General features: G+C 39.9%; 89 protein-coding genes (2 of these 89 cut by a window edge). 48 read left to right on the forward strand and 41 right to left on the reverse strand.

Annotated features, from left to right (window positions below; all coding sequences use genetic code 11):
- From SYJ56_RS09020 to SYJ56_RS09075, 12 genes are all read right to left on the reverse strand, one after another.
- A protein-coding gene (locus tag SYJ56_RS09020) for a sialate O-acetylesterase (RefSeq protein ID WP_323833616.1) crosses the window boundary here: on the reverse strand, positions 1–1,814 show its 5' portion. The gene continues 88 nt to the left of window position 1, outside the view; 1,814 of the gene's 1,902 nt are visible here — the first part of the coding sequence; its start codon is at positions 1,812–1,814; the stop codon falls past the left edge of the window.
- A 96-nt stretch (positions 1,815–1,910) separates the two neighbouring features.
- On the reverse strand, positions 1,911–3,659 hold the full coding sequence (locus tag SYJ56_RS09025; RefSeq protein ID WP_323833617.1) for a glycoside hydrolase family 9 protein: 1,749 nt from the start codon (positions 3,657–3,659) through the stop codon (positions 1,911–1,913).
- A gap of 348 nt (positions 3,660–4,007) precedes the next feature.
- Positions 4,008–7,295, reverse strand: coding sequence for a VCBS repeat-containing protein (locus SYJ56_RS09030; RefSeq protein ID WP_323833619.1), 3,288 nt, complete (start codon positions 7,293–7,295; stop codon positions 4,008–4,010).
- Between the two features lie 91 nt (positions 7,296–7,386).
- Positions 7,387–8,652, reverse strand: a complete 1,266-nt coding sequence (locus SYJ56_RS09035) for a glycan-binding surface protein (RefSeq protein ID WP_323833622.1) — start codon at positions 8,650–8,652, stop codon at positions 7,387–7,389.
- A gap of 30 nt (positions 8,653–8,682) precedes the next feature.
- Positions 8,683–10,350, reverse strand: a complete 1,668-nt coding sequence (locus SYJ56_RS09040; protein WP_323833624.1) for a RagB/SusD family nutrient uptake outer membrane protein — start codon at positions 10,348–10,350, stop codon at positions 8,683–8,685.
- Between the two features lie 19 nt (positions 10,351–10,369).
- The gene (locus tag SYJ56_RS09045; protein WP_323833626.1) at positions 10,370–13,528 is read right to left on the reverse strand and encodes a SusC/RagA family TonB-linked outer membrane protein; all 3,159 of its coding nucleotides are present in this window, start codon (positions 13,526–13,528) and stop codon (positions 10,370–10,372) included.
- A gap of 434 nt (positions 13,529–13,962) precedes the next feature.
- Entirely contained in the window at positions 13,963–14,958 is a 996-nt protein-coding gene (locus SYJ56_RS09050) for a glycoside hydrolase family 5 protein (protein WP_323833628.1), read from the reverse strand.
- A 109-nt stretch (positions 14,959–15,067) separates the two neighbouring features.
- Positions 15,068–19,165: a hybrid sensor histidine kinase/response regulator transcription factor gene (locus SYJ56_RS09055; RefSeq protein WP_323833629.1), complete on the reverse strand. Its 4,098-nt coding sequence runs from the start codon at positions 19,163–19,165 to the stop codon at positions 15,068–15,070.
- Positions 19,166–19,316: 151 nt separating this feature from the next.
- Positions 19,317–20,630: a xylose isomerase gene (xylA, locus tag SYJ56_RS09060; protein WP_323833631.1), complete on the reverse strand. Its 1,314-nt coding sequence runs from the start codon at positions 20,628–20,630 to the stop codon at positions 19,317–19,319.
- 42 nt (positions 20,631–20,672) lie between these two features.
- Positions 20,673–22,175 carry a xylulokinase gene (locus tag SYJ56_RS09065; protein ID WP_323833633.1) on the reverse strand — a complete coding sequence of 501 codons (1,503 nt, stop codon included), beginning with the start codon at positions 22,173–22,175 and terminating at the stop codon, positions 20,673–20,675.
- 12 nt (positions 22,176–22,187) lie between these two features.
- Positions 22,188–23,831 (reverse strand): sodium/sugar symporter, encoded by a 1,644-nt coding sequence (locus SYJ56_RS09070; protein WP_323833635.1) that lies wholly within the window; start codon positions 23,829–23,831, stop codon positions 22,188–22,190.
- Between the two features lie 118 nt (positions 23,832–23,949).
- A complete protein-coding gene (locus SYJ56_RS09075; RefSeq protein ID WP_323833637.1) occupies positions 23,950–24,762 on the reverse strand; it encodes an aminotransferase class IV in 813 nt (270 codons plus the stop codon).
- A gap of 168 nt (positions 24,763–24,930) precedes the next feature.
- Between SYJ56_RS09075 and sdaAB the strand changes: the two genes are divergently transcribed.
- Genes sdaAB through SYJ56_RS09090 form a run of 3 tightly spaced genes read left to right on the forward strand, consistent with a single transcriptional unit; the run spans position 24,931 to position 28,282 of the window.
- Positions 24,931–25,608, forward strand: a complete 678-nt coding sequence (sdaAB, locus tag SYJ56_RS09080; protein WP_323833638.1) for an L-serine ammonia-lyase, iron-sulfur-dependent subunit beta — start codon at positions 24,931–24,933, stop codon at positions 25,606–25,608.
- 7 nt (positions 25,609–25,615) lie between these two features.
- A complete protein-coding gene (locus tag SYJ56_RS09085) occupies positions 25,616–26,965 on the forward strand; it encodes a TolC family protein (protein ID WP_323833639.1) in 1,350 nt (449 codons plus the stop codon).
- Between the two features lie 3 nt (positions 26,966–26,968).
- The gene (locus SYJ56_RS09090; protein WP_323833641.1) at positions 26,969–28,282 is read left to right on the forward strand and encodes an efflux RND transporter periplasmic adaptor subunit; all 1,314 of its coding nucleotides are present in this window, start codon (positions 26,969–26,971) and stop codon (positions 28,280–28,282) included.
- 113 nt (positions 28,283–28,395) lie between these two features.
- Here the strand turns inward: SYJ56_RS09090 and SYJ56_RS09095 are convergent, their stop codons facing one another.
- Genes SYJ56_RS09095 through SYJ56_RS09105 form a run of 3 tightly spaced genes read right to left on the reverse strand, consistent with a single transcriptional unit; the run spans position 28,396 to position 31,760 of the window.
- The gene (locus SYJ56_RS09095) at positions 28,396–29,001 is read right to left on the reverse strand and encodes a Maf family nucleotide pyrophosphatase (RefSeq protein WP_323833643.1); all 606 of its coding nucleotides are present in this window, start codon (positions 28,999–29,001) and stop codon (positions 28,396–28,398) included.
- Positions 28,964–30,262 (reverse strand): DUF1015 domain-containing protein, encoded by a 1,299-nt coding sequence (locus SYJ56_RS09100; RefSeq protein ID WP_323833645.1) that lies wholly within the window; start codon positions 30,260–30,262, stop codon positions 28,964–28,966. Before SYJ56_RS09100 ends, SYJ56_RS09095 begins: the two co-directional genes overlap by 38 nt.
- A 1-nt stretch (position 30,263) precedes the next feature.
- Positions 30,264–31,760 carry an acetyl-CoA carboxylase biotin carboxylase subunit gene (locus SYJ56_RS09105; protein ID WP_323833647.1) on the reverse strand — a complete coding sequence of 499 codons (1,497 nt, stop codon included), beginning with the start codon at positions 31,758–31,760 and terminating at the stop codon, positions 30,264–30,266.
- 179 nt (positions 31,761–31,939) lie between these two features.
- Between SYJ56_RS09105 and SYJ56_RS09110 the strand changes: the two genes are divergently transcribed.
- Positions 31,940–33,190 (forward strand): aminotransferase class I/II-fold pyridoxal phosphate-dependent enzyme, encoded by a 1,251-nt coding sequence (locus tag SYJ56_RS09110; protein WP_323833649.1) that lies wholly within the window; start codon positions 31,940–31,942, stop codon positions 33,188–33,190.
- Positions 33,191–33,291: 101 nt separating this feature from the next.
- Positions 33,292–33,468, forward strand: coding sequence for a histone H1 (locus tag SYJ56_RS09115; protein ID WP_323833651.1), 177 nt, complete (start codon positions 33,292–33,294; stop codon positions 33,466–33,468).
- A 69-nt stretch (positions 33,469–33,537) separates the two neighbouring features.
- Here the strand turns inward: SYJ56_RS09115 and SYJ56_RS09120 are convergent, their stop codons facing one another.
- From SYJ56_RS09120 to SYJ56_RS09145, 6 genes are all read right to left on the reverse strand, one after another.
- The gene (locus SYJ56_RS09120) at positions 33,538–35,379 is read right to left on the reverse strand and encodes a M1 family metallopeptidase (RefSeq protein ID WP_323833653.1); all 1,842 of its coding nucleotides are present in this window, start codon (positions 35,377–35,379) and stop codon (positions 33,538–33,540) included.
- 118 nt (positions 35,380–35,497) lie between these two features.
- Entirely contained in the window at positions 35,498–36,550 is a 1,053-nt protein-coding gene (gene rfbB / locus SYJ56_RS09125) for a dTDP-glucose 4,6-dehydratase (RefSeq protein WP_323833655.1), read from the reverse strand.
- A 1-nt stretch (position 36,551) separates the two neighbouring features.
- The gene (locus SYJ56_RS09130) at positions 36,552–37,604 is read right to left on the reverse strand and encodes an NAD-dependent epimerase (RefSeq protein WP_323833657.1); all 1,053 of its coding nucleotides are present in this window, start codon (positions 37,602–37,604) and stop codon (positions 36,552–36,554) included.
- Between the two features lie 38 nt (positions 37,605–37,642).
- On the reverse strand, positions 37,643–38,809 hold the full coding sequence (locus tag SYJ56_RS09135; RefSeq protein WP_323833659.1) for a glycosyltransferase family 4 protein: 1,167 nt from the start codon (positions 38,807–38,809) through the stop codon (positions 37,643–37,645).
- Positions 38,810–38,975: 166 nt separating this feature from the next.
- Positions 38,976–39,176 (reverse strand): helix-turn-helix transcriptional regulator, encoded by a 201-nt coding sequence (locus SYJ56_RS09140; RefSeq protein ID WP_323833661.1) that lies wholly within the window; start codon positions 39,174–39,176, stop codon positions 38,976–38,978.
- A 44-nt stretch (positions 39,177–39,220) separates the two neighbouring features.
- The gene (locus tag SYJ56_RS09145; protein WP_323833663.1) at positions 39,221–39,637 is read right to left on the reverse strand and encodes a hypothetical protein; all 417 of its coding nucleotides are present in this window, start codon (positions 39,635–39,637) and stop codon (positions 39,221–39,223) included.
- 390 nt (positions 39,638–40,027) lie between these two features.
- Between SYJ56_RS09145 and proC the strand changes: the two genes are divergently transcribed.
- Positions 40,028–40,828: a pyrroline-5-carboxylate reductase gene (gene proC, locus SYJ56_RS09150; RefSeq protein ID WP_323833665.1), complete on the forward strand. Its 801-nt coding sequence runs from the start codon at positions 40,028–40,030 to the stop codon at positions 40,826–40,828.
- Positions 40,829–41,114: 286 nt separating this feature from the next.
- Here proC and SYJ56_RS09155 read toward each other — a convergent pair whose 3' ends face one another.
- Genes SYJ56_RS09155 through alaS form a run of 3 tightly spaced genes read right to left on the reverse strand, consistent with a single transcriptional unit; the run spans position 41,115 to position 46,335 of the window.
- Positions 41,115–42,224 (reverse strand): TlpA disulfide reductase family protein, encoded by a 1,110-nt coding sequence (locus SYJ56_RS09155; protein ID WP_323833667.1) that lies wholly within the window; start codon positions 42,222–42,224, stop codon positions 41,115–41,117.
- 3 nt (positions 42,225–42,227) lie between these two features.
- Positions 42,228–43,688, reverse strand: coding sequence for an Asp-tRNA(Asn)/Glu-tRNA(Gln) amidotransferase subunit GatB (gene gatB, locus SYJ56_RS09160; protein WP_323833669.1), 1,461 nt, complete (start codon positions 43,686–43,688; stop codon positions 42,228–42,230).
- Between the two features lie 22 nt (positions 43,689–43,710).
- A complete protein-coding gene (alaS, locus tag SYJ56_RS09165; RefSeq protein ID WP_323833671.1) occupies positions 43,711–46,335 on the reverse strand; it encodes an alanine--tRNA ligase in 2,625 nt (874 codons plus the stop codon).
- A gap of 356 nt (positions 46,336–46,691) precedes the next feature.
- Here alaS and SYJ56_RS09170 point away from each other — a divergent pair, with 356 nt between their 5' ends.
- The 5 genes from SYJ56_RS09170 (at position 46,692) to SYJ56_RS09190 (ending at position 52,485) form a co-directional block, all read left to right on the forward strand.
- The gene (locus SYJ56_RS09170; RefSeq protein ID WP_323833672.1) at positions 46,692–47,798 is read left to right on the forward strand and encodes an alanine racemase; all 1,107 of its coding nucleotides are present in this window, start codon (positions 46,692–46,694) and stop codon (positions 47,796–47,798) included.
- 161 nt (positions 47,799–47,959) lie between these two features.
- Positions 47,960–50,098, forward strand: a complete 2,139-nt coding sequence (locus tag SYJ56_RS09175; RefSeq protein WP_323833673.1) for a polysaccharide lyase family 8 super-sandwich domain-containing protein — start codon at positions 47,960–47,962, stop codon at positions 50,096–50,098.
- 120 nt (positions 50,099–50,218) lie between these two features.
- Positions 50,219–50,797, forward strand: a complete 579-nt coding sequence (gene nudK, locus SYJ56_RS09180; RefSeq protein WP_323833674.1) for a GDP-mannose pyrophosphatase NudK — start codon at positions 50,219–50,221, stop codon at positions 50,795–50,797.
- A 34-nt stretch (positions 50,798–50,831) separates the two neighbouring features.
- Positions 50,832–51,470, forward strand: coding sequence for a DUF2306 domain-containing protein (locus tag SYJ56_RS09185; RefSeq protein ID WP_323833675.1), 639 nt, complete (start codon positions 50,832–50,834; stop codon positions 51,468–51,470).
- A gap of 61 nt (positions 51,471–51,531) precedes the next feature.
- Positions 51,532–52,485 carry a magnesium transporter CorA family protein gene (locus SYJ56_RS09190; protein ID WP_323833676.1) on the forward strand — a complete coding sequence of 318 codons (954 nt, stop codon included), beginning with the start codon at positions 51,532–51,534 and terminating at the stop codon, positions 52,483–52,485.
- Between the two features lie 161 nt (positions 52,486–52,646).
- Here the strand turns inward: SYJ56_RS09190 and SYJ56_RS09195 are convergent, their stop codons facing one another.
- Positions 52,647–53,234, reverse strand: a complete 588-nt coding sequence (locus SYJ56_RS09195; protein WP_323833677.1) for a T9SS type A sorting domain-containing protein — start codon at positions 53,232–53,234, stop codon at positions 52,647–52,649.
- Between the two features lie 604 nt (positions 53,235–53,838).
- On the opposite strand from SYJ56_RS09195, the gene SYJ56_RS09200 reads away from it, so the two are divergent.
- From SYJ56_RS09200 to SYJ56_RS09240, 9 genes are all read left to right on the forward strand, one after another.
- Positions 53,839–55,035: an alpha/beta hydrolase-fold protein gene (locus SYJ56_RS09200; protein WP_323833678.1), complete on the forward strand. Its 1,197-nt coding sequence runs from the start codon at positions 53,839–53,841 to the stop codon at positions 55,033–55,035.
- Positions 55,036–55,048: 13 nt separating this feature from the next.
- The gene (locus tag SYJ56_RS09205) at positions 55,049–56,209 is read left to right on the forward strand and encodes an esterase (RefSeq protein WP_323833679.1); all 1,161 of its coding nucleotides are present in this window, start codon (positions 55,049–55,051) and stop codon (positions 56,207–56,209) included.
- Positions 56,210–56,346: 137 nt separating this feature from the next.
- On the forward strand, positions 56,347–56,817 hold the full coding sequence (locus SYJ56_RS09210) for a DinB family protein (protein WP_323833680.1): 471 nt from the start codon (positions 56,347–56,349) through the stop codon (positions 56,815–56,817).
- Positions 56,818–56,949: 132 nt separating this feature from the next.
- Positions 56,950–58,056 (forward strand): hypothetical protein, encoded by a 1,107-nt coding sequence (locus SYJ56_RS09215; protein ID WP_323833681.1) that lies wholly within the window; start codon positions 56,950–56,952, stop codon positions 58,054–58,056.
- A gap of 429 nt (positions 58,057–58,485) precedes the next feature.
- Positions 58,486–59,346, forward strand: coding sequence for an ATP phosphoribosyltransferase (gene hisG / locus SYJ56_RS09220; RefSeq protein ID WP_323833683.1), 861 nt, complete (start codon positions 58,486–58,488; stop codon positions 59,344–59,346).
- A 155-nt stretch (positions 59,347–59,501) separates the two neighbouring features.
- Positions 59,502–60,797, forward strand: coding sequence for a histidinol dehydrogenase (gene hisD, locus SYJ56_RS09225; RefSeq protein WP_323833685.1), 1,296 nt, complete (start codon positions 59,502–59,504; stop codon positions 60,795–60,797).
- Positions 60,794–61,861, forward strand: coding sequence for a histidinol-phosphate transaminase (gene hisC, locus SYJ56_RS09230; protein WP_323833687.1), 1,068 nt, complete (start codon positions 60,794–60,796; stop codon positions 61,859–61,861). The genes hisD and hisC overlap by 4 nt, the downstream gene beginning before the upstream one ends.
- 3 nt (positions 61,862–61,864) lie before the next feature.
- The gene (hisB, locus tag SYJ56_RS09235) at positions 61,865–62,962 is read left to right on the forward strand and encodes a bifunctional histidinol-phosphatase/imidazoleglycerol-phosphate dehydratase HisB (protein WP_323833689.1); all 1,098 of its coding nucleotides are present in this window, start codon (positions 61,865–61,867) and stop codon (positions 62,960–62,962) included.
- Positions 62,963–63,082: 120 nt separating this feature from the next.
- Positions 63,083–63,883 carry a tetratricopeptide repeat protein gene (locus SYJ56_RS09240; RefSeq protein WP_323833691.1) on the forward strand — a complete coding sequence of 267 codons (801 nt, stop codon included), beginning with the start codon at positions 63,083–63,085 and terminating at the stop codon, positions 63,881–63,883.
- Here the strand turns inward: SYJ56_RS09240 and SYJ56_RS09245 are convergent.
- Positions 63,880–64,758 (reverse strand): ATP-grasp domain-containing protein, encoded by an 879-nt coding sequence (locus tag SYJ56_RS09245; protein WP_323833693.1) that lies wholly within the window; start codon positions 64,756–64,758, stop codon positions 63,880–63,882. The two genes, SYJ56_RS09240 and SYJ56_RS09245, sit on opposite strands and share 4 nt — an antisense overlap.
- A 98-nt stretch (positions 64,759–64,856) precedes the next feature.
- On the opposite strand from SYJ56_RS09245, the gene SYJ56_RS09250 reads away from it, so the two are divergent.
- Positions 64,857–65,612 carry a polyprenol monophosphomannose synthase gene (locus tag SYJ56_RS09250; protein ID WP_323833695.1) on the forward strand — a complete coding sequence of 252 codons (756 nt, stop codon included), beginning with the start codon at positions 64,857–64,859 and terminating at the stop codon, positions 65,610–65,612.
- On the opposite strand, the gene SYJ56_RS09255 is transcribed toward SYJ56_RS09250, so the two are convergent.
- Positions 65,587–66,804, reverse strand: coding sequence for an ABC transporter permease (locus SYJ56_RS09255; RefSeq protein WP_323833697.1), 1,218 nt, complete (start codon positions 66,802–66,804; stop codon positions 65,587–65,589). The genes SYJ56_RS09250 and SYJ56_RS09255 overlap by 26 nt on opposite strands.
- A gap of 111 nt (positions 66,805–66,915) precedes the next feature.
- On the opposite strand from SYJ56_RS09255, the gene SYJ56_RS09260 reads away from it, so the two are divergent.
- The 7 genes from SYJ56_RS09260 (at position 66,916) to SYJ56_RS09290 (ending at position 74,136) form a co-directional block, all read left to right on the forward strand.
- Entirely contained in the window at positions 66,916–68,031 is a 1,116-nt protein-coding gene (locus SYJ56_RS09260) for an exo-beta-N-acetylmuramidase NamZ family protein (protein WP_416377794.1), read from the forward strand.
- A 47-nt stretch (positions 68,032–68,078) separates the two neighbouring features.
- Complete coding sequence (fmt, locus tag SYJ56_RS09265; protein WP_323833701.1) at positions 68,079–69,005, forward strand: methionyl-tRNA formyltransferase; 927 nt, start codon at positions 68,079–68,081, stop codon at positions 69,003–69,005.
- 97 nt (positions 69,006–69,102) lie between these two features.
- Complete coding sequence (locus SYJ56_RS09270; protein WP_323833703.1) at positions 69,103–70,032, forward strand: DUF4412 domain-containing protein; 930 nt, start codon at positions 69,103–69,105, stop codon at positions 70,030–70,032.
- Positions 70,033–70,096: 64 nt separating this feature from the next.
- Complete coding sequence (locus SYJ56_RS09275) at positions 70,097–70,606, forward strand: dihydrofolate reductase (protein WP_323833705.1); 510 nt, start codon at positions 70,097–70,099, stop codon at positions 70,604–70,606.
- Positions 70,599–71,384: an SDR family oxidoreductase gene (locus tag SYJ56_RS09280; protein WP_323833707.1), complete on the forward strand. Its 786-nt coding sequence runs from the start codon at positions 70,599–70,601 to the stop codon at positions 71,382–71,384. The genes SYJ56_RS09275 and SYJ56_RS09280 overlap by 8 nt, the downstream gene beginning before the upstream one ends.
- A gap of 119 nt (positions 71,385–71,503) precedes the next feature.
- Positions 71,504–72,754, forward strand: coding sequence for a competence/damage-inducible protein A (locus SYJ56_RS09285; RefSeq protein WP_323833709.1), 1,251 nt, complete (start codon positions 71,504–71,506; stop codon positions 72,752–72,754).
- Between the two features lie 95 nt (positions 72,755–72,849).
- On the forward strand, positions 72,850–74,136 hold the full coding sequence (locus tag SYJ56_RS09290) for a dihydrolipoamide acetyltransferase family protein (protein WP_323833711.1): 1,287 nt from the start codon (positions 72,850–72,852) through the stop codon (positions 74,134–74,136).
- Between the two features lie 35 nt (positions 74,137–74,171).
- On the opposite strand, the gene SYJ56_RS09295 is transcribed toward SYJ56_RS09290, so the two are convergent.
- The 5 genes from SYJ56_RS09295 to SYJ56_RS09315 form a co-directional block, all read right to left on the reverse strand.
- The gene (locus tag SYJ56_RS09295) at positions 74,172–77,036 is read right to left on the reverse strand and encodes an ATP-binding protein (RefSeq protein WP_323833713.1); all 2,865 of its coding nucleotides are present in this window, start codon (positions 77,034–77,036) and stop codon (positions 74,172–74,174) included.
- Complete coding sequence (locus tag SYJ56_RS09300) at positions 77,036–78,043, reverse strand: hypothetical protein (RefSeq protein ID WP_323833715.1); 1,008 nt, start codon at positions 78,041–78,043, stop codon at positions 77,036–77,038. Before SYJ56_RS09300 ends, SYJ56_RS09295 begins: the two co-directional genes overlap by 1 nt.
- Before the next feature lie 22 nt (positions 78,044–78,065).
- Positions 78,066–78,305, reverse strand: coding sequence for a hypothetical protein (locus SYJ56_RS09305; protein ID WP_323833717.1), 240 nt, complete (start codon positions 78,303–78,305; stop codon positions 78,066–78,068).
- Complete coding sequence (locus tag SYJ56_RS09310; protein ID WP_323833718.1) at positions 78,306–78,719, reverse strand: OsmC family protein; 414 nt, start codon at positions 78,717–78,719, stop codon at positions 78,306–78,308.
- Positions 78,720–78,787: 68 nt separating this feature from the next.
- Positions 78,788–82,165: a methylmalonyl-CoA mutase family protein gene (locus tag SYJ56_RS09315; RefSeq protein WP_323833720.1), complete on the reverse strand. Its 3,378-nt coding sequence runs from the start codon at positions 82,163–82,165 to the stop codon at positions 78,788–78,790.
- 243 nt (positions 82,166–82,408) lie between these two features.
- On the opposite strand from SYJ56_RS09315, the gene SYJ56_RS09320 reads away from it, so the two are divergent.
- The 3 genes from SYJ56_RS09320 (at position 82,409) to SYJ56_RS09330 (ending at position 85,984) form a co-directional block, all read left to right on the forward strand.
- Positions 82,409–83,701, forward strand: coding sequence for an acetyl-CoA hydrolase/transferase family protein (locus SYJ56_RS09320; RefSeq protein ID WP_323833722.1), 1,293 nt, complete (start codon positions 82,409–82,411; stop codon positions 83,699–83,701).
- 83 nt (positions 83,702–83,784) lie between these two features.
- Entirely contained in the window at positions 83,785–85,131 is a 1,347-nt protein-coding gene (locus SYJ56_RS09325; RefSeq protein ID WP_323833724.1) for a sugar porter family MFS transporter, read from the forward strand.
- On the forward strand, positions 85,121–85,984 hold the full coding sequence (locus tag SYJ56_RS09330) for a PfkB family carbohydrate kinase (RefSeq protein ID WP_323833726.1): 864 nt from the start codon (positions 85,121–85,123) through the stop codon (positions 85,982–85,984). Before SYJ56_RS09325 ends, SYJ56_RS09330 begins: the two co-directional genes overlap by 11 nt.
- 92 nt (positions 85,985–86,076) lie before the next feature.
- On the opposite strand, the gene SYJ56_RS09335 is transcribed toward SYJ56_RS09330, so the two are convergent.
- From SYJ56_RS09335 to rsmA, 6 genes are all read right to left on the reverse strand, one after another.
- Complete coding sequence (locus tag SYJ56_RS09335; protein WP_323833727.1) at positions 86,077–86,469, reverse strand: HIT family protein; 393 nt, start codon at positions 86,467–86,469, stop codon at positions 86,077–86,079.
- A gap of 41 nt (positions 86,470–86,510) precedes the next feature.
- Positions 86,511–86,984, reverse strand: coding sequence for a transcription elongation factor GreA (greA, locus tag SYJ56_RS09340; RefSeq protein ID WP_323833729.1), 474 nt, complete (start codon positions 86,982–86,984; stop codon positions 86,511–86,513).
- A 612-nt stretch (positions 86,985–87,596) separates the two neighbouring features.
- Positions 87,597–87,980 (reverse strand): hypothetical protein, encoded by a 384-nt coding sequence (locus SYJ56_RS09345; protein ID WP_323833730.1) that lies wholly within the window; start codon positions 87,978–87,980, stop codon positions 87,597–87,599.
- Positions 87,981–88,468: 488 nt separating this feature from the next.
- A complete protein-coding gene (locus tag SYJ56_RS09350) occupies positions 88,469–89,404 on the reverse strand; it encodes a 2-hydroxyacid dehydrogenase (RefSeq protein WP_323833732.1) in 936 nt (311 codons plus the stop codon).
- Positions 89,405–89,415: 11 nt separating this feature from the next.
- Complete coding sequence (mgtE, locus tag SYJ56_RS09355; protein WP_323833734.1) at positions 89,416–90,783, reverse strand: magnesium transporter; 1,368 nt, start codon at positions 90,781–90,783, stop codon at positions 89,416–89,418.
- Complete coding sequence (rsmA, locus tag SYJ56_RS09360) at positions 90,770–91,555, reverse strand: 16S rRNA (adenine(1518)-N(6)/adenine(1519)-N(6))-dimethyltransferase RsmA (protein WP_323833735.1); 786 nt, start codon at positions 91,553–91,555, stop codon at positions 90,770–90,772. The genes mgtE and rsmA overlap by 14 nt, the downstream gene beginning before the upstream one ends.
- Positions 91,556–91,676: 121 nt before the next feature.
- Between rsmA and pdxA the strand changes: the two genes are divergently transcribed.
- From pdxA to accC, 7 genes are all read left to right on the forward strand, one after another.
- Positions 91,677–92,699, forward strand: a complete 1,023-nt coding sequence (gene pdxA / locus SYJ56_RS09365; protein WP_323833737.1) for a 4-hydroxythreonine-4-phosphate dehydrogenase PdxA — start codon at positions 91,677–91,679, stop codon at positions 92,697–92,699.
- Between the two features lie 108 nt (positions 92,700–92,807).
- The gene (locus SYJ56_RS09370; RefSeq protein WP_323833739.1) at positions 92,808–93,380 is read left to right on the forward strand and encodes a YceD family protein; all 573 of its coding nucleotides are present in this window, start codon (positions 92,808–92,810) and stop codon (positions 93,378–93,380) included.
- Between the two features lie 18 nt (positions 93,381–93,398).
- Positions 93,399–93,590, forward strand: coding sequence for a 50S ribosomal protein L32 (rpmF, locus tag SYJ56_RS09375; RefSeq protein WP_057938136.1), 192 nt, complete (start codon positions 93,399–93,401; stop codon positions 93,588–93,590).
- A 231-nt stretch (positions 93,591–93,821) separates the two neighbouring features.
- Positions 93,822–94,820 (forward strand): beta-ketoacyl-ACP synthase III, encoded by a 999-nt coding sequence (locus SYJ56_RS09380; RefSeq protein WP_323833740.1) that lies wholly within the window; start codon positions 93,822–93,824, stop codon positions 94,818–94,820.
- A 31-nt stretch (positions 94,821–94,851) separates the two neighbouring features.
- On the forward strand, positions 94,852–95,415 hold the full coding sequence (gene efp, locus SYJ56_RS09385) for an elongation factor P (protein WP_323833741.1): 564 nt from the start codon (positions 94,852–94,854) through the stop codon (positions 95,413–95,415).
- Positions 95,416–95,512: 97 nt separating this feature from the next.
- On the forward strand, positions 95,513–95,983 hold the full coding sequence (gene accB, locus SYJ56_RS09390; RefSeq protein WP_323833742.1) for an acetyl-CoA carboxylase biotin carboxyl carrier protein: 471 nt from the start codon (positions 95,513–95,515) through the stop codon (positions 95,981–95,983).
- Between the two features lie 25 nt (positions 95,984–96,008).
- Positions 96,009–97,358 carry an acetyl-CoA carboxylase biotin carboxylase subunit gene (accC, locus tag SYJ56_RS09395; protein ID WP_323833744.1) on the forward strand — a complete coding sequence of 450 codons (1,350 nt, stop codon included), beginning with the start codon at positions 96,009–96,011 and terminating at the stop codon, positions 97,356–97,358.
- A 91-nt stretch (positions 97,359–97,449) separates the two neighbouring features.
- Here the strand turns inward: accC and SYJ56_RS09400 are convergent, their stop codons facing one another.
- Entirely contained in the window at positions 97,450–98,550 is a 1,101-nt protein-coding gene (locus tag SYJ56_RS09400; RefSeq protein WP_323833746.1) for a 6-bladed beta-propeller, read from the reverse strand.
- A gap of 350 nt (positions 98,551–98,900) precedes the next feature.
- Here SYJ56_RS09400 and SYJ56_RS09405 point away from each other — a divergent pair, with 350 nt between their 5' ends.
- The 4 genes from SYJ56_RS09405 (at position 98,901) to SYJ56_RS09420 (ending at position 107,194) form a co-directional block, all read left to right on the forward strand.
- Positions 98,901–101,213, forward strand: a complete 2,313-nt coding sequence (locus SYJ56_RS09405; RefSeq protein ID WP_323833747.1) for a PSD1 and planctomycete cytochrome C domain-containing protein — start codon at positions 98,901–98,903, stop codon at positions 101,211–101,213.
- Position 101,214: 1 nt separating this feature from the next.
- Complete coding sequence (locus SYJ56_RS09410) at positions 101,215–102,669, forward strand: DUF1501 domain-containing protein (RefSeq protein WP_323833749.1); 1,455 nt, start codon at positions 101,215–101,217, stop codon at positions 102,667–102,669.
- A 7-nt stretch (positions 102,670–102,676) separates the two neighbouring features.
- Entirely contained in the window at positions 102,677–104,806 is a 2,130-nt protein-coding gene (locus SYJ56_RS09415; protein ID WP_323833750.1) for a c-type cytochrome domain-containing protein, read from the forward strand.
- 177 nt (positions 104,807–104,983) lie between these two features.
- Entirely contained in the window at positions 104,984–107,194 is a 2,211-nt protein-coding gene (locus SYJ56_RS09420) for an adenylate/guanylate cyclase domain-containing protein (protein WP_323833752.1), read from the forward strand.
- Between the two features lie 60 nt (positions 107,195–107,254).
- On the opposite strand, the gene SYJ56_RS09425 is transcribed toward SYJ56_RS09420, so the two are convergent.
- On the reverse strand, positions 107,255–108,634 hold the full coding sequence (locus tag SYJ56_RS09425) for a S8 family peptidase (protein ID WP_323833754.1): 1,380 nt from the start codon (positions 108,632–108,634) through the stop codon (positions 107,255–107,257).
- A gap of 129 nt (positions 108,635–108,763) precedes the next feature.
- Positions 108,764–109,648, reverse strand: coding sequence for a PPK2 family polyphosphate kinase (locus tag SYJ56_RS09430; protein ID WP_323833756.1), 885 nt, complete (start codon positions 109,646–109,648; stop codon positions 108,764–108,766).
- 116 nt (positions 109,649–109,764) lie between these two features.
- Between SYJ56_RS09430 and SYJ56_RS09435 the strand changes: the two genes are divergently transcribed.
- The 6 genes from SYJ56_RS09435 to SYJ56_RS25925 form a co-directional block, all read left to right on the forward strand.
- Positions 109,765–110,910 carry an acyltransferase family protein gene (locus SYJ56_RS09435; RefSeq protein ID WP_323833757.1) on the forward strand — a complete coding sequence of 382 codons (1,146 nt, stop codon included), beginning with the start codon at positions 109,765–109,767 and terminating at the stop codon, positions 110,908–110,910.
- Between the two features lie 77 nt (positions 110,911–110,987).
- Complete coding sequence (locus SYJ56_RS09440) at positions 110,988–111,989, forward strand: endonuclease/exonuclease/phosphatase family protein (RefSeq protein ID WP_323833758.1); 1,002 nt, start codon at positions 110,988–110,990, stop codon at positions 111,987–111,989.
- Positions 111,990–111,995: 6 nt separating this feature from the next.
- Positions 111,996–112,550, forward strand: a complete 555-nt coding sequence (locus SYJ56_RS09445) for a DUF4287 domain-containing protein (RefSeq protein WP_323833760.1) — start codon at positions 111,996–111,998, stop codon at positions 112,548–112,550.
- A 100-nt stretch (positions 112,551–112,650) separates the two neighbouring features.
- Positions 112,651–114,936 carry a S9 family peptidase gene (locus tag SYJ56_RS09450; RefSeq protein WP_323833762.1) on the forward strand — a complete coding sequence of 762 codons (2,286 nt, stop codon included), beginning with the start codon at positions 112,651–112,653 and terminating at the stop codon, positions 114,934–114,936.
- Positions 114,937–115,085: 149 nt separating this feature from the next.
- A complete protein-coding gene (locus SYJ56_RS09455) occupies positions 115,086–115,334 on the forward strand; it encodes a hypothetical protein (protein ID WP_323833763.1) in 249 nt (82 codons plus the stop codon).
- Positions 115,331–115,343 carry the 5' end (the start) of a type II toxin-antitoxin system RelE/ParE family toxin gene (locus SYJ56_RS25925; RefSeq protein WP_416377793.1) on the forward strand. Its footprint extends 275 nt past the window's final position, so the window shows 13 of its 288 coding nt (coding positions 1–13); the start codon lies at positions 115,331–115,333; its stop codon lies beyond the right edge, outside the window. The genes SYJ56_RS09455 and SYJ56_RS25925 overlap by 4 nt, the downstream gene beginning before the upstream one ends.

Genomic DNA, 115,343 nt, shown 5'->3' on the forward strand with positions numbered 1-115,343 from the left:
ATCTCACCTGTTTCAATCCCTGCCTCTAACACAATCTGCACCGTTTCCTTATCAACGATAGAAGCAATGACTTGATGAAAATCACCGTTCTCCTTTGCCGCTATAAATCCTTTCACAGCTTCACCTTCATTAAGTTTTATTCCCTCACCAACGGATTTAAACTTGATCATCAAGTCATTTCCCTGTCTATAAAGTGAATCAAACTGAGGCCCCGAAGCTAAATTCTTGTCTCCATAAGCCACTTTTTTAGCCTGTAGCCAAAGTCTTTCACCCACATCCTTTTTATTTCTGGGATGAATATCACTGGCTTCTCCTATGTCGATTATCGTTGCCATCCCAGTATGAGGGAGTTCCAATGTCTGGGCCTGCGCTTCTCTTAAAAATGCCCAATCACTATCTGGCTGAACTTCTTCTCGCTCCATGAAATTGGCCAATTGTACAAAAAGGAAAGGAAAATCACCTTGTCCCCATGCGTCTCTCCAGTTAGTAATCATAGTAGAGAAAAGTTCTTTATATTCCTCATGACGACCAGCATTGCTTTCGCCTTGATACCAAATCGCACCTCTGATGGTATATTTGGTAATCGGAGCAATCATTGCATTGTACATCATCCCCGGCATCCAATTATACCATTCTACTTTTGGAAGCATGGGCTCAACTGCCCTATTTGAGTAGCTCCAAGTCCCTTCCAGTGAGATTTTCTTATCCGCTTCTAGCAAATACATTTCGCCTTCCTGTCCAATTCTAGGCTGATTATTCCAAGAATTGATCGCACGAATCGAGAGTACATTGTTACCTTCTTGAAGCATATCTGCCGGGATTTCAATATCAGGCATCGTAGTTCCCCAGTCCTTGTGATGCAACAATTCCCCATTGAGATACACATAAGCCATTTGATCCAAAAAAGGCAAATGAAGCGTTACATTGTCCTTATTTGCAATAGTAAACTTCTTGCGAACCCAGGCAATATGTTGTAAAGGATTTGCCTGAGGAAGACTGATCTTGTTCCAGTTTGAATCATCAAAGCTGATTGAGGAGGCTTTAAGTGCTGCAAGAGAGTCTGGGTTACTAACCAAGGAATCTCGCATTTGACGATTCGACTCATTCTCTTTCAGCTTAGCATCCCAACTGGCATTGTTTTCTATCACATCTTTTGCTTGTTCTGTAAACGAACCTTCCATTTCGGCCAAAATCTCGACATCTGTCCAGCCTTCTACAGGTGTTCCACCCCAATTTGACTCTATGATTCCCACCGGAACCTTTTTTTCCTGATTATTTCGCTTCGCAAAAAACCACGCAACGGCTGAAAAATCTGGCATATTCAATGAATCAGCCACTTTCCATTCTCCTCCTACCACATCATCCAGCTTTACAGCACTATAAGAATTTGGAACTTTAAAAAACCTGATCTGGGGATTTCCACCTTCTGCAAATTCCTTTTCAGCCCCAATTACCTGAGATTTAAGTCTCCATTCCATATTTGACTGACCCCCTGCCACCCAAACATCACCAATATAGACATCATTGATTTTTTGTTGATTTACCTCCAGAATAAAAGGTCCTCCAGCTGACAATTTAGGCAATTGCAACATCCATGTACTATCTGCTTCCACTGTACTACTAGTGACTGCACCAGCCAAACTTACCCGTACATTCTTACCAGGAACACCTTTGCCCCAAACGGAAATAGATTCATCGCGTTGCACGACCATTCCATCACCAAACAGCTTAGGTAAGGTTACTTGTGAGTCAAATTTTGAGGATTCACATGAAAATAGGATAAGTAGGACAAATACATTCCAAGTATGCTTCATAGGGTTTGGTTAATTCTAATGGGAATTTGCCTAAAAATTCTGAAACATCTAAACTTAATTCAATGAATGGGCGTGCAACAATACTTCTATAGCCATTTATTGACTGATCGCCTCTAATGAATTAGACAAATAGGCAAAAGGTGCATTCCAATTAATGGCAATTTCATTGGATGCGTAGCTGCAACTCTCGTCCGTATAAGATTCATCGGCAAAGGAACTGATGTAGGTACATCCATCCTGCTGCCCTGGATTCGGCCCACCAACTATAAAACCAGGCAAAGGAGGCAAATCCGGTCTCGACTCAGCTAATCTATGATGTGGATGCATAGGAGTTTTGCTTCCAAAACCAGTAACGTAAGAATATCCTGTGGCATTTCTCCCTAAAATATAATCTAGATTGTTATAAGCTCCATCCAAGAATACATGCTCATTACTCTGCTTATAGGCATATAGTAAGAGTATTCCTTGATTTGCTGCTACTGCATTTGACCCCCATATAAAATTCCTGACATTCGTCTCCATAGGAGTGTGGAAAGCAGTTGCATCAGTGCCTTCAAGTTGAGCTCTAGCAGCGGAAAGTAAGTTTATCTTAAGCATAGCCATCCATTCTTGAGGCAATAAGGTGATGCTGTCTTGATGTCTCAACAAGGAATAGTATCCCAGCCAAGCTACTTGATTCCAAGAAGGTAGTTTGAAACTTTGATCCGCATTAGCCAGTTCTTCCCAGTAGCTCAAATTATGAGTAGTGATAAACAGCTCTGATGCAGCCCAAATCCGTTCATCGATAGGATTATTATCCCCATAAGTTCCAGTCACGACATCAGGATCATAAGTTTCATTCATTTCATTTTGCGTGTAAAGCACCTCAGGATTAGCTATTGTCCAATTCCAAGCCTTTTCAGCAGCTTTCAAATAAGTGACTGATTCTTCAGGGAAATAAGCTTTGTAAACCCGGGAAGCTTGCGCCATTACAGCTGCAAAGTCCAAAGTTGCAGTACTACTTTTAGCTACAAAATAACGCTGAGACACTGCTAAATGCGGTTCAACCATTCCTTCAAATTTGGCCGTAGTAAGTTTATGATATACCCCCCCATCTCCAGGATCCTGCATCGTGATCATCCAGTCCAAATTCCAACGAATTTCATCCAGCAAATCGGGAATTTGATCTCCTGATTCGGGTATATTCAATTCTAGTTTTTGAAAATAGCTTGGATAGTCTTCAAAAAGAGACAGTAGGGTCCCCATGGTTATACCTGAATTCACCACGTATTTATTGTAATCACCAGCATCATACCAGCCTTTCTCCGAAGAAAATAAGTCGCCAACCTTTCTAGAAGTTGAAACTGCCGAAGGGTGAATCATCACTTGATCGTCTGGATGTCCCTTAGATCTAGCCCAGACTCCAGCATGAGCATTGTCCAATTCCAAACTGGCCCGCTGATAATAGAAAGCTTTTATACTAGCTTTTCCAAGTTCTTTATTGATGTCTGTCTGGATCTCGAAAGGATAAGATTTGCTCACTCCAGATAGTACAAAAACATAATTTCCTACTTGATTAAACTGTGAGAAATCAGCGATCCTTGAGTTTTGTCCAGAAAAAGTTTTAACAATATCTTCAGATAGTTTCCCTTCGTAAACGATATCCTTTTTGTCTAAATCCCATATCACAAAATCCTCTGCTTCTTCATGGTTTAAGATCACAGCGATCTTTTGTTGATCAGGGTAAAAGCCGATCTGATTGAGACGGATTGATTCATCAACAGGTAGATTTTCATCTATCATTGGAGCCTTACAAGCCCATTGGATCAAAAGCAAACTTAGAATTAAAATATGCTTACTTTTCATGTGTTTATAATTGTTTTCTAATGGTCATTACCTGTCCCGAAAATCGGGATGGAATCTCGCTTGGAGGATAATCATCCCTCTGTGTGTCGCCTACGACATGCTCGATTTCATCTGTTTATAAGTTAAATTTTTTAGTTTTTTTTTGAGAAATAGTCGATTGAACATACAGGGATTATTAAATATCCTCCTGTGTGACACTTGAGTCAGGCTCGATTTCTTTGTCCTTTTGGCTTGGCCCAAAAGAACCCAGCCTACCGGACAGGTAGGCAAAAGGCCAAGACGCCAGCAATCTTCCGCCCACATGTTCTTAATAAGTTGATTCCCGATTTTTTTAATACTATAATTTAATCAATACCCGAATTTGTAAACACCAACGGAAGGAATACCGACCCAGAGTGTATTTCCAATATTTACAGCACTGCTCACATTGGATCTCAGCTGAAGTCCGGTTCTATTCGGCGTCACAACCCCCCATATTCCCTGATCATTTTTATGAAGTAGCCAGCCTGGATTTGCATCCATTTTACCAATTTTTAGGCGCGCATTTTCCTGATTTCCGAGAAGTAGCAAATCAAACCCTTTGGATGCGTTCAGAGCAGCAATCGCCTGAATCGGTGATGACTGAATAAGTATCGGTAAAATCACTTCTTCGAAAACGCCATTCTTCAGGGTGTACATTTTCGTTTCAAGAATTTGAGCTTCGATTACCTTTGCTTTCTCTAGTTCTTGGGGAGTTAGAATATCTTGAATTGTTGCTTTGGAAAAGGCTTCGTGAGTTGGAAAAAGCGCCTTCTTTTTATACATCTGAGCAGCAAGTTCATCTCTAGAGAAGAAAGGATATTCCTCGCCCATCACGGGAAAAGTCATTAGCGGATCGATAGATCCATTGCTGTCAAAGTCTTCAAAATAAACTCGAACGGGATTTACATCGTCAGTTTGTAATCTAGAATTCAATCCCCAATTACCAACCAGCAACTCAGGATTTCCATCTTCATCCAGATCCTTAATGAGAATTGATGACCAAAGTCCTGATTTTCCGCCAGGCAAGAACTCTTCTGAGCGATCAACTATCCTACCGTCTTTTAGATTTAGAATACGAATGCGGTCAAATTCAGAAGCAATAATCAGTTCGTCTAATCCATCCTGATCCAGATCATACGTTTGTGAGGCTTTGACTCTAGATATATTTTCTAGGGAAATAGAAGAAAAATTACCCTCTCCAGAATTCATCCAAATTTGGCTTGGCACAGATTCAGGCCATCTTCCAGGCACATAACCTGAACCGACAAATAGATCATTCTTTCCATCACCGTTGGCATCCCAAGTGATTACGTTTTCTGAAGGAAGCGACCCGAAATCCAGTTGCGATTTGGTAAAGTTACCCGTTCCATCATTGATCAAAAGTAGGTCCTGCTGTCTGGGATCACCTTCCTCCAAATCAAAATATCCGCCTTTTGCCACGTAAAGATCTAGGTCCGAGTCTCCATCTACATCCAAAGCTGCGATAGATGTGATCCCAGGAAACTCTGAACTGTATACTTGATAGGTATCCTCTCCCATTGCGATACCTTCCTTCGAAACAGAATAAACTCTTTTCCCATCTGAGATTATTACTTCAGTACTATCGTCACCAGTTAAGTCAGCCTTTATCATTGACACTTTTTCATGAGACAGGCTATAGAGCAACTGACTCTGTCTCTTAAAATCATTTGGAAGTTTAGCAGTGGAGTCGATAAGGTAATGACCTATTTGAGTGAAATCTGATAAAATCCAATTATCATATGATATTTCAAGCTCTGCCTCAGCTTCTTTTACCTCAATTAGTTGGTTGATTTCAGGGTTCTTTATCCGGCTGATTTTCCTGTTTTTCCAGCGTACTTCAATAGAATCTGCTTTTCCCTCCCCTAATCCAAAGTGGAGAACTGAACTGACATTGCCTTGGTATCCTTTGTAAATCTGCTGTTCCTGATAGTTGATTTGTCCATTTTGATAAACGCTGACTCTAGCTCCCACTCCGTCAGAATTTCCTTCTAGACCTTTCAATCGAATCTGAAGGTAATTTGACTTATCAGATTCTGAAGTGCGGTTTTTGAATATTTGAGCGGGTTCATTCAGGTTATTCAAAATTAAATCCAAATCCCCGTCATTATCTAAATCTGCATAAACTGCTCCATTGGAATTCCCAGGTGTATTCAACCCCCATCTTTCGGATTGATTTTCAAATTGAATTCCATTGACATTTTTGAAGCCATAATTACCTACTTTGGTAGCAGGCATTTTCTCGATCAATTCATTAATTCCTGAAGCTGAAACCTTGGAATTTTGCAGGTATTCATTTCTATAATTAATAAAATCAAGATTTGTAAAATCCTTCAGAAAACCATTACTGACAAAAAGATCTGTAAAGCCGTCGTTATCAAAATCAGCAAATAAAGGTGCCCAACTCCAATCTGTGGCACTTATTCCAGCCAGCTGACCAATTTCTGAAAAGGTTCCATCCCCATTATTCAACTGCAGCATATTGCGCATCAATTGATGATGAAGCCCTGCTTTAAGGAATAGATTATAATGCTCATAGTTCTCAGGGGTGAAAAGCAACTTTTGTCTGGTGTTATCTTCTGGCAGCATATCAAGACTGATCAAGTCAAGCTTGCCATCCCTATTGATATCGGCCGCATCCACACCCATGGTATAAAGACTCGTATGCCCGATTGCTCTGCTTATCTCATTGGAAAAAGTACCATCCCCTTGATTGATGTATAGATAATCTGGAGCCGAATAATCATTCCCCAAATAAATATCCGGAAAGCCATCTCCGTTAAAATCAGCGATCGATGCTCCCAAACCGTAGCTCAGACCTGTCTCGGTCAAACCAAATTCTTTGGTTGCATTCTTGAAAACGCCATTATCATTTCTATAAATCTTCGAGCTGCTCATCGAGTCAACTGAGCTAAGCATCGCTTCGAAAGCATTAATATTTAGATTACTAAAAAGCTTTGGATTGTGATTGAGCAATAGCATATCCAAATCCCCATCCAGATCTAGATCAGCAAAATATACTGATGTGCTATACCCCGGATCATCTAATCCGTATTCTGAGGCCATTTCTTTGAAAAATGGAATTCCGTCCTTGTCCAACCCCTGATTGACAAACAATTGATTTCTTCGTTGTTCATCTGGTAAATCCCCAGAATAGCAGACATAAATATCTTTAAGGCCATCTGCATTGATATCAACCATTGCTGAGCCAGTACTCCAAGAGTTATCTCTACCGCCTGTTGCAGTTGCCAAAGTGACATCTCTAAATTTCAGGTTTCCCTGATTCAAAAAAAGTTTGTTTTGGCCTTGATTTGCGGTAAAATAGAGATCTTCCAATCCGTCGTTATTCACATCACCAACAGCAACTCCACCACCATTATAGAAGTATTGGTAAGTTAGAATATTAGCTGCTTGAGTTTCCTTGATCTGATTGGTAAAAGAGAGTTTGGTAAAATCAGTACTTATCAGCTCAAAAAGTGTGGTTGTTTCTAATTCTTTTTTTTCCTGACATGCAATAAATAACAATATGACTCCTAGTAAAATCCTCTGGAGTAAATTGATAGTACTGGAATAAAATAAGGAGAATTGAGATTTCAAGCGCAGTGGTTGATTAGAATTTTAGAAAAAACTCCGAGACAGAACACTCTGCCCCGGAGATTGGATTAATAAACCTCTTATGCTATACTATTTAATTAACTGCTCTAATTACTCTGATATTATCAATACCTATTACTGCTTGAATATCATTTGATGTGGAATTCATTACAACTAGTCTCAGCTGCTTTGCAAAACCATCACCTTGAAGAAAATCTCCGTACGTATTTAGGCGAGTAGATCCATTGGTTAATCTGGTCATGTTAGTAGATAAGGTGTACCAACTTCCATCCGTCGTTTTAATGAAATCACTCATAGGGATGTTATAGCTTAATTCATTACCGTTGGCATCAGGATACCAGATTTGCATCAAAAGGCCTTCAATAGATACAGTAGAATTTATAGCTACTTCGAATCTGATATCAAAATTAGCCGCTGGCGCACTTGGCTCATAACCTTCTCCCTCCGGGAAAATCTGAACCCCATTCCAATTAGCCAAATTGACGAGTTTGTCATTGTTCCATCCATAATTTGCTGGGAAAGCTTGGTTCATTCCCCCGAAGCTACCATCGAGACTTGAGATGCCAGGCTGTGAAGGCTGGATCATATCACCCGATAGTCCCCATCCCCAGTTCCATGGCCATTCAAGTACTCCATTGGTATCAAAATCAGCTATCATACCTTTATCAGCATAGATCTGGGTATTTCTATTCGTAGCTGACCCACCGGATTTTGAAACAACTCTTATGGATTGACCTCCTGAAAAATCTAGGTTTTCAGGTACAGTTACTTTAAGCGAGGATCCCGCTGCATTAGTCTCAAAGCCAGACGTGACATACACATCTTCACCTGGAAAGTAAACTGTATCTATGAAATAGAAATATCTACCAAACAGTGTAAGCTCATCCCCGGATTTTACATATTGATTCTTCACTTGAGTTACCTGCGGAGCTGGTGGTAGTGTATTGAATTCTATAATTGCCTCACCTGCTTTGTTCACTAATCTCAAAGTATTAGGAACATTCGGATCTGTAGCAACAGTTGGAACTGAGTCTCCCACTGTTACGATCACAGAATTATTAGTCACATAGGCAGTATTTACTCCTAGTGGATAATCGTTTAGATAAACTTGCTGTGTACCCAATAGATTATTACCCAAGATTGCTAAAGTACTTCCTAATGTAGCAGAAGTAAATGCACTGTCTGCTGTAGAAGGATCAGTATTACGTACCCGCTCGATAGTCGGCGGGCCTACATTTATTTCATCTTCTTCCTTACATGCTCCTAATAAAATCACCATGAGTAGTGATGAAGCGACCAAGAGCGAATGTGAGGATCTTATATCTTTTATGATTTTCATATTTTTTATAGTTCAATAGAAGTCCACAAATTAATTTTCTGGTGCAGAGAAATCATACGGTACAGCTGGTTTCCTCAAGTTAGGAGCTCTCGACAATTCTGCAGAAGGTATAGGGATCAGGAAGTTTGATGAACTCACATCAAAATATCGTGGTGATGAATCATCGGCAGGGATCTCAATTTCCCACAAGGTAGGATTAGGGATCTGATCAGCATATATTCTGAAAGTACCTCGATCCTGATTAGATAGGATTTCATAGGCTTTAGCAGGATCATAGTAGTGCAGTTTGGTGAATTCATACCAAGCCTGACCTTCCATTGCAAATTCTTTGATCCGCTCTTCGAAGACGTCTTGCCAAGTGACAGAAGTTAGTGCGTTCACACCAGCTCTCTCTCTTACAAGGTTTACATATTTCAATGCTTCAGCAGGATTGCTTTCCAAAACTGCCTCTGCATAGGTCAAGTAAACGTCTGCCAATCTTAGTATATATGTATTGATCTCTGTGCCTTGCTGTACTACTTTTCCATCATTATCCTCAGGACGGCCTACTACATATTTCTTCACCCAAGCCCTAGTATTATACTCTCTGCTTCCGTCTATACTTCTCGCAGGAACTCTTAGCTCTTGTGAAGAACCACCTGGAGGTACTTGAGTGATGTAAGGATAATGATCACCTGGGAACATGAATGTGCCTTTTCTACGCTCATCAAATACTAGATCATCATACATATCCAGCATCCACTTGGAAGCTCCAATGTCTCCACCCCATCCGTCACCGAAACCAGTGATTTCAGAACCGAAAGCCAAGAAAGCTTGCACAGAATTTTGTGCTCCCCATGCACCTGCTTGTCCTGCATTATACACCCACTGTAGCGCAGCTAGTGTTTCAACATTATTATTATTCGCAGTTTTGAAAAGATCCTCATAGTTTGGCATCAAAGAAGCACCTGAGTTATCTATCACTCGCTTAGCATAGTATGCTGCAGAATCAAGATCAGATTGGTTTCTTGTTCCTCCAACACCTGCTTTTGTCAAGTACATTTTTGCAAGCATACCTTCAGCGCTCCATTTGGTCAACCTTCCATTAAGTACAGGACTTTCAGGAAGATTCTCAGTAGCAAATCTGAAGTCTTTGATGATGAATTGCCACACAGATTCTTCCGTGTTTCTCGCAATGGTAGTATCCTGAAGAAGTGCCGTGTTATTGGTAATAATCGGAACTGGACCCCAGTTCTGCACCAAGTAAGAATATGCCAAGCCTCTCATAAATCTACCTTCTGCAAGACCATGATTTTTGATTCGCTCTGTCACATCTTCACCTGCATAGGCATCGATATTGTTGATCAAGGAATTTGACTGAGCTACTACATTATAGAAAGCTCTCCATGAGCCTCCATTTTCAGCAGTTTCACCTGTTGTATTGAATCTTACGTTTTCTAGTTGATAAGACCCAGAAGTAAGTGTACCACCTCTGGCATCACCTATCCCATGACTTGCTTTATCATTGTAAGCAAACCATACTATGTTATAAAGTGGTGCAGATGCTGCCAAAATCTGATCATCGGATTTGTAAAAGTTTGCATCTACAATTGCGTCCAATGGGGGTCTATCCAAGAAATCTTCAGAACAGCCCACCATTCCTCCAAGTAGCAAAGTAGCTCCAAGGACTAATTTTTGGAATTTCGTGTTTGTTTTCATTTGTATATGATTTTTTGGATTAGAAGTCAACACCTAAGCTGAATGTATACATTCGGGTTTGAGGATATCTACCGTAGTCTACACCGATCAATTGGTTTCCAGCAGATACATTGTTCCCTATAGAAGCACCTACTTCAGGATCATATCCTTTATACTTGGTGAATGTGAATGCATTCTGAACACCGAAAGCTACTTTCAGTCCTCTTACTACATTTTGCTTACCAAGCAATTCATTAGGGACTACATAAGAAAGGTTGATGTTTTTAATCCTAACATAGGATCCGTCCTCTACATATTTATCAGAGATTCTGGTTCCGTTTCCGTTTAAGTCAGTCGCTGTAATTCTAGGAATTTCAGTTCCTGCGTTTGCTATGAAAGGATTGCCTGACTCATCCATTTCGATTCTGGCATAATCGTAGGTTTCAAGAAGCATGTTTCTACCCAAGTTCACATTGTTTGGGTTGATGTTTAGGAATCTGTTATAGTTGTAGATATCTACACCAAGAGCTCCTGTAAACAAGACATCAAGTGCAAAGCCTTTGTAAGAAAATTGCTGAGTCATGCCAAAAGTGAATTTTGGCCAAGGGTTTCCGATGAAAGTCTGATCACGCTCATCGATTACACCATCCTCATTCAGATCTTTGTATTTAATATCACCTACGTAGATGCCATTTTGTTGATCAACTTGAATTGGGTTTCCAGAGTTATCTACAGGTCTTGCACTTGTTTCCACATCCTCCAGAGATTGAAACAAGCCATCAGCCTGATAACCATAGAACAACCAAGGTGCATAACCAGGCTGAGCTCTCGCAGTGAAGTTATTCAACCACCATGCAGTACGGTCGATGAATGCAGTCTCTGAGAAGAATTTCGTCACTTCGGTTTGGAAGCCTGAGAAGTTGTAATTAGAGCTCCAAGAGAAACCGCTTGCTCTGTTATCAATGTTGATTGTATTGATTGTGATACCGTAACCTTTGTTTTCCAAAGCTCCGATGTTTACTGTAGGAGTGCCGATGCTTCCCTCAGCAGATGTACCCATGTACCAAGGTAGCGGGTTAGGCAAAAGTAGGTTATCAGTTTTCTTCAAGTAGAAATCACCTTCGATCTGAACTCTGTTATTGAACATGTTCAAGTTGAACCCAAGGTTAACAGTAGAAGTCTCTTCCCATTTCAAATTAGGGTTACCAAATCTAGATACTAGGAAGCCGCCACCCCAAGGAGTAGGAATACTTGGTGAACTTAATGGTGCAAATATTGCATTTGCATCACCTTGATTACCAGTAAGTCCTGTTTCGAATCGAATCTTGAATTCATCTAACCAAGTAGCATCTTGCAAGAAGCTTTCTTCAGATACTCTCCATGCTGCTGATACAGAAGGGAAATAACCCCATCTATTTTCAGGTCCGAAGTTGGCAGAACCATCCGCTCGGATTGCACCCAAAAGAATGTATTTCTCATTGAAGGTATAATTTGCTCTCGCAAAGAAAGATTCCATAGCCCACTGATTAGCTCCACCGCTATTGGTAGCGCCTTGAGCAGAGCCAAGACCTAATTCCTGAAGATCATTTGAAGGGAAATTCACTCTACCCGCGTTCACGAACTCATATTGAGATTCTTGTGCTTCGTGGCTGGCCATCACGTCCAATGCATGCTTGCCCCAAACGGCATTATAAGTAAACATTTGGTTCCAGTTCCAGTAGAAGCTGTTGCTCGACTCTTGACTCAATGTGTTCGTGTCATTGGTCACCACACCCAGAGTGTAGGTTGGAGTAAAGAAATGACCATTGTTATAGTTAATGTTTGTATTCACCATAGAGCGGAACTTCAAGCCTTTCACTATATCAATTTCTACATTGAATCCACCTTGCATACCTCTTCTTTTATAGCTTCTATCTAATAGGTTAGCCAAAGCAATCGGGTTAGCTGGAGTGAATTGTAAACTTGATCCATTCACAGGATCTGCACCACCCCAAGATCCATCAGGATTGGTAACCGGTACATTTGGTGCCATCTGAATAGCGTTGTTGATCACATCAGAGCTACCTGTAGCTAATTGCTCATCCGTATGGAAAAGCTGCAAGTTCAAGCCAAGCTTCAACCATTTTCTTGTTTGGTTGTCGATGTTTGTTCTTACTGAATAGCGATCAAATGAAGAACCTATGGCTACACCTTCCTGATTGAAATATTCACCGGAGATGTAAAACTTGGTTTTCTCATCACCGCCTGTAAGTGTGATATTATGTTTGTTCAAAGGAGCTGTTTTGAAAAGTGCATCTTGCCAATTGGTACCCTCACCCAAAAGTGATGGATCCAAGAATGCTGCCGGAGGATCTCCACCAGTAATTTCGCGGATGTCGTTAGTCATAGTTGCATACTGACTAAGTGACATTACGTCTAAATTTTCAGGCTTATCCTGAAGTGTGTACAGGTAGTTGTAAGTTATTTTAGTTTCACCAGCCTTACCGCGTTTGGTAGTAATCATGATTACACCATTGGTACCTCTTGATCCGTAAATAGCAGTGGCGGAAGGACCTTGCAATACTTCCATTGACTCGATATCACTTGGGTTAAGACCTGCCAATGGATTAGTCGAAGAAGTGTTACCATAAGACACAGCAGCTGGCTGCACCTGAACTCCATCAATTACATATAGCGGCTGGTTGGTGCCTCCGATTGAGTTGACACCACGGATATTTACCGAGATCCCTCCTCCTGGAGCACCTGTGTTTTGTGTCACATATACACCAGCAGCACGACCTTGCAGGGCTTGTTCAACTGTTGTATTGACTGTACGCTCTATGTCTTCAGAAGTCACAGATACCTGTGCACTGGACATATCACGTTTTTTCATAGTACCGTAACCTACCACCACTACTTCATCCAAAGAAGCCATATCTTCTTCCATGGTGATGTTAATTGTCGATTGGTTACCTACCAAGACTTCCTGAGACTTGTAGCCAATAAAGCTAAAAACCAGAATGGATTGTGAAGAAGGAGCAGTAATTGAATAGGTTCCATCAACTTCAGTTGCTACGCCAGTAGTGGTTCCTTTCACCAGCACTGTTACGCCAGGAAGAGAGAGTCCGTCAGCTTCAGAGTTTACGGTACCTTTGACCGTGACCTGAGCCTGAACTACACCTACCAAGAGCATGAGCCAAATCGGTAATAGTTTTTTCATCATGAGGGGTTTAATTGTAATAAATTGGTATATAGGTTTTGAGCAGGAAAAGGTTTTCCCGAGGTAAAATTTAATCCGGTTGATAGCTGGTAGTATTTCATTCAGTTTAGGTTTTGTTAAAAAATCAATACAACAAACACCAAAAAACTGAGTAGTATTCCTTTCACCGAACTTGCATATTCAGTGTTGCTTGAATTTTGTAAAATTCAATCCGAAAAGAATGGGATCAGGTTTTTGGGTTTATTGCTTTGATCCGAATAAATGTAGTTTTAGTAATCTCCGCAGAGGGTATTCAAATGTTTTTATTAGGGGTATCAAATGTTAACCCCTCCGAAATCGATTGAAAACGAGTGTTTTACCTGTCTTTACATCCTTATTTCGGGTACAAAAACCCGAATCAAAGACCAGAAATATTTAAAATATTATTCGCTGAGCTATTCCAGATTCTTTTCCAAAGCTTTTTTCACTACTTCACCCCAAGGCTTAACATGGGTATCTGTCCAGTTTCCTTCAGACGATGCTGTTGGCAATAGCATAGAGCAAGTCTCATCTTTGTCCGCAATAGACCAAGCTGCCCATGAGATTTTTCTGCTTTCCATCCAGCTAAGCCAAGCATTCCAAGAAGCAGTATCTATAGGTCCGTCTCCTGTCGCTTCCATCCCTGCACATTCTGTGACGAAAAGCGGTAAACCATCATTAAATGCTTTCTCTGCTCGTTCTCTCAAATAGTCCTTGTGAGTAGCCGCATAGAAATGCAGTACATACATAATATTCTCTTGATTTAGAATTGGGTTTTGAGCTACTATGTGAATATCCTGACTCCATGTAGGCGACCCCACGAGAATCAAATTATCAGGATCATATTTTCTGATTTCGGTGATGATTTCTTCACTGTATGCTTTTACTTCCTCCCAAGTTTCGTAATCTGGTTCGTTAAAAAGCTCATAAATCACGTTTGAATGATCACCATATGTTTTTGCCATTTCAATAAAAAAAGCCTTGGCTTGCTCCGGATAAAGTTCATGGCTATGCCAATCGATAATCACGTACATATCTTCAGCTATGGCAGCTTCCACCACAGCTTTGATTTTCTCTATGGCAAACTCAGGATTCTCTAAATAGGCACCTGCAGGGTCAATTCCCATAGCAGCACGCACCAAATTGGTATTCCAGTCACTTTTTAGCCACTTGACAGAGGAAGCATTGTAAAATCTAGGCCACCAGTTATGCCAGCCAAAGCTCACTCCACGAAGCATAACAGCAGCACCTCCATTATCAGTCAACTTGCCATCTGTTACTTTTAATTGCCCAAAATACTTTACTTCCCCGACTGGATCTAGGATGGTTGGTGGTATTGGAGTGGGTTCTGGAGCTGAAGCTTCCGAGCAGGATGACAAAATCAAGCATGCGATGATTAAAAGTTTTTTCATTAGTTGGGTTTGTTAATTGAATTATCAATTATACACCAACATGATTTCAAACTTGGGTATCAATTGTTTCCGATATGGGTGGGAATGGTTAAATATGGAGCCAAAAAGCCTATTCAGCAGAAATTTCTTGCTGTCTGGCAGCATACTCAGAAGGTAAGATAGAGAATTCTGCTTTGAAGTGCTTCGCAAAATACTTTGCATTATTATAGCCGACCATATATGCGATTTCTGAGATGTTGAGTTGGCTTTTAGCCAGCAGCTGAGAAGCTCGTTTCAATCTGATCAAACGGATAAACTCTATTGGACTTTTACCGGTAATTGACTGTAGCTTTTTATACAAATGGACCCTGCTCATCCCTAATTCCTTGCTTAGGAATTCAACGGAAAGCTGCGGATCTTCCATGTACTTTTCTACCAAAGCCACTGCTTTTTGGATCAATTGATCGTCTAGGGAAGTCACCACTACCTCAGAAGCATTGATTTGGATTTTCTTCCGGTTTTGCTCTTGGATCACATTTCGCTCACGCAAAAGATTCTTTATGCTAAGCTGCAAAATCTCTAAATTGAATGGCTTGGTGAGGTAAAGATTACAACCACTGTCCAAACCCTGAAGCATTGTCTCCTCAGATTTTTTGGCAGTAAGTAAAATGACTGGAATGTGTGAAGTCTTGATGTCAGTTTTTACTTTGTGGCAAAACTCTCTTCCATCCATCTGAGGCATCATGACATCCGATATTATCAAATCTGGAATATGCTGCTGGGCTAGATCCCATCCCTGCACCCCATTATTCGCAGTAATGACTTGATATATATCAGAAAGACAGTCTTTCAAATAATTTCTAAACTCAACATGGTCTTCCGCTATTAGAATCACTTCCTTAAGGTCATTTACCTCAAGCTTATGCTCTTCCTCTTCTTCCTCCCAATTTTCAGGTATAATTAAGACTAATGGAATGCTTAGTGTAAATACAGAACCCATTCCCGGCTCACTTTCCACCGAGATTTCTCCTTTCATTGTTTTAGCAAAGTCCTGTACTAATGACAATCCTATCCCACTTCCTTGATTCAGTTGATTCTTATGCCCTTCTGTGGTGTAAAATCTGTCAAAAATCTTCACCTGATCCTCAATGGATATTCCAACTCCTGTATCAGAAACAGACAAAATCAAATTTCCCATCTCCTCATTTTCTTGCTGCAGTTCCAGTGCGACTGTAATAACGCCATCTTCCTGAGTGAACTTAAATGCATTGGAAAGTAAATTGAAAATCACTTTCTCCAATTTGTCTGGATCAAAAATCGCCTGCTGAGCATGCGTATTCGTTTCAAAATTCAAATGAATGTGCTTATTCTCAGATAGTTCATGAAAATCTGCCACACAATCTTTTATAAACTGGACCACATCTCCCTCTGATGGATGGTAAACCAAGCCTCCATTTTCTACATTTTTTACATCCAAAAGCTGGTTGATCAACTTAAGTAAGCGTCTTGCATTTCGCTGGATAATCTTGTATTGACTTAGTAATCCCGAGTTTTCAGTCTCAGAAATTAAATGCTCCGTTGGAGTTAAAATCAACGAAAGTGGTGTTCTGAATTCATGGCTGAGATTAGTGAAAAATTTGGTCTTCAATCGATCCAAATCCTGTATACGCTTGGCTTCACGCATCGCTTGCTCACTGTCAAACTTCTCTCGTTGTCTGGTCAAAAGCTGATTTCTAAAATAAAATATGATGGCAAAAATCACCATTACATACAAGAAATAAGCAATTGGAGTCTTCCAGAAAGGCGCCAGGATTTTTATATCTAATTTGTATTCATAGAGACTCCAGCCATCTAAAACAGTTCCAGGCTGAACTACCAATGTATAATTACCGGGGTCAAGGTTAGTGAAAGTAACTTTGGCTAGGTCATCATTGAGGTATATCCAATCGTCATTGAAGCCTATCAGTTTGTACCGGTATTTGTTCTTTTCAGGATATAGGAAATTCAAAGCGCTGAATCCGATAGAAAAAATGTTCTCATCATGCTTTAATACAAGCTGATCCATTTTATCAAGAGAATTCGGTAGCAGCACTCGATTGCTTAGCTCCTCTCCTACTGTTACTTCTTCATTGAACAACTGAAAATCTGTAAATACTACTTTTGGGTTGTTTCTTTCAAAAGCAAAATTTTCAGATTTAAAAATATTGTAGCCATTCGGTCCTCCAAAAATAAATTCTCCATTACTAGTCTTTAATGCTGCATTTTTATTGAATAATGCTGCCTGAAGCCCATCCTTCTGATCGAAATTCTGAAAGGCAATCGTGAATGGTATCACATTTCTATTAATCTCAGCATAGGTTAAACCCATTTGAGAGCTGATCCATAAGTTCTTATTATCGTCTTCAATAAGATCAACTAAGTAGTCGGTTGGTAAACCGTCAGCTTTCCCATAGTGAACAAATGAGCTATCAGACTCATTTAAGTAATACAAACCACTTAAAGTTGTAATCCATAAAACCCCATCCGTATCTACAAACAAATCGCTGATGTTAGAATCTATCAAACCATTATCCTGTGCTTCTGAATAAAAAGCACTCTCCTTTCTTTCGTAATTCAGCATATTCAAACCACTCCCCCCCGACACCCATATATTCCCTTCCTTATCTTCAGCGAAGCCTGTGATATACTGGTTATTCGTAAAAAACGGAGGGCTTCCGGCTGGGTAATTCTGGAATTCCTTTCGATCCTTATCCAGAATGGATATCCCAGAGCGGAGAGTTCCGATCCAGATTTTCCCGGTACTATCCTCAAAAAGTTTCCAAATACTCGGTCCAGGGATACCCGATGAATCTTCAGGCAGGTATTGATAATTTTTAAATTGCTTGCCATCAAAACTGCCCAAACCATTTAAATAGGTACCGAGCCATAGAATCCCCTCATGATCAATCATCAAATCAACGATCACATCACCTGTAAGGCTGTTCTTATTATCGGGATTATGTTTGTATTGTTTATAGGTATTTGCTTTTCTATTATGGTAATAAAGCCCCCCGCCATTGGTACCAATATATAAGTTGCCCAAACTATCCTCTACAAAAGCATTCACATCATTGAATGGAAGTGAATTCTTGTCTGCAAAGTTTTTGCGTACATGAGAAAATCTCAACAGCCCCTGATGATAATAGGCTACACCTTTTTTGTGAGTGCCAACCCAAATAATATCCTCGTTGTCTTTATACAATGAATAAATCACGTTGTGAGGCATGGAATTATCGTGTGCATTTTCACCTGTCAGGTAACTGACAGTTTGGGTGGGTTCATCCAACACGTTTATTCCCCCATGATCAGTACCGAGCCATATTTGTCCCTTTTTTGCTTCCACTATGGCTTTCACCATATTGTTACTAAGCCGATATGTACCTTTATCTTCCTGATTGGCTTCTATTCTATGGCTAAAGCCATCCACTCTAAAAACGCCCAAATCTCGCTCAGGATCAAAGACCCAGGCGTCTCCATCTGAGTCAATCATTAGTTCATAGGAAGCTAAAGAAGGTATCTCTCCTTTTGGAAGTGTCAATGTTTTCGTAACGATAAGCCGATTTGGATCAAGTAAATCGATGACTCCAGAACTGTGAATCACCCAAATAATACCATCAGGTGCTTCGGCGATTGCGGCTATTTGATCCGAGAAAAGACTACCTTTTTCATTAGTCTTTTGCACATACCTTGTTTCCCCAGAGTCTACATCATAAACACTGATCCCCTTAGCTGGGTGTGTAAACCAAAATCTGTTTTGACGATCTTTCATCAGCATCCCTACCGAATCAGAAGCTAGATGATAAACTGAGGAAAAAACTTTAACGCCACGAGAAAACTGTTCATTCCTAGGATTGTAAATATCAAATATCCCATTCACATTTTTAACCCACAGCTTATCTTCTGGGCCTACGAAAATCTTGAGAATGTTATTATGAGATATGGAAGTGGAATCTTTGGTGTTTAAAAAAATCTTGGTTCGCGTGCCATCATATCGATACAATCCATAGGCAGTGCCATACCACATCATGCCATCTGCATCTCTGACCATACTCAGAATATTGGAATTGGATAAACCCAGACTTTCGTCAAGGTTGCGGAATACCAGCTTTTCTGATTCGCCTTGCCCAACTACTGAGCCTGCCCAAAGTATCATCAAACAAGCTATTCCTCTTACCACAAATCCTTTCATACAGCTGTAACTATGGATGTCATATTATGAGAACTGTAGGAAACATCTTATTTCCATCTCAATATTTTACAAATTGAGGGATTTTTTTTTACTAAAAAAGTCCGATCGAGGAATCTCAACCGGACTTTTCTACCTTTTTAATGAAAGATACTTAGATGAATCTGTTTAATAGATTTTCGAAGTATTCCTGCTTACCGCTTGTCTGTATAGGTTCTCCTACCTCAGCTGCATAGTTTCTTAAATCTTCAAGGGTTAGACTTCCCTCTTCGAAAGCCTTCCCTTTTCCAGAATCATAGCTCGCATAGCGATTCTTTCTTCTTTCTAAATAGTCAGATTTGTCCAAAATGTCCTGAGCGATCAGCATACCTCTCGCAAAAGCATCCATACTTCCAATATGTGCCAGGAATAGATCATCCATATCAGTTGAGTTTCTTCTGATTTTTGCATCAAAGTTCACTCCACCACCTTGAATACCCGCAGAAGTCAATAACACAAGCATTGCTTCTGTCATTTCCTGTAAGTTCATAGCAAATTGATCAGTATCCCAACCGTTTTGGTAGTCACCTCTGTTGGCATCGATGCTTCCAAGCATCCCTGCATCAGCACATACTTGTAGTTCATGCTGGAAAGTATGCCCCGCCAATGTAGCGTGGTTTACCTCGATATTCAATTTGAAATCTTTGTCAAGACCGTGCTGTCTCAAGAATCCAATTACAGTAGCAGCATCATAATCATACTGGTGTTTAGTTGGCTCCATAGGCTTAGGCTCGATGAAGAATGTTCCTTTGAAACCATTCTTTCTAGCATAGTCTCGTGCCAATGTTAGGAACTGAGCAAGGTGCTCAGTCTCACGCTTCATATCTGTGTTGAGCAAAGACATATAGCCTTCACGACCACCCCAGAACACGTAATTTTCACCATTTAGGGCAATCGTCGCATCTATTGCGTTTTTCACCTGAGTGCCTGCCCATGATACCACGTTGAAATCCGGATTGGTAGAAGCACCATTCATGTAGCGAGGATTGCTGAATACGTTTGCGGTTCCCCAAAGTAGTTTCACACCTGTGTCTGACTGCTTTTGCTTAGCATATTCAGTGATGATTTGCATTCTTTTTTCATACTCTCCCAAGCTTGATCCTTCATCGATCAAGTCAATATCATGGAAGCAATAGTAAGGCGCTCCGATTTTAGTGATGAATTCAAAGGCAGCATCCATTTTATCTTTGGCTCGCTGAATGGGGTCAGCAGAAGCATCCCAAGGATGAACGATGGTACCTGGACCGAATGGATCTCCACCGGTTCCGCAGAAGGAATGCCAATAGGCAATAGCAAATTTGAAGTGCTCCTTCATGGTTTTACCAGCGATTATACGATTTTCATCATAAAATCTAAAAGCTAGTGGATTATCACTTTCCTTTCCCTCGAAAGGGATTTTATCGATTGATGAGAAATAAGTTTTTGACATTTTTCTTGTGGTTTATTAGGTATTTATAGGTTTGAAATTCAATTATAAGGTTATTTTTTGGATTGCTTCCAAATGACTTTTCCATGTAGCATATACCTCTTCGTAGGGATCAAAGAAATGCTCATTCGGCTCTATTGTTTCCAGTAACTCCAATCCTGCAAAAGCTTCTGATTCGGTGGCAAATACACCAGCACCAATGCCCGCTCCTCGAGCCGCACCTTGGGCACCATCTGTATCATACAATTCCAGCACGACTTTATTCATATGAACAAAAGTCTTACGGAATACTGGACTAAGGAACATATTGGCTTTGCCAGCTTTTACAGTCTTAAGATCCAATCCCATTTCCTGCATAATTCGGAATCCAAAGGTAAGAGCCGAAACAATCCCCTCTTGAGCAGAACGAACCATATGTCGCTTGTCATGCTTAAGTAGATCCAAGCCTAACAAATGTGCTCCGACATACTTATTTTGCATGATACGCTCAGCTCCGTTTCCAAAAGGAATAAAAGTCAGACCTTCAGACCCAATAGGTGCAGAACTGCCCAGATTATTCATTTCATCGTACTCAATATGAGCAGCACCCATGACTTTTTTTAGCCAGCTGTTCAAAATACCAGTTCCATTCACACAAAGCAAAACACCATACGATGGTTTTTCTTCAGAGTGATTTACATGTACAAAAGTATTAACTCTTGACAAAGGATCATGAAGGGGTTTATCTGCAACCCCGTAAACTGTGCCCGAAGTGCCAGCTGTAGTCGCCAATTCCCCCGGCTTTAATACCTGAAGGGAAAAAGCATTATTTGGCTGATCACCTGCACGATAAGATATAGGAATACCTTCTTCTAATCCTGTAACTTCAGATGCCAAAGCTGAAACTCTTCCTTGAATAGAATAAGAAGGAACCACTTCAGGAATCCAAGATTTGGAAATCTGGTAGTTATCAAGAACCTTATCACTTAAGCCATTTTTCTGAAAATCCCAGAATATTCCTTCGGACAGACCTGTTTCGGAAGTGAAGATCTCTCCGCTCAATTTCATCGCAATGAAATCGCCAGGAAGCATCATTTTATGGATTTTATCGGCTAAAGCAGGTTCATTCTCTATCACCCAGCGAAGCTTGGATGCGGTGAAATTCCCGGGGGAATTCAGCAGGTTCTTTAAGCAATATTCCTCTCCAAGTTCTTTGAAAGCCTTTTCACCTATTCCTACAGCGCGGCTATCACACCATATAATGGATGGTCTGAGGACATTTTGATCCTTATCAACTAGTACCAGACCATGCATTTGATAGGCGATACCGATTCCTTTCAATTCGCCTTTTTTCACTGCAGTCTTATTAATAACATAGCGGATAGAATGCTGCACATACTTCCACCATGTCTCAGGATCCTGCTCTGCCCATCCTTTTTCAGGAGAATCTATGATCATTTCCTCCTCTGGAAACGCCTTGGAAAGTAGAGATTTCCCTGTGTCTGCATCTAATAATGAAGTTTTTACAGAGGAGCTCCCAATATCAATTCCTAATAATAATTTTCTCATTTAACCTATGTTTTACCAGAATACGATGTACAATGCTGCAGTAATGCCAGCAATCAGAACAGCACCTATTTTAAATGTAGCACTGGTGCTGAACAGTTCTTTATTTATCTCTATGCTGTTTGGATGATCTTTTCCTTTACCCTCTATCAGACTAATAATAATCATCAAAGCAGCAAGTACCAAGAAAACAATCCCCATCCTATCAATGAATGGTAAGTCTGGAAAAACGATCTTCAACACTACTGATAGCGGAATACTCATTGCAGCAGCAGTCAATGCAGCATTTGAAGTTGTTTTCTTCCAGAATACACCAAAGAAGAAAATAGCAAATACACCCGGACTAATGAACCCAGTATATTCCTGAATAAACTGGAATGCCTGATCCAATGCACCTAAAGCCGGAGCTACGATGGAAGCTACTCCAAAAGCAACTAGCGCAGTGATACGACCAACTTTTACCTGCTTAACCTCAGAAGCGTCTCTTTCAATGTACTTTTTGTAAATATCCATGGTGAAAATGGTAGAAGTACTATTTGCCATAGATGCCAAGGAAGATACAATAGCGGCAGTTAAAGCGGCAAAAGCGAGACCTTTCAAGCCAACCGGCAATAATTGAAGTAAGGTAGGATAAGCTCTATCAGATTTTATTAGACCAGTTACGGGATCTTTCATTGACTCGATAAAACCCACGTCTATTCCGTTTTCCACAATGACGAAAGCTGCTATACCTGGGATCACTACGATCAGAGGCATAAGCAATTTCAAGAAACCTGCGAAAATCATCCCTTTCTGTGCTTCATCCAGACTTTTCGCCGCCAGTGCTCTTTGTGTGATGTATTGGTTGAAACCCCAGTAGCTTAGATTGGTAATCCACATACCTCCGACTAAAACGGAGATTCCTGGAAGGTCAAGGTAGGCATCACGAGTCCCTCCAGCTCCATCAGGAATCATCATCTCGCCTTGTGATAAAATCATAGAGAATTTTTCAGGAACTTCCCTTCTCAACAATCCTAAGCCTTCCCATGCGTCACCTCCTCCTACCATTTGCAGCGCAATGTAGGTAGTAGCAAGTCCACCTGCTATTAGAAAGACTACTTGAATCACATCAGTCCAGGCAACAGCTTTCAGACCTCCATAGATTGAATAAATCATAGCAAAAAGTGCCAATCCAAAAATACCATAGCCCATCGGGACATTTAGAATGGTATTTAAGCTCAAGGCTCCCAGGTACAATACAGAGGTAAGATTGACAAAAACATAAAGTAATAGCCAGAAGATTGCCATAGTGGTTCTTACCCGTGTATCATATCGATCCAGTAAGAAACCCGGCATAGTGTAAATGCCTTTTTTGAAATAAACCGGTAAAAAGAATATCGCAACTACTAGTAACGTAACTGCAGCCATCCATTCGTAAGTAGAGATAGCTAATCCCAAGGCGAAACCTGACCCGGACATGCCTATGAATTGCTCGGCTGAAATATTTGAAGCAATTAATGAAGCTCCAACTGCCCACCAAGGCAATGCCTTGGAAGCAAGAAAATAATCGGAAGAATTTTTAACGTGCCCTTTCTTCTCACGAGACACAAAAAAACCCATCCCGATGATGAGTAAACAATAGCCTATAAAGACGACTAAATCTAAAGGTTCTAAGAGCATAAAATGTTAGGTTAGGTTTTGGGCAGTTAGTTTGGGTAAACGACTAATCTTTTTAGAATAGGACGTTAAAGATAATATTTTCAAGATAATGTCAGTAATAAATAGCGGACATTTAAAATTAATCGAATATTAGTTGTAAAAATTCTATAGAAACAGTGGAAAACTTCTTACCTCGAAAATATTCCAAATAACTGATACCGGTACAGTTACTTACAAAAACATGCGTTGCATCCTCTAATTCGATGAGTTCAAATTCTCCTTCGATATAAGGGATCGAATTTCGATCTAGCTGTTCCATGATAATTTGTCGGCTCACTCCATTGATACAGCTACAGCTTAAAGAGGGAGTGTAAACAATCCCATCTTTAAACCAAAAAATATTTGATGTGCCTGATTCTGAAACATATCCCCTGTAATCAAGCAAGATTATTTCATCTAATTCCCTTACTTTTCTCTCTTGATTTGCCAAAACATAAGGCAAACTATTAAGTGACTTGAAAGCAGACCAGACCGTAGGATATAACTGGATTTTCAAAGAAACATCAAATTCATGCTTGACTGCAGGAGCTGGCTTATACTCTGAAATTTGGAGCATTTGAAAAACTTCAGCTCCTTCCGGCGTATACTTACCCAATCCCGCCCTATAGACATTCCATCGAACTCGCTTTCTTTCAGAGGGATATTTAGCAGCTAAGAAATCTAGAAGCTGTGACGTGTCAATTGCTTCAGAATCCAAACCAAGTACTTGCATTCCTCCTACTAGCCGTTGTAAATGCTTAACGAAAAACCTAATTTCAGCTTTGTCCCACATCATAGTTTCAAACAAACCGTCTCCAAAGCTGACCGCCCTATTAGGAACTTTTATATTATCATTACAGATCCAAGATTCGCTTGAAGATGATTTTTGAAAGATTGTTTCGATTTCGATCATAAAACTGTTCATTATCGGTCAGACGATAGTTTTGTTTACTAAAGTAGATGTTAAACTATGTCAACTAGAGACCATTTAAATCGCATTCTATACAATAAACATGAATTTTTGCATGAAATAGTAGGAACGATTTTACCTTAGCATCAAAATTGGATTATTTAGAACCAGATGGCAAATAAAAGTAGCGTTTTTGATATGATCGGACCAATAATGATAGGGCCATCCTCTTCGCACACAGCTGGAGTAGTTAGAATCGCTAGAGCTGCTATCCGTGTTTTGGGAGGAGTTCCAGAAGATGCTTCCATTACGTTTTTTAATTCTTTTGCAAGAACTTACGAAGGACATGGAAGTGATCGTGCAATCATAGGCGGTTTGATGGACTTCAAAACTGACGATGCTAACATCAAAAATTCACTTGATCTAGCTAAAGAAATAGATTTCACTTTTCGATTTAAGTCAATTGGTAATTCATCCATCCACCATCCAAATACGATAAAACTTAACCTGAGAAAAGGTGAAAGATCGGTGGAAGTGGTAGGTGAGAGTCTAGGAGGTGGAGTGATCAACATCGCAGAAGTTGATGGATTTGTCGCAAATTTCTCAGCGGCTGATCATACGCTTATTATCAAGGCCGAAGATATTTCGGGAGCAGTGGCTTTCATCTCTGCTGTGATCGCACAAGAAAAAGCCAATATTGCAACCATGTCTGTCTCTAGAAAAGGTAAGCATGATCTCGCATGCCATGTGATAGAAATGGACTCTGGAATAAAAGAAATCACACTTAATTACCTCAAATCTTTACCCTGGATAACTGAACTAATTTATATACCTGACATTGACCTTTAACTACACTATGAAAAAATTCCTATTAGGCTTTGCTTTGGCGACTGGGATTGGTTTTTCAACTTTTGCACAAGAAACAGTTATCCCTACAGGGCCTATTGACTTAGAGACAGCTGTGTCAATTGCGTTGGAAAATAACCTGACGCTGAAAAGAAGCGAACTAAACCAAATTTCTAATGAAGCTACCCTACTTCAAAATCAAGGGCAGCGGTATCCAAACCTCACAACAGGCGCAAGCTCTGGATATAGATGGGGTCGTTCTATCAACCCTGTATCAAACTTATTTGAGACAGCTCGTATCGGAAACATCAATGTGTCTGCTTCATCAAACGTCACTCTTTTTGCGGGTAACCAAATCAATAATTCCATCAAACAATCCAAAGTAGATTTGGAAGCTGGGATGTATAATATTGAAGCGACAAGAAATGACATCACACTGAACATTATTAATTTGTTTATAAATGTGGTATTTAACCGTGAGCAAGTGAATGTTGCTGAAAATCAACTATCAACTACAAAAGATCAACTAAGTAGAACCACCAAATTGGTGGATGCAGGATCATTGCCTTTTTCTGATCAGTTGGATGTGCAGGCACAAAATGCTACTAATGAGGTTAATTTGATCAATGCTAAAAACAATTATAATATAGCTAAGCTGAATCTTGCCCAAGCATTGCAAATACCTTATACTCCAGACTTTTCGGTAATTGAGCCTGAATTCGAAATAAATGAATTATTGATGGCAACGGAAACACCAAAGGATATTTATGCGGCAGCATTAGAAACAATGCCCGAGATAAAAGCTGCTCAGGCAAACATTGAGAGTGCTGAGTATGGAGTGAAACTTGCTCAAGCGGGATACTACCCTACTCTGGGAGTTGGGGCCAATATTTTCTCAAACTATGTAGATCAGGCTTATGGAACAGAAAAACCAACCTTTGGTCAGCAAATAGAAAACAACCTTTCTGAATCTGTTAATCTTCAACTGAGTATTCCACTATTTTCCAGACTAAACAACAGGGCCAGTGTACAACGGGCTAGAGTTCAAAAGCAGATCAGCGAGGTAGCTGCACTCGAAGCTGAGAATCAATTAAGAAACGATATAGAAACTGCATATAATAGTGCTTTAGCCGCACAACTGACATACGAATCATCTCTGATTCAAGTAGAAAGTCTTCAAGAATCTTTCCGAATTTCCCAACAGCGATTTGATCTTGGAGCAATCAACTCAGTTGATTTTCAAGTTGCGCAAAACAACCTTTTCAATGCACAGGCAGATCTTCTAAATGCTAAATACACTTATATTTTCAGAGTAAAAGTTCTTGATTTTTACCTGGGTAATCCAATTAATCTTAATTAAACCATGGCCAATAAGAAATCAAATAAACTGTTATATTACCTTCTTGGAGGTATAGTAGTACTAGTTATTTTTGCTGTAATCGCCCGAAATGCCGGGTGGGTAGGTGGAGACAAGGAAACTCAGGTGGAAGTCACTGCCGTAAAAAGAGTTGCAATCATTGAAAAAGTAAGTGCATCGGGTGAGATTCAACCCGAAGTAGAAGTGAATCTAAGTCCTGATGTAGCAGGTGAGATTATTTCATTGAACGTTAAAGAAGGAGATTCTGTAGCCTCTGGAATGCTTTTGGTAAAAATCAGACCTGATAACTTTATATCAGCACTAGATAGAACCAGAGCCAACTTCAGTCAGCAGGAAGCTAATCTTTCCCAATCCCGTGCTGCATTGCAGAGATCCGAGGCGCAATACACTCAAGCAGAACAAAATTTTAACAGACAGAAAAGTCTTTTCGAGCAGAAAGCTATTTCTGAAGCAGACTTTGAGCAAGCGCAGGCAACCTACATCACTGCCCAAAAAGATTTGGAAGCTGCCAAACAAAGCGTGCGCGCTTCTGAATTTGTAGTAAAAAGCTCACAGGCATCAGTGGATGAAGCTTCTGAAAACTTGAGATTGACCAATGTATATTCTCCTGTAAACGGAATTGTATCTAATCTTTTGGTAGAGCAGGGCGAACGTGTGGTAGGAACTCAGCAAATGGCCGGTACTGAAATGTTGACTATTGCAGATCTTTCTAAGATGGAAGTTCGGGTAGATGTCAACGAAAATGACATAGTAAGATTGAGCTTGGGGGACACTACCATTATTGATGTGGATTCTTACGCTTACACTGGAAAGACTTTTAAAGGGGTGGTTACAAGCATTGCAAATACTGCTAATACGAAAGCATCAGCAGATGCAGTAACTGAATTCAAAGTGAAAATCAGAATATTGAATGATTCATATCAAGACTTGGTAGATGAAGGCAAGAAATACCCTTTCCGCCCTGGAATGACTGCTTCTGTAGAGATTCTTACAAATTCTAAAAACGATGCTCTTTCGGTTCCTCTGTCTGCAGTGACGACCAGAGAGCATAAACAGGACACATTGGTTGCCGGAACTACACGGGCTAAAGAATTGGTGTTTGTAAATGAGGCTGGTGTGGCCAAATTGAAAGAAATCAAAACTGGTATTTCTGATTTCCAAAATATCGAAGTATTGGAAGGCTTAGTTGAAGGCGATCAAATTATATCAGGCCCATACTTCATAGTAAGTAAAGAGCTAAAAGAAGGTGATAAAGTAGCTCCTATAGAAGGAAAGATTATGGCAATTAAAAAGGATTAAATGTAGCGAGTGAACAAATTTTCGTCCTTGCCTTAATAACAATAAAGCCCTGTAAATAGAGAATTCACAGGGCTTTTTTTATGAAGTAGAGGGAATGATTATTCGCCCATACTTCACCATTTTTTCAATTGGGCATAAACCAAATGAAGTGGGAAGCCCATCACATTATAATATGACCCTTCGATCTTTTCCACTCCCATATATCCGATCCATTCTTGGATACCATAAGCTCCGGCTTTATCCATTGGCTTGTATTGATGAATGTAATGCCAGATCTCCTCTTCGTCCAGGAATCTAAAGGTCACGATCGTCTCATCTTCCAAGGTTATTTGCTTTTTATTATCTCTAAAAGTTACTGCCGTCATCACTGAGTGAGTTGCACCAGAAAGACTTTTAAGCATATCAAATGCTTCCTGTTCAGTGCTGGGTTTTCCGAGCACATGTCCGTTTTCTATTACTACAGTATCCGAAGTAATCAGAATTTCATTGGCGGCTAATTCCCCTGTAAATGACTCTGATTTTACTTTTGATAAGTATGCAGCCACATATTCAGCTTGAATATCCTTTGGGATGGTCTCATTTACTGAATTCGCTCTTACTTCAAATTCTATTTCTAATCCCTTTAATAATTCCTGTCTCCTTGGGGAATTAGAGGCGAGTATAATTTTCTTATCCTTTAGATTATTCAAAAAAGGCTCCATAATCGAAATCAAATTCATCTTGTTTAATACTGGCGAAAAGCAATCCGCCCAGTGCTTTTGGATAGAAATAGGTGGATTTCTGCGGCATTACCTCTCCACTTCTACACACTTCCATCACTTGTTTCAATTCTAATTCTCTAGTAATGACAGCAAAACTAGCCTTGCCTGAACGGACTTGCTGAATGCATTTTGAGAAATTCCGTTCATAGACTATCTGATTCGAGTTTCTTTGATCATCTACTGGAATGTCCAAAATTCTTGCAAATAACAACTCATGAAGGACTGTCAGGTCCAACTGTCTTATGCTTTCTGGTAAATTCAAGTTGATCTGATCCATCTTGCCAGCTTTCAACTGCAAGGTATAGCTCTCCTCTCCCATTACTAGTCCAAAGGTATGAGGTTTATGAAAAGCATAAGCACCCAATTCTTCAGGATCAGCAAATTTTTTCACTTCAAACCACTCGCTGATCTTCCTCAGCAATGCCTCATTTGATAATTCTAAGCCATAAAATAAACGGTGAGTCGGAAGGATCTTCAAGTGATTCCCGCTAGTGTTCGTTAGGTACATTAGGTGATAATCATAGCCTTTCCATTGCTTCTCAGGGAATTTTCCTTGCATGGATTTCCGATATTCAATTGCTCCCTCCAGCCTGTGATGACCGTCAGCTAGGATTACCTGCTTATCATTCAAAACTTTTACAAAATGACGTATAATTTTTGGATCCTGAATTACCGCCATTACTTCACGGACTCCCTGATAATCTTCCAATTCATACGTAGGATTCGCAATCGCATTGTCCATGTATCTTTCTAGCTGCTCATCACTATCTTCATACAATCCGTGCGTTGGACTAGCCTGAATTTGAGTTGTTTTTAAAAGATCAATTCTGTCATTTACCGCAGAAACAATTGTATTCTCATGCCTCAAAATAACTTCCTCGCTCCAATCATATGCTTTTATCTGGGCAATAAAGCCTTTTCTGCAGCGCAGGTCATGCTCTCCAGACAAGCGAAAATATTGGTAGTACACATATATCCCAGGCCGTAGATCCTGCTGAATTGTGCCATTAGATTTCCATTTATTTAAAATTTCTAAAGCATTTTGGGAGGGATCATCTCCCTGAGGAACGGCGAGATGAATGCTATTTAAAGGATTTTCGTAAAGCACTTGTCGCTGTCTGGCAGAGACCACATCAAAAAGAGGTGCAGTCAATTCCTCTATCTCTGGAGTCAAAGACTTAGAATATCGCCACGCCTTTAAAGGTAATATTTCTGCCATCTTACTGAAGTCTATTTCTCCAAGCGGATGCTTTTTGGGTAGTTGATTCAGACTTTAGACTTTCAGAAGGCTTGTTTCTCGTAAAAAACTCAACTGCTAAAGCAGATAATAATTCCAATTCAGACTCAGGAAATTCCTGATCAAGGACAATTGGATCGAAATAGTTCTCAACAAACTTGGTGTCAAAATCACCGCTTACGAAAGCCTCATGTGTGATCGCGAATTTGCAAAAATCTAGTGTTGTCTGAATTCCGACAATCTTATAATCTTCAATTGCCCGCACCATCTTTTCGATGGCAGATGTGCGATCCTCTGCATGAGTAATAAGCTTAGCTATCATCGGATCATAATAGATCGGGATGTTCATCCCCTCTTCGAACCCATCGTCTACCCGAATACCAGCACCTTGTGGACGTCGATATGTTTCCAATTTCCCAATGTCCGGTAGGAAATTATTTCTCGGGTCTTCCGCATAGACACGTACTTCAAGCGAATGCCCGTTGATTTTTAAATCATCTTGGGTAAATGAAAGCGGATTCCCTTCTGCAATCAAGATTTGCTCACGAACCAGATCCTTCCCTGTAATCATTTCCGTTACTGGATGCTCCACCTGCAGCCGTGTATTCATTTCGAGGAAAAAGAAATTCAATTTCTCATCCACAATGAATTCCACTGTACCTGCCCCATAATAGTCACAAGCCTTTGCTACTCCTACCGCCGCTTCCCCCATAGCTTTTCTCATCTCCGGAGAGACAACCGCTGAAGGAGCCTCTTCTATCACTTTCTGATGTCTTCGCTGGATAGAGCATTCTCGCTCAAACAAATAGACGATATTCCCATGTTGATCTCCCAAAATCTGAATTTCTATATGTCTTGGGGAAGTGATATACTTTTCAATAAAAACAGCACTATCGCCAAATGAAGATTGAGCCTCACTCACTGCTCGCTGCATTTGCTCTTCAAATTCCCCTTCATTTTCAACTATACGCATTCCCTTCCCACCGCCGCCAGCGCTAGCTTTGATCAAAATCGGATACCCGATCAAAGCAGCCCGCTCTTTGGCCACGGCAATATCAGAAATAGCCTCCTCTGTACCTGGTACTAATGGAATATCATATTTGGCCACAGCCTGCTTTGCGGCCAGCTTACTTCCCATTACCTTGATTGCTTCTGGAGAAGGGCCAATAAATATCAAATCGGCATCCTTTACTTTTTTGGCGAAAGCAGCATTTTCGGACAGGAACCCATAGCCAGGATGAATTGCATCAACACCTAGCTCTTTGCAAACAGCGATAATTTTATCTCCTAACAAATAGGACCGGGTAGAAGCGGGTGGGCCCAAGCAAACTGCTTCATCAGCAAAAAGTACATGTGGAGAAAGTCTATCTGCCTCACTGTAAACTGCTACCGTGGCAATGCCCATTTCTCTGGCAGTTCTCATTATCCGCAGGCTTATCTCACCTCTATTAGCAACTAGTATTTTTTTGATTTTGGCCATTATCTCTGGTATTAAAAGCTAGAATTTTGGGTTTTGGCTAAATAAAGAAAATAATCTGAGCTTTGTTAAGATTCATTTGTTTCAGCCCCGATTTTTGCTTAGCAGGCATTAAAGTTTTATTTTTGTCGGATTTTAATGAACAGATCATTAAATCCCTTATCACTTAAATTCGAAACGCTTTGGATCTATTTGCAAAATTAAAAATGAACATGGGCCCCTTGGGCAAACACTCTGAGTTTGCAGACGGCTATTTCTCTTTCCCTAAATTAGAAGGTGAAATTGCTCCAAGAATGAAATTTCAGGGGAAGAATGTTCTAACCTGGAGTTTGAATAATTACCTAGGCCTAGCAAATCATCCTGAGGTACGTAAAGCTGATGCTGATGCTGCTGCTGAATACGGTGCAGCCTATCCAATGGGCGCACGCATGATGTCAGGTCAAACCAGCCTTCACGAGCAACTAGAAGATGAATTGGCCGCTTTTGTAAAGAAAGAAAAAGCCTATCTATTGAATTACGGATACCAAGGCATCATGTCTGTGATAGACTCACTTCTCGATAGAAAAGATGTGGTAGTCTATGATTCAGAATGTCATGCATGTATCATCGATGCACTTAGAATGCACTTGGGCAAGCGCTACGTCTTCCCGCATAATGACATTGAGAACTGTGAAAAGCAGCTAGAAAGAGCCACCAAGCTTGCCAACGAAACCGGAGGAGGAATCCTTGTGATCACAGAAGGTGTCTTTGGCATGACTGGAGATCAAGGCAAGCTGAAGGAAATTGTTGAGTTGAAGAAGAAATTTGACTTCAGATTGCTTATTGATGATGCACATGGCTTTGGTACTATGGGTAAAACTGGTGCAGGTACAGATGAAGAGCAAGGTGTACAGGATCAGGTAGATCTTTACTTCTCTACCTTCGCTAAGTCTATGGCGAGCATAGGTGCATTCATTGCTGGTGATCCTGAGGTAATCCTATTCTTGAGATACAATATGCGTTCTCAGATCTTCGCGAAGTCCCTTCCTATGATTTTCGTGAAAGGTGCTTTGAAACGTCTTGAATTGTTACAAACTCAGCCTGAATTGAAGGATAATCTTTGGAAAATAGTTGGAGCACTTAGAAAAGGACTTCACGACAATGGCTTCAGTACAGGAAAATCCAACTCTCCAGTGACTCCAGTTGTACTTAACGGTACTGTGGGTGAGGCTGCAGCATTAACTCAAGACCTGAGAGAAAACTATGGTATCTTCTGCTCAGTAGTCATTTATCCTGTTATACCTAAAGGAATGATTATCTTGAGATTAATTCCTACAGCTGTTCATACACTTGAAGATGTGGAAGAAACAATTACTGCTTTTGCTGCAATAAAAGAGAAGTTGACAAGTGGAGTTTATAAAAACTCCGAATTTGCAATGTCTGTTGGTGAGTAAAAAAAATTCAAAAAAAATGCCCTCTGGATTGATTTAGCAAGTATTTGGGCTATATTGAATTATAATAAACTTATCATCAACTCTAAAAAAACACTTTTACTATGAGCAAATTTAGTGAAGTAAGCGAACTGGTTAATTCTCTTAAAGACGATTTTGAAAAGTTCTACGAAAAAAGTAATCAGGCAGCTGGTACGCGAGTTAGAAAAGGAATGCAAGACTTGAAAAACATGGCTCAAGACATCCGCAAAGAAGTTCAAGACAAGAAGAACGCAGGATGATTCAAGTATCAAAAAAGGTGACTAATTAGTCACCTTTTTTGATTAGTAAATTTGAAATGAAAGTGGAGTTTAAAGCTCCACTTTATTATTTTCCTGATTGATATCCGCTAATCTTTTGCTAGGATCAATCTCAATAGATTTGATTAAATCTGATTTTTTATTGATAGTAATAGTTTTGGTAAGATTAGTCCATGGCCAATCCTGGGAAATCACCCGAGTTGCTGCACCAGCTTCTGGAGCTTTTTCTCCTCTCATTATTTCCAATGGCAAATAAACCATCTCAGAAGAACCATCTTTATACGTAATAACCAAGTCTATAGGCATTGGCATCAATCCGATTCGCTCTAGGGTAATTTCAGTTTGGTCACCTTGTGCAGATACATCTTTGACCCCATAATCAATAGTTTTGGTTGTATTAACAAAATACTCCTTGTACCAATCCAATTCCAAACCACTCTCTTTCTCCATAATACGGATAAAGTCATTCACATTTGGGTGTTTAAAACCCCAGGTATTAAAGTAGCTCAGCATTCCTTTGTCTCGCGCTTCATCTCCTATGATATAACCCATCTGAGCAAGAAATACAGCTCCTTTGGAGTAAGCCGCCGAACTATACGCAGAATTGTTATGGTAATGATCTGAATGGGTGCTCATAGGCTCCTCCTTGCCGGAACTGGCAAGTCTATAATAACCTGAATAAGATCCTCTCAAAGGCGTTTCATTGGGCCTAAACATAGCTGACATAGCCAGAGAGGAAGCATAGCTAGTGAATCCTTCATCCATCCATGGGTAAAGGGCCTCATTGGTTGCTAAAACACCCTGAAACCAGCTATGTGCAAGTTCATGAACCATTACCCCTACAAGTCCACTGAGGTTACGGCCGCCTGTCACCAATGTGGCCATAGCATATTCCATTCCGCCATCACCACCTTGAATTACTGAAAACTGCCTGTATGGATATTGACCAAAATGCTCAGACATAAACTCTATCGCCTTGGGAGTATATTCCTTCAATTTTACCCAGTTTTCTATCACGTCATCAGAAGGAATGTACAAGTGATGCACTGTAATTCCATTCTCCATTTCTACCTTATCATGACGGTATTTTGGATCTGCAGCCCACATAAAGTCGTGAACTTTTGGAGCTTTGAAATGCCAAGTCAACTTGTCGCCCTTGGCAGGAGCTACCTTAACTCCGTCGTCCTCATAACCGTGTCCGATTTCATTAGGGTTTTGCAAATAACCTGTGCCACCTAACACATAGGTTTTGTCAATGGAAATCCTTACATCAAAATCCCCCCAGACACCATAAAATTCACGGCCGACATAAGGATTCGCATGCCATCCCTGCTCATCATATTCAGACATTTTAGGGTACCACTGAGACATAGAATACCTCACTCCTTCTCCACTATCTCTTCCTGCTCTTCTGATTTGTAAAGGTACTTGACCAGTAAATTCCATTTCAAATTTAGCATCTGAATTTGGTAAAATAAGCTCAGCTAGCTCAACCTCCAAAATGGTCCCAACCTCCTTGTATTCTACGTCTTTGCCATTCATCTTCAGGCTACTCACTCTCAAGTAACCAATCTCATCGGGCTTCAATTTGCTGATTCGATCTCCTACTCTACGATCTGGATCAGCGATACTTCTAGATCTTTCATCCATCATACTACCTGGCTGAAATGCATTGTAGTACAAATGGTAGAATACTCGCTTTAGTGTGTCTGGAGAATTATTAGTATAGATCAATACTTGAGTTCCTTTGTATTGATTGGTATTGACGTCCATATCAACGTCCATTTGATAGTTGGCAGCTTGCTGGAATCTTCCCGTTTGGGCAAAAACTCCACTGCTCAATACCAATAAAAGAAAAAGCCCGAAAATAGGCTTAACCAATTTTATATGCATAGTCATTTTTTTTTACAAATAAAGCCAAATAGAAAAGCGAGCCCAAACCACCCGTAAAAAACAATAGCATCAAGAATTGCTTCTGATGCTATTGTTTTTCAATAAGGTTTATTGCTGATTAACTCTCGTAATGTTTCTCATAATAGGTCTGATAAGCTCCTGAGGTTACATGATCTAGCCATTCCTGATTGTTCAAATACCAATCTATTGTGATTTCTATCCCTTCCTCAAACTGTAAACTTGGCTCCCAACCTAGCTCTTGTTGAATCTTGGTCGCATCGATTGCATAGCGTAAATCGTGACCGGCACGATCTTTTACATAGGTGATCAACTTCTCCGAAGACCCTACTTCTCTACCCAATTTTTCATCCATTTTGGCACAAAGAAGCTTTACAATATCAATGTTCTTCCATTCGTTGAATCCACCAATATTATACGTCTCACCTTCTTTTCCTTGGTGAAAAACTATATCAATAGCTCTTGCATGATCTTTTACAAAAAGCCAATCCCGGACATTTTCCCCTTTTCCATAGACAGGTAAAGGTTTATTGTTTTTGATATTGTGAATACAAAGTGGAATAAGCTTCTCCGGAAAATGATTTGGCCCATAATTATTAGAGCAATTGGACACCACGGTTTTCATTTTGTAAGTATTGGCATAAGCTCTTACAAAATGATCTGAGGAAGCCTTAGAAGCAGAATAAGGTGACTGAGGATCGTAAGGAGTAGTTTCCAAAAAGAAGCCTCCATCGTGCAAGGAACCATAAACTTCATCGGTAGAAACATGATAGAACAAATGGTCTGTAAGATTCTGTTTCCAGAATTCCTTTGCTGCATTTAACAGGTTCACCGTACCAAATACATTCGTCTTCACAAATGCCAGTGGATCTGTGATGGATCTGTCTACATGAGACTCAGCTGCTAAGTGAATTACATCTGTGATCTTGTGCTTTTCAAAAATTGAGGTTAGAGCCTCCTCATCTTGAATATCAGCTTTTTCAAAAATATAATTGGAAGCTCCTTCTACAGCTTTCAAATTCTCCAGATTACCTGCATACGTCAATGCATCAAGATTGACAATTTTATATGCTGGATACTTTTCTACGAATAGTTGTACTACGTGGCTACCTATAAATCCGGCACCGCCTGTTATCAGAATTGATTTGCTCATCTTATTTTTTGTAATAGTCTAAATACCAATCAGTAAAAGATTTTACACCTTGTTCAATTGGAGTGTCCGGTTTATAACCTGTATCTCTGACCAAATCGGAAACTTCGGCATGTGAGGCAGGTACATCTCCCTGTTGCAACGGAAGCAGATTCATTTTTGCTTCTTTACCCAAGCCCTTTTCTACTGCATGAATGTAATCCATCAGTAATACTGGGGAAGAGTTCCCAATATTGTAAATTTTGTAAGGTGACTTAGAGCTTCCAGGATCAGGATTCTGTGAATCAAAATCAGCATTGGGGCTTGCTGGTCTGTCTGCGACTTTTAATACCCCTTTTACAATATCATCTATATAAGTGAAGTCACGCTTCATATTCCCATAGTTGAACACCTGAATTGGCTCACCTTTTAAGATGGCTTCCGTAAATAGAAACAAAGCCATATCAGGTCTTCCCCATGGCCCATATACCGTAAAGAACCTTAATCCTGTAGTCGGAATATTAAAAAGATGACTATAGGTATGCGCCATCAGCTCATTGGATTTCTTAGAGGCAGCATACAAACTGATGGGATGATCAACTGAGTCGGAGGTAGAAAATGGCATCTTCTCATTTGATCCATATACGGAGCTAGAGGAAGCATATACCAAATGCTTAACCGGATGAAAGCGACAGCATTCAAGAATATTCAAGAAGGCTACAATATTGCTCTCGACATAAACCTCAGGATGTGTCAATGAATAACGAACACCAGCTTGGGCTGCAAGATGGATCACCACATCAAACTTCTCCTGCGCAAAAAGATCTTGTAATGGCTCTTTAACCGATAGATCCAATTGAATGAATCTATATCCTGAAATACTATCAGATTGGACCATTTCAACCTTCTTAACCTGATCACGTGATATACCCATATGCGCTAACCGTGCATATTTCAGATTGATGTCGTAATAGTCATTCACTATATCCAGCCCAACGACCTCATTTCCCCTTTCCAAAAGCTTCTTCGCAACGTGAAATCCAATAAATCCGGCAGTTCCGGTAACCAGGTACTTCATAGACAAAAATTCATGTTTTATTGATAGCCAAATATACGTTATTCCGCGCTATCAGCCTGCTTCAAAATGCGCTGGTATTCAGCATAAATTTTATTTTGAACCTGAGTTCTCTCATAGTTCTCACACACTTCCTTATAGAGATTAGCGGCTAGTTCTGCCATTTTATCGCGCTTTACGTACGCAAATTCCATCGCTTCTTTCAATACTTCTACATTTTTGACTGGGAAGATCAGTCCAGTTTTCTGCTGGGTAATCACATCTGTATTACCAATAATATCAGAACAAATGACAGGTACTTCCATTGCTCCTGCTTCTAAAAGCACATTTGGAAAACCCTCGCGGTGTGAAGGATGAACAAGCACATCTGCTAAAGCAAGATAATGAGCCACATGATCCGACCAATCGATTTGAACTATTCGAGGGTGATCAGTAATAATTTTAATGGTTTCTGGATCAAGAGGGTTAAGGTCTTGTTCAAAGCTCCCGAGCAAAACGAGTTTTGATTTGCCTACGATCTTTGAACTCAAGAAGGCATCCACCAATTCCTGTATCCCTTTGTCTTTGACTAATCTGCCAACTGATAATATAATAAAATCATCTTCGCCAGGAAGAATACGCATCGTTGCAGCAACGAGGTGATTTTCCTTTAAAACACCACGATTAAATTTTTCAAGATCCACTCCATTGGTAGAGCCTTTGCCTATGACTGTCAGTTTCTCTGAAGGACAGAGATTTTTTTCTAACACAAACTTCTTTAAGCCATTTGAATTTGGCCAAACATGGGTAGAAGAATTATAAGTAACTTTTTCCATTTTCTCCAAAAGTCCTTTCTTTCCTCCTTCAGCAGCCATAAAAGGAATTCCCGCTAAGGTGTGGATTCTCACATGCACTCCAGCCAATTTCGCAGCAATCATCCCCAAAAGTCCCGCCTTCGGTGTATGTGTATGCACAATATTCGGCTGCTCTTTTTTGATCAGCTTATACAATTGCCACAGGCATTTCAAATCTTGAAAAGGGGTGATCTTACGTGTAAATGGAATGACTTCATGTCTTGCTCCTTCTGCCTTGATCACTTGAGGCAACTCTCTACCATCAGCGCTGACCATCAATACATCCCAACCTTGCTCCCTCATAAATTTTATTTGCCCAGCGAGCAATAATTTGAGGGAAATTGGAACAGTTGTGATTCGGATAAGTTTAGGCATTAAAAAGGAATTCTATATAAAAGATCGAAGGTAAGACTTTTGTGTATTTTATCGCTGCAAAAATGCAAATGCCATTCCAAAAAAGGCTTATACTTTAAAATCTATCGGCAAGGAAAGATTTCCCTTTCCATATTTCAGCATTTTGAAACATTCTTATTTTCGATCATCAATCCCCATCTTCCAACTCAAAAATCTCCTCTAAGTCAACACCAAAAACCTTAGAAATCTTCAAAGAAAGCACCGTTGATGGCACATATTTGCCCGCCTCTATACTATTGATGGTTTGTCTGGAAACACTGACTTTTTCTGCAAGATCCTGCTGCGTCATATTATGGCGAGCCCGTTCGACTTTTATTGTATTCTTCATGGATTGAATTAAAAGACCAAAATTTGATTTGTTCTGAAGAAACTTTAGTCTTTAGTAGACATGTACTTCTGATACTGAAAAGCAGCATAGATATAGGCATTCAATAAGAATAGAACCAAATAAGCTGTAAATATCTCTGATGTAATTCTATCAAATCGAAGATAGTTGATCAGCATCAAAGCTCCGACACCCCAAATCAGCCAATAAGAGCCAGTTTGGAAAGCTTGTAACCTGAAGGATTTAATCATTTCATCTTCATCTTTCTCTCTCGAAAGATTCAACAGGCCAAAGCCAATAGCCCAAAACCCATAAATTATCTGAGCAGCGTCATCTGGATTGACATCCATTCTGACGATTGCCATTCCAATAACCAAGATTACCGGAAGTGGAAAAAACACAAAGGCTACTTTCCTCCAACCTGGAGAAAGTAAAGGCACATTTAAAATTGATTTCTCTTTCATATGTTTATAATTGATTTTTAAGTGGTCACATGGAATCTCGCAGGATTTATAATCATCCCAGTGTGTGTCGTTTTCGACATGCTCGATTTCATGTGTTTATAATTGTTTTTTTATGGCCATAACCTGTCCCGTGACGAAGGAAACGGGAATCTCGAGTTACAGAGAATCATCCCTCAGTGTGACCATTTGGTCATGCACGATTTCATAGGACAAAATTGTTTTACCTAATGTAAAGCAAAGTTTACTTTATATCAAAATATTTTGTCATTTATTTTATATGACTTCATTTGCTTATAAGCATAATGCTTGCATAATATTTTATGAATTCACACAAAAACGGCCTTATTGTTTACCTTTAATTAACAAATCCAATCAATAATTATAATTTCTATGATTTCGAAAGTGAAAATAGCCATAATAGGCTGTGGAAATTTGGGCGCTTCCATTGCAAATGGACTTCTAAAACGGGATGATTTTGACCCAAAGAACCTTACCCTTACCAAAAGACATGTAGATAGCCTAAGTGGTTTTGCTGTATTAGGTGTAAAAGTCCAAAGTGATAATATTTCTGCAGCTGCAGATGCCGACATTATTATTCTTGGTGTGAAACCCTATAATATCAGTCCCATTCTGAACGAAATCAAGTCTTCCCTAAGACTCAAAAATCAGATTATTATTTCATTGGCAACGGGAATTACGATAGCAGAGATGTATGAAGTAATTGACCCAACTAGTATTGCCTTCCGGGCTATGCCAAATATCGCTGCAGATATCCAAGAATCTGTTACCTGTGTTTGCTCTCAAAACGCAGATGAAAATCAAATCAATACTGTATCCGAACTATTTGACGGAATAGGATTTACCATTCCGATTGACGAAAGTCTCATGGAAGCAGCAACTGTACTAGGAGCCTGTGGAATTGCTTATGTACTAAGATTTATGAGGGCTATGATCCAAGGAGGTATTCAAATCGGTTTTGACTCAGTTACGGCAAGTAAGATCGTAAACCAAACCGTAAAAGGGGCGGCTGAACTGATGATCCAAAAAAACATGCATCCAGAGGCAGCAATTGATAAAGTGACAACCCCAAAAGGCTGCACTATTGTAGGATTGAATGAAATGGAACATCAAGGTTTTAGTTCAGCAATGGTAAGAGGTGTGATCGCCAGTTATGAAAAAATAGCCAAATAATTGATTTGGTAATCAATTATTAATATTCAAGGAATATTAAATCTAAATCAGGAAAAATTAATATTTATTTGTTTAAGAATAGCTTTAGGATTGTTTTTCTTTTGAATCTTTTCAGTAGATTTGTCTCGGGTGATAAACAACTTTTGCTATTCCTTTTTCAATGAAACGATTTTTAAAGGAAGGACTGTTTGGTACTTTTTCTTCCTTCCTTTCATATTTTCTTTACCCACAAAAAAGCCTTCTACTAATATCAGAAGGCTTTTTTGTGGGTAAATGTAAAGTAGACTTAATCAAAAATCTCTTGCAGTTTTGCTCGTAAACTTGGGCCACGAAGGTCTTTTCCTATGATTTTACCATCTGGATCGATTAAATATGTTGCAGGAATAGCATTAATCTGATAAAGTTCCGCAGCTGCTGAATTGAAATATTTTAAATCGGAAACCTGTGTCCATGTTAACCCATCCTCTGCTATTGCATCCACCCAAGCCTCTTTGGTCCGGTCCAAGGACACTCCAAATACCTCAAACCCCTTATCCTTATATTCATTATAAAGATTTACCACATTAGGGTTTTCTTCTCGGCAAGGCTTGCACCAAGCTGCCCAGAAATCAATCATCACATACTTTCCTCTCAAATCTGATAGTTTTACTATTTCCCCTTCAGGATTAGGAAGCTCGATTTCAGGAGCTATTTGTCCCATTGAAAGTGCCCTCATTTCATCCAATTGTTGCTTTAGCTGAATGATGGACTTTGTCTCAGGATATTTCTCATCGAGCTTAGCTACCAAACTATCCATAAACTGGAATTCATTCTTTGGATTCAATAAACCTATGGCCGCAAGAGAAGCAAAACTATCCCCCATGCTATTGATTACATTCTTTACTTCTGTAGATTGATTACTCTCCAATGCCATCGCATCAGTTTGAATCTGCTTAATAGTTTCTGTATCATTTTCGCTCATTGCTTTATAATACGACTCATTCAGCTGATTTACTTTTGTTTGATATGCATCCATCAATTTCTCGATTTTCAGCATTTCCTGAGAATCCTTAGATCCATCCATAACAAGGCTTTCAGGATTCGCGAAATCGTAGGCTATTTTCACGTCATCCTTAAAAAGCGCAAGGCGAATTAGTTTCTCCCCATACATGTTCAACTCATAAAAAGTAGGAGTATCCACGGCTATTTCATAAGTAAAATTCCCATCATTATCCAGCTGAAGTGTGTCCAATACTTTAGGGCGGCTATCAGTGAATTCGGAAAGTATTACAGCTCCTTCACGTGCATTTTTTATTGTACCTGATATTTCTACCGTTCCATTGTTCACTTGCTTTTCCTCACAGGAGAAAAAGGATAAGAGGACAAGAAATACGATTCCGTTCATTTTGTTTATCATGGATTAATTCTCTAGTAATTCAGTCAGTATTTTTGTTGCTACTTTAGGATCGGCTTTTCCTTGGGATTTTTTCATCACTTGGCCCATAAATAAACCCATTAACCCCTTTTTTCCTGATTTGTATTCTTTGACCTTTGCAGCGTTTGCAGCCAACACTTCTTCTACAATTGGTTTCAGCGAAGACTCATCACTTTCTTGGATCAAGTTCAGTCGTTGTGCTATTTCCAATGGACTTTCGTTGGTATTTTTCAGCATCTCAGGAAAGAGAGTTTGAGAGGCAGCTGTATAACTTACTTTACCTTCATCCACCAAAGCTATTAAAGAAGATAAAGAATCGTTACTGATCGGGAAAGCATCTGTAGATAGAGAAAGTTCATTCAGGCTTGATTTGATCGGGCCCATCATCCAGTTTGACGCAGCTTTATAGTTTTTGGTTTTGCTACAAAGCTCATTAAACCAAAGCGCGATTTCCTTCGACTCTGTCAAAAAACTTGCATCGTAATCCGGTAAGCCAAACTTCTCTACAAATTTCTTATGAAGTTCTTTAGGTAAAACAGGCATGGTTGATTTCACAGAATTCAACCATTCGTCAGAAATTACCACAGGACTTAGGTCCGGCTCTGGAAAATAACGGTAATCGTTTAAATCTTCTTTTGTTCGCATACTGGCAGTAAGACCTGTATTCGCATCAAAGGTTCTAGTTTCAGAGATGACCTCCTCTCCTGCTTCTAATAGTCCGATCAGGCGCTCATGTTCATGCTCGATGGCACGGAACACATTTCGAAAGGAGTTCATGTTTTTCACTTCCACCTTTTTACCAAGTTCTGTAGAACCTTTGAGCATCACAGATACGTTGGCATCACATCGAAGAGAACCCTCTTCCATATTACCATCGCAGATATCTAGGTATTTGACCAATTTTTTCACTTCGGAAAGGAAAGCATAGGCTTCTTCTGGACTATGCATAGCCGGTTCTGTTACAATCTCAATCAAAGGTGTCCCCGCACGGTTAAAATCCACCAATGTATCAGGTTCATCTGCCAAGTGAATAGATTTACCAGCGTCCTCTTCCATGTGCACACGATTCAGCAACACATCCTTTTTGGTTCCGTCAGGAAGCTGAATCGGCACGGTTCCTCCTACGCAAATCGGCCCTTTATCCTGTGTAAGCTGATAGCCTTTTGGAAGATCGGGGTAGAAATAATTTTTTCTAGCAAAGACATTATATCGTGTAATCTCAGAATTACAGGCTAATCCCATCTTGATGGCATAGGCAATGGCTTTCCTGTTGACTTTAGGCAAAGTACCCGGATGGCCAAGGGTAATCACTGATATCTGCGTATTGGGAGATTTGCCATATTCATTTGCATCAGCAGCAAACATTTTACTCTCAGTCATAAGCTGCGCATGCACCTCAAGCCCGATGACCAACTGATATTTTTTCCTTAATTCTTCGCTTAGCATCCGCCCGTGTTTTTCTTATTACTTAAAGGTACAACTCTCTTGCTTTAGCCACTACATTTTCCAGTCCGGCCAGGTTTTTACCTCCAGCAGTGGCAAAAAATGCCTGTCCGCCTCCTCCGCCTTGAATCTCTTTAGCCAGCTCTCTTACGATATGTCCCGCATTTAAATTTTTACTGCTGATCAGCTCTTCATCTATCATCACTGCAATCTGTGGTTTATCCTCAATTTTTGCTGCCAAAATCACAAAAGCATGCTCCACTTCATTTTTCAATTCATAGGCTAGCTTCTTCAGTGAATCTGCATTTGGCAAATCCACTTGCGCAATCAACGTATTGATTCCATCACCAGAGACAAACTGCTTTAGCAATTCCCCCTTCACTCCTGAAGCTTTTTCCAGATGCAAGGATTCAATCTCTTTTCTCAGGTCATTTCTCTCTTGAAGCAAGGACTCAATTGATTTTTTCAAATCCTTGGGATGTTTCAGCAATTCCTGAATCTCTTTCACCAAGTGCTCTTGCTTGCGGTAATAATCCTCAGCAGACTTCGCGGTGATCGCCTCTATTCTACGAACGCCTGAAGCACTGGATACTTCAGAAATAATCTTAAACAACCCAATTTTGCTTGTTTGGGGAACGTGGGTTCCACCACAAAGTTCTACAGAAAAACTTTTGTCAAACGTGACAACACGCACAAAGTCTCCATATTTTTCTCCAAAAAGTGCAGTAGCTCCCTGATTCTTAGCCTCTTCTATCGGCACATTTCTTTGTTCGGAGAGTGGGATATTTTGTCTGATTTTCTCATTCACAATGTCCTCCACCTGAGCAATTTCCTCATCTGATAATTTGCTAAAATGCGAGAAATCAAATCGAAGCAAGTTCTGATTTACCAAAGAACCTCGCTGCTGTATATGATCGCCTAGCACTTCTTTCAAAGCCGCCTGAAGCAAGTGCGTTGCGGTATGGTTATTTTCAGTCAAAAATCGTTTCTCAGCATCTACTTCAGCACCGAAATTTGATTCTGGATTATTAGGAAACTTTTCTACAAAATGAACAATCAGATCGTTCTCTTTCTTAGTGTCGATTACTTTGACTTTTTCAGTCTCAGATATCAACCAACCTGTATCCCCTACCTGTCCACCACTTTCTGCATAAAATGGAGTTTTGTCCAAGACCAATTGATATTTGTCGCCTTTTTTATCTGAAATGACACGATACTTGATGATCTGAGAATGTGCTTTAAGGTAATCGTATCCTACAAATTCAACTCCACTGTCCTCATTCAATATCACCCAATCCCCTGTTTCGGATTCAGAAGCAGCGCGCGATCGTGTTTTCTGAGCCTCCATTTCTTTGGCAAAGCCGCTTTCATCCAACGAAAGTCCACTTTCACGTGCGATCAGAGAAGTCAAATCGAGTGGAAAGCCGAACGTATCGTATAATTCAAAAGCTGTTTTACCCGTAATTACTTTCTCTCCTTTTGCACTTAGTTCTGACTTAATTTGATCAAGCATCTTTAGGCCATTGTCTAGTGTACGAAGGAAGGAAGTCTCCTCTTCAAAAATCACTTTGGAGATAAACTCCTGCTGCTGTCTTACCTCAGGGAAAATATCACCGAAACTTTCAGCAATTAGAGTTGTCAATTCATATAAGAAAGGTTCGTGGAAACCTAAAAATGTATATCCGTAGCGGACTGCCCTTCTAAGGATTCTACGAATTACATAGCCAGCCTTGTTATTAGATGGCAATTGCCCATCTGCGATGGTAAATGAAATTGCACGGATATGATCCACGATCACACGGAAAGCAATATCAGTTTGCTCATTCAACCCGTATGTCTTACTTGATTTTTTCTCTAATGCGCCTATAAACGGTGTGAATAAGTCGGTATCGTAATTGGAAGATTTATGCTGAATAGCTCTCACTAATCTCTCAAATCCCATTCCTGTATCCACATGTGTTGCAGGTAGGGATTTTAAAGATCCATCAGAAACCCGGTTAAACTGCATGAATACCAGATTCCAAATCTCGATCACCTGCTCATGATCATTATTCACTAGATCTCTTCCAGCTACCTGCTTACGCTCAGCATCGGGTCTTAGGTCAATATGAATTTCCGAACATGGCCCACAAGGCCCCACGTCACCCATTTCCCAAAAATTATCTTTTTTGGACCCCATGATGATACGATCCTCAGGAACGATGGCTTTCCAAAGATCATAGGCTTCTTGATCCAAATCTAGCTTGTCCTCCTTGTCCCCTTCGAACACAGATACATACAATCTGTCTTTTTCCAGTCCATAAACTTCAGTCAACAATTCCCAAGCCCATTCGATCGCTTCCTTTTTGAAATAATCCCCAAAAGACCAGTTACCCAGCATCTCAAACATGGTGTGGTGATAGGTATCTACACCCACTTCCTCAAGATCATTGTGCTTACCGCTTACACGAAGGCATTTTTGAGAATTGGCAACTCGGGAATACTTGGCGATTTCATTGCCCAGAAAAGCATCTTTAAACTGATTCATTCCCGCATTGGTAAACATCAATGTTGGGTCATTCTTGACCACAATCGGTGACGAAGGGACGTAGTGGTGTTGCTTGGATTGGAAAAACTCTATAAAGGTGCTCCGTATTTTCTTTGCTTCCATGAAGGTTTTGAGGCAATTTAGAATGCTATTGAGGCCGATTTCAGCCGTATATATTGGGGGACAAAATTAATAGAATTGACGGTGTTACCTGCATCAGGCAAAGAATTTCTCAACGCAAATAATCTCCCGAAAGGGCGCAAAGGCGCAATTTTCACCAATTCTTGATTTTACTCCATCCATTTCCAAAATATTCTAGAATACAGGCATCCCCCAGGTACTTTATTTAGTAGCGTTAAAGTAAAAGGATAGAAGATCACAGGCATTTATCCATTATTCAGAAAGGTCGTAAATCGAATTTCCTACTTCATAAATCTTTCTTACTTTCAATAAAATTTTTATAAACTCAATACTAACTAATGAGCTACCTCGATCAAATAACCTCCCCTACACTATTACTTGACGAAAAAATCTGCCGAGCCAATATCAAGCGAATGGCGGATAAGGCTGCACGTCATGACATGAAGCTTGTTCCTCATTTCAAAACAGCTCAATCCCGCCAAATCGGTGATTGGGCCAAAGAATATAACATTACTGAAGTAACAGTTTCTTCAATAAAAATGGCAGAATATCTAGCTGGTCAAGGCTGGGTAAACATCCACATCGCTTTTCCTTTCAACCCACTAGAAATCCCTAAGCTCAACAAAATTGCAGCTAAGCAATCCATTTCAGTTCAACTGATTAATGCGAAAACCACTCAAATGCTCGCCGATCAATTGGAGAATCCAGTAGGATTTTTTATTGAAATCGATGCAGGTTATGGTAGAACCGGAGTGGAAGTGAGTGATTTTGGTCTGCTTGAGTCTATTTTATTGATTGCAAAAAAGTCAGATAAGCTGAAGTTTAAGGGCTTTTATCTGCATCCTGGACATACCTATTACATGCCGGATATTCCCGCTATTTACGAGCAATCCCGAAATGCGCTAGGAATGCTCAAAAACAAATACAGCACCGAGTACCCTAATTTGGTCACAAGAATTGGAGACACTCCTGGATGTGCCGTGATGGAGGATTTTGAGGATATCGATGAGATGGGGCCAGGGAATTTTGTCTTTTACGATTTGATGCAGGCTGAATTGGGTGGCTGTGAAAAGAAAGATATAGCTGTTTGTCTTGCTGTGCCTGTAGTAGATATCAAAAAAGACCGTAAAGAAATTTTGATTCATGGTGGTGGAGTTCATCTGGCCAAAGATGTATTGGTTGGCGAAAATGGGCTAAAAAACTTCGGTGAGGTGGTTTATCTCAATGAAAATGGATGGACTATTCCAGAAAACAAATCTTTTCTCAAAAGCATATCCCAAGAACATGGCATCATCAAAGCCTCTGATGAACTCTTGGCAACCGTGAAAGTCGGAGACATCCTCGGTATCCTTCCCGTACACTCCTGCATGACAGCTGATGCTATGGGCGAATACATGACACTGGATGGAAAATTGATTGATCATGCGGAGGGCAGCCAGCTATAAAATTGTTTCGCTGCCAAGTACCTATTTAACTGGGAACAAATGCCTCTCAGTAAAGAGTAAAATCACTTTATATCGAATAGAAAGGAAGCAAGGGAATCTAATGGATAGTATTCTGTTTTCACCATAGCCTCCCTTTCAAATTGACAACTATTAAAAAAGTCATGAAGAAATTATCTTTCCTTTTAGTTTTATTGTTTTCCCTGAGTTCATATGATTGCATTTCAGCATACAGGGAATCGGATTTCGAAATCATTCAGAAACGAATTTTTGAGGAATATCAAAGTACATCGAACACTAAGTCATTAAATGAAGAGGCTGAATCCTTACTACAAAGTATTCAGTCAGATGGTCATTGGAATGATATAAATTATTCGGACAATTCCATGTCAGGATGGAAGCCTGATTTGCATATCAAAAGACTAGGTATCCTGTCAAAAGCCTACAGCCACAAAGGCAGTAAATTCTTCCAAGACCCTAATATTCATACAACAATAATCCAAGCAATGGAGTATTGGATTAACTTAACCCCTGCACCCAGCTCTAAAAACTGGTGGTGGTTGAGCATCAGTGTTCCAAAGGAGATCGGACAGCTATTAATAGCATTGCGATTCGCAGAACCTGAAATCCCAAAAGACTTAGAGAATTCCATGATCAGCTGGATGAATAAGAATGTCCCTATTACCCAGTCACCGGCAAAAGACGGGTCTAACCTAACAGATATTGCGCAGCACATGATCATGCAGGCTGTGCTTACAGAAAATCCTGAACTGCTCATGCAGGCTGTTGAAGCAACCTCAGAAACTATCAAAATCACCATGGGAGATGGAATTCAACGGGATATGTCTTTCCATGCCCATGGTCCCGAGCTCTATATTCATGGTTATGGAAGAGAATACATTTCAGGAATTAGAAATGTGGCAGTTTATACCAAAGGCACAAGCTTTTCATTTACAGAAGAGCAGATTGCCTTGATTTCAGATTTTACCAGAAATGGTTTCTTACAGACTATCCGAGGCAGATATGTTGATTTCAGTGTGATCGGACGAGGTATCGCTAGAAATAATGCCACTAGAGTCAATGTGGGAATCGTCAAGCAAATCAAAAATATAGACCTTGAAAGCCACCAACAGGAATACCAGCAGGCTATAGACAGAATAGAAGGAAAAGCTGCCCCCTCCTATGGGATTTCCCCAAGGCATATTTATTATTGGAGATCAGATTACACCGTGCATCACAGACCTGAATTTATGGTTGGGCTGAATATTGCTTCCAGCAGGACAGTGCGCACAGAATCTGGAAATGGTGAAAATCTGATTGGACATTTCCTCACTGAAGGTGCTACCTATATTGCAGTGGATGGGGATGAATACTTCAATATTTTCCCTAATTGGGAATGGAATAAAATACCTGGCACTACAGCCCCGGAAAATAAATCATTGTCCAAAAGAAATAGATGGTATGCAGAGAGGGGCAATGCAGATTTTGTCGGAGGAGTAAGTGACGGTACAAATGGAATTTCCGCTTATCAAATGTCAGATTATAGCACCAGTGCCCACAAAAGCTGGTTCTTTTTTGATGACAAAATAATCTGTTTAGGATCAGCAATAACCGCAAAACGGGAAGAATACATCAACACCACCTTAAATCAGTCTTGGTTAAAAGGGCAAGTTTTTATAGCTCAAAAAACTGATTTTAATGAGTTTGACTCCGGGAAAGAGACAAACCTAAAAAACACCCAATGGATCTATCATGATAATATAGGCTATTATTTTCCCGAAAATCAAAATGTGATGCTCCAGGCTAAAAATCAATCTGGCTCTTGGGCAGAAATAAATGCCAATTCTTCTTCCAGAATTATTGAGAAAGAGCTATTTAAACTTTGGATCAATCATGGAAAAAACCCCAAAGATGCGTCTTATTCCTATATCCTAATCCCCGGAGTAGAGCGTCCTGAGGATTTATTGAAAAAGGACATCTCATCGATAACAATTATATCAAATTCATCAACTATTCAAGCAGTTAAAGACAGTAGCTCGGGTTTAATTGGATGTGTGTTTTATGAAAAAGGAAAAGTGGATTGGGATAATATCCGGTTGGAAGTCAATCAACCAGCACTGGTTCAATTACAAGAACTAGGGTCTGGTGAATGGAAGATTTCACTTTCAGAGCCCACCCAAAAACTTAAAGGCTCAATTGAAGTGAAACTTAAAATTGGAACCAAGGAACAAAAAATTCAATTTGCTCTTCCTGAATCTGATAGTGCAGGTTCAACAGTTAGTCAAACTATTTCCTTTCAATAAAATTCATTCCATGCCTGTCATATTTTGAATCACCCGCTATTTCACACTGTTATAGAGCCAGGGTTTAAAGAGCCAGCGTTCCCCAGCCTAAACTCTGGATTTCTTTTTAAAAATTTATTCATGATCAAAGACATCAAACTTATAAAGACAGAGGTACTCTCTGATAATTGGTATACCCTTCGTAAAATCACTTTTCAATTCACAAAAAAGAATGGAGAAATAATCACCCAAGAGCGTGAAGCCTATGACCGAGGAAACGGTGCTACCATTCTATTGTATAATTTGGAACAGAAAACCGTCATTCTTACAAGGCAGTTTCGTTTACCAACTTACACCAATGGCAATGAATCAGGCATGATGATCGAAGCCTGTGCAGGTCTTTTGGATGAGGATAATGCGGAAGATTGCATTCGTAGAGAAACCGAAGAGGAAACGGGCTATCTCGTCAAAGATGTGAAAAAAGTGTTTGAAGCTTATATGTCCCCAGGTTCAGTGACAGAGATCCTCCACTTCTTTATCGCAGCTTATTCCAGGGACATGAAAGTCAATGAAGGTGGCGGCGTGGATCACGAGGAGGAAAACATAGAAGTGCTGGAAATGCCTTTTGAGGAAGCTTTCACTAGGATAGGCACTGGAGAGATCAAAGACGCCAAAACGATAATGTTAATTCAGTACCTTAGATTACAGGAAATTCTATGACCTACGAATCCAAACGATCAAAAATCAAGCTTACGTGAAACCGCTCTTAAAAAAGATCCGCTGGTGGATATTTGCATTCCTCTGTACAGTTGTAGGTCTGTATCCTATCCTATATTTTATTCTGGAAAGAGATTTTGGTTTGTTGCAGTCAAAATCTGAAGAATTGTTGAGCAACCCCAGTTGGAATGGTGCTTTTTACACTCATATTGTTCTAGGCGGTTTGGCTCTTCTGATCGGTTGGACTCAGTTTCCTAAGACTTTTCGGGACAGAAACAGAAAGCTCCACAAGAAAATCGGAATGGCTTACGTCACTGCCGCATTCTTCAGTAGTCTGGCTGGGATATATATTGGCATACATGCTACAGGTGGAATGGTCAGTATCCTTGGTTTTGTATCCTTGGGAATTATCTGGTTTGGCACCACGATGATGGGATGGCTTACTGCCAAAAAGCAGGATTTTGATTCACACGAAAACTGGATGATCTTTAGCTATGCGGCATGCTTTGCAGCAGTGACGCTGAGAATCTGGCTTCCGATTTTAATTACATTGCATCAAGGGGAATTCATCCCAGCCTATCAAATTGTAGCTTGGCTGTGTTGGGTCCCAAATATGGCAGTGGCATTTTGGATTGTAAGGAAAAGGAAGGTCCTTGGATTTAGCACACCAGCATAATAAAATCATTCCCAGTCATTGAATAAGAAGAAAACTGGCTTACCCTTTTACAAATGACCCAATGATCGAAATCCTCCTAAAAAATAAAAAGTCCTTTAAGGCTCATAGCACAAATGAACTGACGGTTTCCGAACTGGATTTTCACGTCATGCAATTCATGGATTACACCCAATCAGATTTGACCTGGCTGGAGCATAATTATAAGCTGGATTTTTCCATCATGAAGCATTTTGAGGATATAGAAATCAGTTCACATTTTCTGGAAAATGAGAACCAAGCCGCATTTCACTTTTCCATGCCCTTTTACAATTCAGAAAGAAGACTGATTGAAGAGCCGCTATTTATCATTATCACTCAGGCAGGGCTATTTCTGTTTACAAGTTCCAATCTTGATTCGTATTTTAACGAAATGTATCCTGCTAAGCTAAATGCCTTACGTAGAATCCCTGATTTAAGAGGCATTTTCAAATTTCAATTTGAGTTTATCTCCGATTATTTTGCAGATATCACCGAAAGCCTAAGCAGAAAAGTAAAATTACTCGCTAACGACATTTTGATAGAAAAGGAATTTTCCAGCAATGTCATGGATGTCATCACAAAATATAATTTCAACAACTTACTGATCAAGGAATCACTTCTTGAGACCACCCGGGTATTGAGATTATATATCAAGAGTGACTGGGAGCAACAGGCGGAATTAAAAGAAAGTGTAAGAGCTGAGCTGAATGACCTGACTGTGATATCCGATTATATACAGTTCAATTTTGACCGATTGGATGATCTCAGAGAGAATGTTTCGAATAAAATTGACTTGGAACAAAATCATATTTTCAAAATGCTCACAGTTGTCACCGTATGCATTTCTCTCCCGACATTGATTGCTGGAGTTTACGGGATGAACTTTGAAAAAATGCCTGAACTAAAAGTGGCTTTTGGCTATCCCGTTGTGTTGATTGCCATGGTTTGCTCTACTATTTTGCCAATCATTTACTTTAAGAAAAAAAAGTGGTTGTAGCCAATATCTTCGACTTTGAAGTAGCAGGGTATTCTTGGGCTTAGTAATAGTAAATAAAGGCCATTGACCCCTCTGTGAAAACTTAGTGATCTTCGTGGTTACAGAAACCAAAAAAAGCCCTGATCCGAAAATCAGGGCTTTTAGTGAAGTTGGTTTAGTATTTAGAAGTATAGCGTTTTGCTTCTTCCTTGATTGTCAATCACTTTCAAGTAGACATCTTTAGAATTGAAGTGGTTGAAAGAATAATCCTTCTTAAATCCCTCTGCCTGATCGATATGCTCAACAAAGATTTTTTTTCCTGATTCGACAGAGTACACCTCCACATCGGCTCCCGGCTCCATCAATCCTACTACAGTTACACTTACAGTATTTTCATCTACCATTTTACCATATGCCATCAAAGGCAAGTCAGCTGTAGGGATCGGTTTGTTGGTGGTTGCTACTTTGTAAGTTACTTCCTCGGTATCTGTTACGATTTTAACATGATACTCTCCTGCCGGCAAATTGTTCATGTCATATGGCACCATCAAATTTTCGCCTTTGACACGTACTTTTCTATTACTGAGCACTTTGCCATTCTGATCCATGATAGATATTTTGGCACTTCCCACACCCTCATTAAGGGTGACACTGATTTTCTTGTAATTAGAATTTACTGTGGATAGGGCCCTCAAATCTTCACTTGCGTTTGCTACCAATGAGCTAAAAGATAATGCACTTGCTAATGCTACTGTCAATAAAGTTTTCATAATATGTTGGTTTAGTAATTTTTAGATTTTGTGTTGTGCTTGCCTTATTGCTAAGCGCATACCAATCCAAAAAGACATGCATCAGCAGAGAGCGAGAAATTTTTCCGATCATTAAACTTCTCTCAAGATTTCGGAATTTAATTCTGATCATTTCACGATTTTTTAACAAAACATGTACAAAATATGGTCACATCTCTGTTCGCATGTATTGCTAGCGGACACTTTCTATGAATTTCCACCTTTCCAGAGGTTGCATCAATCGTCAAATGTTAAGGGAATTTAATTTTGAAAAAGTTGAAAAATTGTGAATTTGATTTTGAGACCAATAAATCGCCTGTACGCTTACGAACACACTTCGTCCGATAGAATACAAGTCAGCGATCACTATCCTGATAATAATCTCAAATCCTTGTAATTTGTAAGAAACTTAAGCGAAAAATACCTCACATAGCTTCATAGAGTTATCGTTTAAAACCGAATTGATTAAACATTCTTTGGAAATGCTATTGCTTTTCATGTAATTGTCCTTATGACACAATAGAAAAATAGATAAATTCAGTTTAAAGCGACAACCTAAAATTTTAACCTAATAGAACCCTTCCACATGAAAAAAAACCTACTGCTCTCCCTCCTATCGCTTTTCATGATAGGAATGAACGTTCAAGCCCAAGAAGCACTTTTCGGTGCACAGCAAATCACTTCACCTGAAATCCACGACGATAGTTCGGTTACTTTCCGAATTTTTGCTCCCACTGCAACATCTGTTCATGTGACCGGAGATTTTCTCCCTACCGTAAAAATGGAAACTCCTATGGGAGAAATGGATGGTCCTGGCAAGGTTGAACTGGTAAAAGACGATAAAGGTGTTTGGTCATTTACCTCTGATGCGCTTTCACCCGAACTTTATAGCTATTCATTTATAGTTGATGATCTAAAGACCACCGATCCCAGTAATCCCTTTCTGATCCGTGACGTGGCTTCCGTTACCAATGTGTTCATTGTAGGAGAAGGACAGGCAGCCTTGTACCGAGTGAAGGATGTGCCACATGGCACTGTTGCCCGACGCTGGCATGATTCTCCGGGACTGGATATGGATCGTAGACTGACTATATATACACCTCCAGGATACGAGCAATCTGATGAAAAATTCCCTGTTTTATATCTGCTGCATGGTGCCGGTGGAGACGAGGAAGCATGGATTGCATTGGGCAGAACTGCTCAGATTATGGATAATTTGATTGCTCAGGGCAAGGCAAAGCCAATGCTCGTAGTGATGCCAAACGGCAATGTGATCCAGGATGCAGCTCCTGGAGAAGGAAACAAAGGAATGTACAAGCCCGCTTTCATGATCCCGAAAACAATGGATGGAACATATGAAGCAAATTTCATGGATGTAGTCAACTTCGTAGAAAGCAACTATCAGGTAAAAGCAGATAAAGCTAATCGTGCCATAGCAGGCCTTTCCATGGGTGGCTACCACACCATGCATATCTCCAGATTTTATCCAAACATGTTTGACTACATCGGTCTTTTCTCAGCGGCTATCATGCCACGCGAAGATGCCACCAACAATGTGTACAATGATATTGACGGCACATTAAAAACCCAAATGGAAAACGGGTACAAACTGTATTGGATAGCAATCGGTAAAACTGATTTTCTCTACGATGCAAATACCGAATACAGGGCTAAGTTAGATTCCATGGAAATGCCTTATGAATACGTAGAATCAGAAGGTGGTCATATCTGGAGAAACTGGAGGGTCTATTTGACTCAATTTGTGCCTCAACTCTTTCAATAAATACCCAAAAACCATGAAAATAAAATTTATCAAATCTATCATTGCCGCTTCTTTACTAATGGGAGCTGCAATAAATGCCCAGGCACAGGAAATAAGTGCCATGCAGGCACCAAAGGTAGTTTCCCCAGAGGTGAGTTCTGACAATTCAGTCAGCTTCCGTGTCTTTTCTCCAACCGCTAATGCAGTGACCATCAATGGAAGCTGGATGGGATTTGGAGAAAATTTACCGCTTAAAAAAGAAGAAAATGGAGTCTGGACTGTTACGATTGATCCTCTAGAGTCCTCAATGTATCATTACAATTTCTTTATTGATGGCGTTTCGGCTATTGATCCCACAAATCCCGAAGCATTAAGAGACGGTACGCGATATGCGAGTTTGCTGATCGTGCCGGGTGCAGGGTCAGAAGTATTTGAACTGAATGATACACCACATGGAAACATCTCAAATGTTTGGTATCAGTCGCCATCCTTGGACAGCTACAGAAGAATGTACGTTTATACTCCTCCTGGATATGAATCCTCTACGACGGATTATCCGGTTCTATACCTTTTGCATGGTGCAGGAGGAGATGAAGATGCCTGGACGGCAATTGGGCGGGCAAATTATATTTTGGATAATCTCATTGCCCAAGGTAAAGCTAAACCCATGCTAATTGTCATGACCAATGGAAATGCATGGCAGACTAGCACATTGAGAAATAAACCTGGAACCCCCACTATAAGCAGAGAAACTTATAGCCAGTTTCAGGGCAAATTCGAGAAAAGTCTGGTGGAAGATGTAATTCCATATATTGAAAAAAGCTACCGTGTCATTCAGAATAAAGATGGAAGAGCATTGGCCGGCCTATCCATGGGCGGGGGTCACACCATTACCGCCTCTATTGAATATCCTGGCACATTTGGATACATCGGGGTTTTCAGCAGTGGCATTTTTGATGCAAATGCGGATATGGCTGAGTTGGAGAAAAAGTTTGCTGCTTTGAAATCCAGTGGTGTTGAAAAGTACTGGGTGGGTTGTGGAGTCGATGACTTCGTAATGGACTCAAATAAGCGATTGCTTTCAGTATTGGAAAAGACAGATTTTGAACACGAATATTACGAAAGTGAAGGAGGGCATACCTGGGCAAACTGGAGGGATTATCTCGCGATTTTTGCTCCTATGCTTTTTAAATAATTCAAAAATCAACTAGTCCATTGAAGCGTAGTCAACAGCTACGCTTCTTTTTTTGACTTTTGCAATTCTCATTAATAGCTTATTCAATGGGTTAAACTGGTTCGTTTTTGTACTTTCAATCCTTTATTAACTCAACTATGAAAGAATCTCGTCGAATAGAAAACCTTTTTGCTAAGCAATACAACGGTGATCCATGGTTAGGTGTAAATATGGTTGATAAATTAGGTCAGATAAATCCGGAGCAAGCTGCCTATAAATTTTCGCCAGAAGCAAATTCCATCTGGGAACTCCTAAATCACATCATAGGCTGGAGAGAGGCTGTACTTCATGGCATCCCGCAGAAATCCTACCTAAGCCCAATTCACAATTACATTCAGCCTATTACTAATCCATCTCAAGAGGAATGGATAAAAACACTTGATCGCCTCAAGAAAACCCAAACAAAATGGATCCAGTTTCTATCGACAGTTGAAGAAACGATTTTTGATGAGCCATTTGGCGACAAGAGTTATTCCCACTACGAGTTGATCATGGGAGTATTACATCACGATATATATCACTTAGGGCAAATATCCCTGCTGGTTCGTTTAATAGATTTGAGAAAATAACAGTCTTTAGTTTTAAATTTTAAGGAACTTAATCAAGCAAAGTCGCCAGATTTTGACAACCAATTACCTTTCTCATTCTCTTAACAAATTCCCTTTGACTAACTTTTGGTGTGCTATTTCGTTTTTCAAGTCATGAAAATCTTGCTTTTGCCTTTTATCTGTTTGATGATTTCTCTGGATAATTCCTTGGGGCAAGAAGTGACGCTGAAGCTTAATCCTAACGGAAAACCCGCCCAAGAAAGGAATTATGTGTTCAAAGAGGTCAAAGACTCACGAGTGGAAAAATCGATTGGTCAAGTATACGATCCACAACGAAATAAATATTCCGCCAACTTCGGAGGCGAACTTGCACAGCAAGCCTATAACTTTTACAATGCCAGAATCACTTCCGACAACCTTCCTCCACATGAGATACTAGTGAAGATATACAACCTGGATTTGAAGGAAATATACCAGGCTGATCGCAGGGGATATAAAGGTGAAATACAACTGAGTATGGGATTCTTTGTATCTGGAGAAAATGAACCAGTTCATTTGGTTGATTTCAACAGCAAACTTAACTACGGAAGACCTGCCAATCAGATGCATTACATAGAAGCATCAATAGGCAGGCTATTTGAAAATAGCTGGGAATATTTTGATGCCTGGCTGGCTACCCAATATCAAAGCAACCGATCTTTGGTGAAGAAAGTCCGATTGAATATCCTTGATCCAAAAAGGCAAAGTACCAAAGACACCGTTTTTTATGATCCAGACAGGCCTTTGACTTGGGCCGATTTCACGGACAAACCTAACGCAATAAGCTCCTTCAATGCAGCGATCTTTAGTAGTTTATCTATTGAAGGCAGTGCTTCAATTCAGAATGGGGAAATAGTACAGACGATCGACGTAAAAGTCTATATGCTTCCTAATCAATCTTGGGTGAAGGACGCAGATGACTACGCTAGTAATCACGAACAAAGACATTTTGATCTCACTCGGATTGCTGCTGATCGAATGATATTTAAGTTGAAGAACTTGGATTTGGAACCAAATCTCTACGAGGCAACGCTCAATGACATCTACTTGGATGCCTATCGAGAGATGAATCACTTGCAAGAATTCTACGACAATCAAACCAGTAATGGCCGAAATAAAGGAAGCCAAGCTAGATGGAATCAACTGATCGAGGAAGCCTTGTCAGGAAAGTGGGAAGAGCTAGACCGACTATTGGAGACAAAAGAAAAAGATTCCTTGTAAACACACCTGCAAATGGTTAAACCCGGATTTTGCATTAGGTTTCGTTATGAGACCATAAATTGTAATAAAATCAGGCTGTTTGGAGACTGAGTCCGCCGCGGCGGATATGGCGAAGTCGAAAAACAGCAACGAAGTGACTGATTTTGAAGTAATTACTGGTCGCAATAGAATTGCTAATGCATAATTCGGGTTAAAATAACTCCTCGCCATTTGCATTTTCTCCTTCGACTCCTATCTTTGCCAACGATAATGGAAAACAGCAATAGAAATATTGATTTTTTAGCAACTGCACATCAAGCCAACTTGATGCACCATTTCCATCATTCCTCCTGAGGAATATTTTTACACACCCGGTGAAGCCGATGATAGGGATTCCGCTTTTCACCAACATTTATTACATCCTTTTATTACTTAGCGTAACTTGCCAACATGGAAAAAATAATCCGTATTGCCGTGCAGAAAAGCGGCAGACTATCTGACGACTCACTTAGCCTCATCAAAGAATGTGGCATCAAATTTTACAATGGAACGGGCAAACTCAAGTCCACATCCACCAATTTCCCAATCGAATTCCTTTTTCTCCGTGATGACGATATTCCAGGTTATGTAGCCGATGGAGTTGCTGATCTTGGAATTGTAGGCCAAAATGAAGTCGTAGAAAAAAACAAGAATGTCACGACGATGAAGCCTTTAGGCTTTTCTAAATGCAGACTTTCTCTAGCTGTAGCAAAAGGTCAGGAATATAATGGTGTGCAGTTTTTCGAAGGAAAAAACATTGCCACCTCCTACCCTAAAATACTGGGGGATTATCTCAAAAGCCAAAATATCAATGCAGATATCCATGAAATCTCCGGCTCGGTAGAGATCGCTCCTAGCATCGGCTTAGCAGAAGGAATCTGCGATATCGTGAGCTCCGGCTCTACCTTGATGATGAATGGACTAAAGGAAGTCGAAGAAATCTTCAAATCCGAAGCTGTACTGATCGCAAATAATAACCTCCCAGATTGGAAAAAGGAAATTGCGGAAAAGCTACTCTTTAGAATCAATGCAGTCCAAAAAGGAAAAAGCAGTAAATATGTGCTTCTAAATGCTCCCAATGAATCCATTGAAAGAATTACAAGCCTGATTCCAGGAATGCGCAGCCCCACTATTTTGCCACTTGCTCAGAAAGGCTGGTCATCGGTTCACTCGGTTTTGAACGAGGATCAATTCTGGGAAAATATTGAGGAACTCAGAGCCGCTGGAGCAGAAGGCATTCTAGTCGTTCCTATTGAAAAAATGATTCTTTAATTCTGCATAAGTATTTGCACAACCCTAGCCCAGAAATAAAATGAAATCGAGCATGACTCAGTCGACACACAGAGGGATGAATATTCACTGCGAGATTCCATCCCATTTCCTTCGTCACGGGACAGGTTATGACCATAAAAATCAATTATAAACTGATGAAAGTCCTGGACAATCCTAGTAAAGAAACTTGGAAAAAGCAGTTGGCCCGGCCAATCTTTAAATCCAAGCAGATAAATAAAGTCGTGAAACCCATCCTGCGAAAAGTGAAAAGAAACGGTGATAAAGCCCTTTTCAAATTCGCAATGGAATATGATCACGTAGAATTAGAGACACTTTTCCCATCGGAAGTAGAAATTCATGCTGCTTCTGCAGCTATTTCACCAGCGTTGAAAAAAGCTATCAATGTGGCAAAAGCAAACATTGAGCGCTTCCACATGGCCCAGGCAACTCCTGAATTAGTGGATGAAGTGATGCCAGGAGTAGTTTGCCGGAGAAAAAGTGTCCCAATCCAAAAAATTGGCTTATATATTCCCGGCGGAACAGCCCCTTTGTTCAGCACCGTATTAATGTTGGGAATCCCAGCTGTATTGGCCGGTTGCAAAGAAATTGTGCTTTGCTCACCTCCAAATAAAGAAGGAAAAATCCACCCAGCGATACTGTATACAGCAGATTTGATTGGCATTACCAAGATCGTAAAAGCGGGTGGAGCACAAGCCATTGCTGCTATGACTTTCGGTACTGAAAGTGTACCAAAAGTGGATAAGATCTTTGGTCCTGGAAACCAATTTGTAACAGCTGCAAAGCAAATGGCAACAAAATATGGAGTAGCGATTGACATGCCTGCCGGTCCTTCCGAGGTATTGGTGTATGCTGATAATTCGGCGAATCCAGCTTTCGTAGCGGCCGACCTGCTTTCTCAGGCAGAGCACGGCGTCGATAGCCAGGTTATTCTGGTCACAGACACCGAGCAATTTGCAAAGCGCGTAGCCAAAGAAATTGATGCACAACTAGAAGAACTTCCCAGAAAAGATATTGCCAAAAAAGCCTTAGCTAATTCTAGAGCAGTAATAATCGACAGTGCTGAGGAAGCCTTGGAACTTATCAATTACTATGCTCCTGAACACCTGATCATCAGCGTGGTGGAGGAGGACAATGCTGTGAATGCCGTTTACAATGCCGGATCAGTTTTTATAGGAAACTACACCCCAGAATCAGCAGGTGACTATGCCTCTGGCACCAATCATACCTTGCCGACCTACGGCTACGCAAGAAATTACAGTGGCGTGTCACTTGACAGCTTTGTGAAGAAAATAACCTATCAAAAAATCAGTCCTGAAGGATTGAAAAATTTAGGTCCAACCATAGAAATCATGGCAGAAAATGAACTGCTGGAGGCACACAAAAATGCCGTATCAATAAGACTCAAACATCTCAAAAAACAGAAGAAATGAAGTTTGACCTAACCCCATTGCTTAGACCCCATATCGTAAACCTTCAGCCCTACACATCCGCTCGCGATGAGTATACCGGTAAGGAAGGGATATTTCTAGATGCAAATGAAAATCCTTATGGATCTGTCACTGATGAGGATCACAACCGCTATCCTGATCCGTATCAGCTTGAGTTAAAGGCCCAAATCGCCAAGATCAAGAAAGTAAAACCATCTCAGCTATTCTTGGGAAATGGTTCAGATGAAGCAATTGATCTGCTTTTCAGGGCATTTTGTAATCCTGGTAAAGATAATGTGATTCTCCTACCTCCTACTTATGGAATGTATGAGGTGAGCGCCGGCATCAATGACGTGGAAACCCGTAAAGTTCCTTTAACTAAGGATTTCCAGCTTCAGCCGGATTTGATATTAAAAGCGGTGGATAAGAACACCAAGATCATCTTTGTCTGCTCACCTAATAATCCCAGTGGAAATAAGGTAAACCGTGAGGATATTCTGAGACTAATCCGTGAATTCAAAGGTTTGGTAGTGGTCGATGAAGCCTACATTGACTTTAGCGATGAGCTGAGCTTTACCACTCTTTTGGGTGAGTATGGTAACCTTGTGGTCATGCAGACTTTCTCCAAAGCCTGGGGACTAGCTTCTCTAAGGCTAGGAATGGCTTTTGCCAGCAAAAAAATGATCAAGATCTTAAACCGGATCAAACCTCCTTATAATATCTCTGGATTGACTCAGCAAACTGTTTTGGCTGCTATTCAGAAAGTAGATAAAGTAAATGCGATGATCGCAGATATTCTCCAAGAGCGAGACTACCTGAAAAAGGAACTAAGTCAACTTGATTTTATAGAGAAAATCCATCCTTCCCATGCAAATTTCCTTTTGGTAAAAATGCCAAATGCAAGTCATGTGTATGATGATCTGATCGAAGAAAAAATCATTGTTAGAAACAGATCAAAAGTTCAGCTTTGTGAAGAGTGTCTACGTATCTCAGTGGGTACAAGAGTAGAAAATGAAGCCTTTGTCCAAGCTTTGAAAAAAATATACGCGGAAAGCTTTAACCTATAAACCATGCAAAAGAAAGTACTTTTTATAGATCGGGATGGGACAATCATCAAAGAACCACCTACTGATTTTCAGGTAGATAGCCTTGAGAAGTTAGAGTTTTTGCCAAAGGCAATTTCTAACCTGCGCAAAATTGCCGAAGAGACTGATTTTGAACTGGTCATGGTAACAAACCAAGATGGCTTGGGCACAGATTCCTTTCCTGAAAACACCTTCTGGCCAGCGCAGTTTAAAATGCTGAAAACATTGGAACAGGAGAATATTTTCTTCAAAGAAATCCATGTAGACAAAACCTTTGAACATGAAAATGCTCCCACCAGAAAACCGAATACCGGCCTGTTAACAGCATACTTTTCAGAAGATTATGACTTGGCAAATTCCTACGTCATCGGCGATAGATTAACCGATGTGAAGCTTGCAGAGAACCTTGGAGCAAAAGCTATCTTCATTGGTGAATCCGCCGAAAATGCTGCTTTGAGCACAACAGACTGGGATGAGATCTATGAGTTTTTGAAAATGCCACCCCGGGCGGCCGAAGTAAGCCGCAAGACATCTGAAACGGACATTTACATCAAATTGAACCTGGATGGAAATGGTCACTGCGATATCAAAACAGGATTGCATTTCTTCGATCACATGCTAGAGCAGCTTGGCAAGCATGGAAGCACCGATCTGGAGATCAAAGTAAATGGTGATTTACACATTGATGAGCATCACACAATTGAAGACACTGCTTTGGCGCTTGGCGAGGCTTATTTGAAAGCTTTAGGCGACAAAAAAGGAATTTACCGTTACGGTTTTCTTTTGCCTATGGATGATGTTTTGGCGCAGGTAGCAATTGACTTTGGAGGAAGACCCTGGATCGTGTGGGATGCTGAATTCAAGCGGGAAAAAGTTGGCGATATGCCAACAGAGATGTTTTATCATTTCTTCAAATCTTTCTCTGACACTGCCAAATGTAATCTGAATATTAAAGCTGAAGGCGGTAATGAGCACCATATGATCGAAGCTATCTTCAAGGCTCTTGCTAGAGCTATAAAAATGGCCGTAACTCGCGATCCTAGAAACATCAATCAACTGCCAAGCACCAAGGGAGTACTTTAATTGTCAGCCGTTTACTACTTTTTTCTTTAGAGAAAGCTTGAACTCTTAAAATTTCATAAGGGTTAGGAAAATATCTTCATAAATGTTTTTCCTAATCCTTATTTTTTTGTTCATTTAGTCATGAAACGACTTTTACGTACCCTGACTATCCTTTTCTTAATTGTTGTAAGTAGCTCTTGCTCAAGTAGCCTTCAAAATATTGAGCAGCTTTTCAATAACAAGAAATACGATGATGCTATTGAAAACCTTAATCAATACCTCTTTTTTAATGTAACTGACGTCAAAGCATTACATATGAGGGCGAGGTGCTATGAAGAACTCGGGGAATTAAAAAAAGCAAAAGCAGATTACGAGCGAATCATATCCATAGACAATGAATATGCACACGCACATGCCGGTTTAGGCAAATTGCTCTTTGACGAAAAGAAATATGATGATGCAGAGATAAGGCTTCTTCGGGCAGCCTCACTTGATGCCACGGATTTCGATATTATCTATCTACTTGGGCGCACTATGCTTATGACTGAGAAATTCCGTAAAGCGGAAGAATTCCTAAGATTAGCCACAGAATTAAATCCTGATAACGCTAAAGTATATTTCTACACAGGCATGGCTCTCGCTTACCAAGGAGATGCTTTGGGATGCGCAGCTGCTTTAAATTCTTACGTTAATCGAGAGCCTAATAATATGGTTGGACGCTATAATCGCGGATTTGCATTAATGAATGCAGGTTATTTGCCTTGGGCACTAGAGGATTTTGATGCTGTACTCAAGCAAAACCCAAATCATCTAGAAGCAATGGCTCGTAAGGGACACTGCATGGCTTCTTTGGGTGATTCTGAAGGCTGTGATCTTCTTCAAAATGCAGCAAACAAAGGAAGTGAGTATGCAAAGGCACAAATAGAATTTTGTGCTTCTTAAGCTAAACGTACTGAGATGGCTTTCTTGTAGTTTATTAGCGCCTGTTCACTTATACCCAGAAATAAGTAAGGTTCTATCATTTCCAACTCCATCAAATAGAATGTACAGTCAATCTCGACCCCATCTACCCGGACATATAGGCTGTCAGTAGCATATTGATTCACCAGTGCCTGGCAGGAGGCCAACATGGATTCAGAGGGATTGATGGTTTTAATGGTTCCACCAAAATAGTGTTGCACCCGAAAATCCTTGCTAGCCGGTGTTTTCAAAACTGCATGGGAAAACTTACCATTAAAAAATAGCAGAGAATACTCCCCTATTGTTTCAACCTCTGAAACGAATGGTTGGACTAGAAATGCTTCATAAGTTACCCAGGTTTGAATTTTTTCAGCATATTTTCCCCAATCCGAGCTTTCCAGTTTTAAGGTATTCTTTGCACCACCGCTTACTAAAGGCTTTACTACCCAGGTTTCGCTTTTGACCTTTGAAGCTATTTTCTCTGGCGAAATTACTGTCCCTTTTTCCAATATCATCCCAGCTATTACAGGAAAGCCTTTTGATTCAACTTCCAAAAGATAGGTTTTCGAAGAGTTCCAAAGAATTGTATCTAAGCTATTTAGAGCCGGAATATTGAGTTGTTTCATACGTTCTATCCAACTCAAAAACTCAGGGTAAAAATCAAAATAATCCCAAGTTGATTTGATTAGCAAAAGTGTAAACTTTTCCCATTTGACTTCAGAATCTGACCAGATAACTATTTCATGAGAAATCTGTAAGTCGCTTAGAATATCAGATAACATTTGATTTTCGTCGAGCGTATTCGTATCGTACGCCCCAACCGAGAAATAACTGACAATAGCTACGTGTTGATTCATTGCTTATATTTTCCACAAATCTATACTTTAACCAAAATTTTCGCTGACCATTCTTCTAAAATCGGTCTTTACTCTTACTTTTGGCCTTTGCTCAAAATATGGACCATCGAAAACTAGTCATAATCCCCACTTTCAACGAGAAAGAAAATATCCTGGAAATGATCCATGCGGTAATGAATCTTGCTGGAGGATTTGAGTTGTTAGTAGTGGACGATGGTAGCCCAGATGGCACTGGAGCTTTGGTAAAGAGCCAGCAAATAGCCTTTCCTAAGCGACTTCATTTAATAGAACGATATGGCAAATTAGGCTTAGGGACAGCATACATCACCGGCTTCAAATGGGCGTTGGAGAGGGATTATGACTTCATCTTCGAAATGGATGCAGATTTTTCGCATAACCCTAATGATTTGATCCGACTTTACGAAGCTTGTGCTGACCGGAGATTTGACCTGGCAATCGGGTCCAGATACATCACAGGTGTAAATGTGGTAAACTGGCCTATGGGCAGAGTTTTGATGTCTTATTTCGCTAGCGTCTACGTGAAATTCATCACAGGTTTACCAGTGAAAGATGCAACTGCAGGATTCAAATGCTACCACAAATCAGTGCTCGCCGGAATCAAGCTTGATGAAGTACGATTTGTTGGCTATGCATTTCAGATTGAGATGAAGTTTACCACTTGGAAGCTTGGATTCAAACTAGTAGAAGTGCCAATAATATTCACTGATCGCACAAAAGGAACTTCGAAAATGAGTCGGGGAATTTTCAAAGAAGCAGGTATTGGGGTGATTTCAATGAAGATTAAAAGTATTTTTAGCCCTTATCAGCTTAATCAAAACGGATTGACCGAATAGGATCTACTTTGGAGATCACCATGACTGGTATCCACAAGACTGCCGCTGTAAGAACTACAATTCCAATGTTGATTAAGACAAATGCAGGCCAATTCCAATCAATCGGCACATAACTCATATAATAACTTTCAGCATCCAGAGGAATCAATTTGAATTGATCTTGCAAAAAGCCTATTCCTAGACCGATTGCATTTCCTATTATCATTCCCCGCAAAAGTATATTAATTCCATTCCAAAAGAAGATTCTTCGGATTTGCTTATTTGTGGATCCTAGCGCTTTTAGTAAGCCAATCATTTGCGTGCGCTCCATGATCAAAATAAAGAGAATCGCTCCCATATTGAAGATCGCCACGAAGCCTATCAAACCAATAAAAACATAGACATTATTATCCAACAGACTTAGCCAATCGAAAATCTCCACAAATTTATCCTGGCTACTAATTAACTTCAAGTCATAATCCATTAACTCCTCTATTTTTGGGGTATAGGAATCTATTTTAGTAAAGTCATCAACGAAGATTTCCAAACCACCAATTTGATCCTCCGTCCAATCATTTAGATTTCTGATGGTCTGCAATTCCCCGATAATAATCTTTTCGTCGAAGTTTTCCAGGTAGGTCTGAAATATCCCCACTACTTCCACTCTTCTGTATCTTGGTGGGTCTTGCACGAAATAAAGTGTGATTTTATCTCCTACTTTTAGCAAAAGTTTATTTGCTATAAACTGACTCAGCATGACTTCATTACTGGTTCCTTCATCAGGAATGTTAATCATTCTTCCATCAATCACATACTTTTTGAAACCCAGTGTATCAAAATCCTGCCCCACTCCTTTCATCAGCACTCCCTCCACCTCTTCATCGCCTTTGATTAAAGCGGCTTTATGGGCGAAGGCCTGTACTCTGGTTACAAATGGCAATAGGTGATTGGTTTGGCTGAACTGGGAATTCAGCGAAAAAGCAGCCTCTTCGAAGGCATTACTCATCGTGAATCTCTGCACTTGGTAATGACCGGTGAAACCGTAAACTTTTCCCGAAACGGTACTTTGAAAACCTCCCAAAACCATAAAGGAAACAAGCGATAGAGCCAGCCCCAAGGCAAGGCTTCCTACTGCAATTTTGTGTATGGTGGCCGAAAATCCTCCAGCTTTCTTAAAACTGATTCTTTTGGCGATGAAATAGGAAAGGTTCAAAGGACTGCTTTAATTTGTTGGATTAGACCGCAAAATAGCATGAACCAAACGAAACTTTTGCCCTTTATTTACTTTTTGAATTTAGCACTGCTAATTCTCGGTATTCCCAACATGTCTTTGGCAAGACAAATCACTCCTCTGCCAGGAGCAGAACGTCCAGAACTATACCTTGAGCAACTTGAAGGAAAGAATATAGGTATAGTCGCTAACCAAACCAGCATATTGACCCAAAGCAACAATAAGCATGTGGTTGATTTTCTATTAGAAAAAGGCATCATGGTGAAGAAAGTCTTTGTGCCCGAGCATGGATTCCGTGGTCAAGCTGATGCTGGGGAAAAAGTAGATAATACAATTGACTCCAAAACAGGCCTTCCTATTATCTCGCTTTATGGAAATAACAAAAAACCAAAACAAGAACAGATTCAAGATTTAGATATCCTGATTTTTGATTTACAGGACGTGGGCGTGAGATTCTACACCTACATTAGCACCATGCATTACCTGATGGAGGCTGCGGCTGAGAATGGTAAAAAGGTGATGATTTTCGATAGACCCAATCCTAACGGAAATTACATTGCCGGGCCAGTATTGAAAAAGGGCTTCGAAAGCTTTGTCGGAATGCATCCCATACCAGTCGTACATGGTCTGACAGTCGGTGAGCTGGCGCAAATGATCAATGGGGAAAAATGGTTAAAAGGCGGATTACTAGCAGACCTTGAAGTGGTTCCGGTGGCTAATTGGAATCATCATACAGCATATAACTTACCTGTTAAACCCTCTCCAAATCTACCTAATGACTTGTCTATTAAGCTCTATCCCAGCACCTGCTTTTTCGAAGGGACCATCATTTCTCTTGGTAGAGGGACTCATTTCCCTTTCCAGGTTTATGGCTATCCAGATCCGAAATTTGGAGAATTCACCTTCACCCCGGTGAGCATAGATGGTATGTCAAAAAATCCCCCTCTTAAGGATCAAAAATGCTATGGGGTGGATTTAAGGGGAGAGTCGATGAACCATGAGTTTACGTTAAAATATCTTTTAGATGCCTATCAAAAATCAGGTAAGGGTCAGGCTTTTTTCAACAATTACTTCAATACCCTTGCAGGCACAGATGAATTGAAAAAAATGATAATAGCCGGAAAAACGGAAGCTGAAATCACAGCTTCTTGGCAACCTGATTTGGAAAAATTCAAAACCCTGCGCACTAAATATTTGATATATAAATAAAAGTAAAGGCTGAGTTTGAAAACTCAACCCTCAACAATATTCTCAAAATGAATAAGCATCTTAGAATCGTCTACATGGGTACACCGGAATTTGCTGTGCCTGCCTTAGAACTTTTGGTAGAAAATGGCTGGAATGTAGTTGGGGTAATTACTGCTCCAGATAAGCCAAAAGGACGTGGTCAAAAGCTAATCCCTTCTCCTGTAAAGGAAGCTGCCCTCAACCTGAATTTGAATATTTTACAGCCAACTAATCTAAAATCTCCAGAGTTTCAAGATGAACTTCGTACGCTGAAAGCAGATCTTCAAATCGTGGTGGCATTCCGAATGCTTCCTGAGTCAGTCTGGAATATGCCTCCTATTGGCACATTCAATCTTCATGCTTCACTTTTACCTAATTATCGAGGTGCCGCTCCGATCAACTGGGCAATTATCAATGGCGAAAAGGAAACTGGCGTGACAACTTTCTTCCTAAAGCATGAAATCGATACCGGGAGCATTATCTATCAAGAAAAAGTTGCCATTCTAGACGAGGATGATTTAGGTACTGTATATGAAAAGTTGATGAATGTTGGGGCTAAGCTTGTCCTAAAAACAGTCGAAAATATAGCTGAAGACAAAGTTCAAGCACTACCTCAAGATGAATCCAAAGCGATTCATCATGCCCCTAAAATATTCAAGGAGACCGGCGAAATAGACTGGAACAAGTCAGCTGAATCAATACACAACCTGGTTCGCGGTCTATCCCCCTATCCTGCCGCCTGGACTAGATTTGATGAAAAAATCTGTAAGATTTACAAAACAAAGTATTACCAAAGTCAGAATACCAATAAAGCAATTGGTGAGCTTCAAACGGACAATAAAACCTTTTTGAAAGTACAGACTGGGGAAGGGGTTTTAGAGATTTTCGAACTTCAGTTGGAAGGAAAAAAACGAATGAAGGTGGACGATTTACTGAGAGGATACAAGTTTTCGTGATTTAAGAAGAATAGAAAAAAGAAGGAAATATTTCATTTTTAGCCTGATTTTAAGGAACTTCAAACTAGTATATAACCAAATTTTTAACGCCAAACTCATGAAAAATCTCAATAGTATCCTTATAATTTTGCTTTTTATCACTTCACTTTCATTTTCAGCCGAAGCCCAATTCATTAAAAAAATTCAGAAGGCAGCTAATAGAGGCATAGAGAATGCAATAGAAAAAAAAGTAGAAAAGGAAGCCACTAAAATGACTGAGAAGCAACTTGAAAAGTTGTTTTATGATATGTATGGAAATGGATCGGATAGCATTTCCACTGGAGGTATTGACATGAGCAAGGTTTTAGCTGGTTTGGGCGAACCTGTTGATACTGAGGATCAATATGACTTTGTTGGCTATGCGATAATGGAAATGACTTCCGAAGACCAAAAAGGTAAGACTCAGGATCCAGTACACTTCAAATCCTATTTAGGTAAATCAGTCGATTATAGTGGCATGGAGGTAATAGACCCTAAAAATCCTCAAGTAAAAACCACTATGATATTTGATGTGAAAAACACCGCATCAATCATCTTAATGGATAATGACGGAGAAAAAATGAGCTTGGCCTACAAACTAGATATGGATGATATCCAAGAAATGGCTGATGCGCAAATGGAATCTTCGCCAAATGAAGATGAGATAACGCCAGAAAAAACCGGGAAAACCAAAGATATACTTGGTTATAGCTGTGAGGAATATCATATAAAAAGCGAGGATGGAGAAGGTTATTATTGGGTGACGCAAGAACCTATTTCAGGATATTCATCCTTCTGGGGTGCCAATAATCCAATGATGGCATCAAATGCCAAATCCAAGTATGCAGAACGATTCAAAAATTTACCAACAGGTAATTTTCTTGAGCTAACCTTCACATCTTCAGATGGAAAGGTAGAAATGAAAGCAATTGATATAAAAGAGTCTGATCCAAAATCGTTCGAGTTAGCAGATTACCCAAATATGATGCAAGCAATGAATCAAGAGTAATTCTGTTACAATTTATTTTTTCTCGGGTTTAGGCCTGTTATCTTCAAGGCAAGAAGCATTTTGCATGAAGATATCACTAATAGCTGCAGTGGCGGCCAATAATGTCATCGGTCGAGACAATGACCTAGTTTGGAGATTACCTAATGATTTTAAGCGGTTTAAAAGGATCACGTCTAATCATTTTATACTAATGGGAAGAAAGACATTTGAGTCCTTAGGCACCCCCCTTCCAAATCGAACACACATTGTAATTACCAGAAATCAGGATTACCAAGTACCTGAAGGACATTATGTTTTTGAGAGTGTAGAAAAGGCATTTGTATTTTGCCAAAAGAGAAACGTAGATCATCTATATGTGATTGGAGGAGGAGAAATCTATAGACAAACATTGCCATTGGCAGATGAGTTAGTTCTTACCGAAGTAGAATCCACTCCTAAGGGAGACACCTATTTCCCAGAATTCAACAAGGAGGATTGGAAGATTACATTCAGCGAATATCATCCAGCTGATGATCGACACCAATACGCTTTCACATACGTCAATTACGAAAGAATCCATAGGAAGCATGTCTAAAAAAGTAATCTGGATCACTGGAGCCTCATCAGGAATCGGAGAAGCGTCAGTCTATAAGTTTGTAAAGGAAGGCTATATGGTAATTCTTTCTGCTAGAAACCAAGAAGCACTCGAAAAAGTCAAATCATCCAGTACTCATCCCGAAAATTGTAAAGTACTTCCGCTTGACCTTACCGATCAGTCTTCTTTCTCAGCTAAAACTAAGGAGGCAATAACAGCTTTTGGATCTATTGATATGATGCTTCACAATGGTGGTATCAGCCAGCGATCCTTGATTAGAGATACTCCTATTGAGGTAGATCGTAAACTTATGGAGGTTAATTTCTTTGGCACCGTAGGACTTACTAAAGCACTTCTTCCCCACTTCATCGCTAAAAAATCCGGTCAATTTGGTGTGATTTCATCTCTAGTCGGGAAATTTGGCTCGCCATACAGATCAAGTTATGCTGCAGCAAAACATGCACTTCATGGATTCTTCGAGTCGCTAAGGTTAGAGCATTTCGATGAAAATATAACGGTGACGATGATATGTCCTGGCTTTATCAAAACTGATGTTTCAAAAAATGCATTGACAGCTGATGGCACTCCGCTGAATGAGATGGACAAAGCACAGGAAAATGGAATGAGTGCGGAAGATTGTGCCAAAGAGATTTTCAAGGCCCTCACTCATAAAAAAGAAGAAGTCTATATCGGTGGAAAGGAAACCATAGGCATCTATTTGAAACGATTTGTCCCAACAATTTTCACGAAAATACTTCGTAAATCAGAAGTAAGATAATACCATGAAAACGAGAATGACAAAAACGTCACATATTGGGATGATTATTGGCCATGCGAGATTCTCCCGTATCCAGTTCGGGACAAACAATGTGGCCAATAAAAATCAATTATAAACAGATGAAAGTAGTTAGAGCTGAAATAATAGCCATTGGAGACGAGTTGCTCTATGGGCAGATCGTAGATACAAACAGTCATTGGATCAGCCAAGAGCTTGATCTTCTTGGTGTAAAAGTGGTACGGAAAACCACCATAGGTGATGATAGAAAAGATATTTTAGCTGCTTTTGTATCTGCTGAAGCTAGAGCTGATATTATTTTAATCACGGGAGGACTTGGGCCCACTCAGGATGATCTGACCAAACCACTGATGTCAGAATTCTTTGAAAGTCCTATTATAGAGAATCCAGCAGCTGTGGAAGCAGTAATAGAGTTTTTCAAAAAACGTGGCAGGGAGATCACTCCGCTTAATTTACTCCAGGGACATCTCCCAGCTTGCTGTACTTACGTGCCAAATGAAGTGGGAACTGCTCCAGGAATGTGGTTTGAAAGAAACGGAACTTACTGGATGTCGATGCCAGGAGTTCCGCATGAGATGAAAAAGTTAATGACAGACTTTGTCGTGCCGAAGCTACCTACCCTATTTCCATTGCCTGTTATCGTACATCGCATGGTGAAAACAGTGGGTATTGGTGAAAGTTGGCTTGCAGATCTGATTAGAGACTGGGAGAATGCACTGCCAAAAAACATCCGGTTGGCCTATTTACCTTCTTTGGGACATGTCAAACTTCGGCTCACTGGTTTTGGAACAGATAAAATTGAAATCGAAAAGGATATCCAAAAGCAAATTGATCTAGTTTTACCTAGAATAGAAAAATACGTCTATGGCTATGATTCGGAGTCTTTGGAAACAGCCATCGGGAAGCTTTTGATTTCAAATAAAAAAACAGTTGCTTTAGCCGAAAGCTGTTCAGGAGGCTACATTTCCCACCTGATAACCAGTATTTCCGGGAGTAGTTCGTATTTTCAGGGAGCAGTAATTCCATACCACAATCAATTCAAAAATGAAATCATTAAGGTAAAGAATGAAACATTATCATCTTTTGGAGCAGTAAGTGAAGAAACAGTCAAAGAAATGTCCAAAGGAGTTCGTGAATTGTTCAAATCAGATTTTGGTTTGGCAAGCAGTGGAATCGCGGGTCCCGTTGGTGGAACGGAAGAAAAACCTGTGGGCACAGTGTGGATTGCTTGTGCGGGAGAAGGGTTTGTTGAAACCAAAAAGCTTCAGCTGACACAGGATAGAATGCTCAATATTCAACTCACAGCAGTTGCAGTTTTGAACTTACTTAGAATTTGTATTACAGAGAAATAACAAATAAAATTTCTATTGAAAGGTTTGGGATAGTGTTTTAGAAAATTTAATTTTAAAACTTGTATATAAACCCAATAAATTATTAAATCATAACCATGGCGATTGTAGAAATGCTGATGCCCAAAATGGGCGAGAGTATCATAGAAGGTACAGTGCTGACCTGGCTTAAAAATGAGGGTGACACAATTGAGCAGGATGAATCTGTCCTAGAAGTAGCTACTGATAAGGTTGATACAGAAGTACCATCCACTCATGCTGGTGTCTTGAAGCAAATTCTTGCCAAAGAAGGGGAAGTAATTGCTGTGGGCTCTCCAATAGCAATCATTGAAACAGCTGGTGAGGAAAAAATTGTTCCAATCAACATTGAGCCTAAAACGGATATACGGAAAGAAGATCTTGTAGCTGCCGCTCCTGACAACACTGCTGCAATTTTAGCCACAACTGAAACTTCCGACTTGGGAGATGATAGATTCTATTCTCCTTTGGTACAGAGCATTGCTAAAGAAGAGGGGATATCTAAAGCTGAGCTAGCCAAAGTTCCTGGTACTGGAAAAGATGCAAGAGTGACGAAACAGGATATGTTGAATTACCTAGAATCGAGGTCTGCTCCTGCTAAAAAAACTGCGGCAATTCCATCTATTTCAGCTCCTAAAGTGTCGGTTAGCATATCGGGTGAAGATGAGATCATTGAAATGGATCGTATGCGCAAAATGATCGCTCAGCGTATGCTGGAGTCAAAACGTATCTCTGCACATGTCACCTCTTTTGTAGAGACTGACATGACGAATATAGTAGTGTGGCGTGAGCGAAATAAGCTTGCTTACAAAGATAAATTTGGTGAATCTATCACTTATACACCATTCTTTATTGAGGCTGTCGCAAAAGCAATTCGAGATTTCCCTATGATCAACATCTCTGTAGATGGGGATAGAATCATCAGAAAGAAAGATATTAATGTAGGCATGGCAGTTGCCTTGCCTAATGGGAATCTGATTGTGCCAATCATCAGAAAAGCTGATCAGTTAAATCTTGTGGGAATTTCTAAAAAAGTAAATGAACTTGCCAACCTAGCCAGAAATAATAAACTAAATGCTGATCATTTGGCAGGTGGTACCTATACCGTTTCTAATGTAGGATCATTTGGAAATGTAATGGGGACTCCTATTATCCCTCAGCCTCAGGTAGCTATATTGGCTGTAGGCGCAATTGTGAAAAAACCTGCGGTGGTAGAAACGCCTACCGGAGATGTGATCGCAATCAGACATAAAATGTTCCTTTCCCATTCTTATGATCATCGTGTGGTTGATGGTTCATTGGGAGGAAAGTTTGTCAAGCGAGTTTCAGATTATTTGGAAGCTTTCGATATCAACACACCTTTATAAATTAAAAGCCGGTCATCAAACCGGCTTCTTTTATTTCATTTTTTCCTTTTGAATTCACTCTTCAACGAATATTCCTTTAATTTTTCTGCAAGAGCAACAAGTCTTATGGGTTTAGTGAGGTAATCATCCATACCAGCTTCTGCCGCTTTTTTCTGATCCTCATCGAAGACATTGGCTGATAATCCAACTATAAAAACCTTTCCCATTTCGCCTAGTTTCCTAATTTCTTTAGCAGCTTCCAAGCCATTGAGCACTGGCATTTGAACATCCATCAGGATGATATCAAACTCCTTGTGCTTAACCATTTCCAATGCTTCCTGTCCATCTCTGGCTACTCCAAAATCATAACCTAACTGGTCAAGAATAAGAGTCATCAGCTGAAGGTTAAGTTCATTATCTTCTGCCAAAAGAATTCTGGCGGGATACTCAGTGGCCATGCCATTCCAATTCGTTCGCTTTGGCTGCTCATTTGTAGTGTTTCCTGGAACTACCTCTGGAGCTTTTTTTATCACTACTGAAAAAGCAAAAACAGATCCCTTGCCTAGCTCACTCGAAATTGTCAGCTCTCCCCCCATCAACTCTACAATCTTCTTTGCAATTGCCAAGCCTAGGCCAGTGCCTTGATAGCTCCTTGAACTTGAACTTTCTACTTGATAAAATGGATCAGTCAGTCTAGGTATTATTTCTGCCGGGATACCTATGCCACTGTCCTGCACACTACATTTTAAGTAATTAATATCACCAGCGATTTGCTCGAGTTCAAGCTTCACCAAAACAGTCCCACCTTTTGGTGTAAACTTCACAGCATTCCCAACCAGATTCAATATCACTTGGTTGATTTTTTCCACATCGCCCTCCATCAGCTCTTCGGCATTAGGATCATGAAATGTTTTTAAAATCACCCCTTTCTTTTGGGCTAAGCCATAAAAGATTTGAACTTGTCTCTCCAACTCATCTGCAGGGCAAAAGCTGCTGGAGTGTATATCAATTTTACCTGCTTCAATTTTCGAATAATCAAGAATATCTTTGATAATATTCAACAAGGAATTGCCGGAGTTTTTTATGATTTCAAGGTATTGCAGCTGTTCAGCATCCAGGCTGGTTTGATCCAGCAAATCAATAATTCCCAGAAGCCCATTCATAGGTGTTCTGATTTCATGACTCATATTTGCTAGAAACTCTGATTTGGCTCTACTTGCCTGGTCAGCTGCATTCATTGCTTCCACAAGACCTTTTTCCCAAATACGCTGACTAGTAATGTCTTTGGAAATGGACATCATTCGCTTTTTATCCAAAGGAAAAAACCGGATCTCAAAGTACTTTCTTTCTTGCCCTATTTTGATTTTCAAATCCACCGTCTGAATTTGCTCAGTTTTTCTTGCCAGATTAAAAGCAAATTGCGTTTGTTCACGTTGCTGTCTCGGTACTAAATCAAACACCGATTCTCCAATCAGAGAAGGACCCAATGATTTCAGAAATTTCTGATCCTTAGCATGAGACTCCAGTACTACTCCATTGTTATCATAGGCAAAAATGATATCGGGAATATTATCGATTAGATTTTTAAGACGCTTTCCACTTTCGATCAATTCCTGTTTGCTTTGATATTGATCAGTGATATCAGTGCAAATACCAAGTCCTCCATTATATCTTCCTTGCTTATCGAAGACCAATTTTTCGAAAATTCTAAGTCTAACTTTCGATCCATCCGGCTTTTCGAAATCATATTCAAGATCAATAAAAGACTTATTCTGACTAAGTGCACTTTTAACCAGCCTTATGACCTTTAAAACATCTACATGTTCTACTTCACTTCTAAATGCATCTAAAAATTCTGATTTGGAATGACCCAAAATCTTCTCCACTTCATCACTAACTCGTGTTATTTGGCCTTTAAAATTATGGAAAAACACAAATCCACGAAGTTCCTTAAGCAGAAGATTTTGCTGGTCAAATAGTTCGGAAATCTCCTCGGCACTTTCCTCAAGTAACTTTTGTGATTTCAATCTATTTAATAAGGAAAGTGTAAAGAATACCACAGTCCCTATAAGCAAAAACACAAATCCCGTAAATAGAAATAGGTAAGTGCTATAAATCCCGCTAGTAATTGAAGTTGATTCAATCATAAATAAGAGGGCTGCATTTTCATAAATATCCCCAAAGTGAAAAGGATATTCTACTAAAACACCAGACCCGGAATTTTCCCCTTGCTCCCAATCAATTTCATAAATCCCAATTACCCCAATAGAAGCATCGTTTTTGATTTGCATTAAAGAAAAACTATCTATTTCTAATATGGACTCACTCTGTTCAAGATCTAGATATTCTAGCTCCTCACCCAGCAATAGGAGCTTGTTGCCTCCTTTATTCAAATAATAGTGGGTCACAAAATCCTTTGTAAACAAGACAGGATTTAATAAAAAAGTAAGTTCAAACCCCTTTTCATTGCCTTTGTTAAAATACACGAAATCACGATTTCCCTTTAATGGGACTTTCTCATAATATTTACTTCGTATAAAGTCATTTCTTTCAGTTCTAGTCAGATATATAACGGAATCCTGAAGATTCACCCACACAGTATCAATCAAGCCTGGATAGTTGTTAAAAATCCTTCTAACCGCTTTTGTTAAATCATCTCTGTAATCATCTTCATCCAGGTCCTCATCTTCAAGATATTCTGACAAAGCCTTTGCATTCTCTTCAAATCGATCTATTGCTATTTCAATTTCCGTAGCTGCAAGCTCCGTTTGCTTTCGTAGAAACTCCTTTCTAGACTTAACCTCTGCATCAGAAATAGCTTGAAAAAAACTTACACCCAACAAGATTACTAAAATCACTAAAGAGCTTCCGATAAAAATCATTAGCAAGTAATCTCTGCGATATCCATTTCCTTTCTTCATCAGAATCGAAGGTCAATTTCTATCAAATACCAATCAAGAAGGTTAAAAGGAATGGAATGTGCTGCTAATGGACTAAATTCATTCTTGAAAAAAAAATGATTATCCTGGTTCAGAATAATGGACTTAGCCATTTCTCTAACCTCGCTATTCTTACTATTAAATAAATTAAACTCTGAAATCCGAAAATTATCTGATAGAATAGTTTCTCGGTAAACGTGGTTTAACAAGGGAGGAAAACTCAACGATTCAATGGCAGCAGCATTTCCTCCCACGATATCTCCTTTGCTATTTACTATCAAAAACTCCCCTTTCTTCTTTTCCAAATAGCGTCCAATAATCTCATCGACGGTAATATCTATTCCCAAAACAGCGTACAATTCTCCATTCTCAAGAACAGGATGAACCAAAGATAGAATCCATCCTCTACCTGCAGGGTCAACATAGACTTCAGGAATCCATTTGGGTTCTTTTTTAGGATTATGGTTAAAATCGCCTTCGTAAAAAAAATTGAAGTTTGTTAAGTCAATATTTGGGTCTAAAAGAGTTTTTGCATCGTATGCAGGATAAACCCGAGACACTTGATCTACAGTGTTGAAATATACCTGAGCAATCATATCGAATTTTTCAAAAGTTCGATTAAAAAGAGAATCCATACTATTGGTGATCAATACATTTTCCATGGATCTTTCAAAATCACTAGTGCTCTTAAAAATAACAACAGAGCTCAGCTTATCGGAATCTTGAGGAGTATTGGTAGAAAATGCCCCATCAAAACTGTATTTATTTTCATCAGCATGTAATAGCAAGCTATCTCTATTGGCCAAAAGAAACTCGAAATGATCCTTCAGCACAATTATCTCCTCTTCAAGTTGCTTCAGTTCGGATTCCATTTCTAGTACGATCGACTGGTCAAACACTGAACTATGATACTTTCCGATTTTATCAGATGGTTCACAGGATAGTAATAAGAAAAGTATTGGGAAAATCCGATAGATAATTGACTTCATGAAATATAAGCTAAGTAGGAAATTATAAATTTCCCACTTCAGTGCGAAATGATTGTCCCATTTCTTTAAAGCGCATCTTAACTTTTTCAAAAAAATCTCCAGTCCAAAAAATCTCTAAATCAGCTTCATCAAGTACATCCGTCTCTTGTAATTTGAATGTCTGTTCCATCGGCCCCAATTCAAACTTGATGATGTATTTATTATTCCAGGAGAACACACTGATGCGAATGTCCTCCTGAATAAACTCTTTCACAACTCTCATTTATGCAGTCTTTACTTCTGAAGAAAAGGTAATGTTGGACTTCAGAGAGGAAGCCACGGAACAATATTTCTCCACTGAAAGTGCAACGACTTTAGCAAACTCTTCCTCTTTGGCATCAGGGGATATCAGAATGAATTTCAAGTTGATATCAGTATAAAATGAGGGAACTCCTTCGTTTCTATCACCCTCTACTTCCACAATCAAATCTGTAACAGTTTTACGTTTCTTCTTCATCATCAATACTGCATCTACAGAGGCACATGAACCCAAGGCAGATAGAAGGATATCCATCGGTGATTGAGCTTTCTTGTGCTGAGGATCATACATATCTATCTGTACTACATTACCTTGAGGGTTTACTGATTCGTACTCGTGGTCCGCTTTCATACGAACAGTTACATTTCTTTTTGCCATTTCGCTTAGGATTAAAGTCCTTAAAACTTTGAATTATTAAAATTTAAATTATTACAACTCTACACACCTTACATATTCCTACGATACTGTCCCCCTACTTGGTAAAGTGCATGAGTTATCTGCCCAAGTGAACAATACTTAACAGCCTCCATTAGTTCCTCGAATATATTCTCATTATTCACAGAAACCTTCTTTAATGCCTCTAAGTGCTTATTTACTAATTCTGGATTTGCCGCATGGAGCGTTTGTAAAGTTTTAATCTGTGCTTCCTTTTCATCTTTCTCCGCACGGATCACTTCCCCAGGGGTTACCGTGGGCGAGCCATCAGAAGAAAGGAAGGTATTCACACCAATAATCGGAAATTCACCTGTGTGTTTCATCATTTCATACAGCATGCTTTCCTCTTGGATTTTGCCTCGCTGATACATGGTCTCCATCGCACCCAATACTCCTCCTCGCTCAGTAATTCTATCAAACTCCACGTACACAGCCTCTTCTATTAAGTCAGTCAGTTCTTCAATAATAAAAGCACCTTGGATAGGATTTTCATTCTTAGTAAGTCCCAATTCCTTATTGATAATCAGCTGAATAGCCATTGCTCTACGAACTGATGCTTCAGTAGGCGTAGTAATAGCTTCATCGTAAGCATTGGTATGCAGGGAGTTGCAATTATCATAAATCGCATATAGCGCTTGCAGGGTGGTTCGTATGTCATTGAAGTCAATTTCCTGCGCATGAAGCGAGCGACCTGAGGTCTGAATATGATACTTGAGTATTTGCGAACGCTCATTTGCTCCATACTTTAGCTTCATAGCTTTTGCCCAAATCCTCCGGGCAACTCTCCCGATTACTGCATATTCAGGATCGATTCCATTGGAGAAAAAGAAGGAAAGGTTCGGAGCAAATTGGTTGATATCCATTCCGCGGCTCACATAGTATTCTACGTAGGTAAATCCATTGGAAAGTGTCAATGCCAACTGTGTAATTGGATTTGCTCCTGCCTCAGCAATATGATATCCTGAGATAGATACGGAATAGAAATTACGGACCCCCTGTTCTATGAAGTATTGCTGCACATCCCCCATCAGTCTCAGCGAAAACTCAGTAGAGAAAATGCATGTATTCTGAGCCTGATCTTCTTTCAAAATATCCGCTTGAACGGTGCCTCTCACTTTAGCGATGGTTTCTGCTTTGATTTTCTGATAAACCTCAGCTGGCAAGACTTGATCCCCTGTAACTCCCAAAAGCATCAAACCTAAACCATTATTGCCCTCTGGAACTTTAGAATTGTAAGTTGGTCTAGGGAGCTTTTTACCTTTATAGAGCTGATCTATTTTCTGATCTATGGCTTTTTCCAGTCCATTCTCCTTGATATAAACCTCACATTGCTGATCGATGGCTGCATTCATAAAGAATGCTGTCATCGTAGCAGCAGGACCATTTATTGTCATTGACACTGAGGTCATTGGATCTACTAGGTTAAAGCCAGAATAGAGCTTCTTTGCATCATCCAAACAGCAAACGTTCACACCGGAATTACCGATTTTGCCATAGATATCAAGACGGTAATCTGGATCCTCACCGTACAAAGTCACTGAGTCAAACGCTGTCGAAAGTCGCTTGGCATCCATATCTTTTGACACATAATGAAAGCGTTTATTAGTACGCTCTGGCCCCCCTTCTCCCGCAAACATTCGGGTAGGATCTTCACCTTCTCTTTTGAATGGAAAAACTCCAGCGGTGTATGGAAACTTGCCAGGTACATTTTCCCTTAAGCCCCATTTCAATATATCTCCCCAAGCCTCATATTTAGGCAAAGAAATCTTTGGTATTCTAGTCTCAGAGAGTGAAGTGGAGAAAGTTTTAATCCTAATTTCCTTATCGCGTACCTTGAAAACATAAAAATCTTCTGCATATCTAGCCATTTTAGATGACCAATCCTCAATCCATTTTTTATTTTTCGGATCAAATTCAAGTTCTACTTGAGCATACACTTCCTGAAGTTCTTTGATCAAGCGATCCTTATCTTCCACTTTCGTGCTTTCTATTGCCTCTATAGACTTAGTGATGCTGTAGAGCTGCTGAGCTATCTCCTTCTGTTCTTCTACCCAGACATCATAATTCCTATTTACTTCGGCGATCTCGGAGAGGTAACGTGTTCTGGCTGGGGGAATAATGTAAATCTTCTCTGAGCTACCCGCAGTCAATTCAAAGTTGCTGCTTAATTCTGGATGGTTTTCAGCGATCTTGGTAATCAATGTGCGATAAAGTTGATTCATCCCAGGATCGTTGAATTGGGAAGCAATGGTGCCAAAAACCGGAATTTCTTCATCCTTGATTTCCCAAAGATTGTGATTACGTTTGAACTGCTTTTTCACATCACGAATCGCATCCAACGCACCTCTTTTATCAAACTTGTTCAATGCAATCACATCAGCAAAGTCCAGCATGTCGATCTTCTCAAGCTGGGAAGCAGCGCCATATTCCGGTGTCATCACATAAAGAGAAAGGTCAGAATGCTCAACAATCTCAGTATCGGACTGCCCAATCCCTGAAGTCTCCAAAATCACCATATCAAAACCGGCAGCTTTTACTGTATCTACCGCGTCCTGCACATAGCGTGATAGTGCAAGGTTGGATTGTCTCGTGGCCAAAGAGCGCATGTAAACACGTGGGTGATGAATTGAATTCATACGAATTCTATCTCCGAGGAGTGCTCCACCAGTTTTTCGCTTGGAGGGGTCAACTGATATGATAGCCAATGTTTTATCTTCAAAATCCGTGATAAACCTTCGAACTAATTCATCTACCAGAGAAGACTTGCCTGCACCACCTGTGCCTGTGATTCCCAGGACAGGTGTTTTACATTCTCTGCTCTGTTTTCTTACTTTTTCTAAAAGTTGGGTAGAATTTTCAGGGAAGTTTTCAAAAGAGGAAATAGCTCTAGCTACATGTTCTTTATTATTTACACCAAGGATAAACCCCTCAGGCAACTCATCTCCAATAGCAAAATCACATTGACTTACTAAGTCATTGATCATTCCCTGTAGTCCCATGGAGCGTCCGTCATCCGGAGCATAAATTCTATTGATGCCGTATTCCTGCAACTCACGTATCTCTTCCTGAAGGATAGTCCCTCCACCGCCGCCAAAAATCTTCACATGAGCGGCACCCTTTTCCCGAAGGAGATCATACATATATTTGAAAAATTCCACATGCCCGCCCTGGTAAGAAGTGATTGCGATAGCTTGCACATCCTCTTGAATCGCGCAGTCTACGATCTCCTGCACGGAGCGATTGTGTCCTAAATGAATTACCTCACATCCAGTTGACTGAATAATACGACGCATGATATTAATTGCTGCGTCATGCCCATCAAAAAGTGATGCGGCAGTAACTATTCTAATGTGATTTTTGGGTTTATAGCTCTCAGGAATGGTAGTCATGGAGTTGGGTTAGCTTGGTAAAATTTTCTATTTCAGACTCATAGGAAGTCTTGTACGATCCAATTGGCGCCGACCACAAATATAGCAATTATAAAGGTGCTCCCCTTTTGCTATTAGATTGAAAACAGAATATAATTTGGGTTTTCAAGCTATTCAACCAGTCAATAAAATCAAATTCCAATTAAATTTCCCGACCTTGGCGATCCAAGTTTTGAATAAAATTTAGTCTTAATTTTTGATACAATGATCACCTACGTTACACCTGAAGTTGCCGTTTCCTCCATCCAGAGTCATCAGAGAGTTTTTATCCATGGAAGTGCTGCTACACCCACAATCCTTTTGTATGCTTTGGCAGCCAGAAAAGATGAGCTTAAGGATGTGGAAATAGTAGCCATCACTACGTTGGGGGAAATGCCGTTAGTTTCCGATGAATGCAAGAATAGCTTTTATATGAATTCCCTCTTTGTATCTCAGAATGTACGAAAGGCGGTCAATTCAGAAAATGGAGGCTACGTCCCGATTTTTCTAAGTGAAATAGGTAACTTATTTAGACAAAACATCCTGAAAATAGATGTTGCCATTGTGCAGGTGTCTGAGCCAGATACACATGGATTTTGCTCTCTTGGAACTTCTGTAGATGTAGCCAAACCTGCTGTGGAAACTGCCAGGATTGTCATAGCTCAAGTGAATAAGCAAATGCCAAGAACTCATGGAGATGGTCAAATTCACATCTCCAAGTTTCATGCAGCGATCCATGTAGATGAGCCCCTTCCTGAAGTTGATTATGGTGAAAAGATTACCGAGACAGAACGAAAAATAGGAAACCACTGCGCTGCGCTCATTGAAGATCGATCCACCCTACAAATGGGAATTGGTGCTATTCCTGATGCAGTGCTAGATTCTCTTAAGCAACACAAAGACCTTGGAATTCATACAGAGATGTTCTCAAATGGGATCTTGGGACTTCTTAAATCCGGCGCAATCACAAATAAATACAAGAAAAAGCATCCTGGAAAAATAGTCTCAGCATTTGTCACTGGCACCAAAGAATTATATGATGCAATAGATGACAATCCGGAATTTTCATTCCATGAGGCTGCTTATGTCAACGATACAGCAGTTATCCGCAAGAACCCAAAGGTAATTTCTATCAATAGCTGTGTGGAGATGGACCTAACTGGGCAAGTTTGCGCTGATTCTATTGGGAGCTATCAATACTCCGGAGTAGGTGGACAAATGGACTTTATGCGTGGAGCTTCACTGTCTGAAGGAGGTAAACCAATTATGGCCATGACCTCAGCAACCCGAAAAGGAACTTCCAAAATCGTCCCTTTCCTCAAAGAAGGTGCTGGGGTAGTCACCACCAGAGCACATATGCAATATGTGGTCACAGAATATGGTATGGTCAATCTCTACGGTAAAAATTTGCGTCAACGTGCTTATGAACTAATGAAAATTGCTCATCCAGACCATAGAGAAATGCTCGAAAAAACCATAGTAGAACGATTTGGCAGTTTTATTTATCCTTTTAGATAAAAAATTGGCAAAATGAAGGATCTGGTTTTGATTTATTCTGCTTCTCTTTAGATTAGCTAATCAATAATAACCCAAAACATCTAATGTCATCTAAGCAATACGCCTTTTTCCTCTCAATCACAGCCGCATTGGGCGGTTTTTTATTTGGATTTGATACCGCCGTAATTTCTGGAGCTGAGCGAGCCATACAGGATGTTTGGAAATTAAACGACCTCACACATGGTCTTGCTATAGCAATGGCACTGTATGGCACGGTGATCGGAGCATTAGTCGGTGGGATTCCTGCTGACAAATTTGGGAGGAAAAAGAGTCTGCTCTGGATCGGCGCGCTGTATTTTATCTCAGCGGTAGGTTCAGGAATGGCACCTGATCCCTACTCTTTCATGTTTTTTAGATTTATAGGAGGATTGGGTGTTGGCGCTTCTTCGGTAGTTGCTCCTATGTACATTTCTGAAATTGCTCCCGCCAAAAACAGAGGCTTACTCGTTGCGCTCTATCAGTTCAACATAGTCTTCGGCATTCTCATGGCTTACTTGTCAAACTACCTGATTGGGACAGCAGGAATTGCCAACGACTGGAGATGGATGCTTGGGACGGAAGCTGTCCCAGCACTGATTTACACTGTAATGATCTTCAGAATACCTGAAAGTCCACGTTGGCTGATCGCAAAATTCAACGACCAAGTAAAAGCACGGGAAATTCTCACCAGAACCGATCCGGAAGGAGTTGATGAGGCAATTCGATTGGCGATAATTGAAGAGCAAACCATTAAACAAAAAGGGAGCTTTTCTGCGCTATTTAGTAAAGCATTCTTGTCCACCACCATGCTGGCAATTTTTATTGCCTTTTTCAACCAAGTCTCCGGAATCAATGCCATCATTTATTTTGCTCCCCGCGTCTTTGAAATGGCCGGAATATCTACAGAGTCTGCGCTTTTCTCAACCATTGGAATTGGCGTAGTGAATCTGCTGGCGACCTTTGTCGGATTGTATTTGATCGATAGAATCGGGAGAAAAAAGCTGATGTACATTGGCTCAATTGGCTACATCATTTCACTTTCTCTCATGGCCTATAATTTCCTGGTTGGAGGCATAGATAACTTCTGGCTTCCGATATTTGTATTTGCGTTCATTGCTTCACATGCAGTAGGACAAGGATCTGTTATTTGGGTATTTATATCAGAGGTATTCCCAAATGAACTTCGAGCCTATGGACAATCCATCGGCTGTTTTACACACTGGATTTTAGCGGCATTGATTGCCAATGTTTTCCCTTATTTTGCCAATCAGTTTGGCCCAGGATACATTTTTGCCTTCTTCGCTCTGATGATGGTTTGGCAGTTGCTTTGGGTGAAATTCAAAATGCCGGAAACCAAAGGAAGGTCCTTGGAAGAAATTCAACAAGATTTACATAATACCCATGCAGCATAAAGTAGTCATATTCGGAGAAATGCTTTGGGATTGCTTGCCTTCTGGCCCAGTGCCGGGAGGAGCGCCTATGAATGTCACTCTCAATCTCCATCAACTGGGCTTAAATTCCAAACTCATTTCTGCCATAGGGAATGACAGCGATGGTCAACAGCTCATCGAGTTCTTAAAAACATTTCAACTTCCTGTGGATCTGATTCAAGTCAATCAAGATCATGAGACTTCAAAAGTGCTGGTAAACGATATTGATCCAGAGAATATAAAGTACACAATAGTGTCTCCTGTGGCATGGGATTTCATACACTGGAATACCCAAATGGATGCGGAAGTAGCTGTTTCAGATGCATTTGTATTTGGCACACTTGGGGTTCGCAATAGAGAAAGCCTTAGTACTCTTCTCAAATTACTTCACCATAAAACTTTACGGGTATTTGATGCGAATTTCCGACCTCCATTTTACGATTTTGAGATTATAGTAACCTTGTTGGGTTTTACCGACATTTTAAAAATCAATGAAGATGAGTTGGAGATTTTTGCAGATTACTTTAATATAGATCCAAGCATAGCTACGGTTTGCAATCACTTGGATACGCATTTTCCAATGGATCTGATATGTGTCACACAAGGCTCAAAGGGCGCTATGATTTATAAAGCAGGTGAAATAATAAGCCATGAAGGCTATAAAGTAACTGTGGCTGACAGTATTGGAGCAGGAGACGCTTTTCTCAGCGGGTTCATCAAAACCTATTTGGATAAGCAACCACTGGATCAGGTTTTGGACTTTGCATGTAAACTTGGCGCGTTCGTAGCAAGCAAAAAAGGGGGAACACCTAGGTATGAGATCTCTGATCTATAAAAATGTCGGCAGTCGCAGAATATAAGTCGCAGTTTGCAAACTGACCACTGTGATTAGATACTGACATTGAGACTGAACACTGCATTTGCTTACTAAAACCCTCCTCTAATCCTCTCCGCAATCTCCGCCAGCTCCTCATTGCTAAGCTTTAGCTTTGGGCGGGTGAAATTGATGTCGTCCATTGTCTTCAAAGGCACGAGATGTACGTGTACGTGGGGTACTTCAAGACCAATCACCGCCACACCTATCCTAGTGCATTTGATAGTTTTGTCCATGGCTTTGGCTACCCGCTGTGCAAAAAGATAAAGGCCAGAAAGCACTTCCGGTTCCAAATCAAAAATGTAATCTACCTCTTGCTTGGGAACAACCAACACATGGCCCTTCACCAGAGGCATAATGTCTAGAAAAGCAATGTAATTTTCATCCTCTGCAACAATGTGACCTGGGATTTCTTTGTTGATAATTTTAGTGAAAATTGAAGCCATAATCTGTAAAAATAAAAATCCCGACATATGCCGGGATTAAGTTAGAATGTAATGTCTAATATTTCGAATTGAAGTGTTCCAGCCGGAGCTTTTACTTCAGCAATATCACCTATTTTTTTACCCACAAGGCCTTTTCCAAATGGCGAGCCAAGGGAAATTTTACCAGCTTTCAAATCAGCCTCTTCTTCAGATACCAACGTATAGCTTACGGTCATGCCATTCTTCACATTTTTGATCTTCACAGTAGTCAATATTCCGACTTTAGAAGTGTCCAACTGAGAACTGTCTAGTATACGAGCATTGCCCACTACAGCTTCCAATTTTGCAATTTTAAGCTCAAGGTGTCCCTGCGCGTCCTTTGCCGCATCATATTCTGCATTCTCACTTAGATCACCCTTATCTCTTGCTTCAGCGATCTGGTTAGAAATATCAGTTCTCCCTTTAGTCTTAAGCATTTGAAGTTCGTCCTTCAACCGCTTCAAACCTTCTTCAGTATAGTATTGTATTGATCCCATAATCTACTTGTTAATAAGCCACAAAAAACAAAGTAACGGTCGCAAGACGAGACCGTTACCTTGTTAATAGCTTGTATTTGATGTACAAAGATAACAAAAGCTTTATAACAAAGCAAAGCTCAGTTTTCTTTCTTCTACCATTCTATCTCCTAGTAAACGATTTAATAATTGATTGTAATAGTTACCAAAATAAAGCCAAAAACATAGGATCTCCTGCAGCAGAACCCACTGAAATAGTATTACCAATTCAAAACTGAAAGTTACTTTATGCCTCACTTACCTGATAATCTCAGAATAACAAGCATTATAGAAACATCACTATAGTGCGAATACATCCTTCTATCTAAATTAGTATGGAATCTTCCTCCTTGGATCAAAAAGTGTCATTGTTTTCGTGGATTCCATATCTGTAATGAAAAATAAAACGATGGCGCCTCCTCGCGACTGTGGTTTGTATTGATCCTACACAAATTAGTGTAGAATCTATTTTGGGTTTACCTACAAGCCCTTATTTTGGGACTATAATTCCAAGTAAACTTGTGGTTACCAACAACCGGTCAAGGGAGGCATCATCGCTTAATTAATACTACTGATTAATTATCAGATTTTAATTTAATCATCAGATTTTATTTTGCCATCTTCATCATAAATCATGGTAAGGGATTGTTCACCGGCAGTCATAAAAGTAACTTCGTAGTAAGTGATCCCTTTTTCTTCAAACATTCTTTTGCTTGTGATTTGGTCTACTGAGATGGCATCATCCATAGCTATTCCCTCCAAAACAGGAGAAGGAAGTTGAACCGAATCAGCTTGATCCATTGCTCCTGAAAGCAGTGTTCCATCACGCTTTACCATATTTGTATCTGATTCATGCCCTGCTCCTCTCATTTCATTATGATCTTCCATATTACCATCATATGTATTATCGGACTTTTCTCCACAGGAGAAAGCTAAGCTCGAAGCAATTGCAATACTGAAAATTAAATACTTTTTCATAGTTGGTCTATTTTTTAAATTTTTCAGGTTAGAAAAACCTGTGGTTAACTAAGTAAACTCAAAATCTTGCCCAATTCTCATAAATCTTCCAATTATATATCGGATAGATCCGACAAAAATCAGTGAGTAAATTAGCTTTCAAAGTAAACCTTTGAAAAGAAGGTGCTTTCCAGCCCTATTCAGCAGGGATGGATATCAATTCAAGTATTAAAATAAAAAATATCCCATCAATAAAAAAATCAGGTGATTCTCACTAGAGGATATTCTTTTGCTCTGAGACAAAAACCGTTAAAACGCTCAATATGACCTGTTTATTTCCCGAAATGTGGACATAGAAATCCAATTTAAAGATCAAAAGCTTGAAAGTAAATTTGAAAAAATCAATCTCCTAGAGGTCTTCAAATAAGCATCGAAGCTACTGATGCGTAAAAAAATACTAGCTGCATCCTCCTTGCAAATCTCTAGAATATGTAGGTGAAACTAAAACACTAAAGGCCTTTAAATGCCTTTTTGATCCTCTTGGCTAATACTTTATTAATCTTTTCATAAGATTCATATGTCCAACCTGCCACATGTGGGCTAAATAACACATTATCCCGTCCTGCTAGTTTTTCAAATTCAGCTTTTTGGTCTTGAGTAAACTTCTGGAATTTTTCATTTTCCAACACATCCAGCAAGGCTCCGCGTAAAATCCCCTGATCCAAGGCTTCATTCAACGTCTTGAAACTAATCACTTCCCCCCTTGCTGTATTGATAAACCAGATAGGTTTAGCAAAACTCTTAAGCTCTTTCAAACTGAAAAAATCTCTTGTCTCAAGTGTAAGTGGCACATGGATACTCAGAATGTCTGCTTCGGCCTTCAGTTTTTCCCACATCACTTCTTGCACGAAATCATCCCCAAAATCCATCTTGTACTTGTCGTAGGCCAAGATATTAACTTTAAATCCACGAAGCCGATGAGCAAAAGATTTACCCATATTACCATAACCCATAATGCCCACAGTTTTACCTGCCAGCTCATGACCACGATTCCCTTCTCGATCCCAAATACCTTTGCGGACTTCCTGATTAGCTTTTTCCACATTGTTGAAAAGTGCCAAAAGCATCCCAACTGCATGTTCTGCTACCGCATCACGATTTCCTTTTGCAGCATGAAAAAGTTGAATATCCTTTTCTTCCATATACTCCAAATCAATCTTATCGAGCCCTGCTCCAGCTCTACCAATAAATTTCAACTTAGAGGCGCGCTCCAGCAGCTCACGATCCATCGGAGTTTTGGATCTGATAATAAGTCCATCAAACTCAGCCACGGTGGCAAGGATCTCCTCACGTGTGATGTCTGGCGAGTATATGACTTCATGCCCTTGTTTTTGAAGCATAGGCATGATGCTTTCATGCATTTCGTCAATGATGAGAATTTTCATGTTTCTACCAATTAAATATTTAAGAGTGACATAGCTACCAAAAAATATACGGCAAGGCCAATCAGGTCATTTGCAGTGGTAATAAATGGTCCTGAAGCCAATGCTGGGTTTATCCCAATTTTGTCAAGAACAATTGGTGTAATAGTTCCCATAAACGAAGCCAATAACACTACTGAAAATAAGGCTATCGATACGACCAACGCAAACGACACATCGGTTTTGTAAAATAAAACAACCACACCAAATACGAAAGTAGCCAAGATCAATCCATTTAATATTGCTACCAGCAAAACCTTCAAAAACCTCTTGGCTAAAGAATCATCAAAAATAGATTTGCTGGCTAGAGATTGAACCACAATTGAAGAAGTCTGAATCCCCACATTACCTCCAGTTGCTGTGATCAGCGGAATAAAAAAGGCCAACGCTGTTACTTTACTAAGTCCCTCTTCAAAAAAACCTATGAACCCAGCTCCTAGCAAACCTCCGCAAATACCTATCAATAACCAGGGTAACCGGGCTTTGGAGAGCTTGATCACACTATCATACTCATCGACCGTATCTGAGATACCTGTCATTGCCTGAATGTCTTCCTCAGCTTCTTCTCGAATTACATCCAGGATATCATCAACAGTGATTCTCCCTACTAGCTTATTTTTGCTATTCACAACAGGAAGAGATTCCAAATCATACTTACGCATGATCTCAGCCACTTCCTCTTGATCCATATAAGTGGGCACAGAAATCACCTCATCCTCATAGATATCTTCGATCTTCGTTTCATCAGATGCCAGAACAATGCGTTTCAGAGAAACTATTCCCATTAATTGCTGTCTATTGTTTACGACAAAAATGGAATAGATCTTACTTACGTTTTCGGCTTGGCGACGAATCTCATTTATCGTCTGAACAACATTCCAGTTCTTGTTGGCGCGAATATATTCCTTCGCCATAATCCCCCCAGCGGTGTCTTCATCATAGCGTAAGAGCTCCAGGATTTGGTCTGACTTTACCTTATCCTGAAAATGGCTAATGATATCTTCTCTCTCTCTTTCTAAAAAAAGATTAAGTATATCCGCCCCATCATCGGAGTCCATCAGCTCTATCAGGTTAGCCATCTCCTGAACTTCCAACTCTTTCAAGACTCTATGCTGAGTAGTGGCTTCCAGCTCAATAATGATATCTGCTGCCAACTGCGCATCCAATACCCGAAGTACATAAATGGACTCCGCCATTGATAACTCATCGAGTAGTGCTGCAATATCAGCAACATTCACCCCTTCCAGCGACTCCTGAATAAAGGTCAAATCCTCCGATTCAATCGCCTGTTGCAGGCTTTCTAAGTATTCTTTCGAAAGTTCAAACTGCTTAATGATTTCCACGGGAAGCTTCGATAGTTTGGGTTAGAAATATAAAATCAGCCACATCCAATTGTTCGGCTCGTAAATCCAGAATAGGATTTGAATTAAACTCAGCTGGAAGACTGAAAGGCTTAAGGCAGTTTCGAAGTGTTTTCCTTCTATTGCCAAAGCCAGCTTTTACAACCTGCTTAAAGAGCTTTTCGTTGCAATCTAATTTTTCCGTCGTGTTTCGAGTCAGTCGAATTACTCCAGAGTTGACTTTAGGAGGAGGGTCAAAAACGTGCGGAGGCACAGTAAATAAGTATTCTATATCATAAAAAGCCTGTAGAAGAACAGACAAAATTCCATAATCTTTATTCCCCTTGGGTGAGGCTATGCGCTCAGCAACTTCTTTCTGTAGCATACATACCACCTCAGTCACCTGGGCCTTCACTTCAAGCACTTTAAAGAAAATCTGGGATGAAATATTATAAGGGAAATTACCAATAATGGCAAACTTATCCTGAAACAACTCTTCCAAGTTCATTTTCAAAAAGTCTCCTTCAATAATCTTGTCTCCCAGTTCTGGATATTTCTTATGCAAGTATGCAATGGACTCTTTATCGATATCTATTAAATACAAATCCAGGTTTCCCTTCAAAAGGAAATCAGTAAGCACTCCCATGCCAGGCCCTATTTCTAGAACTTTGGATACTTCATGATGCCCTTTGACCGCTTGCGCTATTTGCTCCGCAATACTCAAATCGGTCAAAAAATGCTGTCCCAAGTGTTTCTTGGCTTTGACCTTTTCCATCGGTTAGCTCAGATAAATTTTTATAAATTGCGAGACCAAAATTAAGAGAATAATTCTAAAGGACTAGCGAACTAAGGTAGGCTTGGCCAAACCTTAACACCGCGTCCATATTATAATTTATATGCATCAACGAAAGATCAAACCCATTATCGGTATTAGTATTGGCGACATCAACGGAATAGGCGTGGAAGTCACTATGAAAGCCTTGCTTGACAATAGAACACACAAGTCGTTCACCCCGCTGATCTATGCGCACGGCAAAGCCCTTACTTTCTATAGAAAACAACTCGGGATAGAAGACTTCAATTTTGCGCAGATTAGAAGCATCGATGAGATCCAACACAAGCGCATCAATGTAATCAATGTAACCGAAGAATGTCCTGAGGTAATTCCAGGAGTAGAAACACAGGAAGCAGGGAAATTTGCTTTGGAAGCACTGAAAATGGCAGTTGGTGATTTGAAAGAAGGAAAAATCCAGGCGCTAGTCACCGCTCCACTCAATAAAAACAATGTTAATTCTGAAGAGCTTCACTTCGTTGGACATACGGAATTCATTACAGAAGCGGTAGGATCTCAGGAAAGTCTGATGCTGATGGTTGCTGAGCAGTTTCGCGTTGGATTGGTTACCGGTCATGTGCCTTTGGCAAAAGTGGCTGAAAATGTAACACAGGAACGGATTATTCAAAAAGCCAATATTCTCCTGAAAAGCCTTGAAAATGATTTTGGCATCAATAAACCGAAAATTGCAATCTTGGGATTAAACCCACACGCTGGGGAAGATGGGCTTCTGGGCGAGGAAGAAGAACAAATCATCAAACCCGCAATTCATTCGCTAAAGGACCAAAATAAAATGGTGTTTGGCCCCTACCCCGCTGATGGTTTTTTCGGAATGGCACACCAGACTAAATTCGATGGTGTTTTGGCAATGTATCATGACCAGGGATTAGTACCCTTCAAAGCCACGGCTTTCAGTAGTGGGGTAAACTTCACTGCAGGCTTACCCGTAGTAAGAACTTCGCCAGATCATGGCACTGCATATAATATAGCCGGGAAAAACGTGGCTGATGAAGGGTCAATGAGAGCCGCTATTTTCCTTGCAGCAGACATAATTCAACACCACAATCCGCAGGAATCCGAGGATTGAGAAGGAAACGAGAGATATATTAACTTAAACCAAAGATTATTTCACAATCTCTTTCATCCTTTTATAATAATTCACTATTTTTGCGGTCTTAAATCGAGAGGAGGTATCGTGAAATTCTGGAGAACATTTGATATCGAGGTAATTAAGTTCCTCGAAGGCATCCACGAAATTGACTTCGAAATTGGAGATTCATTTTTCCAGCACTTCGAAGATAACGAACTTGTAGAAAAAGGTAATTTGATCGTACGGATCAAAATGAAAGTTGGAGCAAACTTAATTGAGATGGATTTTCATATTGCGGGCAAAGTTATTTTGACCTGTGACAGAAGTCTGGAGCCTTTCGAGCAGCCTCTGGATTTTCATGAAAAGATGGTCTATAAGTTCGGTGCTGAAGAAAAAGAAATCGATGAAAACGTCATTATGATCACTCGGGACACCCCGAAGGTAAATGTGGCTCAGTTGATTTACGAATTTATCTTATTGGCCTTGCCGCTAAAGAAAATTCACCCCGATTACAGAAACGAAATGGACGATGAAGATTACGAAGGAGAAGGAATTTATGCTTACATAGATGGGCAGGATTCTAACGACGGAGATGAGGATTCAGCGTCTGATGAAGACAATAATGAACCAGTTGATCCTAGATGGGATCTTTTAAAAAAGTTAAAAAACAAGGAATAATCATAAACCACGCATAAAATGGCACATCCTAAACGAAAAATTTCGAAAACCAGAAGAGATAAAAGAAGAACTCATTACAAGTTGGAGGCTCCGGGTCTTGCAAAATGTCCTACTACGGGCGAAATGCACTTACCACACAGAGCTTTCTGGTTGGACGGTAAATTGTACTACAAAGGACAAGTTATCATCGAGAAAGAAATATTGGCTTAATCAGTCATCTGAATTTCATAAGAATCCATTCGCTAATTGCGGGTGGATTTTTTTTGTTTTCAGCCCCAATCAAAACCGCTTGTTTATCAAGCGTATTACTTTTCATTGATGGATTTCTTTTGGTAGAGAATGACAATTGTAATATTTTTGCCTTCCTTACAGGATAGAACACATCCATAACATACAGTTGAGATGATTTTGATTTAATCATCTTTACTTAACCCCAGCATAATGGACAAACTCAGAGCCATGATCACCGGAATACAAGGTTACGTTCCGGAATACATATTGACAAACAAAGAACTTGAGGACCTTGTAGAAACAAACGACGAGTGGATTGTCTCAAGGACAGGAATAAAAGAAAGAAGAATACTTAAAGGTGAAAACCAAGGTACATCAGTAATGGGTGCCGAAGCGGTAAAAGGACTTTTAGAAAAAACCGACACCGATCCTTTAGATGTGGATTTGATTATATGTGCCACCGTTACCCCTGACATGACATTTCCCGCTACAGGAAATATCATCGCAGATTTAGTAGGAGCCAAAAACAGCTATAGTTTCGATGTTGGTGCTGCATGTTCAGGTTTTTTATATGCCCTTCAGATGGGGAGCCAGTTCATCCAAACAGGAACCCATAAGAAAGTTATTGTAGTTGGGGCTGATAAAATGTCTGCTATTGTAGATTATACAGATAGAGCTACATGTATCCTATTTGGTGATGGTGCAGGAGCAGTAATGCTTGAGCCTACAACCGGAGATTTGGGTATTGTGGATGCCATCCTCAAATCGGATGGATCCGGCGCTCCATACCTTCACATGAAAGCTGGAGGAAGTCGCAGACCTGCCACTCATGAAACAGTGGATGCTAAAGAGCATTTTGCTTTTCAGGAAGGTTCTACCGTGTTCAAGTTTGCAGTGACCAATATGGCAGATGTAAGTGCAGAGATTATGCAGAAAAATGGCCTGAAAGGTGATGATATTGCTTGGTTAGTGCCTCATCAAGCGAATCTTCGAATCATTAATGCTACAGCCAATCGCATGGGAATCGGATCTGATAAAGTGATGATGAATATAGAAAAGTATGGCAACACGACAGCAGCTACTATACCTCTTTGCCTTTGGGACTACGAAAGTCAGTTGAGAAAAGGTGACAATCTAATATTGGCGGCTTTTGGGGGTGGATTCACTTGGGGTTCAATTTATCTTAAGTGGGGTTACGACCCAAAATAAGTTTACAAGAAAATAATACGAAAATAACATTATGGCTAGTACTGCAGATTTTAAAAACGGACTTTGTTTGGTCATGAATAATGACATCTACACTATTGTTGAGTTTCAGCATGTCAAACCTGGAAAAGGCCCTGCATTTGTCAGAACCAAAATGAAGGGAATTACTTCTGGAAAAACACTTGACAAAACTTTCAACGCAGGAGAGAAAGTAGAAACAGCTAGGGTAGAGAAAAGACCTCATCAGTTTTTATATGCCGATGACATGGGCTACAATTTCATGGATACGACCACTTTCGAGCAAATTTCAATACAAGAAAAACTTATCGAAAGAGCTAATCTACTGAAAGACGGACAGTTAGTTGATATTTTGATTCACGATGAAACTGAAACTCCTCTTGCAGTTGAACTTCCTCCTTTCGTAGAATTGATGATTACCTACACGGAGCCTGGAATTAAAGGCGACACTGCTACCAACGCATTGAAAGCAGCTACTGTAGAAACTGGAGCCACAGTGATGGTCCCACTTTTCGTAGAACAAGACATCATGATCAAGGTTGACACCCGTGATGGCTCTTACTCAGAAAGAGTAAAATAAGTAATTTAAGCTGTGTGATTTAACTAAATTACGCAGCTTTATTCTTTTATAACCCATTTAAAAAAAATGCCTTTTGGCACCTCTAAATAATAAACCTATGAAAGCAAAAGAGATTCAGGAGTTGATAGATTACATCTCTAATTCTGGTTTGGCAGAAGTTAAAATCAAGACTGACGAGTTCGAACTTTCTATTAAAAAATATGCAGAATCTTCTGCACCAAGAATGGTAGAAGTAGCTTCCGCCCCTGCTCCAGCAGCAATCCCCGCACCAACACCCTCGTCCACCCCTGCATCTGCTCCTGCAGCAGAATCTGCACCATCAAATTTGGTGGAGATCAAATCACCAATGATCGGCACCTTCTATCTTACCTCAAGCCCAGATGCGGATCCATTTGTAGCTGTAGGTGATTCTGTCAAAGCTGGTGAGACTGTTTGTATCATTGAAGCGATGAAGCTTTTCAATGAGATCGAATCTGAAATTTCTGGTAAAATCGTCAAAATCTTGGTTACCAATTCTACACCGGTAGAATATGATCAGCCATTGTTCCTTGTAGATCCAGCGGGTTAATTTTTTCACCAATAATTAAATAGCTGTGTTTAAAAAAATACTAATAGCCAATAGAGGTGAAATTGCCTTAAGAATCATCCGTACCTGTAAAGAGATGGGTATAGAGACGGTGGCGGTTTACTCTACTGCAGATAAAGATAGTTTACACGTAAGATTCGCTGACGAAGCTGTCTGCATAGGACCTGCGCCTAGCCGTGACTCTTATCTAAATATTCCCAGAATAATTGCCGCTGCAGAAATCACCAATGCTGATGCCATTCACCCGGGATACGGGTTCCTTTCTGAAAATGCAGAGTTTTCTAAAATCTGTGAAGAATATGGAATCAAATTCATCGGGGCCAGCGCTGAAATGATCAACCAAATGGGCGATAAGGCTACGGCCAAAGCAACCATGAAAACTGCCGGTGTACCAACTATCCCTGGTTCTGAAGGAATTTTGGAAACCATGGAAATAGGAATAAAGCTTGCAAATGAAATGGGATACCCAGTCATTCTAAAAGCAACTGCCGGAGGCGGTGGACGTGGAATGAGAATAGTGAGAGAGGAAGCCGGATTCAAAAAAGCCTGGGATGATGCAAGAATGGAATCAGCTGCTGCTTTTGGAAACGATGGCTTGTACTTAGAAAAATATGTAGAAGAGCCTAGACATATAGAGATCCAGATCATAGGAGATAAAACAGGGAAAGCATGTCACCTGTCTGAAAGAGATTGTTCCATTCAGAGAAGGCATCAGAAACTAATTGAAGAAACTCCTTCCCCATTTATGACAGATGAACTGCGGGAAGAAATGGGTAAAGCTGCCATCAAAGGCGCAGAAGCAATTGGATACGAAGGAGCCGGTACCGTAGAGTTTCTGGTTGATAAGCATCGCAACTTCTTCTTCATGGAAATGAATACCCGAATTCAGGTAGAGCATCCAATCACCGAAGAGGTTACTGATTTTGACTTGATCAAAGAACAAATCAAAGTGGCTGCTGGAGAAACTATCTCTGGAAGAAATTACTATCCTAAGCTATTCGCTATGGAATGTAGAATAAACGCCGAAGATCCTGCGCATGGCTTCAGACCAAGTCCAGGAAAAATCCAGAACCTTCATATTCCAGGTGGACGTGGCGTCAGAATTGATTCCCATGTGTATGCAGGCTATGTTATTCCTCCTAATTACGACTCCATGATTGCCAAGCTGATCGTAAGCGGCCAATCAAGAGAAGAAGTGATTGTGAGAATGAAAAGAGCCCTGGAAGAATTTGTCATTGACGGTGTAAAAACCACCATACCTTTCCATATCGCACTGTTAGAAAATGAACAATTTAAAGAAGGGAATTTCACTACTAAGTTCTTGGAAGACTTTGATTTCTCTGTGATAAAGGGATAATAGCTCCGACATATTTGTAAACAAGAAAGCTGTCCAAATGGGCAGCTTTTTTTGTTATTTATATTGTCTATCGCACTGCAAAATGACCTAACTAATCACTACTTACTTCACTGTTATAGCTCAAGGCTGTTGGTAACCGATACATAACTATCATAGGATTTTTCTCTATTGCGCCTTCCTCATTCCTCAGAATAGAATAATAAATATCTCCATTTAATTGCCGCGGAATGATTTCTTCCGTCAACTCCCGATCAAATAGTTGCTTTAAATGAATCAGGGGACGGTTATTCACTAAATCAATTACCGCATGATAGGAACGATTTTCATATACAACACGTAAAAACGCATAACTATCGGACATAACTACACCGCTTATTCTCAACTGACTTGTATCGTCAAAACCAGTGAGATGAAGCAGGTATTCCGGGACCAAGTGATCCTCCTCCTTTCTAAAAATCGTATCCGTGTCACTATGCGATGATATATCTTCCCGAATAATTGGCATATAAAACAAGGTTGTGTTTTTTACCCGGCTTAATATCCTGGGGATTGAATGGATACTTGTGTAATCTGAATGATAGCCGTAAAGCGGCCTTTCCCAGTGTTTGACTTCAAGAGTTTTTGGTTCAATCGAGCTTACCAACACCTGCCGGGGTTTTTCTTTGGTACCAATAAGCGTTTCCTGAACTACCAAAAGAGTGTCATTATCCTTGTAAAAGGAGATCGGCTGCCCTGGCAGTCTTTGACTTGACGAATCAAAGGTCCCCTCAAGGTCATAGGAAATCACTACCATTTTTCGCCAATCTGCCACAAGAACCACCTTTTCCTTATCATCCAAGTGAATCGCATAGGGCATACTATATTCATCAGGACCTTCTCCCATCTCGCCGATTTTCTGGAGAAAACTACCGTTATTGTCAAACTTTAAAAGTCCCTGTCTGTTATCCACGAGAAGAAAAAAATCCTGAGAGAAAGCTATATCCATGACAGCGGTAAGTGAAGGATTTCCTGGAGCCTCAAGATTTATGGTGTCTAGAATTTCGATTTGTAATTCGGGTGACTCACCCGAAAAAAAATCCCTGGATATCTCTATTGTTTTGAAATCCTGAGATTTATCATCAACTCCTTTATTATTGCAACTCGGCAATAGAGAAACGATAAGAAACAGCAATGTCAGTTTAGCGAATTTCATATTGAATTTTTAAAAGTTTATATGATAAAATATTCTGTGAGCGTCATAACCTCTATAGTAGCAAAGCTTTGAGAATGGATATGCACGACCTCATTCATAATTTTATCCTTTGTTCTGGACAAAATACAAAATATTTACTCTTCAATTTTTTAATATTAAAAAAATAGTCCTTCAAGTCTAAAAACAGAGTTGTTTCTAAAATTGACGAAACAATCTTCTGTTAATTAATATTTTAACTTAAGTTTTCATCCTTACATTAAAAAACGAAAGTAAAAATATAACGGTCAGGATACTATTTGTCCAAAATATCACTAGTTTGAGTGAGATTCTGATATTGATTTGACCCAAAAATGACTCCTTCTCAAATTCTAAGACTCTTGACTTTGTCTTGTTTTGGATTAGCTATTTATAGTTGTAACCCGAAACAGCCTAACGACATCCAACTTTCAGAAGTCGAACAAATCAGCTATAATTTCCATATTCGCCCTATTCTTTCGGACAAATGCTTTGCCTGCCATGGACCAGATGCCAATAAGCGTGAATCAGAACTTCGCCTAGATACAGAAACGGGAGCTTATGCCGCTTTGAAAGAAAACCCTAACCAGTTTGTCATCAAACCCGGGAACTTAGAAGAATCAACTGTTTACCATAGAATCACATCTGAAGATCCAGGAGAGCTGATGCCTCCACCAGAATCCAATCTCGCCTTATCTGAAACAGAAATCCAACTGATCAAAAAATGGATCGAAGAGGGAGCTAAGTATGAGCCTCATTGGGCTTTTGTAAAAGCAGGAAAATCGAAGCTTCCAGAAGAAACGGATTGGACAATCAATGAAATAGATCGCCTCACTTTAAAAAAAATGAAGGAAAAAGGCCTTCAGCCAAATCCTGAAGCCAAACCCTATGAATTGATCAAACGAGCAAGTCTAGACTTAACTGGTTTACCGCCGAGCCCTGAAGTGTTGGACAGATTTGGTGATTTTTCAGGTGAGCTTTCTTACGAGGATTTACTTGATGGATTACTTGGGGATCCAGGATTCGGAGAGAAAATGGCTATCCTCTGGATGGATATCTCCCGCTATTCAGATAGCTACGGCTATCAGGATGACAATATCCGTACGCAATGGCCTTACCGGGATTGGGTCATTCATGCATTCAATCAAAATATGCCCTATGACCAATTTATCACTTGGCAACTTGCGGGAGATCTTTTACCAGATGCTAACAAAGAGCAAATTCTGGCTACAGCCTTCAATAGAAATCACAAATACACTGAGGAAGGTGGAGTAATTGACGAAGAGTACAGAATCGAATACGTACTTGACAAAACCAATACAGTAAGCAAAGGTCTTTTGGGCATCACTATGGAGTGTGCACAATGCCACGATCATAAGTATGATCCTTTCTCGCAGAAAGAATATTATGAGATGTTCGCCTTTTTCAATAATACCCCCGAAATAGGTTATCAAGGCGATGTATCTCAATCCAAGCCAGCTAAAACTCCAATTCTCTGGGTAGATCAGGAAGACTTATCAGGCATCATGAGTTTTATCAACTATTCCGACACGTCCAAATTAAGCGTCTCTGTGATGGGGGAACTGGAAGAGCAGCGACCTACGTACATACTTGACCGAGGTGTTTATGATGCTCCTACCGTAGAAGTTGAGCCTTCCACGCCTAATTCGATAATGGAATTTCCAGCGGATTTAGAAAAGAATCGTCTCGGTCTAGCAAAATGGATCACAGCAAGAGAAAATCCTTTGACAGCAAGAGTATTTGTCAATCTGATGTGGCAAGAGATTTTTGGACAAGGAATCGTTAAATCAGCAGGTGACTTTGGGATGCAGGGAGACCTTCCCACCCACCCCGAGTTATTGGACTGGCTTGCAGTTGATTTTATGGAAAATGGCTGGGATATCAAGCGCCTTATGAAGCAAATTCTAAGTTCAGCAACCTACAAACAGTCTGCAGTAATTACAGAAAAGCATTTAAATACAGATCCTGATAACTTATACATGGCAAGAGCTCCCCGACTTCGTTTACCTGCGGAAAATATTCAGGATTTGGTGCTGGCGAGCAGTGGCTTGTTGGTGAGGAAACTTGGTGGACCTAGCGTAAAACCTTATATGCCAGAAGGAATCTGGGAAGCAGCTACTTCAGGGCGAGGCGTACTGGCAACTTATGTTCAAGACAAGGGTGATAAATTATACCGGAGAGGGTTATACAATTTTATCAAACTTACAGTCCCACCTCCGAAGGCGATCATCTTTGATTCCAGTAATAGAGATAGATGCGAGATAGGAAGAAGCCGAACTAATACGCCATTGCAAGCCCTTGTGATGATGAATGATCCAATGATATTGGAAGCATCTCGAGTCTTAGCCGGAAAAATGTGGGATGAAAATCAAGATAAAGAAAAAGCAATAGCTACCTCCTTTAAGCGAATCGTCTGCAGAGATATGAGTGCAGATGAAAAGTCCATCCTCTTCTCCTATTACGAAGATCAATTAGTGAGATTTAGTGAAAATCCAGACCAAGTCCTCCCAACGTTAAGTGTAGGTGAATATCCTCTGGAAGAATCAACTATTAATCCAGAAACCGCCGCACTCATGCAAGTAATCGTAAGTATTTATAATCTGGAAGAAACCATTACCAAGAGCTGAAATGGAAAAGGAAATATTAGAAGAAGGACTGAATCATAATCGTAGAAAGTTTCTTTCTAGGCTAAGCCTTGGAGTTGGAAGCCTAGCACTAGGATCACTTTTAGTTCCTGATCTTTTTTCAGGGAAATCAGAAGCTGAAGAGGCCATGATGCATGCACTTCCCCATTTTGCTCCCAAAGCAAAAAGAGTCATCTATCTTTTTCAAAATGGCGCCCCAAGCCAATTGGAATCTTTTGATTACAAGCCTCTATTGAATAAACGCATGGGAGAAGAGCTCCCTGAATCTATTCGCGGTACGCAGCGACTCACAGGAATGACCTCTGGTCAAAGCTCATTTCCTTTAGTAGGATCCAATTACAAATTTGATCAGTATGGAGAATCCCGGGCCTGGATATCAGAGGTATTTCCACACACAGCGGGAATTGTAGATGATATCTGCATTGTAAAATCCATGCATACCGATGCGATCAATCATGATCCTGCTCTTACTTTTTTTCAGACTGGAGCCCAAGTAGGAAATCGTCCAAGTATGGGCTCATGGCTAAGCTATGGATTGGGAAGTGAAAACAGTAATCTTCCTGCGTTTTCAGTATTGCTCAGTCGTGGACGTGGCAATGGACAGGGAGTTTACTCCAAACTTTGGAGTAATGGATTCCTAGATGCCACTCACCAAGGTATACAATTTTCCAATTCAGAAGATCCAGTGCTGTATCTTAAAGATCCTGATTCCATGAGCCGTTCGGAGCGTAGAAAAATGATAGATCAAATTGCTGCGATGAATGAGTTGAACATGCGGCAATTCAATGATCCTGAAATCACCGCAAAGGTGAAACAATATGAAATGGCGTATCGCATGCAAACAGCTGTTCCTGAAATGACCGATGTTTCCAAAGAACCTGAGAGCATCATCAAACTATACGGGCCCGATTGCCTGGTACCCGGCACCTATGCCGCCAATTGTCTATTGGCTAGAAAACTATCAGAAAGTGGCGTTCGATTTGTGCAGCTCTATCATCAGGGCTGGGATCAGCATGGCAACTTGCCTAATGAAATGCGACTTCAGGCAGAGGATGTTGATCAGGCTTCGGCGGCTTTAATTACCGATTTGAAGCAAAGAGGCTTGCTGGATGAGACATTGGTTATCTGGGGCGGTGAATTTGGAAGAACCAATTACTGTCAGGGGAAAATATTAGTGGACAATTACGGTCGAGATCATCACCCCCGTGCATTCTCTATCTGGATGGCGGGTGGTGGAGTTAAATCAGGAATGGTCTATGGAGAAACGGATGAATTTGGCTACAATATCACCGAAAACCCTGTGCACGTACATGATTTTCAAGCCACAGTCCTTCACCTCATGGGCATTGATCATGAGCGCATGACATACAAGCACCTAGGTAGAAGATATCGCCTGACGGATGTTTCTGGCAAAGTAGTAAAAGACTTAATTGCTTAAACTATCTATGCTCAAGATTTCATCAATCAGATCCATTCTGGAAAGTACCCTCTTTGTTTGGATAGGTCTCACAATTATCATCACATTAGCAGGAGATTCACTGGTTTTACCTGATTGGCTACAGGTAGTCGGTAGAAGCCATCCTATTCTTTTGCATTTTCCTATTGTATTATTATTGATGGGCTTGCTGTTTTTCTGGATTCCGGGGATTGATAAAAAACCCGAGATCAGGGAAATAGGAGAAATCAGCTTTCTGGCAGGATGCAACTTCGCAGGAATCACAGTATTGGCAGGGTTGATTTTGGCTCAGGAGGAATATACTGGGGATATACTGACCTGGCATAAGTGGGGAGGTCTGCTGGTCTTCGCAGGCTGCGTAATCCTCTATTTTTTCAGATCCATCCAAGCCAAACTAATTCGGATATCCAGTATTGCCTTAGCTATGGCGATAATCGCCACTGGCCACTGGGGAGCTGGATTAACACATGGGGAAGATTTTCTCTTGGCTCCTATGCAGTCGAATGAGATTGAAGTAATTCCATTATCCGAAGCAGAGATTTTTAAAAACGTAGTCCAGCCTATTTTACAAGCAAAATGCGTAAGCTGCCATAAAGAAGGAAAGATTAAAGGGGAGTTAAGAATGGATCACCTCCAAGGCTTGCAAAAAGGCGGTAAATCAGGACCGTTTGTACTTGCCGGTGATTTTGAGAAATCCCTGCTCATCCAGAGGATCAATCTTCCTCTCGATGACAAGAAGCATATGCCTCCAAAAAACAAGGCTCAATTGACCGATGAGGAGCTATTGATCCTAAGTGAGTGGGTTGCGACAGGAGCTAGTTTTGATCAAAAACTAGTTACGCTTCCTCCCACAAATGAACTGTACCAGTTGGCATCAGTGAAGTTTGAGGGAAATAAAATCTATTCCTTCGAAGCTGCAGACAAAGAAGATATTCAAGAGTTAAATACTTCCTTTCGCTCTGTTCAGCCACTTTTTCCAGAATCACCGGCGTTGGATGTCTCCTATTTTGGTATTTCAGCTTTTCCACCTAAGTCACTTTCTGATCTAAAAACGGTTAAAGATCAAATCGTGAGACTTAGCCTTAACAAGATGCCTTTAGCTGGAATTGATTTTAAATTTTTAAAGGATTTTACACATCTGGAAGAACTCCAATTGAATTTCACTGATTTGGATGCTGAGCAGTTGAGGGTGATTGCTGAACTTAATACACTTGAATCCCTGGCTGTTTCCGGTAATACGATTGACCAAGCCTCGCTACAAAGTATTTCCCAGATGAAGGGGCTCAAAAACCTATACGTATGGCATACAGGATTAAGCAATGAAGATCAGGAAATTCTTCAGAAAGCACTTCCAGACACCAAAATCGACTTTGGTTTTGATGGAAAAGGTATAATCTATGAACTAAACAGCCCCATCATTACCCAAGCTGAAATCATATATCAAGACAGTCTTGAGCTTACCCTTTCACACCCGATTATAACAACTGAAATTCGCTACACCTTAGATGGATCAGAACCGGATAGTATTAACAGTGAGGTTTATACCAAGCCAATTTACGTCAGAAATACTGGCAAAATACTAGCGAAAGCTTTTGCTGCAGACTGGAAAGGCTCTAAGATATCCGAGTCTGTTTTTATTCATTCGGGTATCAAACCAGCTGATTACAAGCTCGCCTTTGAGCCCAACTTAAAGTATCAGGCTTCAGGTACAGTAACCCTGTTTGATTTGGAAAAAGCAGAAGCATCAAATCATGGTCAAAAATGGCTCGGTTTTCAAGATGAGCCGTTGGTTCTGGAAGTCAGTTTCCAGGGCTCCAACAAGCCGACTGCTATTTCCCTTAGCTTACTATACAATGAGGCGGCACATATTTTCCCACCTTATTCCGTAACTATTCAGGGTTTGGAAAATGGACAGTGGAATCAGTTAGCGAGCAACTCTCCAGCTGTTTCCCCTGAAGCGTTTCCAGCCAGATCTGACCTATTGAATTTTGAGCTGGAAAGCACCAACTATGAGAAGCTGAAAATCACAGCAAAGCCACTTCCTCAATTGCCTAAATGGCACCCTAATGCGGGAAGTAAAGGTTGGTTTTTTGTGGACGAGGTGATTTTTAATAAATAATTAGTAAGTACGAATTCTGGGATATTCAGATTTCAGTTTTAATTACTTAACTAATTGTAAATCAGTATCAAACTTTAGTAAAGAGATTTTTTAAGCTCCTAAAAATTGATTAGATTAATTGCCTGACTTTCTTGAGTTAATGTAAAGTCCCTATTCTCTTTTTAAGGTAAATTTTTTATGAATCAAGAGCTACATCGGAAGAAATCGATTGTCTATTTTTCTGACATAGTAGGGTATACTTTGTTAATGGGCAAAGATGAAGATCAGGCTTTTGAGCTAATGAAGCAAAACTTAAATCTTCACAATCGTGTGCTTAACAAATATCGCGGAACAGTTGTCAAGGAACTTGGGGATGGGATTTTAGCTACTTTTGAGACAGCCGAAGAAGCCTTAAAGGCAAGTCTTGAAATCCAGGAAGAATGGATAAAAATAGGAGAACTTAAACTTCGAATAGGTCTTCACTGCGGTGGAGTAATCCTAGATCATGGAGATGTCTACGGGGATGCCGTAAATATCGCCTCACGAGTTCAAAGCATTGGTATTCCCTCTTGTGTACTTTTTTCTTCCAATGTACTAGAGCAAATTCCCGAAAATTCAGGGCTATTTCATACAAGTTTAGGTTCAATCAAACTCAAAAACGTTACTAAAACACTGGAGCTTTATGCCTTAACCAATAAGCCCTTAGCTATCCCACATCGTAAGGAAATTATCCAGACCGTGAAAAGTCAGGAAAAAGAACCTTGGAAATTTTGGGTAGGACTTGCAGTCTCCTTTGTTATTTCAGTATTCCTGATATTCTCTTTTTTTTGGAACGAATACACTTGGGAAAAAGATAAATCTGTCGCCGTATTGCCATTTACCAACATCATTACCAATCCCGATCTGGCGTTTTTTGCGGATGGTTTGACTGAGGATATAATCTCTCACCTTTCCAAAATTGAAAGTATCAAGGTGATTGATAAGGATGCAGTTTCTACCTATCAGGATTCTGAAATCCCCTTAGATTCCCTTGCAAAATTACTTGATGTCACCACCATTCTTAAGGGTTCAATAGAATGGATTGAAGATAAAATCCGGATAAATGTCCAAATGATTGATCCAATAGAAAACAAAAATCTATGGACAGAAACCTATAATAGAGAGGTCAAGGATATTTTTAAGGTCCAAACTGAAATAGCGTCCAAAATCGCTACCGCCCTCAATATCAATCTTAGCTCCAAAGAAAAAGAGCAGATTTCAAAAGAGCAAACTAACAGTTTTGAAGCGTATGAGCTGTATCTAAAAGCAAAAGAAAGCTATAAAAAAAGCACAAAAAGCAAAACTTTAGAAGCCATTGATTATTATGATGCCGCACTTGAAATCGACCCAAACTATGCGTTAGCTTATACAGGGTTAGCAGATTCTTACGCCAGACTGGCATACTTTGGAGAAGGAGAAAATTGGCTTGATTCCAGTTTAATTGCAAGTGCAGATGCACTGGACATCGATGACTATCTTGAAGAGGCGTATAAGTCTAGAGGATCGGTATTCTATTACCAAGGAAAGATTGAATATGCTCAGATTTCTTTAGAAAAAGCGTTGGTTCTCAATCCAAATTTTAGTGATGCCATGGGGAATCTGGCTACTGTCTATATGACTCAGGGAAATCTAATCAAGGCACTGGATCTCCAAATCAAGTCAGCTTCTCTGAATCCAACTAATTACATTCCCAGTCAAATCACTGGATGGCTATATCGAATATTAGATCATCCTGATCTGGCAATAGATTGGCTTGAAAAATCAAACTCAATCAAATTTGATGCAGTCACATGCGAACAGCTCGCTTATGTCTACCTGGAACAAGGGGATTCGATTGAGGCGCTCAAGTATGTTGATTTAATACTTGAGAGAGATACTTCCAATTCAGTCTACAACTATTCATCTGCAGGATATATCTCCTTTATGGCTGGAGATATGGATAGGTCCATTGAACTGTTTGAAAAGATCCTTGTATTAAATCCAAACATGCCGAATGACATGTATGATTCCACCCCAATTTTCTTAGCATATGCCTATTTACAAAAGGGTCATGACGGGCTAGCTAATACACTAATAGAAAGTGCAATTAAGGCACGTGAAAACTCCGCGGAGAATATTGATAATGATTCGAATTTTTGGTTTGATCTTGCTCAATTAGAAGCAATTAGAAAAAACGAAACAAAACTAGTCCAATACCTAAATCAAGCATTTTCCAGTGGTTTTAGGGATGAGTTTCAAATTAGATTCAACCCAATTTTCAAAGACTTTCTAATAGATCCCGGTGTGCAGTCCGTGCTTGAGCAAATAGATAAAAGCCTGTACGAAATAAATCAAGAATTACAATCCAAAGACTTAGGTCAACGAAAGTGAGATCCATTAAGAAAGTTAAACCCATATGAGTTATTTGCGATCTATTTCAAGGTTTGACTATTAATCTCCAACCTTTGCTATTGGATAAAGAGGATCATCACCTTCAGCGTCGGGACCTCTTCTTATCGATGCTAGTGTACCTACATTGGTGCTATGATAAAGTATTCCAGAAAATATAGCTGCTGATAAGGATGTTCCCGATACCAGTACATAGGTTCCACCAGGCGCAGTAGTAAACACATACTCTCCAGGAGCTAGGTAATCAATAGATGGCAAACCATAATTTGAGAAGGAAGAATAATAGTACTCTCCCGGATTGCGAACCTCAATGGATCCGATGGTGAAAATCTTAGATTTCACAGAAGGAGGACTTGATTCTAAATCAATACAACCTGGGAAATTGGTCAAAGATACAGTTGGTTCGTTGCCAGCTGACATCACAACATATACCCCTTTGGATGCCAGCAAATCTATCAATTCATACATCTTTTTGTATTGAGGGGCGTTACAATCTCCCAAAGTAATTCGCAATCCCCAGCTTAGATTTACCACATCTCCTGCGCTAGCATGGTCATATATATGTGTCAAAGCAAATCTAACTATCGCACTATTCGTTTTGCCATTTCCATTAAAAATCTTTATTGATACCATTTTTGCACCCGGAAACACTCCATTAACACCATATCCCTGTGAATAAATCGGGTTTGTAGAAGCTAATCCGCCTATTACTCCGGCCAAAAATGTTCCATGGCCATAAATGTCTTCAAACGGGTCATTACTACTACCTGCTGAAAAATCAGAAGAAAGATCAGCTTCAATGGAGTCAAAATTCAAATCCTGATGTTCGGAATCAATTCCACTATCAACTATCCAAACACGATGAGTTGGATTTGAGGAGCCAGGCAGCCCACCACCGATTTCTTTGATCATCAAACTAGTTTTGGTTAAGGAATCATACCTAAGTTGTTCCTGCATAATTGGCCGCCTAGCATGCTGTATATAATCAGTTTGCATGATTGGTCGCCTTGCTTGAATATCAATTGGTCGAGACATTAAAAAATGATGGCTAACTGCATTCACTTCCAAATTTTTAAATTGAGCTTCTGTCAGGCCACCCAAATAGACAGATACATCTAGTGAAACACTGATATATTTTTCGTATACCTGAATAGATTCATCAATCTGCTTAATTTCTTGATTTATTTCACTTTTAAGCTTTTTAGCATCACTTTGACATGCCTCACCATCTAATCCACCTATGCAATTGGGATTATTTTTGAGAGGTATATAACCAGAGGACTCTTCAAAAATCAGCTCGACATTATATAATTCCTGCTCATTTGGTGAATATAAAGTTGTTACTGATATTCCTTTGGTACCTTCCGAAGCACAGGAAAAAAGGATATATCCAATTACAAGTAAATAGACTAATTTTTTCATAGTAGCAAAAGTTTAACTTGTTAAAAATCAATATTTTAAAAGTATATTAAACTACTAAAATTCAACACTATTCAAAAATAATCCTATACTTTTTATGCGTTTTCTTGACTTCAAAATTCGCTTTTAAGCTTATTTAGATTCTTTTGAAAGAATATCCTTATACATATCTATGTTCTTCATGATTTTATCATCCAACTCAGGCTCTTTGATGTCCTCGAATTTTTTCATTCGCTCATAGATGATTTTGGCAACTAGGACACGGGCTGTTTCTTTGTTGTCTGAAGGAATAATATACCAAGGTGCATGATCCTTAGAAGTTTTATTAATCGCTTCCTCATAGTATTTCTGATAATCATTCCAACGGCCTCGCTCTTCCAGATCTCCTGGAGAAAACTTCCAATTATGCTTTGATTTATTTAGCCTGCGAAGTAAGCGCTGCCTTTGCTCCTCCTTTCCCAGGTGCAGAAAGAATTTGAAAATGATCGTTCCATTGTCACTGATATGCTTTTCGAAATCATTGATCTGCTCATATCGTTGTTCCCAAAACTCCTGTGTTATATCATCTACCGAATTGATTCCAGGAATATTTTCACTTAAAATATAGGATGGGTGAACTCGGGTTACCAATACATTCTCGTAGTGCGTACGGTTAAAAACCCCATATTTCCCTCGCTGTGGAAGGGCAACAACATGTCTCCACAAGTAATCATGCTGAAGCTCCAAGAAGGAAGGCGTTTTGAAACTATGAACCACTACGCCGCGAGGATTGAATTCTTTGAAAACTTCCCTGATCAAGCTGTCCTTACCTGCTGTATCCATTCCCTGCAAACAGATTAAGACATTGTATTTATTGTGCGCATACATAATATCCTGATGCTCACTAAGTTTTTCCCTTAGCTTATTCAATTCCTTATCCTTCTTTTTTTCAGACGCTTCCAAATCCAAGGCTGTCGACACATCGTTCAGGGAAATAGTAGATGTCACTTTAAAATCATCAACGGAGATATTTTTCATGGATTCAGGGTTTTTATAAGCATAAATTATATGTTTTCGAGTAATTAACAAGATAATATTTTATCTTAAAGCTGTAGAAAACCCCTGACTTTTATCACCCAATCCCCAACCTTAAAATGATCCAAAATTCTATCTCTCCAGGTATAACCAATCGATACCTGGCTCTTGACGTACTACGTGGAATGACAATTGCCTTCATGATCATAGTCAATACCGCTGGTGACTGGAGCAATCTCTTTGCTCCCCTAGCTCATGCAAAATGGCATGGCTTCACCCCCACTGACCTGGTTTTCCCTACTTTCCTATTTGTGGTCGGAAATGCAATGAGTTTTTCGATGAAGAAACTCCAACAAATGAATACTTCAGATTTCTTTAAAAAAGTAGGAAAAAGAACCGTCCTGATTTTTCTGATAGGATGGCTGCTCAATGCCTTTCCGTTTTATGATGTTTCAGATACAGGGGCCTATAGTTTTATTGATCTGACTGAGGTCAGGTTATTCGGTGTTTTGCAACGCATTGCACTATGTTATTTCTTCGCAGCCATTGTTCTTTATTATGGAGGTATTAAATTAGGATGGATATTCAGCGCAATCGCGCTTCTGGGCTATTGGGTCATCATGTATTTCTTTGGTGATGCGGCTGATCCCTATAGCCTGACCGGCAATGCAGCCATCAAGCTTGACCTAGCCCTTATCGGTCCTGAAAGAATGTATGGAGGTGAGGGAATTCCATTCGACCCAGAAGGAATCCTCAGCACCTTACCCGGTATTGTAAATGTAATTGCAGGATACCTAGCCGGGAAAATGATTCAGAAACTGGGTAATACCATGGAGACTGTTAAAAAACTACTCCTTATTGGATTAGTATTAATTGTGGTCAGCTATATCTGGGACATGGCTTTTCCTATCAATAAGAAAATCTGGACCAGCTCTTACGTCTTATTGACTACAGGCATAGGGCTATTCTTACTCGCGCTGTTGATTGGCGTAATTGAAATCAAAAACTGGAAAGGCTGGACTTATTTCTTCGAGGTTTTTGGAAGGAACCCACTTATCCTTTATGTGCTTTCAGGATTGGTCATCAGCATTCTTTCTATGATTCCACTGGGAGAGAGCAGTTTAAGAGGATTCATTTATAGTAATTTCTACACCAGTTGGTTGACTCCAAAAATGGCTTCCTTCCTATTTGCATTTAGCTATATGCTGGTTATTTGGTTGATCGGACTAGTAATGGACAAAAGAAAAATCTACATCAAGGTATAAATACAATAATTTGTTAATCAGATAAATACCTGTAAAAATGTAACTTAAGGTTGATTTTTAACCTAAGACATATTTTTATGATACTATCAATTGGAGTTTACAATGTTGAGTGGATGCGGGATCTATTTGACGCCGACGGCAACCCGAAAACTACAGGAAGAGAACTCATGAGAAGTCAGCAACTGGCTGATGTGATACAAGCAATGAATCCAGATTTCCTTGGAATAGTTGAAGGTCCTAATACCCTGGTAGACGGATCAAAAACTGCTTCCAATCAAATGGAAATCTGGACTCAGACGTTTTTGCCAAACTCGAATTACAAAGCGATTCATGGTTTCCCCTCTGCAGGCCAGCAGGAGCTTTGCGCGATTTATAAACCCGACAAAATCAACGTCCTTTTTACTCCTGAAACTAAAACAGGGAAACGCTTTGATGAGCCCTTCTTACAAGACACAACAAACCGTTTGATTAAAGAGCAATACAGGCATTATCGTCCACCCCTTGAACTGAGCATTCTAGGTTTAGACAACTCATTTATCACGCGCATAATCATTGCCCATACTAAATCAAAAGGTATTTTTGATATGGTGGATTATGCCCGATTCGAACAGATTTCAGCACGTGATCGACTGAAGTTATTTGCAGAATGTATGTCTATTCGTGAGCGTTGCGACGAGTATCTGGAAAAGAATCAACAAGTGATTGTGATGGGTGATATCAATGATGGATTTGAGCTGGATTTTTACGAAAATAAATTTTCGAAAAGTGCCGTTGAAATTCTATTGGGAGATCTCTGGAAACCAGGATTTGTCTTAATACCGGTACTCCCCAAACCAAAACTCAATAGTTATGGGTATACCCCGAATTCCAGCAAATACAAGGACCGGATAACCGGTGATCAAATCAATGTATTGATAGATCACATATTGGCCAGCCAAGGGTTAAAAGTAATTCAAGGCACTGTTTGGAATCCATATTTGGAAAAGGATAATGCTACCATACAAGCTATAGCTGATTCACTCAAAAAAGCATCAGACCACTTCCCTGTTCTCTGCGAAATAGAAACAATAAACCCCTAACAAACTATGGATCAAGCTACACAAACAATGATCGACAATCTAGAGAAAAATACAGGCAAAAGTCTCGATCAATGGGTTGCTATTGTTCAAAAAGAAGAATTAAAAAAGCACGGAGAAATTATCAAATTCTTAAAAAATGAACATGCATTTACCCATGGCTTTGCTAATCTAGTTGCTCACAAGACCCTGAAATCAGATGCTGGTTCAGCGTCAGACACAGATGAATTGATCGACAAGCAATATAAAGGCAAGGAACATTTTTTACCGATATATGAGAAACTAGGTGCTGAAATAAAAGCATTTGGTTCCGATGTTGAATTTGCACCAAAGAATTCCTATGTGAGTGTAAAACGCAAAAAGCAATTTGCGATGCTCATCCCAGCCACTAAAACCCGATACGAGATTGGCATTAATCTAAAAGGTCAGCCTGCTGAAGGCATACTGGAAACAGACACGAAAACCAATGGCATGTGCAGTCACAAGATTTACCTGAACGATGAAAATGATATTTCTCCAGAAGTAATCAATTGGATCAAAGCTGCCTACGAAACTGCTGGATAAATAATACCACTCACAAAATAGGATCACTTTTAGTCAATTGCTGAAGTGTTTTTTTTGAATTTTGGGGATATCTTGATTTACAAAGCTATATCCCCTTTTTATGTCTAAAATTCAGATTTTCAGATCTTTCCTACGTGCGTATGTATTCATTCTCCTTTTGTCTCTCAGTGGTCAATATTCTTTTGGACAAATCACTGAAGACACCTATCACAAAGCAGAATATTTCCTCAGTAATTCTATCCAAAAAGAAGTCTATCATTTGGATGTAAATCCGAATTGGTTGGATGATAAAAAGCGCTTTTGGCATCAGACGTATACCCAAGATGGCAAGCGCTTTTTTCTGACTGACATTGAAAAGGGACAGACCCAAGAAGCTTTTGACCATGAAGAATTAGCCAAAGTCCTCAGTGAAAAAAGTGGAGAAACGATTGATTCAAAAAGTCTTCCTATCAATAGAATTCAATTCAACAACGATGGATCACTGGTTTTTGAATGGCATAATCAGGAATGGACCTATACTGTTGGAGTACTTGAATCCAAAAGAACTTCTTCCGATTCCAGAGATAGAACTGTTTCTATTTCCCCTGATGGTAACTGGAAAGCCTATGTGAAGAATTTCAATCTCTTTGTAGAAAATCTGAAAACCGGGGAAGAAACGCAACTGAGCTATGACGGAAAGAAAGAGTATGAATATGCTTCCTATTGGGGCTGGTCAGATATGCTCCATGGGGAAAATGGGGAGCGCCCAGCGCATTTTAGCATCAATTGGTCACCGGATTCTAAGAAGATCCTAACTCAGATTGTGGATTTACGCTTGGCTGAGAAGATGCTGCTTTTGGACAATAGTCAGGATGATAAATTCCGTCCCCAATTGATGGGCTATTACCGTGCATCTCCCGGGGATACCACTGTGGTGATGTACACACCTGTTTTGTTTGAGATAGAAAGCAAAAAAGAGACAAAATTCCCGAGACTCTCCCTTCCCCACTTTATTGGGATAAACTTAAGCTGGGATGATAACAGTGAAAATCTTTACGGCACCTATCTGCAAAGAGGGTTTAAAAGTTTTGATCTTATCGAGATCAATGTGGACTCCAAAGAAATCCGCAAAGTCTACTCAGAGTCCTCTCCAACACATGTCAATAACAACAATATATTCAGAAGGCTAGATAATGGACAATTCATCCTTGGTACAGAGAAATCAGGATGGAACCAGCTCCATTTGATGGATTGGGAAACGGGGGAACTTGTGAATCGAATCACTTTAGGAAATTATGTGGTAAAAAATATCCTATCAATAGACGAGGAAAACAGCACGATTTACTTTGAAGCTGCAGGAAAGGAAGAAAATATAAACCCATATTATTCATTTGTATATAAAGTGAATTTTGATGGTACCGGGCTAGAATTATTAACTCCTGAAAATGCATTTCACTCCATCAGTTATAGCAGTGGAAATGATTATTTGGTCGATAATTATTCTACGGTGAACCAGCCTACAGTCTCGGTAGTAAGAGAATTGAAAACAGGGAAAATTATACATGAAATTTCCAAAGCTGATATTTCCAACTTACTCAAAAAAGGTTATCAGAGCCCAAAGCAATTCACCGCTACTGCTAAAGATGATATGACTACCATTTACGGAATCTATTACCTACCTACTGATTTTAACCCCAAAAAGAAATACCCTATAATCGACTATACCTATTCGGGTCCCCACATAGATATTACGCCTAAAACTTTCCGGTCCGGATTAGTGGGCCTGCAACAGCCCATGGCAGAATTGGGATTTGTGGTAGTGACAGTAGACGGATTAGGAACCTCTAGCAGAGGGAAGGCATTCAATGATGTATCCTACAAGAATCTAGGCGATGGAACTACTGATCATGTGCTTGCAATCAAAGAACTAGCTGCCCAGCATATGTTTATGGATATACAGAAGGTAGGAATATTCGGCCACTCTGCGGGCGGATACGATGCAGGCAGAGCCATGCTGCTGCACCCGGATTTCTACAAAGTAGGTGTGGCTTCTGCCGGAGATCATGACCATAGAATGGAAAAAGCCTGGTGGCCTGAGATGTATATGGGATATCCTGTTGGGGATTTCTACCATGAGCAATCCAATGTCACCAATGCTGCAAACCTTAAAGGACATCTGTTATTGGCGCATGGAGGAATAGATGAAAATGTAAATCCTTCGGCCACTTTCAAATTTGCAGAGGCATTAATCAATGCTGGAAAAGACTTTGATTTATTTATCTGGCCAAGTCGAAATCACAGTTTCGGCAGAACAGATGGAGATTACTTTACCAAAAAGCGCTGGGATTACTTTATAGAGCATTTGATGGGCGAAAAGCCGCTAAGGCACTACCAGATTAAGAAGTAATTGAAAATTTGAAAATCTCTCAATTATATTGATATTGGATTGTTATGAAATCGAGATTGTCTTGGGAAACAAAGAGAGGGATGATTATAAGACCTGCGAGATTCCATCTTGACTTTCGGGACAGGTAATGGCCTTTGATAAATAATCATATGAAAATTGAGAATGAAAAATTGAAAATTATAGATTGGATTCGGAGCTTAGAAAATGAGACAGTAATTGATCACTTAAAAACTCTTCAAAAAGTTCCATTTCCAAATCAGATCTATCAGCTTCCCGAAGCTGAAAAACAGGCTGTAGATATTGGGTTGAAATCATTAGCGGAGGAACGAACCTATACTAATGAGGAAGTCAACGATATAATGAGAGCTAAATACCCGCAACTTTATAAGGGAAAATGAAAGTCATAT

This window comes from Algoriphagus aurantiacus, from assembly GCF_035156405.1.
Taxonomy (GTDB): domain Bacteria; phylum Bacteroidota; class Bacteroidia; order Cytophagales; family Cyclobacteriaceae; genus Algoriphagus; species Algoriphagus aurantiacus.

What these genes read in the sequence shown, in the direction of transcription:
- alaS (WP_323833671.1), bottom strand. Translation starts at nt 46,335, where the DNA reads ATGGAAGCAAAGAAAATACGGAGCACCTTTATAGAGTTTTTCCAATCC.
- SYJ56_RS09330 (WP_323833726.1), top strand. Translation starts at nt 85,121, where the DNA reads ATGCAGCATAAAGTAGTCATATTCGGAGAAATGCTTTGGGATTGCTTG.
- rsmA (WP_323833735.1), bottom strand. Translation starts at nt 91,555, where the DNA reads ATGGAAAAGGTCAAAGCCAAGAAACACTTGGGACAGCATTTTTTGACC.
- SYJ56_RS09100 (WP_323833645.1), bottom strand. Translation starts at nt 30,262, where the DNA reads ATGGCAGAAATATTACCTTTAAAGGCGTGGCGATATTCTAAGTCTTTG.
- xylA (WP_323833631.1), bottom strand. Translation starts at nt 20,630, where the DNA reads ATGTCAAAAACTTATTTCTCATCAATCGATAAAATCCCTTTCGAGGGA.
- SYJ56_RS09275 (WP_323833705.1), top strand. Translation starts at nt 70,097, where the DNA reads ATGAAGATATCACTAATAGCTGCAGTGGCGGCCAATAATGTCATCGGT.
- SYJ56_RS09195 (WP_323833677.1), bottom strand. Translation starts at nt 53,234, where the DNA reads ATGAAAACTTTATTGACAGTAGCATTAGCAAGTGCATTATCTTTTAGC.
- SYJ56_RS09175 (WP_323833673.1), top strand. Translation starts at nt 47,960, where the DNA reads ATGAAGAAATTATCTTTCCTTTTAGTTTTATTGTTTTCCCTGAGTTCA.
- SYJ56_RS09090 (WP_323833641.1), top strand. Translation starts at nt 26,969, where the DNA reads ATGGCCAATAAGAAATCAAATAAACTGTTATATTACCTTCTTGGAGGT.
- SYJ56_RS09170 (WP_323833672.1), top strand. Translation starts at nt 46,692, where the DNA reads ATGAGCTACCTCGATCAAATAACCTCCCCTACACTATTACTTGACGAA.
- SYJ56_RS09190 (WP_323833676.1), top strand. Translation starts at nt 51,532, where the DNA reads ATGATCGAAATCCTCCTAAAAAATAAAAAGTCCTTTAAGGCTCATAGC.
- SYJ56_RS09425 (WP_323833754.1), bottom strand. Translation starts at nt 108,634, where the DNA reads ATGAAAAAATTAGTCTATTTACTTGTAATTGGATATATCCTTTTTTCC.
- SYJ56_RS09350 (WP_323833732.1), bottom strand. Translation starts at nt 89,404, where the DNA reads ATGAAAATTCTCATCATTGACGAAATGCATGAAAGCATCATGCCTATG.
- SYJ56_RS09280 (WP_323833707.1), top strand. Translation starts at nt 70,599, where the DNA reads ATGTCTAAAAAAGTAATCTGGATCACTGGAGCCTCATCAGGAATCGGA.
- SYJ56_RS09040 (WP_323833624.1), bottom strand. Translation starts at nt 10,350, where the DNA reads ATGAAAACAAACACGAAATTCCAAAAATTAGTCCTTGGAGCTACTTTG.
- SYJ56_RS09405 (WP_323833747.1), top strand. Translation starts at nt 98,901, where the DNA reads ATGACTCCTTCTCAAATTCTAAGACTCTTGACTTTGTCTTGTTTTGGA.
- gatB (WP_323833669.1), bottom strand. Translation starts at nt 43,688, where the DNA reads ATGCTAAGCGAAGAATTAAGGAAAAAATATCAGTTGGTCATCGGGCTT.
- SYJ56_RS09440 (WP_323833758.1), top strand. Translation starts at nt 110,988, where the DNA reads ATGATACTATCAATTGGAGTTTACAATGTTGAGTGGATGCGGGATCTA.
- SYJ56_RS09450 (WP_323833762.1), top strand. Translation starts at nt 112,651, where the DNA reads ATGTCTAAAATTCAGATTTTCAGATCTTTCCTACGTGCGTATGTATTC.
- SYJ56_RS09120 (WP_323833653.1), bottom strand. Translation starts at nt 35,379, where the DNA reads ATGCATATAAAATTGGTTAAGCCTATTTTCGGGCTTTTTCTTTTATTG.
- SYJ56_RS09085 (WP_323833639.1), top strand. Translation starts at nt 25,616, where the DNA reads ATGAAAAAATTCCTATTAGGCTTTGCTTTGGCGACTGGGATTGGTTTT.
- SYJ56_RS09105 (WP_323833647.1), bottom strand. Translation starts at nt 31,760, where the DNA reads ATGGCCAAAATCAAAAAAATACTAGTTGCTAATAGAGGTGAGATAAGC.
- SYJ56_RS09140 (WP_323833661.1), bottom strand. Translation starts at nt 39,176, where the DNA reads ATGAAGAATACAATAAAAGTCGAACGGGCTCGCCATAATATGACGCAG.
- SYJ56_RS09320 (WP_323833722.1), top strand. Translation starts at nt 82,409, where the DNA reads ATGATCACCTACGTTACACCTGAAGTTGCCGTTTCCTCCATCCAGAGT.
- SYJ56_RS09115 (WP_323833651.1), top strand. Translation starts at nt 33,292, where the DNA reads ATGAGCAAATTTAGTGAAGTAAGCGAACTGGTTAATTCTCTTAAAGAC.
- SYJ56_RS09135 (WP_323833659.1), bottom strand. Translation starts at nt 38,809, where the DNA reads ATGCCTAAACTTATCCGAATCACAACTGTTCCAATTTCCCTCAAATTA.
- SYJ56_RS09410 (WP_323833749.1), top strand. Translation starts at nt 101,215, where the DNA reads ATGGAAAAGGAAATATTAGAAGAAGGACTGAATCATAATCGTAGAAAG.
- SYJ56_RS09025 (WP_323833617.1), bottom strand. Translation starts at nt 3,659, where the DNA reads ATGAAAAGTAAGCATATTTTAATTCTAAGTTTGCTTTTGATCCAATGG.
- SYJ56_RS09430 (WP_323833756.1), bottom strand. Translation starts at nt 109,648, where the DNA reads ATGAAAAATATCTCCGTTGATGATTTTAAAGTGACATCTACTATTTCC.
- hisD (WP_323833685.1), top strand. Translation starts at nt 59,502, where the DNA reads ATGAAAGTCCTGGACAATCCTAGTAAAGAAACTTGGAAAAAGCAGTTG.
- SYJ56_RS09415 (WP_323833750.1), top strand. Translation starts at nt 102,677, where the DNA reads ATGCTCAAGATTTCATCAATCAGATCCATTCTGGAAAGTACCCTCTTT.
- SYJ56_RS09315 (WP_323833720.1), bottom strand. Translation starts at nt 82,165, where the DNA reads ATGACTACCATTCCTGAGAGCTATAAACCCAAAAATCACATTAGAATA.
- SYJ56_RS09295 (WP_323833713.1), bottom strand. Translation starts at nt 77,036, where the DNA reads ATGAAGAAAGGAAATGGATATCGCAGAGATTACTTGCTAATGATTTTT.
- SYJ56_RS09345 (WP_323833730.1), bottom strand. Translation starts at nt 87,980, where the DNA reads ATGAAAAAGTATTTAATTTTCAGTATTGCAATTGCTTCGAGCTTAGCT.
- efp (WP_323833741.1), top strand. Translation starts at nt 94,852, where the DNA reads ATGGCTAGTACTGCAGATTTTAAAAACGGACTTTGTTTGGTCATGAAT.
- SYJ56_RS09420 (WP_323833752.1), top strand. Translation starts at nt 104,984, where the DNA reads ATGAATCAAGAGCTACATCGGAAGAAATCGATTGTCTATTTTTCTGAC.
- SYJ56_RS09240 (WP_323833691.1), top strand. Translation starts at nt 63,083, where the DNA reads ATGAAACGACTTTTACGTACCCTGACTATCCTTTTCTTAATTGTTGTA.
- SYJ56_RS09290 (WP_323833711.1), top strand. Translation starts at nt 72,850, where the DNA reads ATGGCGATTGTAGAAATGCTGATGCCCAAAATGGGCGAGAGTATCATA.
- proC (WP_323833665.1), top strand. Translation starts at nt 40,028, where the DNA reads ATGATTTCGAAAGTGAAAATAGCCATAATAGGCTGTGGAAATTTGGGC.
- SYJ56_RS09245 (WP_323833693.1), bottom strand. Translation starts at nt 64,758, where the DNA reads ATGAATCAACACGTAGCTATTGTCAGTTATTTCTCGGTTGGGGCGTAC.
- rfbB (WP_323833655.1), bottom strand. Translation starts at nt 36,550, where the DNA reads ATGAGCAAATCAATTCTGATAACAGGCGGTGCCGGATTTATAGGTAGC.
- SYJ56_RS09285 (WP_323833709.1), top strand. Translation starts at nt 71,504, where the DNA reads ATGAAAGTAGTTAGAGCTGAAATAATAGCCATTGGAGACGAGTTGCTC.
- SYJ56_RS09050 (WP_323833628.1), bottom strand. Translation starts at nt 14,958, where the DNA reads ATGAAAAAACTTTTAATCATCGCATGCTTGATTTTGTCATCCTGCTCG.
- greA (WP_323833729.1), bottom strand. Translation starts at nt 86,984, where the DNA reads ATGGGATCAATACAATACTATACTGAAGAAGGTTTGAAGCGGTTGAAG.
- SYJ56_RS09455 (WP_323833763.1), top strand. Translation starts at nt 115,086, where the DNA reads ATGAAAATTGAGAATGAAAAATTGAAAATTATAGATTGGATTCGGAGC.
- hisC (WP_323833687.1), top strand. Translation starts at nt 60,794, where the DNA reads ATGAAGTTTGACCTAACCCCATTGCTTAGACCCCATATCGTAAACCTT.
- SYJ56_RS09325 (WP_323833724.1), top strand. Translation starts at nt 83,785, where the DNA reads ATGTCATCTAAGCAATACGCCTTTTTCCTCTCAATCACAGCCGCATTG.
- SYJ56_RS09210 (WP_323833680.1), top strand. Translation starts at nt 56,347, where the DNA reads ATGAAAGAATCTCGTCGAATAGAAAACCTTTTTGCTAAGCAATACAAC.
- SYJ56_RS09200 (WP_323833678.1), top strand. Translation starts at nt 53,839, where the DNA reads ATGAAAAAAAACCTACTGCTCTCCCTCCTATCGCTTTTCATGATAGGA.
- nudK (WP_323833674.1), top strand. Translation starts at nt 50,219, where the DNA reads ATGATCAAAGACATCAAACTTATAAAGACAGAGGTACTCTCTGATAAT.
- SYJ56_RS09300 (WP_323833715.1), bottom strand. Translation starts at nt 78,043, where the DNA reads ATGAAGTCAATTATCTATCGGATTTTCCCAATACTTTTCTTATTACTA.
- accB (WP_323833742.1), top strand. Translation starts at nt 95,513, where the DNA reads ATGAAAGCAAAAGAGATTCAGGAGTTGATAGATTACATCTCTAATTCT.
- SYJ56_RS09270 (WP_323833703.1), top strand. Translation starts at nt 69,103, where the DNA reads ATGAAAAATCTCAATAGTATCCTTATAATTTTGCTTTTTATCACTTCA.
- hisB (WP_323833689.1), top strand. Translation starts at nt 61,865, where the DNA reads ATGCAAAAGAAAGTACTTTTTATAGATCGGGATGGGACAATCATCAAA.
- pdxA (WP_323833737.1), top strand. Translation starts at nt 91,677, where the DNA reads ATGCATCAACGAAAGATCAAACCCATTATCGGTATTAGTATTGGCGAC.
- SYJ56_RS09400 (WP_323833746.1), bottom strand. Translation starts at nt 98,550, where the DNA reads ATGAAATTCGCTAAACTGACATTGCTGTTTCTTATCGTTTCTCTATTG.
- SYJ56_RS09445 (WP_323833760.1), top strand. Translation starts at nt 111,996, where the DNA reads ATGGATCAAGCTACACAAACAATGATCGACAATCTAGAGAAAAATACA.
- SYJ56_RS09380 (WP_323833740.1), top strand. Translation starts at nt 93,822, where the DNA reads ATGGACAAACTCAGAGCCATGATCACCGGAATACAAGGTTACGTTCCG.
- hisG (WP_323833683.1), top strand. Translation starts at nt 58,486, where the DNA reads ATGGAAAAAATAATCCGTATTGCCGTGCAGAAAAGCGGCAGACTATCT.
- rpmF (WP_057938136.1), top strand. Translation starts at nt 93,399, where the DNA reads ATGGCACATCCTAAACGAAAAATTTCGAAAACCAGAAGAGATAAAAGA.
- SYJ56_RS09305 (WP_323833717.1), bottom strand. Translation starts at nt 78,305, where the DNA reads ATGAGAGTTGTGAAAGAGTTTATTCAGGAGGACATTCGCATCAGTGTG.
- SYJ56_RS09260 (WP_416377794.1), top strand. Translation starts at nt 66,916, where the DNA reads ATGTCTTTGGCAAGACAAATCACTCCTCTGCCAGGAGCAGAACGTCCA.
- SYJ56_RS09205 (WP_323833679.1), top strand. Translation starts at nt 55,049, where the DNA reads ATGAAAATAAAATTTATCAAATCTATCATTGCCGCTTCTTTACTAATG.
- SYJ56_RS09435 (WP_323833757.1), top strand. Translation starts at nt 109,765, where the DNA reads ATGATCCAAAATTCTATCTCTCCAGGTATAACCAATCGATACCTGGCT.
- SYJ56_RS09075 (WP_323833637.1), bottom strand. Translation starts at nt 24,762, where the DNA reads ATGATCGAAATCGAAACAATCTTTCAAAAATCATCTTCAAGCGAATCT.
- SYJ56_RS09095 (WP_323833643.1), bottom strand. Translation starts at nt 29,001, where the DNA reads ATGAATTTGATTTCGATTATGGAGCCTTTTTTGAATAATCTAAAGGAT.
- SYJ56_RS09215 (WP_323833681.1), top strand. Translation starts at nt 56,950, where the DNA reads ATGAAAATCTTGCTTTTGCCTTTTATCTGTTTGATGATTTCTCTGGAT.
- SYJ56_RS09035 (WP_323833622.1), bottom strand. Translation starts at nt 8,652, where the DNA reads ATGAAAATCATAAAAGATATAAGATCCTCACATTCGCTCTTGGTCGCT.
- SYJ56_RS09065 (WP_323833633.1), bottom strand. Translation starts at nt 22,175, where the DNA reads ATGAGAAAATTATTATTAGGAATTGATATTGGGAGCTCCTCTGTAAAA.
- sdaAB (WP_323833638.1), top strand. Translation starts at nt 24,931, where the DNA reads ATGGCAAATAAAAGTAGCGTTTTTGATATGATCGGACCAATAATGATA.
- SYJ56_RS09335 (WP_323833727.1), bottom strand. Translation starts at nt 86,469, where the DNA reads ATGGCTTCAATTTTCACTAAAATTATCAACAAAGAAATCCCAGGTCAC.
- SYJ56_RS09070 (WP_323833635.1), bottom strand. Translation starts at nt 23,831, where the DNA reads ATGCTCTTAGAACCTTTAGATTTAGTCGTCTTTATAGGCTATTGTTTA.
- fmt (WP_323833701.1), top strand. Translation starts at nt 68,079, where the DNA reads ATGAATAAGCATCTTAGAATCGTCTACATGGGTACACCGGAATTTGCT.
- SYJ56_RS09045 (WP_323833626.1), bottom strand. Translation starts at nt 13,528, where the DNA reads ATGAAAAAACTATTACCGATTTGGCTCATGCTCTTGGTAGGTGTAGTT.
- SYJ56_RS09310 (WP_323833718.1), bottom strand. Translation starts at nt 78,719, where the DNA reads ATGGCAAAAAGAAATGTAACTGTTCGTATGAAAGCGGACCACGAGTAC.
- SYJ56_RS09155 (WP_323833667.1), bottom strand. Translation starts at nt 42,224, where the DNA reads ATGATAAACAAAATGAACGGAATCGTATTTCTTGTCCTCTTATCCTTT.
- SYJ56_RS09250 (WP_323833695.1), top strand. Translation starts at nt 64,857, where the DNA reads ATGGACCATCGAAAACTAGTCATAATCCCCACTTTCAACGAGAAAGAA.
- SYJ56_RS09055 (WP_323833629.1), bottom strand. Translation starts at nt 19,165, where the DNA reads ATGAAAGGATTTGTGGTAAGAGGAATAGCTTGTTTGATGATACTTTGG.
- SYJ56_RS09130 (WP_323833657.1), bottom strand. Translation starts at nt 37,604, where the DNA reads ATGAAGTACCTGGTTACCGGAACTGCCGGATTTATTGGATTTCACGTT.
- SYJ56_RS09145 (WP_323833663.1), bottom strand. Translation starts at nt 39,637, where the DNA reads ATGAAAGAGAAATCAATTTTAAATGTGCCTTTACTTTCTCCAGGTTGG.